The organism is Yersinia rochesterensis, assembly GCF_003600645.1.
GTDB lineage: Bacteria > Pseudomonadota > Gammaproteobacteria > Enterobacterales > Enterobacteriaceae > Yersinia > Yersinia rochesterensis.
Genome location: NZ_CP032482.1, coordinates 3168436 through 3283778 on the forward strand (window position 1 = coordinate 3168436; position 115343 = coordinate 3283778).

Consider the following 115343-nt stretch of genomic DNA (forward strand, 5'->3'; position numbering starts at 1 on the left):
GATTACTCTTGGCCGTGATTTTGTCGGATGGGTTGAGAGCTTTACCCTCCGAGAGGCTGGGAGCGGCATAAGCCAAAGGCTGGATATTAAAACCTGCTAATAATGCGGCTATGACAAATAATTTTCCGATGAATTTCATGCTGTATCCTCCTTGTGTTTGACAGCATACCTACCTTGCCTCAGCCTCCGATTTGCCGCAAAGGGCAGATTTTAGATATGCGAAAGGCCGCCAAAGCGACCTTTCGTTGTTACATCGAATTGCAAATCAATGCGGAGCTTATTGCAATGATGACTTTATTGAGGTTGTTGTTGCTCCGCAGGACCCATCTTAATAGTGGCCTGTTTGCGCAAGTTCGCCATCAGTGCATCAAAGGTCACACCGCTAGACCCTTCTTCCATCTTCGCGACGAAGGCCTTCATCTCGCTTTCCGGCAATTTACCCGGAGTCACCGATAACAGCTCGATCAAGACGATATTTTCTTGACGGTCCTGAGACAAGCCATACACCGGCTGGTCTTTTTGCGGATGAGGCAAGCTAAAGATAGTCTGTACTAATTGGTCATCATCTAGTGCTCGTGACAAGGTTTTCTGCTCACCGAAGCTAATACCAGCGGCTTTCATCGCTTCTTCGCCTTTGCCTTGCTTCAGCGCAGTCAGGATCTTCTCACCATCAACACGGGCCAATTGTTCTGCTTTCTGACGTTTTACCAGCTCGGCAACCTGATCACGAACTTGATCAAATGGCTCAATACCTTCAGGTTTGTGGCCGTCAATGCGGATAACAAAAGCACGGTCGCCATCAACGGTGATGACATCAGAGTTGCTGCCAGGTGCGCCATTCTCACCCACTAAGCCACCCTCAAAGATTGCTTGCACCACAGGTTTGAAATTAACCTCAGCTGGCACAGCATCACGGGTGAACCAGTCAGTTTGCTTAGCTTTAGCACCTGCGGCTTCTTCTGCCGACGCCAGAGATTCGTTGTCACTGGTAGCAGCTTCGCTTACTTTTTGCTGTAAGGCGTAATAAGCATCAACTGCTTTTTCCTGCTTAACCTGTTTAGCCAGTGCATCATGAACTTCTGACAACGGTTTTACCTGTGCAGGTTTGATATCGTTAAGACGAACAATCAAATAACCCACAGAAGATTTCACCACATCAGACAACTGACCTTTTTCAGTCAGATTGGCTTGTTTCAGCTCATCCGCGGTGGTTTCCGGCTCCAACCAACCCAATTCGCCGCCATTTTTGCGGGAAATAATGTCAGTCGATTTCTCTTTTGCCATAGCGGCAAAATCAGCGCCTTTTTTCAACTCATCCAATGCAGTTTTGGCTTCAGCTTCAGTTTTAAACTGAATAACACTGTAGTTACGTCGCTCTGGCTGGGTATAGGTGCTTTTATGCTGCTCGTAATATGCGGCGATATCTTCTTCAGTGATCGTGATTTTGTCCTGCATCGCAGCGGCATCCATCGCAATGAAACTGATTTTCATTTGTTCAGGTGCAATGAAGCTATTTTTATTCTGGTCGTAATACGCTTGCAGTTCTTCATCAGTGACTTTCTGCTGCGCTTGAAGAGCTTTAAGGTCTAGCGTTGCCAGACGGACGTCACGCTGTTGTAAAATCAACGCTGACATCGCCTGTGCTTCGACAGGCAGTACAAAGCCAGTATCACCAAAGGCTTGTAGCAATTGCTGATTAACCAGCTGCTGGCGCTGTAATTGAGCGAATTGGTCTGGGGTATAGCCCATGCGATTAACCAGCTCAAGATATTTGCTGTTGTCAAACTTACCATCAGTCTGGAAATAAGGTGCCTGGCGGATGGCATCTTTCACTTGTTCGTCACTGGCAGTCAGGCCTAATTTTTTAGCATATTGGTCGAGCAACATATTGTTGACCAATTGCCCAAGTACCTGCTGACGCAGTTGTAGCATGTAGCCTTCATTCGCAGCCAATGCGGAGAACTGTTCACCTAATTGCTGTTGCAAGCGGCCACGTTCACTCTGCACAGCCTGTTCTAACTGACCACGACTAATCTCTTGGCCATTAACTTTGGCTGCAAAGTCGTTGGAACCGCCAATCAAATAGCTGCCAACCCCAGTCAGGATAAAGGACAACATGATCAAGGCTAGAATGATTTTGAGCACGACGTTATTAGCAGCCGCGCGTAAATTGTCCATCATAATGTGACAATACTCCGCTGTAATATGGATAAAAACTGTTGCGCAGGTCTAAATAAACCCAGCATTCCTTGCGACAGCCCTTCATGCTGCTGCGCGAAAAAAAAGCGCATCATTAACGATGCGCCTTGTATCTTACCTTACCAGCTCAACTGCGTCAGGTTATTGTTTGCGTCAGGTTATTGTTTAACACAAACAATATTCGGCTACAGGTGATAATTGGCGCGGCAATCAGTTTACAGCGTCTTTCAAGCCTTTACCGGCGCGGAAACCTGGAACTTTAGCGGCTGGAATACTGATTTCTTTGCCTGTCTGAGGGTTACGGCCAGTACGTGCAGAACGCTCACGTACTGCAAAAGTACCAAAACCAACCAGAGCTACGTCATCCCCTTCTTTCAAAGATTCAGTAACAGAAGCAATAATTGCGTCCAACGCGCGTCCAGCGGCCGCTTTAGAAATATCAGCACCTGCGGCAATTTTGTCGATTAGTTGTGACTTATTCACTCTTTCATCCCCTTTAGAATTCTATTGTCGCGCCGAAAATCCCTACGGACAACACGACAGCGCAGCTGTTATATCAACCCTGCCCGACCTTAGCAAGCAGCCCAAAGGCTTAAACTTTTGTCAGACAGATGAACTAACTTAGCGGCACAGAAAATAGCTGGCAAGTAGCATTTCACTTCCCAGCATCAGTTTTATCAATACTTTTTGCGATCCGTCACTATTTTGACGCTACCGGCTGTGCCCCGAAGGCTGGATTTTGCAAAGCAATGGCTAAAACATCATCAATTCGTTTAACCGGATGAATTTCCAGATCGGCGATAACATTGTCCGGAATCTCTTCCAAATCACGTTTGTTATCATCTGGAATCAGCACCACTTTGATCCCACCACGGTGAGCCGCCAGCAGTTTCTCTTTCAAACCACCGATTGGCAATACCAAGCCACGCAAAGTGATTTCGCCAGTCATGGCAACATCGGCACGCACCGGGTTACCCGTCAGACAAGAAACCAGCGCGGTACACATCGCAATACCTGCGCTTGGGCCATCTTTCGGCGTCGCGCCTTCAGGCACATGCACATGGATATCGCGTTTTTCGTAGAAATCAGGGTTAATGCCTAATTTATCCGCACGCGCACGCACCACGGTCAATGCAGCCTGAATGGACTCTTGCATAACTTCGCCCAGTGAACCGGTATAAGTCAGTTTACCTTTACCCGGCACACACGCGGTCTCGATGGTCAGCAAATCACCGCCCACTTCTGTCCATGCTAAGCCCGTCACTTGCCCTACACGGTTTTCAGTATCAGCACGGCCATAATCGACTTTCTGTACACCCAAGAAGTCTTTCAGGTTGTCGCCAGTGATTTCAATGTGCTTAACCGTTTTATCCATCAGCAGGTTTTTGACTGCTTTACGACACAGTTTGGAGATTTCGCGCTCCAGACTACGCACCCCAGCTTCACGGGTGTAATAACGGATAATACTCATGATCGCGCTGTCATCAATGGTCAACTCACCTTTCTTGATGGCATTACGCTCAAATTGTTTTGGCAGCAAATGCTGTTTAGCAATATTGAGTTTCTCATCCTCGGTATAGCCAGATAGACGAATAACTTCCATACGATCCAACAACGGAGCTGGAATATTCATGGAGTTAGAGGTCGCCACAAACATCACATCCGAGAGATCGTAATCCACTTCTAGGTAGTGATCGTTAAATGCCACGTTTTGTTCTGGATCTAACACCTCCAGCAATGCAGACGCTGGATCGCCGCGCATGTCAGACGCCATTTTATCAATCTCATCCAACAGGAAAAGCGGGTTTTTCACCCCGACTTTTGCCATTTTCTGGATCAATTTACCTGGCATGGAACCGATGTAGGTACGGCGATGACCGCGAATCTCCGCTTCATCACGCACGCCACCCAATGCCATACGCACATACTGACGGCCTGTCGCCCGAGCAATAGATTGCCCCAAAGAGGTTTTACCCACCCCAGGAGGCCCCACCAGACACAGGATTGGCCCTTTGATTTTGCTGACTCGGCTCTGTACTGCGAGGTATTCTAAAATACGATCTTTAACGCGTTCCAAGCCGTAATGGTCGGTATCCAGAACTTCCTGCGCTTTTACCAAGTCTTTTTTAACTTTGCTACGGCTGTTCCACGGCACCTGCAACATCCAATCAATGTAACCACGAACTACAGTGGCTTCAGCCGACATCGGCGACATCATTTTCAGTTTTTGCAGTTCAGCTTCGGTTTTTTCACGCGCATCTTTCGGCATTTTAGCCGCTTCAATTTTGCGTTTTAGCGCTTCATGCTCATCAGGTGCATCGTCCATCTCGCCCAGTTCTTTCTGAATGGCTTTCATTTGCTCATTCAAATAGTACTCGCGCTGGCTCTTTTCCATCTGCTTTTTGACACGATTACGAATCCGTTTTTCGACCTGCAACAGATCGATTTCAGACTCCATCATCGCCATCAGATATTCCAGACGTTCGGTCACATCGAACATTTCCAGAACAGCTTGTTTATCATTTAACTTCAACGGCATATGAGCCGCGATAGTATCAGCCAGGCGTGCTGCATCATCAATACTGTGCAACGAAGCCAGTACTTCTGGCGGGATCTTTTTATTCAGCTTGATGTAGCCTTCAAACTGATTAATCGCCGTGCGAACCAACACTTCCTGTTCACGATCGTCCATCACCGGCGATTCAAGATATTCCGCCTGCGCAGCAAAATGCTCGCCGCTGTCGGAAAGCGTGGTGATACGCGCACGCTGTAGCCCTTCAACCAGCACTTTTACCGTGCCATCAGGCAATTTCAGCATTTGCAAAATAGAGGCTACGGTGCCGACTGAAAACAGATCATTGATACCAGGCTCATCCGTCGAGGCTTCTTTCTGTGCAACCAGCATGATCTTTTTATCATGGTCCATTGCAGCTTCCAGGCACCGAATTGACTTTTCCCGGCCAACAAACAGTGGGATCACCATATGCGGATAAACCACCACATCGCGCAGAGGCAATACGGGGATTTCTATGCGTTCGGAACGCTCAGGGTTCATAGAGCTCTCTCTTAGTTTAGCTTCCGCCAGATTACTGGGAATCTCGTGAAACACGAGTCATCACGAGTTTCACTAAATAGGTAATTGAGTATATGGGGACGAATGTCTTACATTCAACGATTACAATGCGAGGAAAAAGAAATGGGGGATAAAATCCCCCATTGTCATACTAACCATCTGGATTATTTGGCTAATTATTCGCCAGAAGCTTGAGCTTCAGGCTGGCCATAAATCAGCATCGGTGCAGATTGGCCAGCAATAACTGACTCATCTACCACTACTTTTTCCACGCTGTCCATAGACGGCAAATCGTACATGGTATCGAGCAAAGCACCCTCTACGATAGAGCGCAAACCACGAGCACCGGTTTTACGTGCCATCGCTTTCTTAGCAATCGCCGTCAGCGCTTCATCACGGAATTCAAGTTCAACGCCTTCAAGATTGAACAATGCCTGATATTGTTTAGTCAGCGCATTTTTCGGCTCTTTCAGAATCTGAATCAGGGCGTCTTCGCTCAATTCACTCAAGGTTGCAACCACTGGCAAACGGCCAATAAATTCAGGGATCAAACCGAATTTAATCAGATCTTCCGGCTCAGCCTGGCTCAATAATTCGCCTTCTGTTGCCTTTTCTGATTTGCCTTTTACCGTAGCGCCGAAACCAATACCCGTTCCGGTGTTAATGCGCTGCCCGATAACTTTGTCCAGACCCGCAAAAGCACCACCACAGATAAACAGAATTTTAGAGGTATCAACCTGTAAAAACTCCTGCTGTGGATGCTTACGACCACCTTGTGGTGGTACGGCAGCAATTGTCCCTTCGATCAATTTCAGCAAGGCCTGCTGCACACCTTCGCCCGAAACATCGCGGGTGATTGATGGGTTATCAGACTTACGTGAAATTTTATCAATTTCATCGATATAGACGATACCGCGTTGCGCTTTCTGAACGTCGTAATCACATTTCTGCAATAGCTTCTGAATGATATTTTCAACATCTTCGCCCACATAACCGGCTTCGGTCAGTGTGGTCGCATCTGCCATGGTAAATGGCACATCCAGGAAGCGAGCTAATGTTTCCGCCAGCAGCGTTTTACCACTACCTGTCGGGCCGATCAGCAGAATATTACTTTTACCCAACTCGATACCATTGCTGGTGTCGCCGTTGCGTAAACGTTTGTAATGGTTATATACCGCAACGGCCAACACTTTTTTCGCCGGCTCTTGCCCGATGACATAATCATCCAGGTGGCGACGAATCTCGTGCGGCGTTGGCAGCGAACTACGCTCCCGGTGCGGCGCAACTTCTTTGATCTCTTCGCGAATAATGTCGTTACACAAATCGACACATTCATCGCAGATATACACTGACGGCCCGGCAATTAGCTTACGCACTTCATGCTGGCTTTTGCCGCAGAAAGAGCAATACAGCAGCTTTCCAGAACCGTCTTTGCGCTTATCTGTCATCAGTAAACCTCTTCTTCAGTATCTGTCACACCTGAAACCATGCGACAGGGAGACTATTCTCGCTATTTCTGTACGCCACGTTAGCTTGCAACGGACAGCCGATATAATGAGTAGGGCACAAACAATACGCAATTGGCTTTATGCAGCACTACGATTTGTTCTATTTACATTCACTATCTATTTACACTAACTATAGTATATCGGCTCACAGAAATAAGTCGTTAGTCACGACGGGTGAACACAGAATCAACTAAACCGTATTCTACAGCCTGTTCAGCAGACAGGAAACGGTCACGCTCAGTGTCTCTCTCTATTTCTTCAAGAGATTTTCCCGTGTGAAGTGCCATCAGCTCATTCATACGCGATTTCACTTTTAAAATCTCTCTGGCATGAATTTCAATATCTGTAGCTTGGCCTTGGAAACCACCCAACGGTTGGTGAATCATGACCCGTGAATTCGGCAAGCAGAAACGTTTACCCTTGGCGCCCGCAGTCAACAGGAATGCTCCCATTGAACACGCCTGGCCCATACAGATAGTGCTAACATCTGGCTTAATGAATTGCATGGTGTCATAAATTGACATCCCAGCAGTAATCACCCCGCCTGGCGAGTTGATATACAGGAAGATGTCTTTTTCTGGATTCTCTGCTTCCAGAAACAGCATTTGTGCTGTGATCAAGTTGGCCATATGGTCTTCAACTTGGCCAGTCAGAAAGATAATGCGCTCTTTAAGCAGACGGGAGAAGATATCGTAAGAACGCTCTCCACGTGAAGTCTGCTCAACCACCATAGGCACCAGAGCCATGTTAGGTGCAAATTGATCTCGTTCGCCACTGTATGACATTACCGTCTCCTAATAGAATTTACTTTGGCGCCATTCATAACCGATTCTACTTGAGATAAGCAATGATGACTATGTTCATGCGTGCAAACAGCCCGGTTATACCCGTCATACTTCAAGCTGCATGTGCGTTGGCTACACTCAATAACCCGAATCACTTACAACAGTAAGCTCATCGGGGGTTATCTCCCTTGCCGCCTTCCTGCAACTCGAATTATTTAGGGTAGATACAGACTCATTCGACGGTGGTAATCAACCAGTGTTTCAGATGAACGTCTGTTAGATTAATTGGGGGATTAATATTCATTTTCAAGCCCCAATGAAACTTTTTTTTAGTCTAACAACCCTCTTTTTAACCTGAAACTCACTCACAATCTCTGCCGTAGTCCCGACGCCCTAGTGATTATTTACCGGTTAACACTTTTCAAATATAGCGCAAATTACAGCTAAAGATGTCAGATTAATCATACTATTGAAGGATTATTGTTACTAAAAGAAAAAGCCCGCGGCCAGAAGGCTACGGGCTTTTTCAATACACCAGATAAATTATATCCAGTTTGATGCGCTAAAAAACATTACGCAGTAGTGGTCTGATTCATCAGCTCACTAAAGGTCGTTGGTTTTTCAGTAACTTTGGCTTTAGCTAGCAGAGTTTCTACTGCTTGTTCTTCCAGAGCGACATTACGCATATTGTTCATCAGCTCTTTGTTCTTGCTGTAGAACTCAACAACTTCTTGCGGATCTTCGTAAGCAGATGCCATTTCTTCGATCAGCGCTTTAACACGATCTTCATCAGCTTTCAGTTCGTGCTGGCTGATAACTTCGCCCAGCAACAGACCAACAACAACGCGACGTTTAGCTTGTTCTTCGAACAATTCGCGTGGCAATTCAGCAGCTTGTTTCTCGTTGCCACCGAAACGCTGTGCAGCCTGACGGCGCAGAACGTCGATTTCACTTTCTACCAGTGCAGCTGGAACGTCGATTTCGTTAGCGCTAACCAGACCGTCGATTGCCTGAGTTTTAACACGGTTGCGTACCGCGCCTTTCAGCTCGCGTTCCATGTTTTTACGCACTTCAGCACGCAGGCCTGCTACTGAACCATCAGCAACGCCGAAACGTTTGATGAATTCTTCAGTCAGTTCTGGCAACTCACGCACTTCAACTTTCTTCAACACGATGTCGAATTTAGCTGATTTACCTTTCAGGTTTTCTGCGTGGTAATCTTCTGGGAAGTTTACGTCGATGGTGAATTCTTCACCGGCTTTATGGCCGATTACACCTTCTTCGAAACCAGGGATCATACGACCCTGACCCATTGCCAGCACGAAATCAGTCGCTTTACCGCCTTCGAACACTTCACCGTCAATAGAGCCGGTGAAATCCAACGTTGCGCGATCTTCAGCTGTTGCTGCGGCGTCAGTTTCTTTCCAGGTTGCTTGTTGCTTACGCAGAGTTTCCAGCATGGTATCAACGTCAGCGTCATTGACTTCAACAACTGGCTTTTCTACTTCAATGCTTTCCAGATCTTTCAGCTCAACTTCCGGATACACTTCGAACTCAACGGAATAAGTAAAATCTTCACCCTCTTTGTACTGGCCTGGCACATAGTTAGGTGCGCCAGCTGGGTTGATTTTTTCTTTAATGATCGCATCAACGAAATTACGTTGCATCAGATCACCCAGAACGTCCTGGCGAACAGATGCGCCGTAGCGCTGCTCAACGATGTTCATCGGCACATGGCCTTTACGGAAACCGTCGATACGAACATTTTTAGCGGCTTTCACTAATTCGCTTTTTACTGCTTTCTCAATGCTGTCAGCAGCAACAGTAATTGTTACACGGCGGCCAAGGCCTTGGGTGGTTTCAACAGAAACTTGCATCTTGTTACCTCAAAAAAATCACAGTGCTCGGTCAACTCCAGAAGCTGCCATCGAAGCAGCATCACACCCTTTGTCAGGAATGATGCGAACTCTGAAAACACCCTCTAAGAACCGGGACGGCCGCATTATACAGAACCGAGTATCCCAGATGTCAGAAGCGTCCCGAAACCATTCCGGAAAAATAAGACGCGACATTATAGCGGCGCACAGGTTATGAGTCGAGGAAAGCAAGCGAATGTTGTCGCGGTAAAATTCACGCGAGAATCGTTCCCTCGGCTAAAATTCCTGTGGCGCACCAATAAAATGCAAATGTCGCCTATACAGAAACACAAGCGGCCCTAAGGCCGCCTGCAAAATTCTCATCTACTAATACCCTAAATCAGGCTGGAATGACTACTGTTATCAAGCCTGATTTAATTAATCTGGCCGTTTAAGCCAATTTTCCTGTTAAGCCAACGTTCCTGCTCCGCGGCAAGAGGGTGAAGCCGGTATGGTATCTTGTAATCCAGCCCACTCTTTCAGGGTATAAGTGTGCAAAGCCAGCGCATGAACCGTGCTCGCCAACTCTTCAGCCAACGCACTATAAATCGCGCGGTGGCGAGTAAGAAAGCGTTGATCTTGAAATTTATCGCTGACGATCACAATTTTAAAATGACTTTCCGAACCAGCAGGAACATTGTGGCGGTAACTTTCATTAATTACCTCCAGATGATCCGGTTCGAATGCCGCTTTTAGTTTTTCTTCAATTTGTTCTCGAATCAAAATCATCATGCTCTCCTTACTGCTGAGGCAGAAAACTGCCTACTTTCTATTGCAATTAGGTTCTATTGCAATACAGGTTCTATTGCAATATTAGTGTATTTTCGCTGTTTTATAACATTTCAGATACAAAATATCCCGAATATCTCACCGCTATCGGCTCAAGCTAAGGGGCCAATCTCCTCATTAACCAAAATGCTATTTGTAAGCGCTTTGAAGTAAACGAAAGGTCTCTTGGGGGAAAAACGTATTTTTTGGTGAAATTCTCTACATCAGGATCTTCCACCAGCCACTCGCAGTGCTATGATGTCGCCACTGCAAACTCGCAAAATAACATGGCTGCTATCCCGCTCTGATTATTAAAGAATTCCATAACTATTGAGAAAGTGAACATGCTAAAGAAAATTCTTTTCCCGCTGTTAGCTGTTTTTATTCTGGCGGGCTGTGCTGCCAGTAACAACACATTGAATGTCACTCCGAAAGTGGTCTTGCCACCTCAAGATCCAACCCTGATGGGGGTGACTATCAGCATTAATGGGGCTGATCAGCGCCAAGATGCTGCGTTGGCTAAGGTGAATCGTGATGGTCAGTTGGTGGTATTAACACCATCGCGTGATCTGCGTTTCCTGTTACAAGAAGTGCTCGAAAAGCAAATGACGGCTCGCGGCTATATGATTGGTACTAATGCGCCAGTTGACTTACAAATTGTTGTCAATCAACTGTTTGCTGACGTACAGGAAGGTAATCTTCGCTATAACATTACCACCAAAGCCGACATTTCGATTACTGCTACCGCGAAAAACGGCAATAAGCAGGTTAAAAACTACCGCGCCAGCTATAACGTCCAGGGCGCCTTTACTGCGACCAACGAAAAGATCACTGATGCCGTTAATACCGTGTTGAGTGATGTGATTGCAGATATGGCGCAGGACACCAGTGTCAGCAGCTTTATCAAACAAAATGCCCGCTAATCTGCCGTTTGCTTAATATCATTATTACTGCTTAACAGAATGCTCTGCCCCGCTCATGGGGTTGAGCATGTAGGTCTCACATGCCCAATCGCTATTCGAACCTTTTTACCCAACGTAATTCTCTTGTTCTTTTGTTGTTGGGATTTGCCTCAGGCCTGCCTTTAGCCCTGACCGGCGGGACATTGCAAGCTTGGATGACAGTCGAAAACGTCGACCTGAAAACCATTGGTATTTTTTCCTTAGTCGGCCAAGCTTACGTTTTTAAGTTCCTTTGGTCCCCATTAATGGACCGCTATACCCCTTCCTTTTTGGGGCGTCGCCGAGGTTGGTTGATAATCAGCCAATTGCTATTAATCATCGCCATTATCGCCATGGGCTTTATGGAGCCGGCTAAACATTTATGGTGGCTGGCCGCTATTGCTGTGCTGGTTGCATTCTGTTCTGCATCGCAAGATATTGTTTTTGATGCCTACAAAACCGACTTACTCACGGCAGAAGAGCGCGGCACCGGTGCCGCAGTTTCCGTGCTGGGTTATCGCCTTGCCATGTTGGTATCTGGCGGGCTGGCGCTGTGGATAGCGGATCGCTATCTCGGTTGGCAATCCACTTACTGGCTGATGGCAGGGTTGATGCTCATTGGGGTATTTACCACCTTATTAGCCCCTGAACCCGACATTCGAATTGCTCCGCCGAAAACACTGGAACAGGCAATCGTCGAACCATTGCGCGATTTCTTTGGTCGCAACAATGCATGGCTAATTCTGCTGCTAATCGTGCTGTACAAAATGGGCGATGCCTTTGCCGCCAGCTTGAGCACCACTTTCTTGATTCGTGGAGTGGGATTTGATGCAGGTGAAGTCGGACTGGTCAATAAAACCCTAGGATTAATCGCCACAATTATTGGTGCACTGTATGGCGGCCTGCTGATGCAGCGCCTGAGTTTATTCAGGGCATTGATGATATTCGGCATTTTACAAGCCGTATCCAACATTGGCTATTGGCTATTATCCATTACAGACAAAAATATACTCTCCATGGGTAGCGCCATTTTCCTGGAAAATCTGTGTGGTGGGATGGGGACGGCGGCGTTTGTTGCTCTGCTGATGACGCTGTGTAATAAATCTTTCTCCGCGACACAATTTGCTTTGTTATCAGCATTATCCGCAGTGGGCCGTGTATATGTTGGCCCAATCGCCGGATGGTTTGTTGAAACACATGGCTGGCCTCTCTTCTATTTATTCTCCATTGCTGCGGCCATTCCTGGCCTGATATTGCTTTATATCTGCCGCAAGACGTTGGAGCATACGCAGAAAACAGATGAATTTATGCCGCGAACGGCGTTTAAAACGGCTTATCGCTGGGCATTACGCTTTTTGACAATTGGTTGCGTATTACTCGCTGCATGGTTGATTTTACTGATAAGTAATGCGCTAGATTGGACCGCAGCTACCCAAGTGGCTGACATGTTGCTGTTACGGGGTATTCAGCTCAGCGTGCTCGGTATGGTTCTCGGTGGGGTATTAGATTATCTCGCACTCAGGCGCGAAAAGTTAGCTTAATAAACCGCATTAAATGACAAAAGCCGGTATTTATACCGGCTTTTTTTATGGTTACAAAATAAGCTATCCGAATACTCCCCATCTGATTTGTTGAGATTAATCACAAATCCAAGCAACAATTGCAAAATATTATTCACAAAAAGAGATCTGCGTCACTTTCAACTATTTATCCTTTCGTGCTCTGAGTCTATGATGAGCGCACTTTTTGTTAGGGATTGTGTCCTTTTATTTCTCCTGACATCTTTCAACCACACAGAGGCATTTATGCGTAAAATTCTTATCGGTGCTGCGGCGCTGGCTGCGATCACCTTGGCTCCGGCTGTGCAAGCTGAATACCAATGGGGATTTGCTAATATCAGCATGAACTACTTAGACTGGACGCGCAGTACGACGCATAAATCAGGTAATTCTTCGCATAAAGATGACTTCGCATATATTGAGTTGGAAGGTGGGGCAGGTTATAGCTGGGGCGAAGTTTACGGCTTCTTTGACTTAGAAAACCCGTTCAATTCAAAAACGGCACAACCTGGTGATAACCAACGTTATACTTTCAAAACAACCGGGCGTTACTACTTAGGCGATACCGGTTTCAACCTGTATGGCCACCTTTACGGAACTTACTCACTGCCAAGTGCAGAAGGTAATAATTACAGTAACTTCCATGAAGTGAATACTTTGTACGGCATCGGCTATAACGCAACGGTTGCTGGCGTGTGGATGAAACCCTTCGTTGCACTGCATTATGTTGATCAAACCTATTACTCAGGCAATAACGGTTATGTTGTCGGTTGGGTTGCAGGTTATGACTTTACTGCATTCGATGAGAACTTCAGCATCACCAACTGGAATGAATTGGAGTTCAACCGCGCTGAGCGCTACGCCGCAGGTAACGGTGGCCGTGACGGGGTGAACGGAGCCATTGCGCTTTGGTGGACACCAATTAAGCAATTCACTACTGGTATTCAGTACCGTTATGCTTATAACAAATTAGGCGAAGATTTTTTACAAGATGGTATCGTTTATTCCATTAAATATAACTTCTAACTAAATGATTCCGGAGCAGCTATTTATAGCGCTCCGGAATATATTTAAATTTACCATTGCATCACATATTATTTACATAAAATAAGCTTACGAAATAATTAAAAATCAGTATTTACCACGAATAAAACGCCAATTACCGTTGTTTTTCCTTAACATCCTCAGTTTCACTCCCAAGCACTTTCGCCAACATATTGTTGCCATTAGTAAATTATCACGCTGCACAACATCTGTGACCCCCTTAACATAAAGTGTCAACAAGCCGCTGACACAATCTGATGTATGTTTACAGTCCTGCAACCTTCCCGTAAAATGCCCGCACACATGAAACGACAATAGAGCCCTTTTGTAATTGAGGTCGTTAGATGAGACTTAAGAAATACATTAAAAATATGGGTATGTTGTCTTTATTAGCAGCCACGGTAATGCTCAGTGGTTGCGATATGGTATTGATGAACCCCAAAGGCGCAATCGGAGTCGAGCAAAAAACACTGATACTCACTGCTATCGGTTTAATGTTGATCGTCGTAGTTCCGGTTATTTTTATGGCGTTTGCTTTTGCATGGAAGTACCGCGCGTCCAACAAAAGTGCGACCTACACCCCAAACTGGTCCCATTCCAACAAAATTGAGCTTGTTGTTTGGGCTGTTCCAATCATTATCATTGCTATTTTAGCCACGATAACTTGGAAAACCTCCCACGAACTTGACCCGTTCAAACCGCTCGAAGTGGCTGGTAAAGAACCGATCACTATTGAAGTGGTTTCCCTTGACTGGAAATGGCTGTTTATCTATCCAGAACAAGGTATTGCTACAGTAAATGAACTGGCTTTCCCTACTGACGTTCCGGTGAATTTTAAAATCACCTCCAACTCAGTAATGAACTCGTTCTTTATCCCTCAGTTAGGCGGGCAGATTTATGCGATGGCTGGGATGCAAACCAAATTGCATCTGATTGCTAACGAAGCCGGTAAATACAATGGTATTTCCAGCAGCTTCAGTGGCAAAGGCTTCTCTGGTATGAAATTCACTGCGATCGCAACACCTACGCAGGAAGACTTTAACCAGTGGGTCGCACAGGTGAAAAAATCGCCGAACACCCTGAATACCACTGACGATTTCAATAAACTGGCTGAACCGAGCGAAAATAACCCGGTTGAGTATTTCTCCAGTGTTAAACCGGAGCTGTTTAAGGGAATTATTGGCAAATTTATGGGCGATATGAACATGCACAAGAAAGGCGATGATACCCATAAAGGTATGGATATGAGCCAGGGCATGGATATGGGCGAACACGCCGCTCACGCCGGAGCCGAGGAATAAAACGATGTTGGGAAAATTAACACTTGATGCGGTTCCGCTACACGAACCAATCATTATGGTTACCGTTGCTGCAATTGTTCTGGGTGGGCTGGCTCTTGTCGCTGCCCTGACCTATTTCGGCAAATGGAAATGGTTATGGAGCGAATGGCTGACTTCGGTTGACCATAAAAAGATCGGTATCATGTACATTCTGGTCGCCATGGTCATGCTTTTGCGTGGTTTTGCCGACGCCATCATGATGCGTAGCCAGCAAGCACTTGCTTCCGCTGGCGAGGCCGGGTTCCTGCCGCCTCATCACTATGACCAGATTTTCACCGCTCACGGCGTTATCATGATTTTCTTCATGGCGATGCCTTTTGTGGTGGGTTTGATGAACGTGGTCGTACCGCTACAAATCGGTGCTCGTGACGTTGCCTTCCCGTTCCTGAACTCCCTGAGTTTCTGGTTCTTTGTCGTCGGGGTGGTGTTAATCAACATCTCTCTGGGGGTCGGTGAATTCGCGCAAACCGGTTGGTTGGCCTATCCGCCACTGTCAGGTAAAGAGTACAACCCAGGTGTCGGGGTCGATTACTGGATCTGGAGTCTACAGATTTCTGGTTTAGGGACTTTGCTGACCGGTGTTAACTTCTTCGCCACTATTTTGAAAATGCGTGCGCCTGGCATGTCGATGATGAAGATGCCTGTCTTCACATGGGCGGCACTTTGCACCAACATTTTAATTATCGTTTCTTTCCCGATCCTGACTGTGACCGTCGCGTTGCTGACTCTGGACCGCTACCTTGGCACCCATTTCTTTACCAATGATATGGGTGGCAACATGATGATGTACATCAACCTGATTTGGGCCTGGGGCCATCCGGAAGTGTACATTCTGGTTCTGCCGGTATTTGGGGTATTCTCCGAAGTTACCGCGACTTTCTCCAGAAAGCGTCTGTTTGGTTACACCTCTTTAGTGTGGGCAACCATCGCGATTACCGTACTGTCGTTTATTGTTTGGCTGCACCACTTCTTCACCATGGGGTCAGGTGCCAACGTTAACGCCTTCTTCGGTATAGCGACCATGATTATTTCCATCCCAACTGGGGTGAAAATCTTCAACTGGCTGTTCACCATGTACCAAGGCCGTATTCAGCTTAACTCCGCGATGTTGTGGACTATTGGCTTCATCGTCACCTTCTCTATTGGTGGGATGACCGGCGTTCTGTTAGCTGTACCGGGCGCAAACTTTGTACTGCATAACAGCTTGTTCCTGATTGCCCACTTCCATAACGTGATTATCGGTGGTGTGGTGTTCGGTTGCTTCGCTGGCCTGACCTATTGGTGGCCTAAATCCTTCGGCTTCACGCTGAATGAGAAATGGGGTATCCGTGCATTCTGGTTCTGGATTATCGGCTTCTTCGTTGCCTTTATGCCACTGTATGTACTGGGCTTTATGGGCATGACCCGTCGTCTGAGCCAGGACATCAACCCAGAATTCCACGCGATGTTAATGGTGGCAGCTGGCGGTGCAGTGCTGATTGCTTGCGGTATCTTGTGCCAGGTTATCCAGGTGTTCGTCAGTATCCGTGACCGCGAGCAGAATCGTGACCTGACCGGTGACCCATGGGGTGGCCGTACGCTGGAGTGGTCTACCTCTTCCCCACCGCCGTTCTATAACTTCGCTGTTGTTCCTGAAGTGACAGACCGTGACGAATTCTGGGATATGAAAGAGAAAGGCGAAGCATACAAACGCCCAGCGAAATATGAAGAAATCCACATGCCGAAGAACACCGGTGCAGGTGTGATTATTGCTGGCTTCAGCTTGATCTTCGGCTTTGCCATGATCTGGTACATCTGGTGGCTGGCCATCGTTGGCTTCGTCGGCATGATTGTGACCTGGATTGTGAAAAGCTTCGACGAGGATGTTGATTACTATGTGCCAGTTGCAGAAGTGGAGCGCATTGAAGATCTTCATCATGAACAAATCAGCAAAGCAGGCGTGAATCATGTCAACTGAAACTCTGACTAACCATAACGTCGCCCATGCAGAGCATGGGCATCACGATGCAGGAGCGACGAAAGTATTCGGCTTCTGGATCTACTTGATGAGCGACTGTATTTTGTTTGCGACCTTGTTTGCAACTTATGCAGTGCTGGTAAACGGGACCGCTGGCGGTCCTTCAGGCCGGGATATCTTCGACTTGAACTTTGTTCTGGTCGAAACTTTCCTGTTGCTGTTTAGTAGTATTACTTACGGCATCGCGATGCTGGGCATGAACAAAGGCCACAAAAACCAGGTTAATACCTGGTTAGGTCTAACTTTCCTGTTCGGCCTGGGCTTTGTGGCAATGGAAATCTATGAATTCCATCACCTGATTGCTGAAGGTTACGGCCCGGATCGCAGCGCGTTCCTGTCTAGCTTCTTCGCACTGGTTGCCACCCACGGTATTCACGTTACCGCTGGCCTGGTTTGGATCATCATTATGATGATTCAAGTAGCAAAACGCGGCCTGAATGAAACGAACCGTACCCGCCTGATGTGCCTGAGCTTGTTCTGGCACTTCCTGGATGTGGTCTGGATCTGCGTATTCACCGTTGTCTATCTGTTAGGAGCTATGTGATGAGCCATCCAACATCTAGTCATTCAACAACGACTCACGGTGGAGCCAGCCACGGTAGCTTGAAGTCATATATTATTGGCTTCATTCTGTCGGTCATTCTGACTGTTATTCCATTCGCTATGGTGATGAGCGGTACCGCCTCCCATACGACTATTCTGGCCACAGTGGTCGGTTTAGCCGTGGTGCAGATTATCGTGCACCTGGTGTACTTCCTACATATGAATGGATCGTCCGAGGAACGTTGGAATCTGGTGGCTTTCCTGTTCACCGCTATGATTATCGCAATCGTTGTTGTGGGCTCACTCTGGATTATGTACAACCTCAACATCAATATGATGGTTGACTGAAGAGCTGCATGTGATGATTAAGCAATACCTGCAAGTAACTAAACCAGGAATTATTTTCGGCAATTTAATTTCTGTCGTTGGGGGATTTCTCCTCGCTTCCAAAGGCGTGATTGATTACCCCCTTTTTCTCGCCACCCTGTTCGGTGTCTCGTTAGTTGTTGCCTCCGGGTGCGTTTTTAACAACTATATCGACCGTGATATCGACCGCATCATGGAGAGAACGAAGAATCGTGTCCTGGTAAAAGGGCTTATCGATCCGAAAGTGAGCCTGATTTATGCAACAGTGCTGGGTATTGCTGGCATGCTGCTGCTCTATGTTGCCGCTAACCCATTAGCCATGTGGCTGGCTGTGATTGGTTTCGTGATTTATGTCGGGGTTTATAGCCTCTATATGAAACGCAAATCCGTCTACGGCACATTGATTGGCAGCTTGTCAGGTGCCGCCCCACCGGTGATTGGTTACTGTGCCGTTACTGGGCAGTTTGATATGGGTGCCTTGATCCTGCTGCTTATTTTCAGCTTGTGGCAAATGCCGCATTCCTACGCCATCGCTATTTTCCGCTTTAAGGATTATCAAGCTGCCAACATTCCGGTTCTGCCGGTGATAAAAGGAATATCGGTCACCAAAAACCATATTACCCTTTATATTTTGGCATTTATGGTCGCCACCTTGATGCTGACCTTAAGTGGTTATGCCGGTTACAAATACTTGGTTGTAGCTGCTGCGGTGAGTGTCTGGTGGTTGGGGATGGCATTACGCGGTTACAAGGCAACCAATGACATCGTATGGGCGAGAAAACTCTTTGTATTCTCTATCATTGCCATTACGTCATTGAGCGTCATGATGTCTGTTGATTTCAATGTCCCTACATCGGCTGGGTTACTGACTTACGTCGGATAACTTCAACCCTGTTGATCTGAAAGTGGCTGTTACCTACAGCCACTTTTTATTTCTGCTTTGCCCTCCCCTGCTGTTAACTAAAAACTCGCCTGTAATACATTCTAAACATCAATAGATTTACTGGCTGTGCCCAACATCATTACAATGGGAGAGAATGTTTTTTTGAGGTGGTAATGAACGACAATAAAATGACCCCACTGGAGCTTCGGGCGACCTGGGGGCTGGGTACAGTATTCTCTTTGCGCATGCTCGGCATGTTTATGGTTTTGCCGGTTCTCACCACCTACGGCATGGCGCTTTCCGGTGCCAGTGAAGCACTGATTGGTATCGCTATTGGCATCTATGGACTGTCTCAGGCCATTTTCCAGATCCCATTCGGGCTAGTTTCTGATCGCATCGGCCGTAAGCCGTTAATCGTCGGCGGCCTGTTGATTTTTGCTCTGGGAAGTGTCATTGCGGCCATGAGTGATTCAATCTGGGGCATCATTCTGGGCCGTGCGCTGCAAGGCTCCGGAGCGATCGCCGCCGCCGTCATGGCGCTGTTATCAGATTTGACTCGTGAACAAAACCGCACTAAAGCGATGGCATTTATTGGTGTCAGCTTTGGCGTCACTTTTGCCATCGCCATGGTGCTCGGGCCAATTGTCACCCATGCTTTTGGCTTGCAAGCCCTGTTTTGGAGCATCGCCCTACTCGCGCTATTGGGCATTGTTATAACCTTAGCCGTGGTGCCGGATGCCGATAGCCATGTGCTGAATCGCGAATCCAGTATCGTCAAGGGCAGTGTGAGCAAAGTGCTCAACAATAGCCGGCTACTCAAACTCAATTTTGGCATTATGTGTTTGCACATATTATTGATGTCGAGCTTCGTGGCCTTGCCACAGATGATGGCCAGTGCGGGCTTAGCGCCTGCTCAACACTGGATTGTCTATCTGGTGACCATGTTGGTCTCCTTCGCCGCAGTCGTACCGTTTATTATTTATGCTGAAGTCAAACGCCGCATGAAACAGGTCTTTATGGGCTGTGTCGCAGTACTGTTTGCCGCCGAAGTGGTGCTGTGGTCTGCCGGGCAACAACTGTGGATTATCATTGCTGGCGTGCAACTATTCTTTATTGCTTTCAATGTGATGGAAGCCATATTGCCGTCATTGATCAGTAAAGAATCGCCAGCCGGCTATAAAGGCACTGCAATGGGGATTTACTCCACCAGCCAGTTTATTGGTGTAGCTATCGGCGGCAGTTTAGGTGGCTGGATATTTGGTATGGAAGGGGCAAGTATGGTGTTTGCGGGTGGTGCAGTTGTTGCGCTGGTGTGGTTTGGCGTCAGTGCCACCATGCAAGAGCCACCTTATGTCAGTAGCCTGCGCATTACCTTGTCAGAATTGGCAGTAAAAGATTCAGCCTTGGAAGAGCGGATCAGAGCACAACCCGGTGTCACGGAGGCCGTGGTGGTAAGAGCCGAGCGCAGCGCTTATGTCAAAGTCGATACCAAAAAAACCAATCGCAATCAGCTAGAAGAATTAGTTAACGCGATATAACCCAAATCAGGTACAGAATTTTGTACCTGATTTAGCTAAGTATCAGTCGCGGAAGTTATTGAACTGGAATGGTTGGCCCAAATCAGCACCACGAATCAATGCCATCACACCCTGCAAATCATCACGCGCTTTACCGGTAACCCGAACTTGTTCACCTTGAATCTGTGCCTGAACTTTCAGTTTGCTGTCTTTAATCAGCTTAACCAGCTTCTTAGCCTGAGCACTTTCAATCCCTTGCTTCAATTTGGCATCCACACTGTAGGTTTTGCCACTGCGGTCCATTTCTTCCGGGATTTCCAATGCCGCCCCTTCAATGCCGCGTTTGGTCAATTGAGCACGCAAAATATCCAGCAGCTGCTCAACCTGGAAATCAGATTCACTGGCCACTTTGATACTTTCGTTCTTTTCATTTAACTCAAAACTCGCAGGAACATTACGGAAATCCCAACGGTTTGCCAGATCACGGGTGGCGTTTTCCACTGCGTTGCGCACTTCTTGCATATCAATTTCAGATACGATGTCGAAAGATGGCATATTCCCTCCTCCTGATAAGATGAATGGTAAGCATAATAACCGCTTTATCCCAACAGACAAAGCCAAGTGCAGACAATTGCTCAATTCCTCTACGGTTCTGGGTGAAGCCGGTTTGTAGCTAACTCTTCGTTTTGTGACCCAAAAGTCTATAATCAGAGCATAATACTGAGAAAACACTGTATATCCCCAAGTGACTTCGAGATGCAGGTAGGCGGCAACCGAGTAAATCTCCAAGAGCTTAGATAACTAAGTGACTGGGGTGAGCAAGGGCAGCCAACACCCCTGCATATTGAAGGGCGACGGGTATATTTCCGCCCATACCAAGGAGGTCTCAATGAAAATTACTGTGCTTGGTTGCGGAGCTCTCGGGCAGTTGTGGTTATCAGCGCTATACCAGCAAGGCCACGATGTGCAAGGCTGGCTTCGTGTGCCACAGCCCTACTGTTCAGTTAATGTCATATTGTTAGGTGGCGAAGCATTCAATCAGAACCTCCCCACTAATGATCCTGAGCATCTGTCAAAAAGTGAATTATTATTGGTTTGCTTAAAGGCATGGCAAGTATCCAGTGCCATCACCGGCTTACTGCCCAAACTTAACCCCGAATGTAAGATTTTACTGTTACATAATGGGATGGGCACACAGGAAGAATTACCACGGGATGACCATCTTTTTCTCCATGGTGTGACTACCCATGCTGCGCGCCGGGATGGCAACACCATCGTCCATGTCGCCAGCGGTATTACTCATATAGGCCCAATGTCCCCCATTGCGACCAACATCAGCCAGTTGGCCGACATTTTGCATCAGGCCCTGCCGGACGTAGCCTGGCATGACGACATTTCTGCGGCATGTTGGCAAAAACTGGCGGTAAACTGTGTGATTAATCCGCTTACCGGCCTATATAACTGCCGCAATGGGGATCTGCAACGCTATCCAGAACTGATTGAGAAATTATGTGCTGAGGTCGCCAGTGTGATGGAGATGGAGGGCTACCATACCTCAACCAGCAGCCTGTTAAGCTATGTCAATGATGTTATCCAGAGTACCGCCAATAACATCTCATCACTATTACAGGATTTACGCTGCCAACGGCACACCGAAATAGACTACATCACCGGCTATTTACTGCGGCGCGCGCGCAGTCACGGCATGACCTTGCCGGAGAATGCCCGGTTGTATGACTTAATTAAACGTAAGGAAAATGAGTATGAGCGTATCGGCGCTGGTTTGTCTGGCTCCTGGTAGTGAAGAAACCGAGGCCGTCACCACCATTGATATTCTGGTGCGTGCGGGGATTAACGTCACGACCGCCAGTGTCTCCAGTGACGGCGCACTGGAAATTGTGTGTTCACGCGGCGTCCGGTTACTGGCTGATACTCGCCTGGTGGATGTAGCGGATCAAAAGTTTGATGTGGTAGTGCTTCCCGGCGGGATTAAGGGCGCAGAATGCTTTCGCGACAGCCCATTGTTAGTCGCCACTGTAGAACAAACACATAAAGAGGGCCGTTTGGTCGCCGCCATTTGCGCCGCACCCGCCTTAGTCCTTGAGCATCACCAGTTATTCCCGGTTGGCAATATGACTGGCTTTCCGGCATTAAAAAACAAAATTGATCCAACAAAATGGATGGATCAACGTGTTGTTTATGACCGGCGAGTCAATCTGGTCACCAGCCAGGGGCCAGGAACATCCATCGATTTCGCGCTAAAGATTGTTTTTTTACTGCTCGGACGAGAAAAGGCCGAAGAGATCGCCTGGCAACTGGTACTACCGCCAGGGATTTATAACTATACCCTTCGGACTTGAAGCCGCAGAGTTGTTAGCTACACGCGCTCACCCGAATCACTTACCTGAGTAAGCTCATCGGGATGAGTTTGCTGGCTGCCTACCTGCAACTCCAATTACTTTGGGTATATAATGAATATGATCATAGCAACCACTGCGCAAGCCCAGAATGGCGAAGCGCAGTAGCCGTTAACATCCCGCAACAAGGCGTAGCGAGCGAAAGGAGTTTGAGTGCGCACTGCGCGCAGAACCCGGAGCGTACACGTAGTACGTGAGGAGTTCGAGTACAGCGCAAGCTCAAAATCCACACGCGCAGTAGCCGTTAGCTTATTACCTTTAAGGGCGGTAAACTTTCACATTGGTATAGCCCTGCTCGCGCAGATATAAAGCCTGCAAACGGCTCATTACACCGCGATCGCAATACAACAAATAGTTTTTGCTCTGATCCAAATCGGCAAATTGCGAACTCAATTTATAGAATGGCAGCGCTCGGACTTCAATTCCGTCTAACTTCAGTGGCTTTTCATCCTGCTCATCGGGCGCACGGATATCCAGCAACACATCGGTATCCGCCAGCTCGGCGACAGTTTCAACTTCAACCACCTGCTCACGGCTTTGTTCAGCAATTTCACGGATATCAACGTTTTTGGCTTCATTTACAACTCGGTCCAAAATGGAGAAATCGAAGTGAGATTCTTCTTCTTCAATTTTGGCTTTAACCGCTTTCACCGTCGGGCTTTTTGAAATCACACCGCAATATTCTGGCATGGTCTTAGCAAAATCTTCGGTGCCGATTTCACGCGCCAGATTGATGATGTGCTCTTTGTCATGCGAGATCAGTGGGCGCAAGATCAGCGTGTCAGAGGCATTATCAATCAAACGCAAGTTGGTCAGTGTCTGGCTGGACACCTGCCCTAGCGCCTCACCAGTGACTAGCGCTTGCACGCCATAACGTTCTGCAACTTGAGACGCCGCACGCACCATCATGCGCTTCAACACCACGCCCATCTGGCCATCTTCGACTTTTTCGAGAATTTCGCCCACCACTGGCTCAAAATCAATGGCAACAAAACGCACCCGATGGGAGCTACCAAAACGATTCCACAGATAATGAGCGACTTGCTTCACCCCAATCTCATGAGCGGAGCCACCAAGATTGAAGAAACAATAATGCACGCGACAGCCACGGCGCATCAGCATATAGCTGGAGACACCCGAGTCAAAACCGCCGGAAATCAGAGATAAAACATCTTCCTGCGTCCCAATCGGGAAGCCGCCCAATCCTTCATGACGCGCCTTGATCAGTGTCAGCTTGCCTTGATCAACTTCTAAATGGACTGTGACCTGAGGATGAGTCAGTTTAACTTTCGCACTTTCAATATGTTGATTCAAACCGCCGCCAACATATCGCTCAATATCACCCGATGAAAACTCATGTTTGCCACGGCGTTTCACCCGAACACAGAATGTTTTTCCGATCAGAGTTTCACGATAGGCTTCCAGCGTTTGCTCGAAAATATTGTGCATATCAGTGTAGCTGCGATCTTCCACTTCGAGGATATGGTGGATCCCTGGGACACGGGTCAGAGCATCACAAATCTGTGGGCCAAGATTGTCATCTTTAGTCCGGATTTCAATATGATCCCAATGGCGAACCACCGCGAGGGTATCATCCTCAAGGTTTTTCAATACATTGCGGATATTGGTTGTGAGGATCTTAATGAAGCGCAATCGCACAGATTGACTCTTGATGGTGATTTCTGGGAACAATTTAATGATAAACTTCATGGCGGTCTTTAGTTGTCTGGTTATGGAGTGATGGCGTCGCTATTGAGAGCAACAGTCAAAAGTGTTAGCGAAAACATGCAAGCCGAGGAGTATATCACTATATGATGTGCTGCTGCGTACTAAAAACCGGGCTTAAACGTCACGATTTCCCCTTCATTATCCGCTAGAATAGCCGGTAATACATTTTTGACCTGAAGAGTTGCTCTCTGTAAGCAGGAAGACGTTACGCGCCATCTAAGGTTACGTTTCATAAAAATACCGAGTCGAATAAAACTATGCCGAAAAAAGCCGCATCACCTGAAACCAAAGCTGCCAGTTTTGAGACATCACTCAGCGAACTGGAACAGATTGTTACTCGCCTGGAGTCCGGCGAGCTTCCGCTGGAAGAGGCATTAAATGAGTTTGAGCGCGGGGTGCAATTAGCACGTCTTGGGCAGCAAACCTTGCTGCAAGCTGAACAACGCGTTCAAGTTCTGTTGAGCGACGATGTTGATGCGCCATTAACCCCTTTCACTCCAGATACTGAGTAGCCTTATGTCTAACATTCACTCCTCAGTGGACTTCAATCAGCAGCTTGCCGCGCACCAGCAGCGAATCAACCAAGCTCTGTTGGATTTCATTGCGCCGCTTCCTTTTGGCAACAGTGATTTGGTTGAGGCGATGCGCTATGGTGCCGTGCTGGGTGGTAAACGGCTGCGCCCTTATTTGGTTTACGCCACCGGCCAAATGTTCGGCCTGCCACTGACCTGTTTGGATGCCCCTGCGGCGGCAATTGAATGTATCCATGCTTATTCATTAATTCATGATGATTTACCGGCGATGGATGACGATGATTTGCGCCGTGGGCAGCCAACTTGCCATGTGAAGTTTGGTGAAGCCAATGCCATTCTGGCCGGTGATGCATTGCAAACACTGGCATTTTCTATCCTGGCAGAAGCCCCAATGCCCGGTGTGGCAGATAAAGACCGCCTGTCGATGATTGCAGAATTAGCCCATGCCAGTGGTGTGGCGGGCATGTGTGGCGGTCAGGCTTTGGATCTGGAAGCAGAAACTCGCCAGATTGCACTCGCTGACCTTGAAAAAATCCACCGGCATAAAACCGGAGCATTGATCCGTGCAGCCATGCGTCTCGGCGCTTTGGCAGCCGGTGCCCCTGGCCGCGAAGCATTGCCATTACTTGACCGCTATGCAAACGCCATCGGTCTGGCCTTTCAGGTGCAAGACGATATTTTAGATGTTATTGGTGATACCGCTACAATTGGTAAGCGCCAGGGGTCAGATCAGCAACACGGAAAAAGCACCTATCCAGCACTTCTGGGGTTAGATTGCGCCAAAGCCAAAGCCATGGACCTTTATCAGGAAGCCGTTAGCGCCCTGAATGAGTTGTCAGAGCAATCCTATAACATAGCGCCACTACAGGCTTTAGCCTGTTTTATTATTGAGCGTGATAATTAGAAATATACTGGCAGTCCGTGAGTGCCTACTTAAACTTTTGATATGAGCATCGAATGAGTATTGATATAGCCAAATACCCGACATTGGCACTTGCTGAGAATCCTGAAGAACTGCGCATGTTGCCGAAAGAAAGTCTGCCGAAGTTATGTGATGAACTGCGGCAGTATTTGCTTGCCTCTGTCAGCCGATCCAGTGGGCATTTTGCTTCTGGGTTAGGCGTGGTTGAGCTGACTGTCGCGTTACATTACGTCTACAATACGCCGTTTGATAGCCTGGTGTGGGACGTTGGCCATCAGGCTTATCCGCACAAAATATTAACCGGCCGCCGTGAGCAGATAGGTACCATTCGCCAGAAAGATGGTTTACATCCTTTCCCATGGCGTGATGAAAGTGAATATGACGTACTTTCTGTCGGCCACTCCTCAACCTCCATCAGTGCGGGTTTGGGGATGGCGGTTGCCGCCGAGCATGAAGGCAAAGGCCGGCGTACCGTGTGTGTGATTGGTGACGGTGCCATTACTGCCGGCATGGCTTTCGAAGCGATGAATCATGCCGGGGATATTCATTCAGACATGCTGGTTATCCTTAACGATAACGAAATGTCTATTTCAGAAAACGTAGGCGGCCTGAACAACCATTTGGCCCAGCTATTATCTGGCAAACTCTACGCCAGCCTACGAGAAGGCGGAAAGAAAGCACTTTCGGGTTTACCGCCAATTAAAGACTTGCTGAAACGCACCGAAGAACACCTGAAAGGCATGGTGGTACCCAGCACCTTATTTGAAGAGTTGGGTTTTAATTATATCGGCCCGATTGATGGCCACGACGTGCAAGCCTTGACACAAACATTGAAAAACATGCGCAGCCTAAAAGGCCCGCAACTGTTACATATCATGACCAAGAAGGGCAAAGGCTACGCCCCAGCTGAAAAAGATCCCATTGGCTGGCACGCTGTGCCTAAGTTTGATCCGGCCTCTGGCACCTTACCGAAAAGTCAGGGCAACCTACCCACTTATTCTAAAATCTTCGGCGAATGGTTATGTGAAACCGCCGCTAAAGACAGTCAGTTAATGGCAGTAACACCCGCAATGCGTGAAGGTTCGGGGATGGTGCGCTTCTCGCGTGAATATCCACAACAGTATTTTGATGTGGCGATAGCCGAACAACACGCCGTGACCTTTGCTGCTGGCTTAGCTATTGGCGGCTACAAACCGGTCGTTGCTATCTACTCGACTTTCCTGCAACGGGCTTATGACCAGCTGATCCACGATGTTGCTATCCAGAATCTGCCAGTATTATTCGCCATTGACCGCGGCGGTTTAGTGGGGGCGGATGGCCAAACCCACCAGGGCGCATTCGATCTATCATTCATGCGCTGCATCCCTAACATGGTAATTATGACCCCTAGTGATGAGAACGAGTGCCGCCAAATGCTGCACACCGGCTATCACCACCAAGGGCCTGCGGCAGTGCGTTACCCGCGAGGCAATGGCACTGGCGTAACATTAGAGCCACTAGAAATAATGCCTATTGGTAAAGGGATCGTGCGCCGCGAAGGTGAAAAAATTGCCATCCTGTGCTTTGGGACATTACTGGCACAGGCGCAAATGGTAGCCGACAATCTGAATGCCACACTGGTAGATATGCGTTTCGTTAAACCATTGGATGAAGAATTGGTACTGGAACTGGCTGCCAGCCACGAGGTACTGGTTACTGTAGAAGAAAACGCCATTATGGGCGGTGCAGGCAGTGGTGTGAATGAACTGCTAATGGCAAAACGCCAGTTAGTGCCAGTATTGAATCTCGGTTTACCAGACAGCTTTGTTCCACAAGGTGAACAAGATGAAATGCGGGCTGAATTTGGTTTAGATGCTGCGGGAATACAGCGCCAGATTGAAGCCTGGTTGGAGTGATAATAATTAAGGCATAACCACTCGGTTATGCCTTTGTTCTAATGGCTATTTAATAAAATAAATCTATTGGCCAATAGTGCCCGATGACAAAAATAATCGCGGCTGCAACCACACCGGCAATAATGTCATCCACCATGATGCCCATCCCGCCATGAACGTTGCGATCAAACCAGCGAATCGGCCACGGCTTCCAGATATCAAAAATACGAAATACCACAAACCCGGCGACGACCCATTGCCAATCATTGACTGGCAGTGCCATCAAGGTAATCCACATTCCGACAAATTCATCCCAAACGATACTGCCATGGTCATGAACTTGCATATCTTTGGCGGTGCGGTGACAGATATAAACACCAATACAGATGCTAAACATCACCGCCAGAGAATAGAGTTGCCAGGGTAACTGAATCAATAACAGCCAGAAAGGAATCGCAGCAATAGACCCCATGGTACCCGGAGCCCACGGCGATAAACCACTGCCAAAACCCGTCGCCAACAAGTGCCACGGATTAGATAACCGCAGACGACGTTTGGCTTCATTCATGCTATTACCTACCATGAGGGCTACCTGCTGAGAAATGATCAAAACCACGCAAATTCATCTCAACCGCCTTACCCTCACGGAAGAATTTAACCCCTTCCGCTTGTGGCCCAATCTGCCCAATACAGGTGTAATTTGCGCCCGTGTGACTCAATGCAACTTTCAGCGCACCCCGGTTTATCTCCGGTACAGTAAAGCATAGTTCGTAGTCTTCACCGCCGCTCAATGCCCAGCGCAAAGCTTGATCAGCATCCACCTGATTTTTTAGTGCATCAGAATACGGCAAAGCATCCAGCTCAATACGTGCGCCGCAATGACTGGCTTTCAGAATATGTTGTAGATCAGAAATGAGACCATCGGAGATATCAATAGCCGAGCTGGCAAGGTCACGCAAAGCCTGCCCCTGCAAGACCCGAGGCTGTGGCCGCAAATGGCGATGAACTAGCGCCGCCCTGTCTGCCTCATCATCAACCAGCAACTCATTTTGTAAAATTGCCAAGCCAGCGGCACTGTCGCCTAATGTACCGGTCACATAAATCCAGTCACCAATCCGAGCGCCAGCGCGTTTCAGTGCTCGCCCTTCAGGGACTAAACCTTGGATGGTCAACGTCAGGCTCAGCGGCCCACGCGTAGTGTCACCGCCGATCAATTGCATACCGTAATAATTAAGCTGATCAAACAAGCTATCACTGAATGATTGCAGCCAATCTTCATTGACATTAGGTAGGGTCAGAGCAAGAGATAACCAGGCGGGATCGGCCCCCATAGCGGCTAAATCGCTAAGGTTTACCGCTAAAGATTTGTATCCGAGATCGGCCGGATCAATATCAGGAAGGAAATGAATGCCCGACACCAATGTATCGGTACTGATGGCCAACAGCTGTTTCTCTGCCACTGTAAGAAGTGCGCAGTCGTCTCCAATACCCAGTTCTACATCTCGGCGATTACTTCTGAACCGGTCAAAATAGCGGGTAATGAGGTCAAATTCGCCACATGCCATAATACAATTCCAGAAATGTTAACTGATCAATAAATTAAGGCCGGAATCCGGCCTTAATTCAAGTCGTTAATGCAACGAATTATTTTCGTTTACGCACCATCGGAGCCACCTTATCCAGCACTCCGTTGACGAACTTATGGCTATCTGCAGCACCGAAAGTTTTGGCTAGTTCGATCGCTTCATTGATTGCCACTTTATAAGGGACATCATCACGTTTGCTCAGTTCAAACAGCGCAATACGCAGAACCGCTCTTTCAACCTGACCTAATTCTTCGAGCTGGCGGGAAAGAACAGGCGCCATTAGCGCATCCAGAGATGCGGCATGAACGGCAACCCCAGACAGCAATTCGCGAAAATAGGCGATGTCTACATCTTTGACATCCTGCTCAGACAGGAACTGTAATTCAACATCAGCGATGTCGTTTTTAGACAACTGCCAAGAGTAAAGCGCTTGAACAGCGCACTCACGAGCGCGACGACGAGCAGCAGGTTTCACGGAATTCCCCTTAACTTAACTAAATTCAGCCTTTAATAGCTTTGATTACATTAATCATTTCAAGCGCGGTCAGGGCAGCTTCTGCACCTTTATTACCTGCTTTAGTACCCGCACGCTCAATTGCCTGCTCAATACTTTCTGTGGTCAGCACACCAAAGGCTACCGGGATATCGCTGTTCATGGCCACACTTGCCAGACCAGAACTCGCTTCACCAGCAACATATTCAAAGTGCGCCGTGCCCCCACGGATAACAGTACCCAGAGCAATTACCGCATCGTAACGATTTGTTTTTGCTAATACATTAGCAACCAGCGGTAACTCATAAGCACCCGGAACCCAAACAACAGTGATGTTGTCGTCCGTTACCTGGCCAATGCGCTTCAGGGCATCAATAGCACCTTCCAGCAAGCTGTCATTGATAAAGTTGTTAAAACGCGCAATTGCAATCGCCACGCGGGCATTAGGAGTAGCAACAACACCTTCGATAACGTTCATAGCTTTCCTCAATATAGGTTCATACCCCGCAGGGGGGCGGATTCTATCATATTCTTTCACGCCCCGCCCCTGCGCATTTGTAAAACGCTGGCAAGACTATGATTAGCAGAGTGAATCCCTGCTGGATAATTCATCAATACTTCGGTTTCAAGCGCAGACGCAAGTCTGGCCCCACCTGGCGCACATCACTAAATGTAAACTCTGGGGCATCTGAGAGGCGGGTTAACCCTGCTAACTGGCATAATCCTCGGGCATCACTGCCTAATAATTTTGGTGCGATATAAAGAATTAATTCATCAACCACACCGGCCTGCAACAAAGCGCCCGCGAATTGCGGCCCCGCCTCAACCCAAACAGAATTAATTTGCCGCTTACCCAATTGCATCATCAATAAGACTAAATCCACCCCATTGCCATGTCGGGGCAGCAACAATTGCTCGACATTGCCAGGCCATGTTTGCTCATCCGCCTCAACCCGGGCTAACCAGCATGGGCCATCTTGCTGTATCACCTTGTGCTCTGGCGTCACGCGGTTATGGCTATCGACGATAACTCGAACTGGCTGGCGCAGCGTATCTTGAGGATAGAGCGCTTGAGTTTCAGCATCTAATTCCTGCCAGCGCATGGTTAGCGAAGGATCATCGGCCAATACTGTGGCACTGGTACTGAGGATGGCCGAGCTTTGCGCCCGAAAACGCTGCACATCCTGACGTGCCTGCGGCGAGGTAATCCACTGGCTTTCACCCGAAGCCATCGCCGTACGGCCATCCAGGGAAGCTGCCATTTTCAGTTGTAGATAAGGAAAACCGGTGCGCATGCGCTTCAAGAAACCCAGATTAGTGGCTTCGGCCTCTGCCAGCATCAAACCGTGTTGAACCTCGATACCCGCTTGTTTCAGTTTATATAAGCCACGCCCGGCAACTTGCGGATTAGGGTCCTGCATCGCGGCTACCACGCGTTTTACACCGGCGGCAAGCAAAGCATCAGCACAGGGTGGCGTACGCCCATGGTGGCTGCACGGCTCAAGGGTGACATAGGCAGTAGCGCCACGCGCTTTCTCATCCGCCATACGCAGGGCATGCACCTCGGCATGAGGCTCACCGGCACGCAGGTGATAACCTTCACCAACAATCTCGCCGTCCCGCACCACCACACACCCGACATTCGGGTTAGGTGACGTGGTAAAACGCCCTAACCGCGCCAACTCAAAGGCACGGGCCATATAAAACTCATCGGGCTGCATGGCTTTCCTCACTTTTATGTGGTGACCATTAGCATGGTGCTAACGGCTTTACGGCTACCGCGGCTAGTCCTGCAAGCGGGCAATTTCTTCGCCAAATTCGCGAATATCTTCGAAACTGCGATACACCGAGGCAAAACGGATATACGCCACTTTATCCAAGCGTTTCAGTGCTTCCATCACCAAATTACCCACCATCTTGGTGGGCACTTCACGCTCACCAGTGGCGCGTAGCTGAGATTTAATATGACTGATTGCCGTTTCGACATCATCAGAGCTGACAGGGCGTTTTTCTAGTGCTTTCAGCATACCGCGGCGTAATTTTTCCTCATTAAAGGGTTCGCGCACCTCATCACTTTTAATCACGCGCGGCAACACCAGTTCAGCCACTTCGAAAGTGGTGAAGCGCTCATTACAATCTAAACACTGGCGGCGACGGCGCACTTGCGAACCATCGCTCACCAGACGGGAATCAATGACTTTGGTATCCACAGCGGCACAAAAAGGGCAATGCATAGCGCTTCCTGATGAGTGAGCTTAAACTTAGCAACAGTTTACCGCGAACTGCCGCGACAACAAAGGGCGGAAGCGGCAGTTTATGGTGATCAACTATGACGAAAGCTTCGGTTCATCGGATTTAGACTCAAGGGGCTTCAACCATCCCTTTTGCAGTTCTAACCAAACTTTACGATCCGGCGATAACACATTGAGAGGGTCAAAAGGATATTGGGCTGGTGTGCCCTTAATTAGCAAATGGGAAACCAACTCATAAAGCCAGGGTGCTTCCATCACATGATCGTAACCTGGCTTTTTACTTAACTCCGTTATTAGTCCATTTAATTTTAACAATTTATTTTCAAGTTGTGTTTTTTTAGTCTGCTTATCTTTAGAGAACTTTGGGAATAGAAAAGCGGAGATAGTATTGGCTAACCGCGTCCAAAAATTTTCCTGTGGATAACATAATTCCACTACTGCGGAATTTATCATTTCTAACACATCAGGAATTATTTTATTTTCAAGGTTTTTTAATTTATCAAATGTAGTCGGTAGTGAAGTTAAATTGGAGTTAATTGTGTCAATGTAAACTCTATTTTTATTATTTAACTGTTCATATTGGAGTTTTAATTCATTCAACCCTTCATTATGCAATACAGTTCCTTCAGGTATGAAGTTTTTAAGCTTGCCGACATCCGCCATTTTTTCAGTTTTAGAGAATTCAGTGTGATACATTGATACCAGACCATAAGTTACCCTATGAAGATCTTCCAACGCAATAAATTCATTATCTGCATTTTTTATCGATTCCTTTATTTTATTGATAATAACTTCTCTATTGCTCTCAGTTTTTATTTTATTAATATGATGCTCTTTAATCTTGGTTTCATTCTCTCGAGTCATTTTCTCAAGCTCAGATGAGGAAACGCCTTCCACGATATCTTTTCTGTTGATGAATTGATATAAACTGCGACCATCTTTTTCTAATTTATAACTTTTATTAAGTTCCGAATCTTGGTCTTTTTCTATATTTGAAATGAACAGATTACATCTTTCTGTCCCTTTACTTTTTTCTAAATAATTATTTACACTAATTATTACATCTTCCAGCGTCGTTACATTTGTATTTCTTTTTATTAGATTACTTATTTTTGATTTTGCATCATATTCTATCCCCGTGAAAGCAGTCACTATCTCTAGTTTTATTTTTTCCAACGTAATATTATTACTATCAGACTTATCATTTTGGTCATCATTAGTAATTACAACTTGAGTGTTACTCATAATATTTGAAACAATCATCATTACTCCCCCATTAAATTCAATGTAAACCTTAATATATAAAACACGCCTGTTACCGCCTAAACAATCGGTTAAAATTGAGTGATTAGATATTAAATAAAGGGAAATATTCATAAAAAAAACAACTTAATGACTTATTATCCTTATTAATTCCATGTGGTAAATTAATATAAAAAACACATTCACACAGAAAATAATTAGAAAAGTAATCTCTTTTAATAAAAATGCTAAAAGGGAATCATATAAATTAATGGATAGTAATTTTTACAGTGAGGACATAACAGGGAAATCGCGAATACAACAATAAAAAAACCCTGACACCGGCTATACCAGTGTCAGGGTTATAGTCTTACAGACTATCGCTTACAACTTAAGGTAGGATTGAAGGCTGGTCTGCACCTTCTTTCTCAACTTTTTGCTGCAACATATGCTCACGTTTCATACCCAGTTTCAACGCCAGCGCAGACGCAACGTAGATGGATGAAACAGTACCGATGGAAACACCGATCAGCATCGTCAGTGAGAAGCCTTGCAGCATCGCACCACCAAAGATAAACAGCATCAATACCACCATCAGCGTAGTCCCAGAAGTCATAAGGGTACGGCTTAGAGTTTGAGTCAAAGACACGTTCATGATTTCGTAAGGCGTACCGCGGCGGATCTTGCGGAAGTTCTCACGAATACGGTCTGATACCACGATACTGTCGTTAAGTGAGTAACCGATAACTGACATCAATGAAGCGACGATAGTCAGGTCAATCTCAATATGGAATAACGACAAGATCCCCATGGTAATGACCACGTCATGCGCCAAGGCGATAACCGCCCCCAGCGCCAGACGCCACTCAAAACGGAAACCGACATAAACCAAAATACTCAGCAACGCGACCAACAATGCCATACCGCCGGCCTGGGCTAAATCACTGCCCACGCTCGGCCCGACAAATTCGATGCGTTTCACTGATGCATTCTTATCAACTGACTCATTGATAACCGAGATGACTTTGTTACCCAATTCCTGCCCGGCAGTGCCGGTTGCAGGTGGCATACGGATCATCACATCACGGCTGCTACCAAAGTTTTGCAGGATTGGCGATTCAAAACCCGCCGTTTCCAGCGTATCGCGCAATTGATCCAGATCCGCAGGTTTTTCCAGGTTAATTTCAATCACCGTACCACCGGTGAAATCTAACCCCCAGTTAAACCCTTTAGTGGACATCACCACAATGGATGCCACTAACAACAGCAGTGAGATGCCGAAAGCAACATAATCCCAGCGCATAAAGTCATAGACTTTACGGCCATAGTTCAGTTGTTCAACAGTATAATCCTGTGCCACAACGTACTCCTCAAATAGACAGCTTGTTAATGCGCTTGCCGCCGTAAAGCAGGTTGACGATGGCACGAGTACCGACTATTGCGGTGAACATTGACGTTATAACACCGATTGCCGTTGTAATGGCAAAGCCTTTAATCGAACCGGTACCCACAGCATATAGAATAATCGCAGTGATCAGTGTCGTTACGTTCGCATCGACGATACTCGAGAAGGCACCTTTGTACCCTTCATGAATCGCTTGCTGGATCGTCCGCCCGTTCCTGTACTCTTCTTTTATTCGCTCATTAATCAGCACGTTAGCATCAACCGCTACCGCCAGCGTCAATACAATCCCGGCAATACCCGGCATGGTTAATGTCGCCCCCGGTAACAGAGACATCACGCCCACGATCAACACTAAGTTAGCCAACAGTGCAGTACTGGCAATCACACCAAACTTACGGTAGTAAATCACCATAAATAGGATAGAAACCGCCAAGCCCCACAAGCAGGCTTCCAGACCTTGGGTAATATTCTGAGAACCCAAGGTTGGCCCGATAGTGCGCTCTTCTACAATCTGGATTGGAGCAATCAATGCCCCCGCACGCAGCAGCAGAGAAAGCTGACGAGCTTCAGCCGGGTTATCAATGCCGGTAATGCGGAAACTGTTACCTAAGCGCGACTGAATGTTCGCGATGTTGATAACTTCTTCCTGCTTAACCAGAATCGCTCGGCCGTTAGCATCTTTTTTACCACTGTCTTTATATTCTACAAACAAAGTCGCCATCGGCTTGCCGATATTGTCCTTGGTAAAATTAGACATGACAGAACCACCCGCGCTATCGAGCGAGATATTAACCTGAGCTTGGTTATATTCGTCGGTGCTGGAGGTTGAATCGGTAATATGATCACCGGTCAGGATGACGCGCTTGTACAAGACAACCGGGCGGCCTTCACGGGTATTTTTAACTTCGGAATCGCCCGGCACACGGCCGGAGGCTGCAACAGTGGCGTCAACATTGCTGTTTACCAGACGGAATTCAAGAGTCGCGGTCGCACCAAGAATTTCTTTAGCACGTGCTGTATCCTGAATACCGGGTAACTCAACCACAATACGATCTGAACCCTGGCGCTGAACCAAGGGTTCGGCTACACCTAACTGGTTAACCCGGTTACGCAGAATCGTAATGTTTTGTTGAACGGCATATTCGCGCGCTTCCCGCAGACGGTCATCGCTCATCACCGCTTTTAAGGTATTGCTGCCATTGGAGCCAATCACCAAGTCACGGTGGCGGGAAGAAAGGTAGCTGATAGCGTCATCGCGGGTTTTATCATCGCGGAAACGCACTTCAACACCATAGTTATCTAGCTTACGCACAGTGGCATACGGGATATTTTTCTCACGCAAATCGCTGCGCAAGGTATCCATCGTTTGCTCTTGCAGCTTGCCCAGCGCGGTATCCATGTCCACTTCCATCAAGAAGTGCACACCACCACGGAGGTCAAGACCAAGCTTCATCGGCTCGGCACCTAACTTAGCAAGCCAGGAAGGCGTTGCTGGAGCCAGGTTTAACGCGATAACGTATTTGTCGCCCATCGCTTCCATCAGTGCCTCACGGGCACGTAACTGGACGTCGGGATCTCTAAAGCGAGCCAGGATTGCACCGTTTTCCAGCGCAATGGACTTGCTCGCTATGTTGTCTTTTTCTAAAACGTCACGGACTTGGACCAGCGTTGTTTCACTGGCGGCGATTCCTCGCGCACCAGTGATTTGAACAGCCGGATCCTCACCATAAAGGTTGGGAAGTGCATATAGCAGACCGATGAAGATCACAACGATCAGCATCAGATACTTCCACAAAGGATAACGGTTTAACACGGCAATTCCCTTCGGGAAAATCGAAAATTACAGAGCTTTCATTGTACCTTTCGGTAAAACGGCAGCAACGAAGTCACGTTTGATCATCACTTCAGTGGTGTCGTTCAGTGCGATGACGATATAGCCCGTTTCCGCAACTTTAGTAACACGACCCAGTAAACCACCCGTGGTTAAAACTTCATCACCTTTACCGATAGAATCCATCAGTTTTTTGTGTTCTTTGGCACGTTTTTGCTGTGGACGCAGGATCATGAAGTAGAAAATCAGACCAAATACCACCAGCATAATCACCAGGGAGTACGGGCTGCTCTGAGCCGGAGCCCCAGCGGATGCGACAGCATCGGAAATGAAAAGACTCATTAAAATTCCCTCATTGTTATCAATATCAGTAGTGTGAAATCAGTGCGATAAAACAGAAACGGTGAATCGTAACTGTTAGACCGACAAATACAAAGGTAATAATTTTAAAATCAAACGCTTACTTGTGGAGATAATGGCGGAACAGGTTTCCCTATCCGACCATAGAAATCTTCAACGAAGTTCTCTAATTTACCCTCTTCAATAGCCTGACGTAAACCCGCCATTAAGCGTTGGTAGTAACGCAGGTTATGAATGGTATTCAGCCGCGCACCCAGTATTTCGTTGCAACGGTCAAGATGATGCAAGTAGGCACGGCTATAATTGCGACAAGTATAACAATCACAATGCTCGTCCAGCGTTGCAGTATCACTCTTATGTTTGGCATTACGGATTTTTACGACTCCGTCAGTGACAAACAAATGACCATTACGGGCATTACGCGTTGGCATTACACAGTCAAACATGTCGATACCGCGACGTACACCTTCAACCAAATCCTCAGGTTTCCCCACGCCCATCAGGTAACGGGGTTTATCCTCCGGAATCTGTGGGCAAACATGCTCCAGAATGCGGTGCATATCTTCTTTTGGCTCACCAACCGCCAGGCCGCCCACAGCGTAACCATCAAAACCGATATCTACCAGCCCTTTTACGGATACATCACGTAAATCTTCGTAAACGCCGCCCTGAATAATACCGAACAATGCATTTTTATTGTTCAGTTCATCAAAGCGTTGGCGACTACGGGCAGCCCAGCGCAATGACATTTCCATCGAACGCTTCGCATAATCCCAGTCTGCTGGGTAGGGTGTGCATTCGTCGAAAATCATCACGATATCAGAGCCGAGATCATTCTGGATTTCCATCGATTTTTCTGGGCTGAGAAAAACTTTATCGCCGTTGATAGGGTTTTGGAATGTCACCCCTTCTTCTTTGATTTTGCGCATCGCACCCAAGCTGAACACTTGAAAACCGCCAGAGTCTGTCAGGATAGGGCCATGCCATTGCATAAAGTCATGCAAGTCGCCGTGCAACTTCATGATTTCCTGACCCGGACGCAACCACAAGTGGAAAGTGTTCCCCAACAAGATTTGCGCACCGGTTTCGGCAACTTCTTCCGGCGTCATCCCTTTTACTGTGCCGTAGGTGCCGACAGGCATAAATGCCGGGGTTTCTACTACACCGCGTTCAAAGATCAGACGACCACGACGGGCGCGCCCATCAGTTTTTTGTAATTCGTACTTCACATAACCTCCAGCATCAGAGAAACAGTCTGATGCGTGATTAAAAGGAGCGCATCATAACAACTGTCTAACCCGCTACACAAGCCAGCCAGCTTAAGTAGCACTTATCGTTATCTGCGTTATTTTGCAGTTTTGAGTCATATCTTTGGCATAAATCGGCCACATTCCACCTCACCGAACCCCCTCACCTACTCCCCACATACCGCGCTGTGGCTATAGTGTCGAACATATGCAATATGTTACATCGAATGAGAAAGTTGCACGAGTTAGACCTGCACCCGCCATTCTCAGAGTACAAGACCCATGGGGATATACTTGGACATGTGTGGGGGCGAGCTATGAAGTTAAATCCGGGCAACACCAGTGCAACAAAGAATTACCAGCCAACTTACACATTGCGCACGAATATTTATCCTTAGTCTGACAATCCTCCTTAAATATTTCCTTTCTCCTGCCGATAAAGATCTAAATAAGATTGAAACCGTATATTTACCTTATTGCTCAAACAGTTGGAGTGAAACCCATGATGGTCATCTTCGGGCATACGTCACTTTAGCCATTTCCGCTGTAACCAATAAATAGCCATTTTTAACTCGAAGGAAAACCATGAACAACACCCATAATATTGTTTTAAATGGAAAATCTCATTTTTTACCCGCACCGCCCCAATTTCGACTTAATCCGATCGTGCTTGCTTGCGCTGCCGCATTGGCATTTGGAGCCGCCATATCCTCCGCGCAGGCTGCTAGCTGCATTGCAAATGGCACCACTTATGCTGATTGTACAGTGGGCCAGGCAGGAACCGCCGGTGTTGATGCCTCCGGTACCTCAGGCGCGACAGGAGCAATGGTAACACAGCAGGGAACCCCGGTAATTCTGGGGCTAATGGCAGTCACGGTTTAGATGCCACCAATACCGCAACATCAGGCGGAACAGGTGACGTAGCCGTAACCGGCGGTACTATCGACGTCACGACGGGTAATTTACTTGCCGGTGGCGCAGGCGGTTCTGGTGGCAATGCCAACGGCGGCAATGGCGGCAACGGCGGCTGGCCTATACAGTGGACTAACGCCAACGGTGGCAATGGCGGAGATGCTGGTCTGGCTGGGGTCGCCGAAAATGGCGGCATGGGCGGCAACGCGATGACAGGGAGTGGGTTCAACCTAAGCAATGACGGCTCAATCATCGGTGGGTCGGGCGGTGCCGGTGGTAACGCTTTCGGTGGTGCCGGTGGCCGAGGGGGACAGGGTGCAAACAATTCCGGTCGTTCCGGCGATGGTGGTGATGGAAGTTCTGGTGGGACTGCTGGGAACGGGGCTGCGGGTGCCACTGCCGTGACAGGGAGTAATTTTCAGTTGGTCAACCGGGGTATTATCAACGGTGGAAATGGAGGGAGAGCCGGTTTAGCGACCGGTGGATCAGCGGGTGATACAGACTATGCTGGCGCGCCCCTAGGCACTATAGGTTCAGTAGGACAGGCTGGGGCCGAGGGTACGTCAGGGACTTATGGTGCCGCCGGGGTCGGTGTTGTGTCTACTAGCTCAAGCACCATCACGACATCAAATCTTATCGCTGGAGGGCTGGCGGGCAATGGAACAACGCAGGCTAACGCGATTGAATTTTCCGGCGGAAATAATACGCTGACCCTTGAGTCCGGCTACAGTTTTGTTGGTAATGTCATTAGCAGTGGTGGGGACACGCTGGCGCTAGGAGGAGATACCAATGGCAGTTTCTTTGTCTCCAGCCTCGCGGCAACATCACCGCCCTCATGGTCAGGTGCCGTGCAATATTATGGTTTCAACGACTATGTAAAAACCGGTAACAGCACCTGGACACTTAACGGTTCAACCACGGAAGTCACAGCATGGAATATCAATGCCGGTACTCTGTCAGTATCGAATGATAGCAACCTCGGAGCAGCAGAGGGTGGGCTGACTTTCAATGGTGGCACCCTGGAAAATACCGCAGCAATAAGTACAGCACGAGACATGCTGCTGAAGACCACTGGAACACTTCAAACCAACGCTAATTTAACTGCGACGGGGCTAATTTCAGGCTTGGGCTCGCTGGTCAAAACAGGCGCAGCAACACTTACTCTCACTAGTAATAACACCTATTCCGGCGGCACCACTGGGTCAGTGGTCGGAAATATCATCAACAACATAACCGCAGTGATGCACTGACTTACGGCGGCGTGATATCCGGCTTAGGTTCTGTGGTTCAGACTGGTAACGGCATGCTTATCCTGGCTGGGAAAAACACCTACACCGGTGGCACTGTTCTCAATTCGGGTACGTTGGTTCTGCAAGGCGTGAACGCGGCTGGAACCGGCGGGATCACCAATAATAATGAGATGATATTTCTGGACACGAAAGGTGAATTTAGCCATGAAATCAGCGGGACAGGTAATATCACGCTCCATGGCGGTTCAGAGGTCAGAGCTAATGCTACGACCAGCGTGTCTGCGGTAAATATCGACAACAGCAGCAAACTGACGTTGCTGGACTCTACGGTGTGGCGGGCCGGGAACGGATTTTCGAACGCAGGAACCCTCGAGCTTAATCACCTGAGCAGGTTGTCAGGAAACGTGAATAACAGCGGCGTACTGACATTGTCAAACCAGCAATATGTCACCTCATACATCGACGGCCATTTCAATAACCGCGGCAGTATGGTGCTTAATCCCACAGCAACCAGCGCAGGGAATAACCTGATAATCAACGGCGATTACGTCGGCGTACAGGGTAGTTCAGTTTCCCTGGGCGCAGTGCTTGCAGACGATGACTCGCTGACCGACCAGTTGACAATACTGGGGAATTCCTCCGGCACAAGCACACTTTACCTAGTCAATGAAAAAGGCCACGGCGCACAAACGCTTCTGGGCCTCAAGCTGATTACTGTGCAGGGTGACTCGGATGCCGTCTTTACGCAGGGTAACCGGATCTCCGCTGGGTTATATGAATACTCTCTCGTGAAAAAAGAAAATGATTGGTATCTGGATAGCCATAGCAATCAGGTAAGACCTGAAGCTGCCAGCTACGCGACCAACCTTCAGGCGGCAAATACACTGTTTACGCTGAGTTTGCACGATCGTGCTGGAGAGACACAGTACGAGGACCTGGTCACCGGTGAAACGCGTTCAACCTCAATGTGGATGCGTAACGAAGGTGGGCGCAATAAGGCATCGATGACGGATGGTCAGAACAAAACCAGCACTAACCGCTATGTCCTGCAACTGGGTGGCGACGTGCTGCAAGTATCATCCGAATCCTTAGGCAAATTTAACCTAGGGGTGATGGGGGGCTATGCTAACGCACAAGGCCAAACCTATAACAGCCAGAAAGGCTACAGCTCACGTAATACCATAACGGGTTATAGCACGGGGATGTATGGTTCCTGGTATGCGAATAACCGGGAAAAAGGAGGCTTGTACGCTGACAGTTGGCTGCAATACAACTGGTTCAGAAATCAGGTGAATGGTCAAGATATGGCAGAGGAAAAATATGACAGCCAGGGTATGACCGCGTCACTTGAAACGGGCTATGATTGGCTGGTAAATAGCTGGACGACGGCCCACGGAATCAGAAACACCTTGTGGCTGCAACCGCATGCCCAGGCAATCTGGATGGGGGTTAAGGCTGACGATCATACGGAAAATACAGGTTCATACGTGCAGGGTCTGGGCAACAATAACGTGCAGACCAAGCTGGGTCTGCGTGCTTATCTGAATGGGAAAAGTGCGTTAGATAAGGATACTGAGCGCAAGTTCCAGCCTTATGTCGAAGCTAACTGGGTGTATAATACTAACCAGTATGGCGTGCGAATGGACGGTGTGGATGACCATATCAAAGGAGCGCGTAACGTCGGAGAACTCAAGACCGGGGTGGAAGCTAAGCTGACAGCTAACCTGAGCATTCAGGGCGGCATTTCAGGGCAGATTGGCGACAACAGCTACTCCGATATCGCCGCTTCTCTGGGTGGGAAATTTAACTTCTGATTCACACCTAAACTCTTTTTTTGAGTGATATAAGCGCGGTCTGATAACAGACTGCGCTTTCATCCTAATAACCCATAAAACCAAATACTTTCAAAATCTTATAAAAAATTCTCTTACCCTTTGCCCGTCACTCTATTATTTACGGGGTGACCGGCTCTTGCGGTGCCCGTGGATTACGGCTGATAAACATAGCATCGCCGTAACTGAAAAAGCGATATTGCTCTGCAACCGCCTGCTGGTATGCATTCATAGTATTTTTATAACCAGCAAAAGCAGAAACCAACATTATCAATGTTGATTCAGGCAAATGGAAATTGGTTATTAATGCATCCACAATCTGATATTGATAACCCGGATAAATAAAGATGCGAGTATCACCAAAGAAAGGGGCTATCAGGCCATTATCGCAGGCCTTAGCGGCACTTTCCAATGAACGCACTGATGTCGTGCCCACTGCGACGACGCGATTACCACGGGCCTTACAGGCTAAAACCGCATCAACCACCTCTTGCGGCACTTCTGCATATTCAGAATGCATGATGTGCTCTTCAATGGTATCAACTCGCACAGGCTGGAACGTCCCCGCACCAACATGCAAAGTCACAAAAGCCATCTCAATGCCTTTTTCCCGCAAAGCCGCCAACATCGGTTCATCAAAATGTAAGCCAGCGGTTGGCGCTGCGACTGCCCCAGGGCGCTGGCTGTATACCGTTTGGTACAGTTCGCGATCAGCATCTTCATCAGGGCGGTCAATATAAGGTGGCAAAGGCATATGGCCGACTACATTCAAGATAGTAAAAACATCTCGCTCATCGTCAAAACGCAGCTCAAACAGTGTGTCATGACGCGCCAACATGGTGGCCCGGATGCTCTCATCATCGCCTAACAGTAACTCAGTGCCGGGTTTAGGGGCTTTTGACGCTTTGACATGAGCCAAGACGCGATGATCATCCAACACGCGCTCTACCAGCACTTCAAGTTTGCCGCCACTGGCTTTGCGACCAAATAAACGCGCCGGAATAACCCGCGTGTTATTGAACACCAGCAGATCACCGGGCACCAGTTTATCCAGCAAATCAGTGAAAATGCCGTGCGTTAATGTTCCCGTAGGGCCATCCAATGACAATAAACGGCAACCGCTACGCTGGGGCTGGGGGTAATGGGCAATTAAAGATTCTGGCAGCTCAAAAGAAAAATCGGCAACACGCATGGCTTTCCACTTCATATCAGAACAGACCCGGCCAACAGATATAAGAGGCCGGTTCACAAAAACAGGCGGCTAGTCTAGAGCCCTCAAGGGCTGGCTGCAAGAAATAAGCATATTTAGCCTTTATTTGCATTATACTCAGCGAATGAATTTTCTTGCTCACCTCCATCTTGCAACACTGGCTGACAGCTCTTTATTGGGCAATTTGCTGGCTGACTTTGTGCGCGGTAATCCACAAGGGGAATACACCCCGGAGATAGTCGCTGGCATCATGATGCATCGGCGCGTTGATGTCATGACGGATACATCGCCACTCGTTAAAGAGGCCCGAGGTTATTTCAGTGCAGATTATCGCCGGGTTGCCCCTATTACTCTGGATGTACTGTGGGATCATTTTCTGGCACGCAATTGGGATAAACTGGTACCTGCCTGTTCGCTGCCTGACTTTATTGAGCATGCGCAATGCCAAATTTTGCCACATTTGTCACTGACACCGGCCCGTTTCCAGAACCTTAATGCTTATCTATGGCCGGAGCGTTGGCTGGAACGCTACGCTGAACTACCCTTTATAGCTGATGTGTTACAAGGTATGGCTAACCGTCGGCCTAAATTAGTCGCGCTTGCAGGCTCTTTTCACGACATAGAACAACACTATCAGCCGCTAGAAAGACTCTTTTGGGATTTTTATCCTGCAATGATGCAACAAGCACAGCATAAACAAATTTAGACAAAAACATTCCTATCTATATGGTTATTGACTCTAAGTCACTTGCGCTTTCTGTCAGAATGGGTATCTTAGCAAGAGTACGAAACTAAAATCGTTGTAACAATAGGTAAAAGCTATCACAGCGATTGGTATTTATCTCTTTATTCATTGCGTTTAAATACCTATGCTGTGCCGATACTTTTGAGACAAATGGTTAATCCATCCCTAATTAACAGGAGTAATTTATGGTTCTGGTAACTCGTCAAGCCCCTGATTTTACAGCAGCTGCTGTTCTTGGTAGCGGCGAAATCGTTGAAAACTTCAACCTGAAAAAACACCTGAACGGCCGCCCTGCCGTCCTGTTCTTCTGGCCAATGGACTTCACTTTCGTTTGTCCTTCAGAGTTGATCGCTTTCGACCACCGTTACGAAGAATTCCAGAAACGTGGCGTTGAAGTTGTTGGTGTTTCTTTCGACTCCGAGTTTGTACACAACGCATGGCGTAAAACTCCGGTTGATAAAGGCGGTATTGGTGAAGTTAAATACCCAATGGTTGCTGATATCAAACGCGAAATTCAGAAAGCCTACGGCATTGAGCACCCAGATGCTGGCGTTGCACTGCGTGGTTCTTTCCTGATCGACAAAAGCGGTGTTGTTCGTCACCAAGTGGTTAACGACCTGCCACTGGGCCGTAACATTGACGAAATGCTGCGTATGGTTGATGCACTGCAATTCCACGAAGAACACGGCGACGTTTGCCCTGCACAGTGGGAAAAAGGTAAAGCAGGTATGGGCGCATCTCCAGATGGCGTTGCTAAATATCTGTCTGAAAACGCCTCTAAACTGTAATAACAGTTTATGCCACCCCTGATTGACTCGGGGGGTATCAAGCCAGTCAGTTCACACTGACTGGCTTTTTCTTATCTGCTTTATGGCAACATCTGCTCCATATCTGTGCATCTATTCCTGATTCGAGAATACCCAAAGCAGACAGCTTCAAGCACCCGCCGCAGAATTTATATAATAATCAGTTTTATTCCCAGCTGATCAAATTTGATAATGCATCAATATTTTCAATTGGTTATTTCCATTCACCTGAACTTCAACTGAGTAAAAATCACCCTGTCAGTGTCAGTAAAACTCTCTCCCTCCCCTCCGGTTACCAATTAATTAGCAGCCATAAACATTAATTCTGCTATTAATTATTACTGGCGTGTGTTTTGCACACACCATAAGCAGCGCTTTTAAGCTGCCAGACAAAAATGACCGGGTAACCCCTGGCGGGCAGGAAATAACAGGAGTCAGAATGCATTTGAAAAAATGGAACAAACCCTTGGCTGCATTGGCTTTACTGGTCAGTGGAGCATTGCATGCGGCCTCAACACCCGCAGTGGAAGCGAAAAATGGCATGGTGGTGACATCCCAGTATCTGGCTTCACAGGTTGGGACTGACATCTTAAAAATGGGTGGGAATGCCATTGATGCTGCGGTGGCCGTGGGTTATGCCCAGGCGGTAGTGAACCCTTGCTGTGGCAATATTGGCGGTGGCGGTTTTATGACCATTCACCTCGCGGATGGGACGGATACATTCATAAACTTCCGTGAAACCGCCCCTGCCGCCGCCAGCGCCGATATGTATTTGGATAAAGAGGGTAAAGTCACTAAAGATGCCAGTCTGTATGGCTATCTGGCCGCGGGCGTGCCCGGCACAGTCTTGGGAATGGACAGCGCACAGAAGAAATACGGCAAATTAACTCGCCAACAGGTCATGGCTCCGGCAATCAAACTGGCACGGGAAGGATTTGTATTGACCCGCGCCGATACTGATATTTTGGACACAACGGTTAAGCACTTCCGTCAAGATCCTGAATCGGCTCGTATTTTCCTACGAAAAGACGGTGAAGCTCTACAACCGGGTGACCGCCTGATTCAAGCTGATCTGGCTGATACTCTGACGGCTATCTCGGAGAAAGGGCCAGATGCTTTCTATCAGGGGAAAATACCGCAAGCCGTTGAAGCCGCAGCTAAAAAAGGCGGGGGTATTTTGACTGCTGCCGATTTTGCCAATTATAAAATCACAGAAACCGCCCCTATTACCTGTAGCTATCGTGGCTATAAATTCGTGTCGTCCCCTCCACCTAGCTCCGGCGGCGTGACCTTGTGCGAAACTTTAAATGTCCTTGAGGGCTATGACCTGAAGAGTATGGGTTTTAACTCTGCTGCTTACATCCATACACTGACAGAAGCTATGCGCCATGCCTATATGGATCGCAATACTTTCCTCGGTGATCCCGAGTTTGTTAAGAACCCGACTGATCGCCTGTTGAGTAAAAGTTATGCCGCTGATATTCGTAAACAAATCGTCGCCAACAAGGCCACGCCATCAGTAGAAGTTCAGCCGGGCATGCAACCGCATGAAAAACCTGAAACAACGCATTATTCCATTGTCGATCATGATGGCAATGCCGTCTCCACTACCTACACCGTGAATGGCCGCTTTGGCGCGGTAGTGATTGCACCCGGCACAGGCTTTTTCCTGAATGATGAAATGGATGATTTTACCGTCAAAGTCGGTGAGCAAAATCTGTATGGTTTGGTTCAGGGAGCCACCAACTCTATCGCCCCCGGTAAGCGCCCACTATCGTCTATGAGCCCGACATTAGTGACCAAAGACGGTAAGACATTTATGGTCTTAGGCTCACCGGGTGGCTCGCGGATTATCACCATTACCTTGCAAACTGCATTGAACGTCATTGACCACGGTATGGCACCACAAGAGGCCGTGGATGCGCCTCGTATTCATCATCAGTGGTTACCTGATGAAGTCTATTATGAACAGCGTGGTGTGTCCGCAGATAGCCTTAATCTACTGAAAAATATGGGATATAAAATGGTCGAGCAGAATCCATGGGGCGCTGCGGAGCTAATTTTGGTTGGTTTAGCGGGAGTTGAGGGCGTCAGCCCTACTAACTCGGGTAATGATTCTGCGGTCTCAGGGAAAGTCCGCGAGGGCTATCTGTATGGGGCTAATGATGTTCGCCGCCCTGCGGGTGCGGCCATCGGCTACTGATAGCGATTGATTACCAATGCTATTCATCCCCCATCAATATATCGACGGGGGAATTTACTGGTTTATTTATGTCACCACGGCAATGTATGCCCTTGATAATCAATAAAGCCGTGACCGCCCTTACCGGAAGCGCGCTCAATTTGGTCGACAACCCCCTTCACACTGGTCGCAATCGTCAGTGGCGCAGCATCCCCACCCATATCCGTTTTTACCCAACCCGGATGAATGGATAATACCGTCAGTGACGGGTCGGCTACCTCAGCAACCAAATTGCGCGTCATCATATTCAATGCTGCTTTACTAGCTGAATACAAAGGCTTATGGCCGGAAGCATTATGCCCAAGACTCCCTAACTGCGAAGACATAAAGGCTAAGACACTGCGGTTTGGATTACGCTGTGCCAGCAGGTGCTGGGCAATACGAATCGGTGAAATCGCATTGGTTTGGAATAATTCGAGGATCTCCTCCGGTTTGGCATCAACCGCTGATTGATGTTTCGGCCCAGAGATACCGGCATTAATAAATATCAGATCAAAGACCTGCCCCTGCACCTGTGGTAAAAAGGCTTTAATACTTTCAGGCTGGTTAATATCCAATGTTAACCAATGGGCCGCATGTGCAGCGCTATCTTTTGCTACACCGCGAGTCGTCGCCGTCACTGACCATCCTCGACGGTTAAGCTCATCAGCCAACCCCAGACCCAAGCCCCGAGAGGCCCCGATAATCAATGCCTGTCTTTTAGTTGTGCTCATCATATTTTCCCTTTGGTGGATTTACCTGACAACTGTCTATACCCGTCATATACATCATATCTCACCCAAAGAAAAAGCGGCGCTTAGCCGCTTTTAATATCTTTATCCTGCAGGGCCAACTCTTAAGTTAGCACTCACTATGGCTAATAACTAAGATTGACCACGCCACAATGTGACATTCTCGCCAGACAATTGCAGATTGATGCCCGCGTCAGTGATATTCAGCTCGGACGCCCCCTCCAAACGTTGCCATTGCGTAACATTCAGTAAAGGAGAAACCGGCAGGAAGACATCACTAGCATGATTGCGTTGTATGGCGACCATCACCCGTTCGCGCTGATAACTGCGAATAAAGACCAGAGAATCGCCATTGGCGTGAATAACCTGACAACCGCCGCGCCGCAATGCCAAACTCTTGTGCCGTAAGGCCGCCATGCGCTGACATAATTTCAGCAGATCGCTATCCCACTGCGCCTCATCCCAAGGGAAAGGTTTACGGCAGAATGGGTCATTACCACCATCCAAGCCGATTTCATCGCCATAAAACAAGCACGGCACACCAATCCAGCTAAATAACCATATTAGCGCCATTTGCATTCGCGTTTTATCGCCATTCAGCAAAGTGATAAAACGGGCGGTATCATGGCTATCCAATTGATTAAATGAACGCAGCTGATGACCATGAGGCAATCCGGCACGATATTCATCCATCCAATAGGCACAATCCTCGGCGCTGAGTTTTATGGGATGATAGGCAACATCACAGCCCGCCAGGAAGCTGCGTACCGGCAAAGCAAATCCCATATAATTCATTGCCGCGTCTTCCACTCCGGCATGTAACCAATTTCGTGCATCGCCAAAGTGTTCGCCCAGAATATAAGCTTGAGGATTTTCCTCTTTCGCCGCCTGATAAATCCCCGCCAAATGGTGTAAATTCCCTTTCGCGCCGCCCTCTTCTCCCAGCATATGCACCACATCCAGCCGCCAGCCGTCGATACTGTAAGGCGGCTTCAACCAATGGCGCACCACACTGTCTTCGGCGCGATAAATTTGATTAACAACATCTTCATTAGCGAAGTTAAGTTTTAGTAAGCTGGCATGGCCTTTCCAATCCAGTGCCCGCCCATCGGGGAAGAAATTAAACCAGCCCCGATAAGGTGAGTCGGGGTGATGACAAGCGCCATTTTCCCCTTGCTGATGGCGATCAAACCAATGGTGGGAATCCCCGGTATGGTTAAACACGCCGTCGAGCACCAATTTGATACCGGCATCGCGAGTGGCGCTGCGTAGTTGTAGAAATGCGCTCTCGCCGCCCAAGTAGGGATCAACCTGATAATAATCTTGCGTATCGTATTTATGCACACTGGGCGCGGTGAAAATCGGGTTGAGATAGAGCGCGGTCACCCCTAATTGTTGTAAATAGGGGAGTTTTTGGCTGATACCGGCTAAATCACCGCCGTAGAATGTCGAGGCGGCATTCACATCATCCAGTGGCTGTTGCCAGTCACGGCGTGCTACCGGATGGCCGGCGGCATGATGAATATAACTGCCATTTTGCACCCCATGCTCACCCTGGCTGCTGGCAAACCTGTCGGGGAAGATTTGATAAAAAATCTGGTCGGCCACCCAGTCTGGGCCGCTATCGGGTAACTCAATAGCAAACTGAGCCAATTGCGCCGGAGGAACGACTGAAAATCCTAATGGGCCGAACCACAGTTGGTCATCATTCCACAACAGTTTGAAGCAATAACGCCGCGCGGGCTGGCCTTCATGTAACGGTAATTTCGCGCGATAACGCCAGAAACCATTGATCAGTTCGCCCTTCATACTGAGTAGCCATTCTTCATTATCTGGCTCACAGCGTAAGAAAACCTGTGCCGGTAAATTATCACCTTGTAGCCACTCTCCATGTAACCACAGTGTGATATGTAATGCATCGCCGCGCTGACGGACAAAAGGCGCGACCGGTAAATGCCAACCACTAAGCATAAAATTCTCCTGCTTTAACCAAAACGCTTGCTGTTAAGGCTATCTGGTGCAGACATTAACGCCGCGACACATTCACCTGTATATATAAATCACCTGTATAAATAAATCGGTATCAACAATGCCATGTTGTGAATATTTATCCCTCATCTATCAGCATAAATATTGAGGATGAGGGCGGGGGCGGAGAGAGCCAAATGAAAAATATCATTTTAAAAATAAAAAAGCCGGGACATTTCCCGGCTTGATACTCGATATTGATTCAATGTTACTCAGCGGTTTTCAGCGCCGCCGCTTTCTTCTTCTGATAGCTGACCTTAAAGTAATATCCCACCAGCAACAGGACAATCCACACCAGCCCGACATACAATGAGATGCGCGTTGCTGGGAACCAACCAATCAGCCCAATGATAAACACCAAGAAAATGATAGCCACCACCGAAGTAAAGGTGCCACCACGCAGCGGGAAATCCAGCGCCTTAATCTTTTCTTTGCTCAACGAGCGGCGGAAACCAATTTGGGAGAACAGGATCATAATCCACACCCAAACAGTCGCAAAAGTCGCGAGCGAAGCAATCACCAGGAACACATTTTCCGGCATAATGTAGTTGAGATAGACCGCCGTTAGCATCGCCCCCATCATTACTAACACCGTGACCCACGGCACTCCGCGTTTAGAAATGGCAGCAAAAGCTTTCGGCGCGTGGCCCTGCTCGGCCATTCCGTTAAGCATACGGCCCACCCCGAACACATCACTGTTAATGGCTGATAATGAGGCGGTAATCACCACAAAGTTCAGAATCCCAGCAGCAACCGTAATCCCCATGTGCTGGAAAGTCAGGACAAACGGACTGCCGTTAGTGCCGACTTGGTTCCACGGGTAAATAGACATGATGACAAACAAGGTGCCGACGTAGAACATCAAAATACGCCATGGCACTGAGTTGATGGCTTTCGGAATAGACTTTTTCGGGTCTTCTGCTTCACCGGCAGTAATACCGATAATCTCAATCCCACCATAAGCAAACATCACCAGTTGCAATGACAGAATCATGCCGACAAAACCGTTGCTGAAGAAGCCGCCGTTAGTCCATAAGTTATGAATACCGGTCGGCTGCCCGCCATTACCAATACCCCAAACAATGATACCAATACCCGCTAAAATCATGATGATGATGGTGGCAACTTTGAAGAATGAGAACCAGAACTCCAGTTCGCCGAACACCTTAACACTCATCATATTGACGGCACCAATGATGAGGACAACACTTAGCACCCATATCCAATGAGGCACATCCGGGAACCAGACCCCCATATAGATACCGAATGCGGTCACATCAGCAATCGCAACAATCAGAATCTCAAAACAATAAGTCCAGCCGGTGATATAGCCCGCCATTGGCCCAAGGTAATCTTGTGCATAACGTGAGAAAGAACTGGCTTGCGGATTATTGACTGACATCTCGCCCAAGGCCCGCATGATGATAAATGCCACCACGCCACCAATCAGGTATGCCAATAATACGCTTGGCCCCGCCATTCTTATTGCATCAGCCGAACCATAGAATAAGCCGGTACCTATTGCTGACCCCAATGCCATAAAGCGGATGTGGCGTGTCGTCAGGCCGCGTTTCAGCTTATTTTTGACTGGTAATTCCATGAACTTTATCCCGTCTTTTTTCAGCAAAAAGCCACGGGGATGAGCCGTGGCTAAAAATATCCGATGACCGTGCCGTTATTGCTTAGCAGCAATTTCCTGGCGACAGCACAGGCGATCGTACAACCCAATGACGATGAATACCAGTAGGGATGGCGACAACCATGCCAGACCTTGCTCAGCTAACGGCAGATTTTGAGTCCATTCCGGTAGGTAATGTGCAAAAGTCGAGGCTTTTACCGCATCAAGGATACCGAACAGCAAGCTGACCAACATCACCGGAGCCACAATACGGGAAGCATTATGCCACCAGCGCAAAGTGAAACTCATCAACACCAATACAATGCAGGGTGGATAAATTGCAGTCAGCACTGGAATGGAAATCTGAATCAGATGGCTTAGCCCCAGATTCGACACCATCATTGAGAAGATACCGAGGATAAACACCAATGCGCGATATGACAGCGGCAAGTACTGAGCAAAGAATTCAGCACAGGCGCAGGTCAGGCCCACAGCGGTCACTATACAGGCGATGAAAATTAATGCAGCCAGGAACACGCTGCCCAAACCACCAAAGGTGTGCTGAACATAGGCATGCAATACCACCGCCCCATTTTGGGCATCGGGTACCAAAGCACCACTACTTGAACCCAGCTTAAACAAGCTCAGGTAGACCAACGTCAACCCGACACCGGCAATCAAACCCGCCCAAATGGTATAGCGCGTCAGTAATCCAGCAGAAACCACACCTCGTGACCGGGCAGCATTGACGATGACGATACCGAACACCAACGCGCCCAAGGTATCCATAGTCAGATAGCCATTAACGAAACCAGAAGAGAAGGCGGCATTCTGATAAGCATCAGTAGCGGGAATCAATGGGCCGGCGGGCCAAATCAAAGCCGCAATACCCAAAATAGCCAGCGCTAAAATTTTCAGTGGGGCCAGAATATGCCCGACCGTATCGAGCAAACGCCCTGGATACAAAGAAATCCCAATAACCAATGCGAAGTAAACCACACTGTAAATAAACAGCGGCAACGGGCCATCACCGGTTAAAGGCGCGATACCCACTTCGAAGGAAACAGTGGCAGTACGCGGAGTAGCAAACAGAGGGCCAACGGCCAGATAGCAGACGGTCGCCAGCACCAAACCAGCACCGCGGCCAATGGGAGAACTCAGAGCATCAATCCCTCCGCCCACTCGAGCCAGCGCGATGACGGTAATGACCGGCAATCCAACCGCGGTAATCAAGAAGCCCAGAGCGGCCCACCACACATGTTCACCCGACTGTAAACCGACCATCGGCGGGAAGATGATGTTGCCAGCTCCAACAAATAAGGCAAAGGTCATAAAACCTAATGCAATAATATCTTTAGATGATAAACGATGACTCATAGTGATGTGCGTTGCCTAGTTAAATGATCAAAAGAAAAAGTCCTTGAGTTGTGGTCTTTCCTACGTGATCGAAACGACACAAAGCTCTGATAAACGCAAACTCCGGCGGTTAATAAGCAATCTATTTCGTCAGTATGCAGTGTTTTTGGAGTTATTTGCAGGTGGAATAGGCCAACAACGGCGGTAAGTAGACCGTTTATAGCGGAGAAAGGCAAGTCAGGATCACAAAAGCAGAGTCTTCATCTATACAATTTATACAAACTAGTTAATCGTGCCAGATTTATAGAAATACACACCATATGATTTGTATCATTTATATCCAACCGTTAACAATTTATGGCCGATACACTCAAACAAACCCAGCTAATTTAATCGGCGAAACCCAGATCTTTTCGAGTGTGATTCAGGACATCTGGCGGCAAGGGTAAATAACCGTCATGGGTCACGCGCTTTTGCCCCTCTGGCGATAAAACGCGCTCAAGAAAGGCGGCAGTCAGCGGTTCTAGCGGCTGGCCCGGTACTTTATTGATATAAATATACAGATAGCGCGACAAGGGATAGCGGCCAGCTTTGACATTCTCGGCCGTCGGCATCACATAATCCTGACCATCCGCCGACAGTAACAGGGGTTTAACACCGCTGTTGCGAAAACCAATACTGGCATAACCCATTCCATTTAATGAACCGGCGACAGCTTGCACCACAGAAGCAGAACCAGGCAATTCATTGATATTGTTCGTAAAATCACCATCGCAAAGCACTCGCTGCTTGAAGAAACCATAGGTTCCTGAAGCTGAATTTCGGCTATAGCGCTGTAAAGTGCGCTCCGCCCACGGCCCTTTCAGGCCCAGTTCACCAAAGCGCTGGATCGGATGAGATTCTCCACAAAGGCGATTTTGCGAAAAAACAGCATCAAGCTGAGATAAAGTGATTTTACTCAGTGGATTATCCTGATGGACAAAAACCACTAAGGCATCCACTGCCACAGGGACAGCAAGCGGCGGATAGCCATAACGCTGGGTGAATGCGGCGATTTCAGCCGCTTTCATTGGGCGGCTCATCGGGCCGAGTTGAGTCGCCCCTGCCGCCAATGCTGCAGGAGCAGTAGAAGAACCTGCCGCCTGTATTTGCAAATTAACGCCGGGATAATGATGATTAAAATCATCTGCCCATAAAGACATCAAGTTCGCTAAGGTGTCTGAGCCGACACTGGAAAGATTGCCGGATAGGGTATGTGGTTTTGGCGATTGAATCTCTGTAGCAGGTGAAACCGCTACAGATTGTGCTAAAACGCCGTAGCTAAACCCGAACAGGGCATGCAACAGCGCCAGTTTTCCCCATCTCATCAGCTTGATGTCCATGCAGTCTTAGGATTTGACTGCATTCTCGGTTAAAACCGTCGGAACAATCAATCGATTCGGCAAGGTAAAAATAAATCTCGTCCCCAAACCGACTTCACTCATGACATCCAAACGTGCGTCATGGTGGCTCAGAGCATGCTTCACAATTGCCAGCCCTAATCCACTGCCCCCGGTTTGCCGAGAGCGGGCCTTATCCACCCGATAGAAGCGCTCAGTGAGGCGCGGCACATGCTCAGGGCTAATTCCCGGCCCATTGTCACTCACCTGAAATTGTGCGCCTTGCGCAGTTTTCTGCCAACACACTTCAATTTTAGTGCCATCAGGCGTGTGATTGACGGCGTTATAGACCAGATTAGACACCGCGCTGCGCAGTTGGTCTTCGTTACCAAATACTTTCAGTTGATCATTAACCCGGAAAGTAATTTCATGACGCCCACCACTCAGCGCTTGCACTTCATGCTGTAATATCTTCAGCATTCGTGGAATATCAACCTGCTCATTCAGATCTACATTAGGAGCGGCTTCAATGCGCGACAACGTCAATAATTGTTTGACCAACCCATCCATTCTCTTGGTCTGTTCCTGCATCGTTCCCAGTGCTTTATCCCGCAATGGCCCCGCCAATTCTTGGTCGTGCATCATTTCCAGATACCCCTGTAACACCGTCAGGGGGGTGCGCAGTTCGTGGCTGACATTAGCAAAGAAATTACGCCGCGCCCCTTCTAACTGACGCATTTGGGTAACATCACGGGCCACCATCAATAATTGCCCTTCTGAATAAGGCATTACCCGGAACTCAACGTAATAGCCATTATTGAGTTGCAAGGTGAGTGGGCGGGAAAATTCTTGCTGCTGTAAATACTGGCTGAATTCGGGATAACGCAGCAAGTTGAGAATATGCTGACCATTATCTTCCGGCCAGCGGAACCCCAGTAATTGCTGAGCCAGACCGTTACACCAGAAAATATTGCCGTCAATGGTGGTCATCACCACAGCATCGGGTAAAGATTCAGCGCCACTGCGGAACCGTTTGATAAGTAAGGCTAATTCACGCCGCCGCCGCCGATTTCGCAGTTGCATCTGATATAAGCCATAAAATAAAGGTTCCCAACTCCAACGCCCTGAAGGCGGAGTCATGCTGCGGTCTAACCACAGCCAGTGAGATAATTTGAGTTGGTTATAGAAATTCCAGACCAGCGCCGCAACCACTGAGACGAGTAATAGCCAAGGAAGATACCCGATAAAGGCACCTAGCAGTAATGCGGGCAAACAAAAAAGAGCCAGCTCTAAAGCCAGCGTTTTCCATGATAAACGTTCTAACACAACGAATTCTCCGGCACTGAAAACTCAGTAGCGCGTTGAGAAGCGGTACCCGGTTCCCCGGACAGTTTGTACCATTTTGTCATGGCCATCAGTTTCAAGCGCCTTGCGTAGCCGACGAATATGTACGTCAACGGTGCGATCTTCTACATAAACGTTAGTGCCCCAGACATAATTAAGCAACTGTTCACGGCTATAAACTCGCTCTGGATGGGTCATAAAGAAATGCAATAATTTAAACTCGGTCGGCCCCATATCCAGTGCTTGCTCATTGGCCATAACCCGATGTGAAGAGGGGTCAAGACTCAGTCCTTGCATTTCAATCACTTCTTCCACCGCCATTGGCGATATCCGGCGCATGACTGCTTTAATCCGCGCCACCAGCTCTTTGGGTGAAAAAGGCTTGGTAATATAATCATCAGCGCCCACTTCTAAACCGCGAACTCTGTCTTCTTCTTCACCACGGGCGGTCAGCATCATCACGGGAATATCTCGGGTCAATGCTTCGCGTTTCATATGCTTAATAAACTGAATCCCCGACCCCCCTGGTAACATCCAATCCAGCAACACTAAATCAGGGTAAGGCTCAGATAATCGAGTTACTGCGCTGTCATAATCCTCGGCTTCTAACGGTTGGTAGCCATTTTGTTCCAACACAAAGCACACCATCTCACGGATTGGAGCTTCATCCTCCACTACCAGTATGCGTCTTGCCATCATCAACCCTGCCAGTAAGTTAGTGGTCACTATTTGATTTCGGGAGCCATTATGCGTCAGTTTTGTGACATTTTTATGAAAAACATCGCGCTCTTGCAAGCAATAAGCATAGTGATAAATTTTATGATAATTGCAAAATGCAGTACTCAAGTTTGCGAAGCGTCTCGGAGATTTCATTCACACTATTTTTTTAGCCGCGACATCCGGCGGGCAGTGTTTATAATCAGCGCCAATATCTTTGGAAAACAACCTGCCCTAGCGGGAGATTTATGCGCATTATTCATACCTCTGATTGGCATTTAGGCCAGCATTTCTTCACCAAAAGCCGTGCGGCTGAACATCAAGCATTTCTGCACTGGCTCATTGAACAGATCAAAGAAAATCAGGTAGATGCGCTGATTATAGCCGGTGATATCTTTGATACTGGCTCCCCACCCAGCTATGCCCGTGAGCTGTATAATCGCTTCGTGGTCGAGCTTCAATCAACAAATTGCCAGTTAATTGTTTTGGGGGGGAATCATGATTCAGTCTCAACGCTGAATGAATCTCGGGGTTTGCTTTCTTATCTGAATACCACGGTCATATCCTGCGCCAGCAGTGATTTAGCCCAGCAAGTTATTATTTTGAAAAACCGTCAGGAGCAACCTGCGGCCATACTGTGCGCCATCCCCTTTTTGCGCCCACGCGATTTAGTCACCAGTCAGGCTGGCGAATCCGGCGGACAAAAGCAACTGGCATTACAAGAAGCCATTGCGGCCCACTATCAAGCGCTCTATCAGCGGGCCGTTGAGTTGCGCGCTGAGCTTGGCCTGCCCTTACCTATTATTGCCACTGGGCATTTAACCACGGTGGGGGTTACCACCACAGACTCGGTTCGAGATATTTACATCGGCACATTAGACGCTTTCCCAGCCCAAGCTTTCCCCCCGGCGGATTATATTGCTCTGGGCCATATTCACCGTGCTCAGCAAGTCGCTAAAACCGAGCATATTCGCTACAGCGGCTCGCCAATTGCCTTGAGTTTTGATGAATTGAGCAAAGAGAAAAGTGTTTATTTGGTGGAGTTTGCCCAGCAAGCATTAGCATCAGTGACCCCGCTATTCATCCCACAATTTCAGCCGATGCAGTTAATCAAAGGCGATTTAACACAAATAGAGCAACAGCTGGCTGCATTTTCTGGCCATCAGGGGTTACCGGTATGGCTGGATATTGAAGTCGCCACAAAAGACTATCTCACTGATATTCAAAGGCGAATTCAAGCACTAGCCGCAGAACTTCCGGTGGAAGTGGTATTATTGCGCCGCAGTAAAGAACTGCGTCATAACAGCATTGAGCGGCAGGAAAAGGAAACACTCAATGAGTTGAGTGTCACTGATGTATTTGAACGCCGGCTGGCGCTGGAGGCGGATTTAGCCGAACCTCGTCAGGAACGCATGCGCCAAATGTTCAATCAGGTGGTTGAGGATATATCGCAAGGTAAAGATGCCGCAGAGGAGCAACCAGCATGAGAATTTTGAGCCTGCGTCTGAAAAACATTAATTCTCTACAGGGCGAATGGAAGATTGATTTCACTGCCGAGCCTTTTGCCAGCAATGGGTTATTCGCAATCACCGGCCCGACAGGCGCCGGTAAAACCACCCTCCTCGATGCTATTTGTCTCGCGCTATACCACCAAACTCCGCGTTTGACTGTCTCACCGGGCCAAAATGAGCTGATGACCCGCCATACTGCGGAGTCGCTAGCTGAAGTTGAATTTGAGGTAAAAGGCACGCGTTATCGGGCATTTTGGAGTCAGCGCCGTGCTAAAAATAGCCCGGAAGGGAATCTGCAAGCCCCCAAAGTTGAGCTGGCACTGTGCGAGAATGGCAAAATTCTGGCCGATAAAGTGCGCGATAAACTGGATATGGTGGCGGCAATCACCGGGCTAGATTTTGGTCGTTTTACTAAATCCATGATGCTGTCGCAGGGGCAATTTGCCGCTTTTCTCAATGCCGATGCCAATGACCGTGCTGAATTATTGGAAGAATTAACCGGCACCGACATCTATGGGCGGCTATCTGAACATGTATTTGAACAACATAAGTTGGCCAAGACTGCGCTGGACGCATTGCACCAACGCGCCAATGGTATTGAACTGCTAAATGAAGAGCAGCGTTTAGCCCTGGCAAAACAATTAAACTCGCTCGAAGAACAAGAAAAGCAGCTTTCCTCAGAACAGCGGGTGAATCAAAACCAAATAAATTGGCTCACCAGTTGGCAGCAGCAGCAAAAAAATGCATTGGAATATCAACAACAACAGAAGCTTATTGAGCAAGAATATCAACAGGCGCAGCCCGAACTGCAACGGTTGGCCCGCAGTGAGCCGGCAGAAAAGCTGCGCCCCCTGTTGCGCGAGCGCTCGCGCAGCCTACAGGATTTGCAACAAATACAACTGCGCATCACTACATTAACCGGGCAACAGCAACAACTTCAGACGCAACTCACACCACTGACTCAGGCGCTGGAGCAAGCCAATCTTGCTCGCCAACAACAAGCCGCCCAGCAGCATGAACAAGAAACACTGATCGAGCAAAAGGTCGTTCCGCTAGATAATCTTATTGCTCAGCACCAACACTCATTAATGCTGCTTGGCACGCAATTACAACAGTTACAAACTAAAGAGCAGCAAGGCAAACAGCAGCTTGAGCTGAACGAACAGCAGCTAAAGCAAACCCAGCAGCGCCTACAACAACTGACTGAGTACAGCCAGCAATATGCCCACCATCAGCACTGGGAAAAGAACTTGCCTTTATGGCGTGAACAGTTCCGTCAATTACACATACAGCAACAACAAGCGATTGACAGTGAGCAGCAGTTACAGCAACAGGTTGCATTAATCACGACCTTACAGCAGCAAATAGACACACTGAATAAACAAGATAAACAGCAGCAAGCGGCATTAGTGCAAGCCCACTTACAGACAAGTAGCATTCAGCAACAATTGACCGCACTTGAGCAACTGCAACCCTCGGCGCAGCTACGCCAACAACTGTTCGAACTCCAGCAACAACGGCCAGTGCGGCAACAATTAGCGGCATTATCACCATTGGTGCAGCAAGTTCAGGCGCAGCATGATAAACAACAACAGCAAGCAGTCAGCCAGCAACAACAACTCATACTACTCGAGCAGCAATTGGCCGAGAAACGTCAGTTATATAAACAACAAAAACAACATCTGACGACTCTGGAAACTTTGCTGGAACGCGAAAAACACATAGTCAGCTTAGAGGCAGAAAGAACCAAACTGCAACCGGGAGAAGCATGCCCGCTATGTGGTGCATTGGATCACCCGGCCATTACGAAGTATCAGGCGGTAAAGCCCTCAGAGACAGCTATCCGTGTTGAGGAACAGCGCCCACAGGTTGAGCGGCTATCAACTGAGGGTTCCGAACTCAATGCCCAGACTCAAAGCTTGCTTCAGCAGCTCAAACATCTGGAACAAGAGTTACAGCACAGCAATCAGCAGTTGGCAGATTACCAACAGCAATGGCAAACACTGACCCAGCCATTAGCCCTGAGCTTTGCTTTAAATGAACCGGCAGCCTTAATAATCTGGCTCGAGCAACAGGAACAATCAGAGCAAAGCTGTCAGCTAAAACTGGCTGAATATGAGCAGCTGAATCAGCAATATCAACAGGCCAAAGATATTCTGACTCAAGCAGAACAGCAGCAACAAAAACATCAACAGCAATTGGCATTAATTGCTCAACGCCAACAAGATACGCAAGAATCCCAGCAAAAATTGCTTACACATCATCAGCATCAACTCGCTGAGTTAGCAAAAGTGCATCAAAACTTCAGCCATGCTCTGGCTGAGCTATCACTCTCATTGCCTGAAGCAGATCAACAACAAAGTTGGCTTTCATCACGGGAAGAAGAGAATCAACGCTGGCACCAATATCAGCAAGAACAACAACAGCTGGCTCTGGGGCAAAAAGCACTGGAAACGCAGATTGAAAATGAGCGTCACCATTTACAAGAATGCCGAGAACAATTATCTCTGCTGACTCAACAACATCAACAAACTGAAGCCCTGTTACAACAACAAAAGCAACAGCGCCAGGCTCTGTTTGGTGACGGCAATGTTATTGAGGTACGTCAGTTATTACGCCAACAACAGCAACAAACGGAGCAGGCGCTGCAAAATGCAGCACAAACCCTGCAACAAGCGCAATCTCAACTTAATTTACTCTCTGGTGAGCTCGCAGGTCTGGAACAGCAACAGCACCAATATCAGCAGCGCGCGGCGGCGGCTCAAGCGGAATTACAACAAACACTGACAAGCAGTGAATTCGACGATGAGGCCGCCTTAACCGCCGCTCTGCTGAGTGAAGAGGAAAGGCAACGTTTGCAACAATTGAAACAACAATTGAGCGAGCGGCAACAACAAGCACACATCCGCCAGCAGCAAGCCAGTGAGGCAATGGATCAACTTATACAATCCTGCCCAGTGGGGGTCAGCCAAGCATCTGAATTGGTTGTATTACAACAGCGGTCAGAGCAATTACTCACCCAACTAAAAACCAATACATTACAGCAAGGCGAATTACGCAATCAGTTAGAAAGCGACACTGTTCGGCGTAGCAACCAACATGCGCTGTTTGAGCAAATTGAACATAGCCAGCAGCAATATGATGACTGGAGCTATCTCAATCATTTAATAGGCTCCAAAGAGGGTGATAAATTCCGCAAATTTGCACAAGGTTTAACCCTCGACCATTTAGTTTATCTGGCAAATAATCAGCTCAGTCGGCTGCATGGACGCTACCAATTACAGCGTAAAACCAGTGATGCTCTGGAGCTGCTAGTGGTGGATACTTGGCAAGCGGATGCTATGCGTGACACTCGCACATTGTCAGGGGGCGAAAGCTTCCTGGTGAGTTTAGCGCTGGCTTTGGCGCTATCAGATCTGGTCAGCCACAAAACCAGTATTGACTCACTGTTCCTCGATGAAGGATTTGGCACGCTGGACGCAGAAACACTGGATACTGCGCTCGATGCCCTTGATAGCCTGAATGCATCTGGTAAAACCATTGGTGTTATCAGCCATGTTGAGGCAATGAAAGACAGAATCCCGGTGCAAATTAAAGTTAAAAAAGTCAATGGATTGGGGGTTAGCCGGTTAGATAATATCTTCCGAGTCAATCAAGACTGAATATAGGCCGTCCAGAATGAGGTGCATGAGCGCTGCTAACAACGCTGTAGCGTCAAGGCCGAAGTTATTACCCAAAGTCATTGGCGTTACAGCTAGGCGGCAAGTGAGTAAATCCCGATGAGCTTACTCAAGTAAGTGATTCGGGTGCATGAGCGCTGCTAACAACGCTGTAGCGTCAAGGCCGAATGTTATTACCCAAAGTCATTGGCGTTACAGCTAGGCGGCAAGTGAATAAATCCCGATGAGCTTACTCAAGCAAGTGATTCGGGTGCATGAGCGCGGCTAACAACGCTGTTGCGTCAAGGCCGAATGTTATTACCCAAAGTCATTGGCGTTACAGCTAGGCGGCAAGTGAGTAAATCCCGATGAGCTTACTCAAGTAAGTGATTCGGGTGCATGAGCGCTGCTAACAACGCTGTAGCGTCAAGGCCGAAGGGTAGGCCACAACCAGGCGGCACCCCGCACCCCACTAGAATCCCCATGCAAAGCTTTACGGATTGGGGTTTCGCACTCGCCACCAAATACCCAAGGGCTGATTAAGGTAGGTAATGTTTTATACAGGCGGTCAACATTACTCATTCCCCCGCCTAACACGATGATATCAGGGTCAAACAGGTTAATGACATGAGCTAATGACTTAGCCAAACGTCGCTCGTAGTTAACCATTACCTGTTCAGCCAGCACATCACCTTGTTCAACCAACTCCATGATTTCATGCCCCTTGAGCGGCTGCCCGCTCAAACGAAAATAATCAGTGGCAAAGCCAGTGCCGGAAACAAAAGTCTCAATACAGCCTTTTTTCCCGCAATAACAAGCAACTTCCTGCTGATACTGCCGCTCTTCATCATCTTGCCAGGGTAGCGGATTATGTCCCCATTCACCGGCAATACCATTACCGCCAGCATGTACACACCCGTTAATGGCAACACCTGAGCCACAACCAGTCCCAATAATGACCCCGAATACCAGGTGCTTTCCGGCTCCCGCGCCATCAGTTGCTTCAGAAACAGCAAAACAGTTGGCATCATTAGCCAGATGCACCTGACGGGAGAGTAACGTTGACAAGTCTTTATCTAACTCTTGTCCATTTAGCCAAACAGAATTGGCATTTTTTACCTTGCCAGTGAAAGGAGATAGCGTGCCCGGGATACCCACACCAACACTGCCCTGCTCCCCAGTAGCTTCTTCTGCATCAGAGACTAACGCCGCGATCGCCTGCAAAGTTTTTTGATAATCATGGCGCGGGGTAGAAACCCGTTTACGGAAAAGCTCCTGCCCATTATTGGCTAAAGCAATGACTTCTATTTTGGTACCACCCAGATCTATACCAATGCGCATAGCGCCTTACCTCATCGACAAGATTGTTTGTTGTTTATGGCAACTGATTTTAACGATAAACATCCTTCGATATACCAAGACAATGACAATAATAAAAACCTTATTCTTACAGTTTGTGACCGTGCGCTGTAACGCCACAATATTTGTCACTCACTATTGGGTATTTGATGGTGATTGAATCCCAGCAAAGAGGAATAGGGTTATACAAATTGCGAGCTGGCTCTGTTTTTTTCTTATTCTTTTTACTAGGGACAGGCGCGTCAATTCGTTATCATGCCGCACTGCGTCTGATTAACTCGCGCGCTTAAAGCGCGCCCGAGCCAGGGATAACACTATGTTGTGGTTTAAGAATTTAATGGTTTACCGTTTAAGCCGGGAAGTTTCTCTATCTGCGGATGAAATGGAGAAACAGTTAAGCGCCCTCAGTTTCACCCCCTGCGGCAGTCAGGATATGGCAAAAACCGGTTGGGTATCACCGATGGGTTCACATAGCGATGCATTAACCCATACGGTTAATGGTCAAATCGTCATTTGTGCGCGAAAAGAAGAGAAAATATTGCCATCGCCGGTGATTAAACAAGAGTTACAAGCCAAAATTGAACGCCTCGAAGGTGAACAACATCGCAAACTGAAAAAAACTGAAAAAGACTCATTAAAAGATGAAGTTCTGCACAGTTTATTGCCACGTGCATTCAGTCGCTTTAACCAAACCTTCTTGTGGATTGATACCGTCAATGATTTGATTATGGTCGATGCCGCCAGTGCAAAACGCGCTGAAGATACCCTGGCATTGCTACGAAAAAGCTTAGGTTCCTTGCCGGTGGTGCCACTGACATTAGAAAATCCGATTGAGCTGACCTTAACTGAGTGGGTTCGTAGCAAAGAATTACCTGCTGGCTTTGCACTGATGGATGAAGCTGAACTGAAAGCCATTTTGGAAGATGGCGGCGTGATTCGCTGTAAGAAACAGGATTTATTCAGTGATGAAATTGCGGTGCATATTGAAGCCGGTAAGCTAGTCACTAAGTTGGCCCTGGACTGGCAAGAGCGTGTTCAGCTAGTTCTGTCCGATGACGGCTCGCTGAAACGCCTAAAATTCTCTGACACCCTGCGTGAGCAGAATGAAGATATCGATCGGGAAGATTTTGCACAACGTTTTGATGCCGATTTTATTCTGATGACCAGCGAGTTGGCTGCTCTGATTAAAAATCTGATTGAAGCCTTGGGTGGCGAAGCTCAGCACTAATATTGGCTGGCATTGATAACGAAAAATATCGCCCTCTCCATATTTGAGAGGGCAAGGTCGATGAGTAAACTAGCTCAAATATTTACACAAATATGAAGATGCTTCAGCAACTTGCAAGTTAAACTCACTTTCCGCTGGGATATAGAAAGTCTCACCTGGTTTGAAAACTTCCCAGCCTGATGAGCCAGGAATCAGCACTTTTAAGCTACCGGTAATCACTGTCATTTCTTCCGCTTTCGCTGTACTGAAAGTGTACTCGCCCTTTTCCATCACCCCAACACTAGCTGGCCCAATACTGTCACTGTCAAAACCAATAGATTTCACTTTCCCGGTAAAATACTCATTAAATTTCAGCATAGTTTTGCACCCGCGTCTTAATCAAGATTGAGCTTTCATATTAGGGTCACTATAAATGTTCTGTCACTGATTATTATGAGGAAATGCGATCATAACCGAATTCACTGCTATGGTTGCGGATAAAGCATACAATTTTGCCTCCGTCGGCCCTATCTCCACCGGTAAAAAGTCGCTATTCGGCTAAAATGCAGGAAGCGACAAATCCCTTCACCGCACAAGGTGAAAGTTGATAAGTCGAAAATGAAGAAATATTAGAGATTGCGTAGAATGTACAGCGCCAGCGAAGTTTCAAAAACAACAATCAATATTGACCAGAATGCTGGCATAAAATTGGTATGTTGCTGGATAAACGATTTGAAGGTTTTCATCGGCCCGCCTTGGTGGCCTTGCCTTAAGTGGCATTAATTGACGCAAATAATTTACGTCGAAATGATTACGCAGGTGATAATTGTACGCTTCGTATAATTAACAGGCAATCAGATAGGCGGGCAATTCTTGCTATAAGTTAGAAATAGCAAATTTTACAAATTTAGTTAAAGGCCTATTGGGCCGTCTGACAACTTCACCTTTTCATTGGCCAAAATCTGCAAAATATGTTCAACGACCTCTTCAGGGGATTGAGTAGCATCTAGCACATGGTGAGCAACCTCCTGATATAACGGCTCCCGACTGGCCAGGACATCCCGCATTTCCTCAACTATTGGCTTACCCGTCAGACTTGGCCGTTGGGCATCCTCTGGATCTTCCGCCAGACGTTCTGCCAGTACATTGGCTGATGCTCGCAAATAAATAACCGCCCCTTGTTGGCGCATAAATGTACGGTTATCAAGAGATAACACCACGCCTCCTCCAGTAGCAACCACCGTTTTAGGCGCAGTTACGGTCTGTAGGGCTATGCTTTCTCGCAGGCGGAAACCATCCCACCCCTCGCGGGCGACTATTTCGGCCACGCTCGATTGCAAAGTTTGCTGCATAAATAAATCTGTATCGATAAAACGGTATCCCAACGCCTGCGACAACGCTTTCCCTATTGTTGTTTTACCTGCACCGCGCGCGCCGACCAAAAAGATAGTCTGTGTCATTACTTGAAAGTCCTTTCGTATCCACTTTTGAGGATAAATTCTCGACATCAAAAAACCGGCCACTTTGGTTGACCGGTAAAACTGGATAACACTCAGCCGTGCAAATCATACCGATAATTGAGAGTAGTGCAAACTTTACAACATTGTAAAATTAACGATACAGATGATAGATAGCATATTGCACCATCACCTGATGTACAGCATCAATTTATATCGGGTAATAACCGTAATTAGAAATCAACACTGGCACGCAAAACAAACTGCCGAGGTTCGCCAACAGCAACGCGTAAATTACCGCCACTTGGTGGGTAATAAGTTTTATCAAAAAAGTTATTCACATTGAGTCGCTATTTCACCCGATAATTATTAATCGCTAATGAATAGGAAATAAAGGTATCAGCCACGGTGTAATCATCTAAAGTAAAACTGTCGGCTGCATCACCAGCACGCCGTCCAACATAGCGTGCTCTCGCCCCCATTCGCAAATCATCACCGCTCAGCCAACCTGTAGACTCCAATGCTTGCATCAAGCATATGGACGCTCTATTACGCACCACATTGACCATCCAATTACCTTTATTATCAGGATCTTCCGTGACTCTGGCATCAGTATAGACATAAGTGGCAATCGCACTTAAGCTATCCATCAATTGCCCTGTGACATCTAATTCACCCCTACAAACATACTCGGCCCGTGGTGCGGGTGATGGTTTCACCATTCACTAACTCATTGACCATGACATTACGTTTTGCAATATCAAACAATGCCAAAGTCCCCGTTACCCCATTAACTCACTCCACTTTGCTACCCACTTCCCAGGATTGGACTTGCTTCGTTGGCAGCAAATCTATTTGGGGGGCGATAGATGAGTTAGTCTTGAAAGACTCACTGTAACTGCCATATAAAGAGACTTCGGGGGGCAGCTTATAGACTAAGCCAGTACGGGGAACTAATTTACTGTCAGAACTATCAGTGTTGCTGATGAAAAGCCGGCCTTTACCCGCGAACACATCAAAACGATCGTAACGTAAACCTGCCAGTACAATCCATTTATCCGTCAGCTCAATGGAACCTTGCATAAACCAGCTATAACTTTTCAGGTTCTCGCGCTAGTCACTGTCTTTAGCACTGACGGCGGTTGAAGGCGGCATCAAGCCGTATACCGGGTGATAGATATCAAAGTCTGAGTTCTTTTTACCGCGAATCATATCGCTATGATATATAAGGTTATCTTCATAATCGAAACCAAAGATCATCTGATGGCCTATCCCCTCAAATCCAGATCGCCATTAAGAGTCATTTGCACTGCCTGGGCTCGGCTAACCGCACTGACTGTTGCGTCCGCTTGACGAGTTAATACCCCGGTAATCGGATTGAGTAATAATGCCCGGTAAAGACTACGCCTTTAACGGGGCTGGCAAATATAGACTAAAGCTGGCGGAAAATTACGCACCACGCGTATCTTTTTCCAAGTGAAATAGCGGGATAATAAAGGCTCGGAAAGATGGCTATATTGGAATAAGACCAAAACGCCCTTGTTTGCCCGTAAACGCTGCTGGGCCTGCTGTAATATCCTGATACTTATCTTGGTCGGGATTGATAACAGTGGCAGACAGCAAAACACCACATCGTAATCTTGATCCAATTGTTCGGCGGATCGGAAAGCGACCTGCAATCGAGAGTCATTAATCTGATGCAGAGAATGCACAAAATGAGGCTGGATTTCGTAAGCCTGCAAGCGCGAGCTTTCTGACATGTGCGACAAAATACGCTTGGTGAGCACCCCATCAGCCGCCCCTAGCTCAGCGATATTAAGGCTTTTTTTCCAATCTACCTGGTTCAGCATCGCCTGACATAACCAAGGCGAAGAAGGTGCCAATGTCCCCACCGTGCGGGGTGAAGCAATAAAACGCTGTAAGTATGAAAACTGACTTTTAAAATTACGCCGGACAGTGTTTAGCATGGCCACTCCTCGGAAACCCGGATGGACTACAATAACACCTTATTTTCCTTAAGTTCTCATTAAGATTGCTCTAATAGTTAACTATTTTCTGCATATTTTTAGAAGAAATTTGTCTTTATGAATACCCGCAGCGCTGAAACAATCAAGCCCGATAAAACAATGAATTACCATTGTTACATCGGGCTTATAATCAATACCAATACTGTATCTAACTATTTCATTAATTTTCACTTATGGTGAAAGATTAACGGTAAATCTCAGCGCTGGCACTGTAATTACTCGAGTCACCTGGGTTACTAATACCAATGACTCGGTAGTGGCTCGCGCCATCTGCATCCGCTTTCGCATTCAGGGCCGACTCCACATCCGTCGGTGAACCACTGATATTAGAAAGAGAAATAACCCCCATGCTTTGCAATTTAGTCGCTTGTGCTGGGCTAACTTCTTGTGCAGCCATAGTGGCGAATGAGGCGGTAGCAATAAGTGCAGCGGCGATGATAGGTAATAGTTTCATAATATGCTCCAACTAACGGGTGATATATAATGTCTTTGTGAGGTTAATTATGAGCGAACCAATGCAAGGGGACGTAATGCTATGTAAAGAACATCAATCATTGTGAGGAGAATAAGGAGGAAATAAATTAATCTATGTCGCACGAGAAAAATAAAGAGGAATACCCCAAGGTGGGCGTCGATATAATATACCGCCGCCCAATTTTTGATATATTTAGCTACATTTTGCAACAATCATCATAATATCGCTGGTAAATGAACCATCTGCTTGAATCTCATAATGGTTAATTACGCTATCAGAGGCTAGTTTTTGTAACTCGCTGATTGCAGTAGAAAAATGTGCTGGTGTGCGCATTCTGGCAATCCAACTGCTGAACTCCAAATATAACCGATCGGAAGTCACTTCATTAATGGTCAGTCCGGCCTCGGTAAACAGTGCCAGCCATTCTCCCGGCGCATAATTACGGACATGCGAGGTATCGCGTAACACCTCCACCGTTTGTAGATAAATATCTAACACTGGATGACCGGGGGAAACTACGTCCATAAAAATAACTTTGCCACCGGGCCGTAATACCCGCTTAACTTCGCGCAAAGCCTGGCCGACATCATGCCAATGATGGGCTGAATAGCGGCTGATGACAACATCAAAGCTCTGATCATCAAAAGACAAGGATTCAGCCAGCCCTTGTTTTACCTCAATATTGGTCAGTTTTTTATCCACCGCAGCTTGGCTGACGACAGTTAACATTTGTGCGGAGAGATCATAAGAGACCACAGATTTCACCACGGCCGCAGCGGCGAAACTGGCATGCCCGGCACCACAGCCGAGATCAAGCAGATGGGCATCACCGTGGGGTTGCAGTAGGGTCGCCAGGCGCTGTAAATCTTTACCCTGAGCATGCACTGCACTGGTCAAATAAGCATTTGCCTGATCACCAAACTGCCTTTCAACCGCATCTTTATGGCTATTTTGTGTTGTCATAACATTCCCACTGATGATTTATTTTATATATTTTACTATCTGAAAAGCGTTACTCTGTGTTTTCCGAATTAAATTTACTCGGCCTAAGACTGAATAATCACAATAGCGCGTTTCATTAGGAAAAACATCATGGTCACACTCAGAGCAATGCGCACTGACGAACTCTGCAACTATCGGAATTTATTTATTGCCGAGTATGCACAAGATTTATCATCCAACAGCAGTTATAGCGCCGAACAGGCCGTGGCTCATGCTACACACCTCTTTGATAGCTACCTACCAGACGGTGTTAATAGCTCTGGCGATCATTTGTTTTGTCTCGATAATAAAAGTGACACTGAACTCGATGAACAACTGGTGGGCTATTTGTGGTTTGGTTTGGGGGTAAATGATAGCGCAGCCTTTATTAAAGATTTCTATGTGCTGCCACAGTATCAACGCCAAGGTTATGGCTCGGCCTGTTTACAGGAATTGGAAAAACTGCTGGTTGCCCAAGGTATATTTGAAATAAAACTGCGTGTCGCGGCAGATAACCCACAGGCGAAAAGATTATATGAGCAAATGGCATTTGTAGTGACGGGATTTAATATGTCTAAATCGCTGAAATAGGATGAACAATTCATCAGGCATTGCGCCTGCTGTTCTCTGACCAATCAGTCTATACCCTAAAAATTACACCATTTTGTCATTGCCCATCTGTTGCAGTTGATCCTTGTAAGATTTTACTTTCTGGCGTTTTTTCATCCAGATTGAGAATGACACCACAAAAATCCCACCCGCTAAGGTTAACACACCCAATTCATGCTGATAAAACAGCATAATAATGAAATAGATAGCAGAGATAATTGCTACCCATTTAGCCGAATGACCAATCGAGCTTTTTTCATCAGTCAAACGGCGGATACTCTCTTCTTCGCTGATCCCCATACTTAATCCTCCTTATTATTCTACTTATAATATTGGGGCAATCGCATGATAATTCAACATATTTTTTAGTTTTTATTTTGTTAAGTTGAGATAGCGCTGATTGACTCGTTGGCTGAATCAGTCGTGTCTATCTCGACTCAGTGAATAACCGCTACAAAACGATAATCAGTTCGTATTCCCCCCCATCCAACGCGACCCGCAATCCATCGAGCTGATAGGAGATAGGAGAACCATTCAATGTCGCTGAACTGATCCCTTGGCAGCGCTGCGCCGGACTTTCAACACGGATAGCATAGCGCGTATTCGCAAGATTGATGGTCGCCTCGAACCCCGGCCAACTAGCTGGAATACAAGGATTAATCACCAATTCTTGCCCTTCGCGTCGGATACCCAAAATGCCCTCAATACCCGCACGATGCATCCAACCCGCTGAGCCAGTATACCACGTCCAACCACCACGCCCGACATGCGGCGCGACAGAATAGACATCAGCGGCCACCACATAAGGCTCTACTTTATAACGTGCAATCCTCTCTGGAGTATCTCCATGATTTATAGGATTAAGTAAGGCAAACAAATCACGCGCTTTATCCCCTTTTCCCAACTCGGCAAAAGCAAGAATCACCCACATTACAGCATGGCTATATTGCCCGCCATTTTCACGCAATCCTGGCGGATAACCTTTGATATAGCCGGGGTCATCCGGCGTTTTATCGAAAGGAGGAGTGAACAACAACGCCATCCCATCATCTGGGCGAATGAGATGCTGCTCCAGCGAGGCCATCGCCTGCACCGCCCGCTGGGGATCCGCCGCTCCAGATAACACCGCCCATGATTGAGCGATAGAATCTATGCGACACTCTTCGCACTCTTTGGAACCCAACCAACTGCCGTTATCAAAAGTGGCACGCCGATACCAATCGCCGTCCCATGCTTCCCGTTCCAATGCCGCAATTAAGCCGGTGAGATGGTGCTGCCACTGGCTGGCCCGCAGCGGATCACGCTCTTGCGCCAACGGAATAAACATTTTCAGTGTCGCCACCAGCAGCCAACCGAGCCAAACACTTTCGCCTTTTCCCTCTTCACCAACCCGGTTCATCCCATCATTCCAGTCGCCGGTTCCCATCAATGGCAAACCCAGCTCACCAGTCAGTTCAATGCATTGATCCAGCCCTTTAGCGCAGTGTTCAAACAGAGAGGCAGTTTCTTGCGCCACTAATGGCTGGAAGAAAGCATCGTGTTCGCCCGGATGCAATATCGGCCCTTCGAGGAAAGGCACGATTTCATCTAATACCGCAGCATCACCGCTGGCAAGTATATAAGTGGCGGTCGCATAAGAGAGCCAAACCCGATCATCAGAGATTCGGGTGCGCACCCCCTGCCCTGAATGCGGCAGCCACCAATGCTGAACATCGCCCTCAATGAATTGCCGCCCGGCAGCCCGTAGCAGATGGTGGCGAGTTGTCTCCGGCAGAGCAAAGGTGAGCGCCATGCCATCTTGTAGCTGATCACGGAAGCCATAAGCGCCACTGGCCTGATAAAACGCCGACCTTGCCCAAACTCGGCAGGCCAATGTTTGATACAGCAGCCAACCATTGAGCATGATATCCATTTGCCTGTCCGGCGTTTTCACCTGAACCGCTTCCAATACCGTGCGCCAGTAATCCGTGACTTCCGTCAGCACCGCATCCAGATTTGCGGCGCGGTAGCGCGTAATCAATGTCTGTGCATCGCTCACTGAGTCGCACTGGCCGATAAACCAAACCACTTCAACCTGCTCACCGGCGGCCAGTTCAAGTGTCTGCTGTAGCGCACTGCATGGGTCGAACCCCGCGCCTGTCGCACCTGATAGCGGTATTTTTGCCAACAATGAAAGCGGCGCGGCGCTATTGCCATAATGGCCGAGGAACTCGCTGCGGTCAGCCGTCCAGCTATTTTGCTGACCATTAAGGTCAGCAAAAGAAACTCTGCCGGGGAATGCGGTGCTCCATGGATTACGCGCCAACATCGCGCCGGTCGATTCATCCATCTCGGTGATGATAAATGGCCCGGAGGCACCGCGCGACGTCGCTAATACCCACTCGGCGTAAGCCGTGACTGAGATACGCCGTGGTTTATCCGACATATTATGCAATGTCAGCCGAGATATCTTGATGGGGTCTGCCAGCGGCACATATTGCAGCAGCGCCATACCAATGCCATTGGCCTGATGCTCAAACCGGCTGTAGCCATGGCCATGGCGAGCAATGTAAGTGCCGCCATCACGGATGGGCTGCGCCGTCGGACTCCACACTAGGCCGGAATCTTCATCACGCAAATACAGGCATTCACCGGACGAATCGATGACCGGATCATTCAGCCACGGCGTTATCTGGTTTTCCCGGCTATTTTCGGCCCAGGTATAGCCACTGCCGGTAGCGGAAACTTGGAAGCCAAAGGTTTGATTTGAAATAACATTGATCCAAGGCGCTGGGGTATTTTCCCCATCATTGAGGTAAGTGACATATTCCCGCCCCTGTTGGCCAAAACCGCCCAGCCCATTGAAAAACTCCAGATTGTCTGGCTGCGGTAATAATGTTTTCGCTAACGGCAATGAAGAATTTGCTGGCGAATTGGCCGATTTAATCAGAGAGAAACCTGTTTTTTTATCTTTTTCAATCAATCGGTTATCAGATAAGGATGTTTTTTTGTCTGATACGAATAGCTTTTTATCTGATGCAAATCGCTTTTTATTGGACGGAAGCACTTTTTTATCGAGAGCGAACAATAGATGATTCAGTTGATTGCCCAAGGTGCCATAACGAGCGGACAGCACCACTCGCGCAACCGAATATAATAACGCGCGCGTTTCTGCACTCATCAAATCAGCCCGCAAAGCATATGCCGACCCCTGGCGCAGTTCATCACCAAAACGAGGGCGCGATTGGCTGCTGCGCACCGCGGTTTCAATCGCAATTTGCAAATCCTGCACATAAGAAGAGGCCCGCTCATTGATGATAACTAAATCAACAGCCAAGCGTTTCATGCGCCAGTATTCGTGCGCGCGCAGTAATTGCCGCACTTGCTCAATGTCCTCAATGTCTTCAATACGCAGCAAAACGATGGGTAAATCGCCGGAGATTGATTGCGCCCATAACATTGACTGGGCCCCCGCCCCGCGCATGATAGTCGTGGACGGCGAGCGGAAACGAGCATCGGCATACAGAATCGGCGCAGCCAATTGCTGAAAATCGGCCGCTTCTTCCGCTTTGATGTCCAGATGGCGCAATTGTACCTGAGCCTGAGTCCAGGCCAGTGTTTTCGCCCGGTCATAGGCGCTGCGGTCACGGTGTCGATCCACACTGTCCAGCAGCGCTTCTTTCGATGATGCAATTAATGTCCAGAAGGAGACGGTGACAGTCTTACCGGCGGGAACCAATAAGCTTTGGCGCAATGAGAATATCGGGTCAAGCACCGTCCCCAGGGTATTCGACAGTGACTCCCCCACTTGTATCGCTGTTGAGGTCGCCACCCGGTTACCGCGGCCAATAAATTTCGCGCGGTCGGTTTCATATTGCAATACTGACACTGGCAAACCATCGGCTACCATGAAATGTGCCGCCCAGACCTGAGGTTCCTGCGCCGTGCGAGGCCGCCGCGTCGCAATTAATGCCCCCAGCTCCGGTAAGAATTCAGTGACCACAAACATTTTGGCGAATGCCGGATGGGCATTGTCGGCTGCCGCCGCAGTGAGCACCATTTCAGCATAAGAAGTCAGTTCAATCTCCCGCGCACGGCGGCCCGTGTTCAGCAATGAAACTCGGCGAACTTCACCATCGTCTTCACTGGAGATCAGCACATTCATGGTGCTGGTGAGTGTGCCGTCGCGGCAGATAAACTCAGCATGATCTTCACCAAAGATGACCTCGCGATGCGCATTATCACTGGCGGCTAATTGCGCCCCTGCCGACCAACTGCGGCCACTGCGCAAATCACGCAGGAAAATAAAGGAACCGTAATCATCACAGGTGGCATCCTCCCGCCAGCGGGTGACCGCGACATCCAACCAACGGCTATAGCCAGCACCGGCGGTGGTCAACATCACGGCATAACGGCCATTGGATAACAAATGAGTAATAGGCGGCCCGATAACGGGTGCCCCTATAACAGATGAATGAAAGCGGCGCATGGTGGGCAACGCGTTATCTGCCACGGCGGAAAGCAAGACTTCCTCGGTACGCGGGTAAGCAATGGCCACATTGCGCGGCATACGTTCTTGAAGCAATAATTCACAAGCTTGAATCATCGGCTCACGATGGAAGCGGTTGCGCATCCGCCCCTGCTGGACAGTATTGGCGATAGCCACAATGGTCATCCCCTGATGGTGCGCCATATAGTTGCGGACAATCGCCACCGGCTGATTTTCCGGCAATCGGGAGCGCGTAAAATCGAGTGCTTCATAAAAACCATAGCGCCCCAGCGCCCCCATCTTGGCCAGCCGCTCATAATTTTGCAGTGCGCCATGGGGGTCAATCATGGTTGCCAAGCCGGTCGCATAAGGCGCGATGACGGTGTTTTCTGATAAGCCGCGTTTTAGCCCCAACCCCGGTACGCCAAAGTTAGAATATTGATAGGTAAACTCGATATCGCGCGCATTGTATGCCGACTCAGAGATCCCCCATGGAATATTCAAACTGCGCCCATAAGCCTGTTGCCGCTCCACCACTAACTGATTGGTTTGATCCAATAAACTCCCCGCCGGCGCTCGCATCACCAATGATGGCATCAAATACTCGAACATCGAACCAGACCATGAAATCAGCGCGGCCCCTTTGCCGATGGGGGTTGCCGCTCGCCCTAAACGGAACCAATGCCGGGTAGGCACATCGCCTTTGGCGATAGCAAACAAGCTGGCGAGCCGAGCTTCAGATGCCAGCAAATCGTAGCAACTTGGATCAAGGCTGTTATCCACCAGCGAGTAGCCGATAGACAGTAATTTGCGTTCAGGATCAAGCAGGAAAGCAAAGTCCATCGCCAACGCCATATGACGGGCTTCGGCCGCTAACTTTAGCAACCGGTCAGCGACCTGTTCCTGCATCTCTTGGGTCAATCGCTGGTCATATTCATGTTCAGCGGCGGCCACAATCAGTGTTTCAATCCAATAACTTAAATCAATAAATGCATTGTCATCGATTGGACGAGCAACGCCATGCACCATCGCGGAGGCTTTCGCCAACAAAGGTTTCAATGTCAGCGGCAGCATTTCCGCTTCACCAACATGTTTTAAATCCATGCGGATTTGCGCCAGAATCGCCCAGAGTTTGCGTTTAAAATCATCATCTCCCGGCGGTAACTCTCTGAATGCGGCTTTCGCTAATAACAGATTATCCATCAACCCCTTAGCACCGTTAGCTGCTAGCGGTTCTGCCGCCCACTCTTCACAAGTATTGGCCAATACAATCAAATGCCCAGCCAGATTCCCACTGTCGACGGAAGAAACATAAGCCGGTTCCAGCACCCGCAAATCCTGGGTGTCATACCAGTTAAAGAAATGCCCACGGAAAAGAGCCAATTTATGAAATGTGTCAAAGGTGGTTTCCAGCCGCACCAACGTGCGGTACGTCCCTGCCCAACCAAAATCACGCGCCACCAGGGTCGAGAGCAAATACAGGCCCATGTTAGTCGGCGATGTTCGGTGTGCCACCACCGGTTTTGGATCCTCCTGAAAGTTATCAGGCGGCAGCATATTTTCGTCGGGTGTGACAAAGGTTTCAAAGAAACGCCAGGTGCGGCGGGCGGTTAAACGCAACTCAAGAATATCGTCCGCGGTTATCGGGTTATGCTGCACCACCTGATAGGTGCGGCTGGCCCACAATGCAATCGCGGGTGCAAACAACCAAAGTACCGCAAAGGGCAAAATCAACGGCCAAGCATTTGGGGAGGAAATGAATGCAATGACGGACATCACCATACCGAATAATGCACCACCAGCCATATGCCGATAAAAACCGGATAAACCGGGGCGCGGCTGCCCTGCGGATTGGGCCGCCGTCATCCATTCCAATAAGTTTCGATGAGTAATAAACAAGCGAATCAGTGTTCGACCAATAGCATCCGCCATTTGCCAGGCATGGTCGGCCAAAAAGACCAGCGAAAGGAATGTTTGGCTAGCGGCGCGTTTGGTATCGTCGAATAAAGAGCGAAAATGGTTACTAAGCCGAGTATTTGGGGCCGGCCACAAGGAGCATAAAATCGGCAAAAAAGCGGGTAAAGCGGTCAATACGATGACCAACAGCACGCCGACCCACGCCGCGGGCATCGGTAGCATCCAACTGATCCCCAGCAACAGCAATGTGAAGGGCGCAACCAGCGAACGCCGCAGGTTATCAACCATTTTCCAGCGGCCCAACAGCGGAACACTTTTGCTGTCGGGGCTATGTTTGGTATTAGCGGGTGTGGTATTAGCGGATTTGATAATAGATGACTTGATAATCCATGGCAGTAATTGCCAATCGCCCCGCGTCCAGCGATGTTGGCGTTTGCTGACCACGTCATAGCGTGCCGGAGATTCCTCAACCACTTCAATATCCGAGGCTAAGCCCGCCCGGGCAAAAATCCCCTCAAACAAGTCATGACTGAGCAAAGTATTATCCGGCACCCGGCCCAGCAATGACGCTTCAAATGCATCAACATCATAAATACCTTTGCCGGTGTAAGAGCCTTCACCAAAGATATCCTGATAAACATCTGAAACCGCGGCGGCATAAGGATCCATCCCCCCCGGGCCGGAAAAAACCCATTGATACAATGAGCTACCCTTACCCATCGGCAATGCCAATGTCACTCGAGGCTGGAGAATACCGTAGCCATCAACCACCCGTTGTTGATCAGCACTAAAACGCGGCCGATTCAGCGGATGTGCCATTTTGCCAATCAAACGCAGTGCCGCATCGCGAGGAAGGCGGGTATCGGCATCCAGCGTAATGACATAGCGCACATCCGCGGGCACCTGTGGCTCACCGGCGGCGGTAGCAATAAATGAAGTATCTGTTGCTCCGCGTAACAGGCGGTTAAGCTCATGCAACTTACCCCGCTTGCGCTCCCAGCCCATCCAGCGATTTTCGCTTTCATTAAATATTCGCTGCCGGTAGAGCAGCAGGAAACGCGGGCCAGCCGGGCCGGGGCCATATTGTTGATTAAGCCGGGCTATGGCTTCATCAGCCAAGGCCAACAGTGGGCCGTCACTGGCCACCACTTGGGTGTCTGCATCAGCCCCATCCAGCAATAGGGCAAAAGTCAGAGAGCTGGTGGTGCCCGACAAATGATGAACTTCTAGTTGGTCAATTTGCTCCAGTAAATCTGCCTTACTGGTCAGCAATGTCGGCACCACCACCAAGGTACGCAACTCATCGGGTACGCCGTTGGTCAATTCCAACCCCGGCAAAATAGTGGCACCGAAGCTCCAGGTAATAACGCGATTTATCAGCACAGTCGCCACTTCAGTGGCCGGAATAAAGCCAACGAAGGCCAATAACACCAGCCATCCGGTAGCCAAACCGGGGAAAGAGAGCGCCCACAGCGCCAATGCCAGTAATCCAGCCGTGACCAGTAAAATCGCCCCCATATAGCCGCCAACCCCGAGGCGGATGCTCAAGCGGCTAAACCACAATCGTATTGATGGGCTGAATCTGACCTGCTCTTCCAATTCACGCCGCCCAGCACTAATCAAGTGATAACCGGGATCGCGGCAGCGGTCGACGTTTTCAGGTTCTGCCGTAGCGGCGGCATTCTGCGCTGCTTGCAAAGCAAGGCGGGCAATCTCCAGTTCAGTGAAAGTCGAACCACGGCATAATTGTTCGATAGCACTGCGGTACAGATTGCGGGTTTGAAAATCCATGCTAGCAAAGGCGCTTCCCTGCCGTAAGCATTCGTCTACCAGACTGACACTCTCAAACAAATCAGCCCAATCAATATCCGAAATCAGCCGCATACTGGTTATCACATTTCGGACTGAAACGTTGGAAGCCCCTTGCCGTAATTGGGCATTCTGCACCACCTCACTGACCGTTACGCCTTGTAATTTCAGGCGATCCTCCAGCCATCCTAACGCGGGGGTGGTACGCGGATCTTGGTCTCTAAGCCGTTTTGCCAACTGAGATGCAAATTGCTCAGATAAAGGCTCCGTGGAGCGCATTGCAATATCGGACTCCAGCGCTAATCGGCTGTCTCCTGTTTTTAATAGCTTATTTGCCAGCACCTCAGCATCTGCACGCGCTTTACGCCCTTGTGTTATTTGATCGGCAAGGCGACGTAAGTTCTCTATCAGCACGATACGCAAAGTGATCGCGACCGCCCATAACTCACCGATGGTCAGCGGTTGAACACGCTGATACGCCATAATAAAACGACATAAAGCATCGGGATCCAAGTGACTGTCAGTGTGCGCCACAAATGCCCAGGTAATCCCCAAAACACGCGGATAACCGGCAAAGGGCCCATCGGCTAATTTCGGCAATTGACGGTAATAACCCGGCGGCAAATCATCGCGAATCTCGCGGATCTGTTCTTCGACCAGATGATAATTATCCAGCAACCACTCTGCCGCAGGGACGACTGTGCGGCCCTTTTCCAACTCTGCGGCACTGGCCCGATACGCCGCCAACAAGGTATTGGCGTTATCATCCAGACGGGCATGCAAAGTAGATACCCGTGGCGGGTGGGTAGTTATCGACTGAGCTTTGGCGAGGCTTTCAGCATGCTGCTCCAGCCTCTCCACACTGAATAATTCTTCCCTAACCGGGGCAAAATCATGCCAAGGAGTGACTGTTGTTCGTGATCCCCACATGGGGCGCTGTCCAAGAATAGTCTTAAGAAATAATTTCATAGGTACCTTCTGGTCCGGTGCTCATGCAATCTTATGGCGATCTACATAACAAAAAATCGGGGATAGCTGGATAAAAGCCTATCCAAACGAATTGCTCAGGTGAGCCGCCTGAGCGGTGCGAGCCGCGTGATATTGAGCAGGAAACGCCACTGCAGTAGAATGCTGTCAAAAATGCTGAGTGAAGATGGAAAACAAAAGGCTGACACGTAAAAATGTTCAGTCAAAAAAGAGGTAGGTAAAGACTGACAATACGCATGAAGATGCAAGAGCAATAAAACTGAAAAGTATTAATTATAGCCCAAAGAAAAAAACAGGGATGCGGGCATGAAATGAGGAAGAAAAAACAAACAGTTATAAACATAACCAGAAAGGAAATTGAAATACCTGCTGCCTGCCGACAATAACACAAACAGCGGGTCATCACCCATATATCCGCATACTTCAAGCTAAATTTGCGTTGACCGCTTTCCTGTAACTCAAATTATTTAGGGTATAGTTTCAAAAACTAAATTCCATCCTGAAATTTTCGGGCTTTGGCGGTTTGTTGTTTTTCCAGTTCAAAAATAGCCCGTTGCAATCCTTTTTCTTGAATTGGGCTTAAGCGAGGGAATTTAAAACTCAAGCGCTGCACGGTGAGGGTTTCACCTTTGTTATTTACCACTTGTTTATCGATAGCTCGGATAAATTGCAAATCCAATTTAAAAATACCAAAGCCACATAAATCAACTGACACATCACGCAAAATGCCGCACCCTTGAACCGGGAACTCGCTACCTTTAGCGGCATAAACCCCCATTCCTCCCAAAGAAACATCCGCTAATGTGTAAGAGAATTTACTGCCGTCGGCGAATTTCCCTGCACAATAATAAGCAGGCCATTGAGGAATACTTACCCGGAAATATTCCCGACGTTGAATAAAGTAAAGGCTTTCAGGAATGAAAGTGCTGAAAGCGGGTAAAGATAAATACGTTATTTCTTTCAGTGGATTGCAGGTAAATTCAATTTTAGCACCGGTAGGCTCTGCAATAATTTTCAGTTGGCTAGCAGCCAGTGCTGCGATGTTCTCATGACTGACACTGCCAAAATCAAAAATAAATTGATCCGAGTCAGGAAGCACATCCAGAATGCGGCTAATGAATTGCCCACGGGCATGAGTGACCATCACTGCGGTATCGTTCTTCTTTAGATCACGAAGAATTGCACAGATTGCTAATTTATTGGTTTTTACAAAGTTCTCTTTAGACGTTTCGCTCACCTGCCATTCCCCATCTTTAATTTATTGCTCTGGCTAACTAGATTATGATTAAAAGCATATAAATATCAGACATTAGTATCGGCAGATTGCGGAAATACTTTAATGAGTATTTTATAAAACGTGAATCCCTGGTGTTGGTCTCACGCGGATTTGGCACACCGTTACAATCCCAATAGACCATAACGGTGTTTAGTCATGGCTAGTTCAGCGTCCAATAGGATTTATTAGCTTCAATTAAATCATCTAAAATCAGCTTCGCCACTTTGGCACTTGGAATAGTTTTAGACAATGTCAGTGCTTGCCACAATTTTTGGTAGGACTTTTCAATCCAAGCATCTACCACTAATTTTTCTACTGCATGCTGTTGATATAACAGGCCACGCTGGAAAGTCGGAATATCGCCAATAGCTAATGGCTCAACCCCTTCCGCACCTACCAGACAAGGTACCTCAACCATCGCATCATGATCAAAATTACTGATGATACCTTTATTAGGCACAATCAATAACATGCGGCGCTTGGTATTAAATGCAATAGCCTGTGCTAAATCAACGATATAAGACGCATGTTCATCAATTTTAAGTTGAGTATTTTCCGCACTGCCTTCAGCAATAATTTTACGGCATTCATCAAACACAAACTTTTCTCGGCCTTCCATCACTTCATTTGCGCGGGAATAGTCTGGTGAGGTATGTGCTACCATATCGTCGCCGTACAGATAATATTGCAAATAGGTGTTTGGGAAGCTGCCAGGGTCTAATGCAAAACTATCGCGAGCTTTAGCAAAAGTTTCATTCCAACTTATTTCTTCTTTACCCTCGCCTTGCTCATCAGCATAACCATATTGGCGTACGTGTTCAGCCAATTTTGGCATTAAATCTTCGCCGGTAGCTTTATCACGCACAGAACTCCACCAGCCAAAATGATTGAGCCCGTAATAACGAGTTTCTAAATCTTCCGCGGAAGAATAATGCAATATTTTAGCCATTGCCTCTTCAATACTGATAGGCATATCGCAAATATGATAAATACGGGCAGTAGGACGTAAGCGACGAGTGGCCTCGGCAACAATAGCGGCCGGATTAGAGTAATTAAGCATCCAGGCATTCGGGGAATATTCTGTCATATAATCAAGAATTTCCAGCACTCCACTAATAGAGCGCATACCATAGGCAATTCCCCCCGCACCACAGGTTTCTTGCCCAACACAGCCGTATTTCATTGGGATTTTTTCGTCTTTTTCACGCATCGGAAGTTTGCCCTGCCGAATATGTGCCATCACGAAATCAACCCCGCTAAAAGCAGCTTGAGGATCGGTGGTGTAGGAGAACTTTATTCCGCTGGATTGTTCACGCAAAATAATCTCACAAGCTTTGGCGATAACTTCTTGGCGAGGGCCATCATCGTCATACAGTTTTATTTCCGAAATAGGGAAACGGTGTAAATTATCCAACAGCATAAGAATAATGCCATGGGTATAGGTTGAACCACCACCAGCAATCAAAATGGATGATTTTTTCATCTAAAAACTCCTTAATTCATCAACTCTGCAAATTGTTCATAAATATGCGTTACATTGTTGCCAACAATTACCTGTACATCATTACCATTTTTATAAACCTCAATCGCGGAATAGGCTTTGAATGCTGTACTTGGTTGAACACGACTCATGTCTTTTACAACTAATCTTAAACGGGTAAAGCAGTGGGTATAGCTGGCAATATTGTCTTTCCCACCTGCAGCTTCTAAATAAGCACTGGCGCGCTGTTGGAACTCATCACCCTGACTTTCGCCTTTCTGCTTGTAATCTTGTTTTGAATAAAGCTTGAGATCACTGTCTTCACGGCCCAATGTTTTGAAATTAAATTTGAGAATCAAAACACGGAATATCAGGAAGTAGACGCCACTGAAAATAACACCAACAATAATTTGAGTTATCATGACATTGGCATGGTGACTGAACATCGGTATCCAGTTTTGTGTCGCCCACTCGAGTATTCCAGAACCAAAGTTCCCCACGACACCTAAGCTATACATCACGACGGTCATGGTGGCTGAAAGCATGGCATGCACCACAAATAGCGCCGGAGCAATAAACAGGAAGGTAAAGTCCAGCGGTTCAGTAATACCAATAAACATGCTGGTAATTGTTGCCGGAATTAGCAAGCCCGCAACTTTGGCTTTATTTTCCGGCTTTGCCGTGCTGTATATCGCCAACGCCATTCCTAAACCACCAAATACCGCACCATTACCCTGCATAGCAAAACCACCTGCTGGGAACAGCTGTTTTAAAGGTTCAGTAGATTGGCTGAATTCTTGTAAATGCGTGAGCCAATACAGGGTAGTACCACCGGGCACAGCAACATCCGTATATTGGAAAGGGCTATAAACAAAGTGATGAAGACCAGTAGGTAGTAAAATTTTTTCCAGGAAGATATAACACCAGATACCAAAGTTACCGGCATGCAAAATAAAACCTTGCAATGAAATCATGCCTAACTGCACTTTTGGCCACAGCATTAATGTTATAAAAGCCAGCGGTAACATAACAATAAAACCAAGAATATTAACGAAAGCTGCGCCTTGGAAGATACTGATATAGTCAGGTAATTTGGTTGAGTAATAACGGTTATGAATCCAGGTAACCAAACTGCCACACAAAATTGCGCCAATCACACTGGTATCCAGTGTTTTAATACCGCCAATCATCGCCAGACCGCTGGTGCCACCTGTTTCTTGTGCAAAATTAACACCCCAATGTGCGCCCCAAACTTCACACATTGCCCCGAGAAAAGCATTGAAGGTCAGATAGGTAATTAAAGAAACCAAACAGGCTGACGCTGGCGCTTTATTTGCTAATTTAATAGGTAAGCCAACAGCGAATAACAATCCCATATTGTTAAATACAGTCCAGCCACCGGATTCAATGATTTTTAATAATTGGAAAAATAAACCATCTGGACTGGCAAAGGTTGGATTTTGCAGCACCAAAGATAGCCCGACTATCATCCCAGCAAAAGGAAAGAGTAGCACCGCACCGAGCATTGCCCCGCCAAACCGATTAAACGAACTTAACATGACAGCGTCCCTCTTGAGTGTGAACAGTCATCACTCTATGGAATAGGAAGGTTATGATTTGGCGATTGATAAAAATATGTGACCAATATTGCATTAAATCGTTAGTCGCACTTGTATATTATTTTCTTAAAAGTTAGACGTTTTAACTTTTTTTCATACCGATTGAGTTTTACTGATTAATTATTAGTATGTTATGAAAATACTTGTGATGAACATCTCCATCCAAATAGGTATAAAAATGGTATATAAAAATCTAGTTACCAATATTCGAAAGTTAATAAATCATCAAGATGTTTCTGTGGGTGATTGCTTACCCTCTGAAATTAAGTTAGCTGAACGTTTTTCTGTATCACGAATGACTGTCAGAAAAGCATTGGATGTTTTAATTCAGGATGGTTTATTAGAGCGCCAGCAGGGTCGAGGCACTTTTATTATCGGGAAAGATCTTAAACACGACAATAATCATCTGAACAGTTTTACTGAACATATGAAAATGCTTGGCAAGACACCTCACACAGAAGTGTCTGAATTCAAAATCATTAGGGCTCCACAGGCTATAGCCAGTCAGTTAAATATCCAACAAGATGACAAAACCTATTATATCAAGAGATTACGCTATGCGGATAAACAGATTATTCAAATAGAAGAAAGTTATCTACCTGTCATTCTGATGCCGGATTTAACCTACCATCATCTTGAATCGTCAAAATATGACTTTATTGAAAAACAGGCTAATTATCAGATTGAGGGTTGCCGACAAACATTCTTACCCATTGTTGCCAACCAGGAGTTCGCTCTACAACTCCATTGCGACCCACGAACCCTATTAATGCAATTATTGGCCGTGTCTAATACTACTGATGGGGTGATTGTGGATTTTTCGGTGATTACCTTTAATCCGGCTGATTATAAAATCAGTTATTACCTCAAGCGCCATACGTTAGATTAAATATAAAGTAAGTGCACTAACCCATAGATTGGTAGATTAATGCACTCAGTGTTATATTGACCTAATGATATTGCTTATCATCCTACCCCGGCAATAAGCTCCCCAGACCAATAAACAAACCGGCAATAGTGGCACTCATCAAGTTAGATAATGTAGCCGCTAATAATGCACGGAATCCTAAGCGGGCAATTTCAGAGGCTCTTTCAGGAGCAACGGCGCTAAATGCCCCCACGACCACAGCAATCGAGCCAAAGTTGGCAAAACCACACAGAGCAAAAGAAATAACAGCAATAGTTTTTACATCTAACGTCCCGATAGTTTCTTTCAGATAAGGAGAGAAACTCAGATAGGCGACAAACTCATTAATTGCTAATTTTTGGCCAATAAAACCGCCAGCCAAAGAAGCATGTTCCCACGACACCCCCATAATATAAGCCAGAGGCGAGAACACATAACCAAGCATACTTTCAAGACTAAGGTGCTCAAAACCAAATAAGCCACCGATACCGCCAATAATACCATTAATTAATGCTATCAACGCGACAAAGGCCATCACCACAGTAGCCACCCCAACTGCAATTTTCAGCCCCAGCATCGCACCATTAGCGGCGGCCTCTATAATACTGGCTGGGCGTTTATCACTGAAAGTCATTTCATTAAATTCTACTTTTGACTCCTCAGTCGCAGGGCTGATAATCCGAGCAAACAGTATCCCACCAGGGATAGCCATCAATGATGCCGCCAATAAATATTCAATTGGAACACCGAGGCCAGCATATCCAACCAACATAGAACCCGCGATGGATGCCATGCCGCTACAAATCACGGTAAACAACTCATTGCTGTTCATCTTATTAATAAAGGGTTTTACTACGGCAGGAATTTCATTCTGCCCCAGGAAAATAGTCGTTACCGCGGCAAATGATTCAACTTTGCTGATACCCAGTAATTTTTGAAAAATAGAGCCGAGAATGTTGATCAACCAGCCCATAATCCCCAAGTAATAAAGGATGGAAATTAATGATGTTATAAAAATAATGGCGGGTAATACATGGAAAGCGAAAACAAAACCTGCGCCATCAAATAACTCATTCATTTTTGGGCTAACCAAACCACCAAAAATAAATGCGCTACCGGCGTCACTATAAGAAATAACTCTATTAACTGTATTAGCGATAGAGGAAATAAACCACTTCCCGGCAGGGACATAGAGCATCACTGCACCTAACGTTATTTGTAGTAATAATGCCGCTCCCACCGTCCTTAATCTTATTTTTCTTTTATTTACCGAGAAAATATAGGCGATAAGTAATAATATGCACATCCCTGCCAAACTACGCAATAAATCCATAAATCCCCCGAAGTATCTATATAGATAGGCCCATGCTCGAAAAGGTGCCCCTCGGACAACAAATGTGTCAGGGCACCTCAAGAATATGAGCTATTATTTAGCAACTGTAATAAGGACACTATTTAAGGCGTATTACCTTTCTATACATTAAATAACATTCTGATATGAACAGGCGATTTGGGCTGCCAACTTCGCATTATTAAATACCAGCTGAATATTGGCGTTTAAACTGTCACCACCGGTTAGTTCAGCTACTCTGGCTAATAGGAATGGTGTACTTTCCTTACCGATAACGCCCTGCTCTTCTGATTCTTTAACTGCCTGCTCAATAGCAGCATTAATCATACTTTCTGATAGCGCATATTGTTCAGGAATTGGATTAGCAACAACCATTCCCCCGCGTAGCCCCATTCCCCACTTGGCATTCATTGCTGCAGCAATTTGTTCCGCTGTGTTTAAAGTAATACTGACCTCAAATGGACTGGTACGGCAAAAGAATGCAGGTAGTGAGCGAGTTTGATAACCAATAACCGGAACGCCATTGGTTTCCAGATATTCAGTTGTTAAACCTAAGTCTAAAATAGATTTAGCCCCTGCACAGACCACGGTTACATTTGTTTTCGCCAGTTCTTGTAAGTCTGCTGAAATATCAAATGTCGTTGCCGCGCCCCGGTGTACACCGCCGATACCTCCAGTTGCAAAGACTTTAATATTGGCCATTTCCGCAATAATCATGGTGGAAGCCACTGTTGTTGCACCATGTTGCCCATTAGCCACCACAAAAGGTAAATCACGGCGGCTGACTTTCATGATGCTATGACCTTCCTTCCCCAACAATTCTATTTCATCACGGGATAAACCCGCTTTCATTCGGCCATTTATTACAGCAATTGTGGCAGGGATTGCGCCATTTTCACGAATTTTCTGTTCAACAAGTAAAGCCGTTTCAACATTTTGTGGGTAAGGCATCCCATGAGAAATAATAGTGGATTCCAATGCCACGACGGCTTTATTTTGCGCCAAGGCCTGCGCAACTTCTGGTGAAATATCTAAATAAGATTGTGCCACTTCATTATTTTTCATGGTTGTAATTCCAATAGTTTTTTGACACTGCCATTCGACAGATTGGGGTTATTGGTCAGTTCAGAGGAAAGCGTTAATGCTGAACACCCTTGAGCAAAACGAATACTTTCAGCAAACTCCATATCATCGAGCCAGCAACTTGCTAACCCTGACATCATGGCATCTCCGGCACCGGTCACATTAACAATGTTGATATTCAGTGGCAGTGACCAGCCGGTCTGCCCATCAATTTCGCTGAAATAAACGCCATCTTTACCCATACTCAGTGCCAACCGTTGGACACCTTGTTGATGGAACCAATTCGCTACGGCTGGAATATCATCGCGGCTATCAATCTTCATACCACTCAATATTTCTGCTTCAAGGCGGTTAGGTTTCAATGTATGAATATGAGATAGCCAGTTCTTAATTCTGGGAGCTTTGAATGCGGATACCGTATCGACAAAGACCGGTACATTACCGGCATTGGTAAATATCCATGAGAGCGATTCTTCTGTTAAATTACAGTCAATAACGAGAATTCCAGCATGCTGAATTAATTCTTTGGTGGTAGCCAATAATGATGGCGTTAATTTTTCTAAAATACGCATATCATTAATCGCCACCAACATTTCCCCACTATTATCCAGTAGCGAAACATAAGTTGAGGTATTTTCCCCATGAAGGCTGTGGCAATTGCTGACATTAACACCGGCTCGTTTGGCCTCATCAACCAATGTAGCACCGTAAAAGTCATCACCCACCACTGAAATTAAATGACACTCTTTTCCTAATAAAGCGATATTTTCGGCAATGTTTCGACCAACCCCACCCGGAGTACATTTTATTTTTCCCGGATTAGAGTCTTCATAAATAAGTTTGCTGGCAGCATAGCCACAAACATCCATATTGACAGATCCAATCACCACCACGTAGCTGTGCTCAGATAATATATATCCCTTCCCTTTGATATAGCCCTTTTGCATCAGATTCATAATGTGACCGGCAACACCCGAGCGACTTATGCCTATAATATCGGCAATTTCTTGCTGGGGGATCAACGGATCTCGTCTCAGAAGCTGCAATATTTGTTTTTCTCGGCTGGTCATAATGGACACTTGTTTGTTTTTAAACATGTGTCTGTTTTATTATTTTGTTCGGATAGAGTAAAGCATATTTTATTAGTCTGTTTCAAAGTTGGGAGAATGATCGTAAGCACGTTTTCAAGCAGTTACAGCCACTTTTTTGTGAAGTAACTCAAGTTATTCCTATTATTAAATTAAATTTAAACAGTAATAATCTTATATGCAGAATATCCACCTAAAAATAAAGATAGATAATCAACAAGATAAGTATTAATCAACAAATAACCAAACAAATGTTTGGTTGTCTATTTTTCAGGAAAGAATGTTATGAATAGCTATAACTGTGTTTCATCGAATAATGATCTATTTCACAATATAGAGGGTTTATTATCTCAGATTTTCTGCAGTGAAAAGTGGCAGGATAAAAATAAAGCGACATCGGCAGGTGCCAAATGTCGCTTTAAAGTGATTAAATATACCGGATATCTTAGATACGGATTAAATCATCGCCGTAACCAATCCACTTATAAGTTGTCAGTGCATCTAATCCCATTGGGCCACGGGCATGAAGTTTTTGCGTGCTGACTGCCACTTCTGCGCCCAAACCGAACTGGCCGCCATCAGTGAAACGCGTACTGGCATTGACATAAACAGCAGAAGAATCAACCGCACGAACAAAATGTTCGGCGCTACTCAATGAGCGGGTCAAAATAGCATCAGAATGGCTGGTGCCATGTTCACGGATATGGTCGATGGCAGCATCGATATCAGCCACAATATCCACATTGAGATCCAGAGATAGCCATTCATCGTCATAATCAGCGGCTTTCACAGGCACAACCTTGGCTTTACCTTCCGCCAGATACGGCATAGCTTGCGAGCTGGCATGCAGTGTCACACCCAAAGCATGCATTCTGGCACTTAACACCGGCAGGAAGCGCTCGGCGATTGCCTGATGAACCAACAAGGTTTCCAATGAGTTACACGCACTTGGGCGCTGAATTTTAGCATTTTCAATGACCAGCAGTGCTTTTTCAAAATCGGCACTTTCATCGACAAAGGTATGGCAAACACCAATACCTCCGGTAATAACCGGAATAGTGGATTGCTCACGGCACAGTTTATGTAAGCCCGCGCCCCCGCGTGGAATCAACATGTCGATATAGTTATCCATACGCAGCAATTGAGTGACCAACTCGCGATCCGGGCTTTCGATCGCCTGTACAGCTGCGGGCGGTAAGCCACATTGCTCCAGCGCTTGCTGAATAACTTTCACTGTCGCCTGATTCGTATGGTGTGTCTCTTTACCGCCACGCAAAATAACCGCGTTGCCGGTCTTCAAACATAAGCTAGCCACATCAATTGTAACATTGGGGCGAGCTTCATAAATGACACCTATGACACCCAGAGGTACGCGGCGGCGCTCCAGTTTCAAGCCACTGTCGAGCAAACTGCCGTCAATAACCCGGCCTACAGGATCATTCAGCCGGCATACCTGGCGCACATCATTTGCAATGGCGGCTAAACGCGTGGGGTTGAGCAACAACCTATCCAACAGCGCCTCACTCATGCCACTGTCACGTGCAACTGCCATATCTTGTTCATTAGCCTGTAAAATGGCCTGACTTTCAGACTCAAGCAGATTGGCTATCACGACCAAAGCCTGATTTTTCTTTGCCGTACTCAGCATCGCCAATTGCCAGGAGGCCTGTTTAGCGGCTTTCCCCATCTGTTCCAGCATGCTCATACTTGCTCCTTAGCTGACAATCATATCGTCACGATGAACAGCCACCGGGCCGTATTCATACCCGAGAATTTCACTGATTTGTTGCGAATGATGCCCTGCTAACATACGCAAAGCATCGCTGTTGTAGCGCGACACACCATGAGCCAAATCGCGCCCACTAAGATTGCGGATACGAATAACTTCGCCGCGCGAGAAATTCCCCAGCACACTGCGAATACCTTTTGGCAGTAGCGAACTGCCCCGTTCAATAATAGCAGTAACAGCACCATCATCGACGGTGATTTCACCCGCTGGCGGTGCGCCAAAAATCCAGCGTTTACGATTTTCCAGTGGTGTTTCCAGCGCGTGGAATCGGGTGCCAACCGGCGTCCCCTCAATCACATCAGCAATGACACCCACCTGACTGCCCGCAGCAATCACAACATCAATACCGGCACGACACGCCACATCCGCCGCCTGTAATTTTGTTGCCATGCCGCCCGTGCCCAAGCCAGAGACGCTATCGCCCGCCACCCCGCGCAAAGCATCATCGATACCATGCACTTCGCGGATTAATTCAGCTGCTGGATTATTACGTGGATCGGCGGTGTACAACCCGGCCTGATCAGTCAGTAACAGTAGCTTGTCAGCACCGGCCAGAATCGCGGCCAGTGCCGAGAGATTATCATTATCGCCCACTTTGATTTCAGCGGTAGCCACGGCATCGTTTTCATTGATTACCGGCACAATACGGTTATCCAGCAAAGCATTCATGGTGTCACGGGCGTTTAAGAAACGCTCGCGATCTTCTAAATCAGCACGGGTCAGCAACATCTGGCCGATATGGATACCGTAGATTGAGAACAACTGTTCCCAGAGTTGAATAAGCCGACTTTGCCCGACCGCGGCTAATAATTGCTTCGAGGCAATAGTGGCGGGTAATTCCGGATAACCCAAGTGTTCACGTCCGGCCGCAATGGCTCCAGAAGTAACAATAACAATACGATGACCTTTTGCGTGTTGCTGGGCGCATTGGCGCACCAATTCAACAATATGGGCACGGTTGAGACGACGGGAGCCGCCGGTCAGAACACTCGTCCCCAATTTCACAACCAAAGTCTGGCTGCCACTCATAATTTTTCTGCCGTTGGGATGAAGAATAAAAGAAAGGGTATAGGAGTCTTTTTAACAGGCGGGAGCCGTTATGCCAAGTACTTTGCGTATCAGCTTCTTAATTGGCATTGCAGGTTGGATATACGCCTGCAATGCCCGTTAAACAAGTCTATTTTTACGCCAACAACTTAACCGGCTGTTCGCTGAAATCTTGCGCTGGCTCCAATCTCATTTCAATGGAAGTCAGCATCTCGGCGAGGCGTTTATGGAAACCACGCAGCGTGGTCTCCAGTTTCTCTTGTACTTCAGGATCTTTAATCTTTTCCGCTTTCCAGTTGCCATCTTTATTAAACAGACCAAACTGGTAAACATAGGTAAAATGATCAGCCGCCGGTTCCAGTTCTATCCACCATCCCCAGAACTCACGCTTCTCTGGAGCAAGCTTCACATTGACGCACACAGCTAAGCAATCAAAGAAAAATCGGTCATTCTGGCACTGCCCTTCACGCAGGTATGGCCCTAAAGCGGCAAAACGTTTCATAAGCTTACTTTTAGGATGAGCACTGGTTGACGTCATTCTTAAATCTCCTTATGTAGGCCCACCTTTTTAGCAAACTGTTAAAAATTAGCAACTCATTAACGCATTTTATCTTCTAACCACTGACTGGTTTGCAATAATGCACGATGGAAATTGTCATATAGTGGTGTTGATGATATGGGTAATAATTTGCCATCAGCGGAAGAAGAACAAATCAGTTTAGCTTCCTCTTTCGGACTGAAAGGGTCATTTTCCCAAAAGCCTGCCAACATTGGTGTTTGACAGCGTCGCCCCAATAACCCCTGCGTTTTCAAAGAATAGCGGTTCATTTCTGCTCTGAGTATTTCATCCGCAGCATCTGCCATTCCCAAGCGGCTAGCCATCACATCCATATACATGTCGGGCATTTTGCGCTGACTATCGGCATTACACAGAAGATGGTGCACAATCGGGCCGAGGCACGCCACAGCACGCACACGTTGCGGTTCTAAATACCCCAAACGAACCGCCACATTGGCACCAAAACGGAAACCAAAAACACTGACGCGCTGGTGATCAATCCAAGGAACTGTTGGCAATGCTTGCAACACTTGCTGATGCAGGAAACTGGTGTCTTGAGTAAGTTTCCACTTTGACGAAGCCCCGACGGACGGCATGTCGATGGTCAACATCGCTATCCCTTTGGGAGCCAGATAGTCTCGGAACAGGCGATAATAATCACTTTGCAATGTATCCAGCCCGCCGCACATCAGTACCGTCGGGAATGGCGCGCTGCCGATGGTTGGCAGATGCAGGAACCCATTAAGAGTCCCGCCATCTGAAATATCAAAACTAAGCTCTTTCAAAGTGTAAGGCAGATGCTTGGCGGCGGCTTCATAAGCGCGGTTAGACAGCACCTCGACTTGCTCGGCCAACTCATCACCTTTCAAATGTGGATAACCGGCGATGCTGTATAAATTAGCCGCATTTAGCCAATACTGGCCGGCATTCATTGGGTCCGCTTCATCCATGGCTTTTTGCTGCCACTGCATCCCCTGATGGGCCCATTCATAAATCCAATTACCGTTACGATAACCCACCACGGTATCCAGCAAGTCATTATCGCTGTGTTCCGCTTTCGAGCAGGCAATCCGTGATAATACCTCTTCGATTTCCAGAGGATCAACACCACGCCAAGTCCAGATAAGGCGGTTAATCATGCGGTACCAATGATGGGTAGTATCGCCATCCAGTGCCGAGTGAACCGTCACCGCATTATTGCAGTGAGCATGCCGCACTAAAGTAGAGGTTTCAGGATGCTTGAATTTTGGTTTGAACAGAATTTCAGAAAGGTTGGCTTGTGCCATAGTAACAATAGCCTCCATAAGCCGTGATTCAGGCCCGTTAAGGGCTGGTCAGATGGGGTCAGTGTACTCATACTGCGCGGAAAATGAAACGCCCGGTAGGCACCGGGCATTTAAATTACACTAAATTATTTGCCGCTCAAAGGCGCGACGAAAGTTACCGCCATATCCCACGGCTGCTCAATCCAGGTACCTTGAGGAATATCAATCACATAGTCATCGACTAGTGGACGACCCGCTGGTTTGGCAAAGATGGTCACAAAATGTGCTTTAGGATACATTTCACGGATAGCTTTCGCCGTACCGCCAGTATCAACCAAGTCATCAATCACGATAAAGCCTTCACCGTCGCCTTCTGCGCGCTTCAAAACTTTAAGCTCACCTTGGTTATCATGGTGATAGCTGGCGATGCAAACGGTATCGACATAACGAATACCCAGCTCGCGCGCCAGAATACCCGCCGGCACTAACCCACCACGGCTAACCGCGATGATACCTTTCCATTGTTCAGCAGGCAGTAAACGCTGTGCCAATTTGCGGGCATGAATTTGCAACATATCCCAAGTAACGACGTATTTTTCGCTCATAAAGTGTAATCCCAGCCAGTATAGAAGTGGCTTGCCATGATTCAGAAAGGGGAAAAAAGGTTGCGCGAGATTATAGAGAGCCAGCCGAATAAAAACCAGCAATTATCCGGCTAATTAGTAAAAATTGCGGGTATCAAACTGGTATAAAAAGCAAAAGTCACTGTCAAAAATGCCATCAAATGGCGTGTGGTCGAATGCTTCAAGAGAAGCTGTAAAGTCGAAGACCCCCGCCATAATCAGAAACATTGATGACCACAGTGCTTTGTTGTTTAACAACACCAATTTTAACAAAAATCTAAATTTTAAAATGAAAGAACTGCGGTAATAATTTAATGATACTTTTACAGAATACTCAATAAGACCACATAACATCTCATCATAAAATCTTAATACATAACAATTAGTTAAGTTTTATTGGCAGCTCACGAATCAGCCTTAGACACACAAATCTACTCATCATCAGATATACACAACAAAATGGTGGGAAAAGAATGATGGGGAAGTCGCCCACACCACATATGTGCCGCCACTCAAATAAATAACACTAAACTAATTATCACGTTTCGCTTGTAATTCTAGAGTATAAATACGAAAATAACTGAAATATGTGGGATTGTTATAACACAAAAATCTGGGTTGTTGAGTCAAAATATGACGCCCCTTAAGCTAAATGGAAATTGTGTAGAAACGCCCGCAATTAGCCACTAAGATAAGAGCGCAATATCAGTGCGTTGGCAGCTGTAAGCCAAGGGCGGTAGCGTGGATAATTGCGTTAGAGGTAGAGTACACATAGACCAGAACATTTCTCTAAGTATATTTATCCACTAAGAAATTGGTTTTTTAGTTGTTCTTCCTTTAGGACTTACTCCTATTCCATAATTACTATTTGTAAATCATATCATGTTAATAAAACAAGTTGCTTCTCATTAATAAAAGAAGAGTTGAGCTTTACTAAAAAATACAATAATTAGATAATTAATATACAGATAAATATTAACACTTTTAGTCCGTAATAGGAAAAAGATAAATGATCGATTAAAATACAACCATTGAATCTCTGAACTGCATCAAGGGGGAAATTTGATTTAAAATAATCAAACCCCAAACTCTTCATGGCATTTTATTAAATAATCACCCTGCAAGAACATTGTTATTATTCAAAAAACAAAATTAACCATTATAAATTATAATGGTTAATTTTGGTTTTAGTCATTGTTATAGTAAATATTTCAACTAAGACATGTCAATTAAACTTAAATTTTAAGAATATATAATTTGGATTAACCATGAAAACAATAATTACATTTGGAACATTTGATGTTTTCCATGTAGGTCATATAAATATATTGGAACGTGCGGCATCTTATGGAGATAAACTTATTGTTGGTGTTTCATCAGATGAGTTAAACTTTAGCAAAAAGAAAAGATATCCTATTTATTGCCAAAATGATCGAGTAAAAATTATTAGCTCATTACGATTTGTTGATGAAGTATTCATTGAGGAATCTCTAGAGCTAAAACTAGATTACATCAAGCAATATAATGCAGCAATTTTAGTCATGGGCGATGATTGGGTCGGGCGTTTTGACTGGGTGAAAGAAGCCTGTGACGTCATTTACTTACCAAGAACACCATCAATATCTACCACTGAAATTATCGAAGTTGTAAGGTCAATGCCCAAATGATAAGTAAAAAAAAAGCCGCTAGAATTATAAAAAAAGTAATTAGTGCTATAAGTGGAATCATACCTAAAAACAATAAAAAAATAATATTTAAGAGTCGACCAGATATCTCAGGGAATGCTAAAGCACTAAGTGAATTTATAAGTAAAAATCACAATGATTACAAAATAATTTGGCTCGTCGAAAGCGACTGTAAAGCTAATGATCTCAATATTAATATAATTAAAACAGGCACATTTAAGTCTCTCTACCATTATTTTACTAGTAAATACATTATTACAACCCATAATGAAATGATTGGAACTAAAGCAGCTTCACAGATATATATTAGTTTATGGCATGGAATGCCTCTGAAAAAAATATGCTATCTAGGTGAGTTTGATAACGTAGGTATGGAAGACTACTCTGCAAATAGAATAGCTACATCCGAGATCATGCGTTCTATAATTTCAGCCTGTTTCAGAGAGAAAGCAAATAATGTATATATAACAGGGCAACCTAGAAATGATTTTTTATTTCAAAGTCGACCGATAGATGTTACAGATAAAAAATCCAGAATTAATAAAAAGAAAATAATATATGCTCCAACCTTTCGAGAGAATCAAACAGCATTGCAGTACTCGGATGGCAGTGCAATTAAAGAAAATAACTTTTTACGTGTCACTGACTTTAACATAGAAGCTCTGGATACTTTCCTTGATGAAAATAATGCAGAACTTTTTATTAAACTTCATCCTTTCGAAGAAAAAACATTCATTTCAACTGAATTGACCAATAATATAACAATAATAAAGACAGAGACCTTACATGAAATAAATCTAGATATCAATCACTTGCTAAACAAGATGGATATTTTAGTTACGGATTATTCCTCTATCTATTTCGATTATATGCTGCTCGATCGGCCTATTTGTTTTCTTGTCCCCGACATTGATGCATATGGGAACTCAAGAGGTGGTTTTACACTTGAACCCGTTAAATTTTGGATGCCAGGAGCTCACACCTTCAGTCAGTATTCCTTGCAAGATGAATTGAAAAAATTGCTCGATGGACAAGATGATTATCAGGAGCAGCGTAATATGGTTAACAATGTAATTAATTTTTATAAGGATGAAAATAGCAGTGAGCGAGTTTTCCAAAAATTCTTCATCTCCAATCAATAAAAAGATAGCAATCAAGATTTTATTAGGAGATATTTCATCCAGAGGAGGAATAGAGAGGGTATCTGTTTCTTTAGCTAATGCACTTTCAGATAATTATGACGTTGAAATAATTAGTTTATATAAAACAAACTCCGAATTATATTTTCAACCGTCGAAAAAGGTTAATATTCACATTCTGAAAAATGAATATGAAGAAAGCATGTATAATAGGAAAAAAAAACTTATTGAAGGCATGTTATTTGATTTAAGATATATAAATAAAAAAAAGAAGTCGCTAGAAAAATCAATTGGACACAATGACATTGTCATATCATGTGATACAAAAATGTCACTATTAGCAAAATTATCCGGTAGCAAACACATCATTGCTATTGAACATTTTGAATATGACGTTATCAATCCAATTTTAAAATATATTCGAAAAATTATTTATAAAAAAATATCAGCAGTTGTTACTTTAACTAATGAAGATGCAAAGAAATACTCTTGGCTTCCCTCGCATAAACATAAAATAATTCCAAACATTGTTGAAATACCAGAAAAAAAATCATTAAAGAAAGAAAATAATGTGTTAGCTATAGGGCGTTTTGTCGAGCAAAAAGGGTTCGACCTCTTGCTTTCAGCCTGGTCTAAAATATCAACTGAAGGCTGGTCTTTGATAATAGTTGGGGATGGGCCAGATAAACCTCTACTTGAAAAATACATTAACGATAATAAATTAAGTAACGTAGTGCTAGCCCCATTCACTGATAATATAGGAAAGCATTACGAACAAGCTAAGGTATTCGTTTTATCATCACGCTATGAAGGCTTGGGCATGGTCCTTATTGAAGCCCTTTCATATGGTCTACCTTGTATAAGTTTTAATTGTCCAGCAGGACCGAAGTCAATACTTAACAAAGATAATGGAATTTTAGTTAAAGCGGAAAGCAGTGAGGAATTATCAATAGCAATTAAAAAGCTTATGGATGATGAAAGCTTAAGAGAACTATACTCCGCCAAAGCAGTACCCAGTATCAAAGAGTATACTAAAGAGCAGGTATTAAAGCTCTGGGTTGAAATCATTGAGCAGGATGTTAAATGAATACTTACGATTTTATTTTTATTACTAATGTTCCTGCATTCTATAAAGTGAATCTTTTTAATAGACTGGCCAAGCATTGTCGAATCAAAGTGATTTTTATCGCAAAAAAATCAAAAATGCGAAATGATGATTTCTACAATTATAATCATGAGTTTAATAGTGAGTATATAAATACTGGTGATTTTGAAAATCGTGATAAATTAAAAACACTTATCAAAATATATAAAACAATAAGAAATGATGAGTTCACGAAACTTGTTTACCCAGGCTGGGAAATAAAAGAATTATTATTTTTATCTTTTCTAGTGAGAAGGGATAAAAATTCTGTTGTTATTGAAAGTAGTATAAATGAAACAAAAACAGATGGTTATGCATGGTTATTAAAAAAGTTTTTCTTAAAAAGAATGAGTTCAGCCTACCCTTCTGGAGTTTTACAAAAAAAAATACTAGAAAAAATAGAGTTTAAAGGAAAAATAACATTTACTCATGGTGTAGGTATTCCTAATTATATAAGGAGTCCTTTTAAATATTCTTATAAGAAAAAAGATGATTCAACATTAACCTATCTGTATGTTGGAAGATTATCTGAAGAGAAAAACTTGTCATTTCTAGTAGATATATTTAATGAAAGACCCGAAAAGTTGATTATTGCCGGCGATGGGCCAGAAGCAAATAACCTAAAAAGAAAATCTAAGAGTAATATTAGTTTTTTAGGTTATATAAACAATACAGATCTAAATCAGATTTATAAATCAGCTGATGTTTTTGTTCTTCCATCTAAGTCGGAACCATGGGGACTAGTAATTGAGGAAGCGCTTACTTTTGGTTTACCTATCATAGTAAGTAATAAAGTGGGGTGTAAGGACGATTTGGTAACTAGCGAAAACGGACTGGTTTTTGATATCGATAATAATAATTCATTTGAAAATTGCTTAGACGAGATGAATAAAAATTATAAAAAATACTTTGAACATGTAAATGCTTCAGATATGTATTTGATATACGAAAAACAAGTTGAATCCTATTTGATATCGCTAAAATAAAAATGAAATCTAAAACATTAACAGATTTTTTTAATTATGCTCTTGGTGATGTATTCGTTAAGGGCTTCTTATTTATTTCCCTACCGCTACTTTCTCGTTTACTTGACCCGATACAATATGGATATCTCTCTCTAATTAATACAGCAACAATAATTTTATATGTATTTATTAGTTTAAACTTGCAAAATGCAATAACTAATAGATTCATGATAACGAGTGAACATTTTGATAGCTATTTATTAAGTATTCTTTGTTTTATTATCCCATTTCAGATCATATTGATAATACTAGAACCTTTATATAGAGCCCCCGTCAGCTCCTTTCTTGGCATAAATGAGAAAGACTTTATATCCGTATTATCAATATGTGTAATGCTTTCATATATATATATATACACATGTTATCTACAAGCATCGAGACAAAGTAAACGTTATGTCATTTTTAATATAGTCGCTAAAATTAGCGAAATGATACTAATTTTTGCTTTTGCATATTTTTTAACATCAAATCAATATATGTCAAAAATCTATGCTCAGATGATTGTCAATATAATCCTTATTACATACGTTTCAATGATTTTATGGAAGCTAAGTCGTGGTAAGTTCAATTTTCTCTATCTAAAAGAAGCACTAATATTTTCGTTACCCTTAATTGTACATGTTCTTTCAAATTCACTTTTATCGCAAGCCGATAGACTTATTATCAATAAAATAATGGGCACTTATTCAGCGGGCATCTACTCTTTTGCATATAATTTAGGTATGTGTGTTATTGTTGTTATTATGGCATGGAATTCATCATGGCAACCCAAGCTTTATAAATTAATCAATATTAGAGATGATGAGGCAATAAAAAAAGCAACATATGCAAGTACAGTATTGATATTCTTAATCTGTGCCCTCAGCATGTTGTTTTCTAAAGAAATGGTGGTATTTCTCGCTAGTGATAAATATTATGATAGCATTCCAATATTACCATTAATAATTATTGGGAATTCATTAATTCATATCTATTTGGTTTATGTTAATTTTATTTTTTATAAAAAGAAAACAGTTATTATTTCTTGTGCTACGTTGGGAGCATTAGGGATTAATATCATCTTAAATTATTACTTAATTCCAAAATTCGGTATTGCCGGTTCTGCTTGGGCTACCGTTGTAGCTTACTTTTTCTTAGCTGCACTCCACTATACAACAGCTACTTATATTACTAGAAATAATATCATTCCATTTAAATATCTTATTTTCTATAGCGTTGGGTTATTATTAGTTTATCCCGTAACATTATATTTAAATGAGATGGACTTAATTTCGGGACTAGTCTTAAAACTCATAATTTTTCTAATGGTCATAGTGTTTGTAGCCAAATCTAAAATTTTAAAATCACTAAGTGAGTAATATGATAATTTATGGTTTGTTTTCCGTACTAACATTACTCATTGCTAATATTGATATTGCTTTTTCTAAAAATAAATTAATTGTTAAATATGTTTTATTCTTACTAATTATTTTAGTGATTGGATTACGTTATGAACTCGGGGTAGATTGGCTTTTTTACCGAGACTCTTTTAACGGTAATAGTACAAATACTTTAACAATAGAACCGGGATACCAACTGCTGTCCTCATTTATAAGTTATTTGGGTTTTGGATTTTGGTCTTTTGTATGCATGATAAGCATATTTATATTATTTATCCTTTATCGGTTCTTTAAAAAATACTCACCTTTTCCACTTTTTTGTTTAACTATTTATTTTATTTCATCTTTTGGTTTTAATATTGAAGCCTTAAGGCAAATCATTGCTGTTGCTATTTTCTATATTGCACTTAGTTACTATTTAAATGGTAAGAAGAAACATTATATAGCTTTATGTTTACTCGCTTCATCTTTCCATATATCAGCGATAATATTGATAATATTACCATTTATAGATAATGCAATATTTAAGCGACTAATGAAAATTAGTGTGCTGTTTGGTGTAGTAATGTCCGTGGTTGGATTATATCCAATAGAAATTATTTTAGAAGCATTAACATTATTCTCTTATAATCCCTATCTTGAAAAGATTCATCTTTACACTTTAAATGCTAGCACTGGAAATATATTTACATATAATCTACTCGTCAAAATTATTATTATTTCTTATTACTTTATCAAGAAAAAGCACATTTACTTTGAGTTTGCCAATAAAAAATTACCATTAAACTTCGCATCTAGTTTAGAAACGATTATATTAACAATGCTAATCATTGATGTTTATTTTGGCAAATATGGAACTATCACCTCCAGAGTTGATGAATACTTTGCTCCAATATTTATAATATTAGTTAGTTACTTAATAATGATAAATAAAAGTATAGCTAATAAAGTAGCCTTCTCAATTTTATTTTCTTGCTATATACTAATCGCTTTTATTAGATTCACCTCAAATGAATATTTCCAAAATCAGTATCTACCCTATAGAAATTCTCTCTATTCTAAAATAATAGGTGAAAATGCGTCGTTGGCTCGAGAGCAAGCTGTAAAATTACATTGGATTGAAAGGAAGAAATGATGCTATTAGTCAATGCCAGTAACTTATATATTGGAGGGGGACTCCAAGTTGGTATTTCAGTTATTGAAGAATTTACTGCACTAAAAGTTAATTTTATTGCTGCGGTATCACCAGTGGTTTTTGAACAATTATCCAGCCAAGCACAAAAATCATGCGAAGTGATTGAATCAACACCATCAGGTATATTCAACTTCTCAACAAGAAAAAGATTAGATGAGCTGGTAAAACAATATCAAATAACAGATGTATTTACTATATTCGGCCCAAGTTACTGGAAACCTAAGGTTAAAAATCATTTAGTCGGTTTTGCTCAAGCTTGGTTAATTTATAATACATCTGTTATTTTTAACAAGCTTTTATTAAAAGAAAAAATAAAAATTATAATTCTTAGTTTTATTCAACCTTTTTATTTTAAGAATAACTCAACTAAACTTGTTACTGAAACAGATGATGTTAGGCTAAAAATTGGAAAGCGTCTTAAAATTAATCCTCAAAATGTGTTTACAGTTTCAAACACAATTTCATCTGTATTTTACGAACCGAAAAAATTTGATCGCCAAGTTCTAAATAGACTTCCTATTAAAAATGATGATATTTGGCTACTCACAATCTCACATGATTATCCGCATAAAAATTTAGCTATTATTGCTGATCTTGTAGAAAAGCTTCCTTCTAGATTTAAATTTATTTTAACAGTCAGTGACGAATTTAAGAAAAATATTCCAACAAAATATCAAGATCGGCTTATCACATTGGGTAAAGTAAGTAGTGCACAGTGCCCTCCTCTATACGAAGTATGTGATGCATTATTCCTGCCTACACTATTAGAATGTTTTAGTGCCTCCTATGTAGAAGCGATGTACATGGGAAAACCTATTTTCACTTCAAATCGAGCATTTGCAAAAACGGTATGTGGAGATTCGGCTTATTACTTTGATCCGCTAAAAGCCGATGATATTGCCAATACTATTATTACAGCCTATGAAAATCCATTAGTTATAAATAAAAAATGTTTGGATGGAAAAGAACTCGTAAGTCGGTTTCCATCCGCAAGAGAACGAGCTGAAAAATATTTGAGTATTTTATATGCTAAATGATATTAAAGAAAAAAGTATTGTTTTACTTGTTGATGACTATATTCCTGATAGTACAAAAGTCGCAGCAAAAATGATGCATGAACTTGCTTGTGAATTAGTTCAACGAGGATATAAAGTAACAGTAATAACACCATCTAGTCATTTAAAAAGTAATTATCATAGTGATTATATCGATAATGTTGAGGTTGTAAGATTCAAACTTGGCCCAATAAAAAATTGCTCACTTATCAAACGAGCTATAAATGAATCACTTCTTCCATTTAAAGCATGGTTATACACAAATAGACATCTGAAAAATAAAAACTTTGACTTAATTATCAGCTATTCACCATCTATCTTCTGGGGATGGTTTGCTATAAAACTTAAAAAGAGATTTCAGTGCTCTTTGTATTTAATTTTGCGTGATTTCTTTCCTCAGTGGATCATAGATAACGGAATTATAAAAGCCAATAATCCTATCACTAAATATTTCAGATTTATAGAAAGATTAAATTATAGCTCCGCAGATGTTATCGGAATTCAGTCTATTGCTAATATTAAGTATTTCAAAGAGTGCTTTAGTGACCGTTACAAAACTCGCCTGCTATTTAATTGGGTTAGCCCTAATTTAGAGAAAAATAATATAGACTTCAAAAAACACTTAGGTCTAGAGAATAAAGTTTTATTTTTCTATGGGGGAAATATTGGCAAAGCACAGGACATGAAAAACTTAGTGAGACTTGCCAAACGCCTTCAGCATAAATCGGAAGCACATTTTGTTTTTCTGGGACAAGGAGATGAAGTCACACTTATTAAGGATATGGTAATTCAAGATAAAATAAATAACGTCACTATATTACCATCGGTATCACAACAAAAATTCAAAGCTATTTTGCACGAAGTCGATGTAGGTCTATTCTCTCTTTGTCGTAATCATAAAAGTCATAACTTTCCTGGGAAAATACTAGGCTATATGGCTAATAGTATACCTATCTTAGGAAGTGTAAACAAAGGAAACGATCTGCAAGAAATAATACAAGAATACAATGCAGGCTTCGTTACTATTAATGGTGAAGACGATATTCTTTATCACAATGCACTGACTCTTCTTGAAAATTCTTTATTAAGAAAACAGTTAGGAATTAATTCAAACCGTCTATTACATGCAAAATTCACAGTTGCTGCTGCTGCTGATGAAATTATCAATAATCAAGGTTAAAAATGTTCAATTCAAAAACATTACTTATTACCGGTGGGACAGGCTCATTTGGCAACGCTGTCCTCGATCGTTTTCTGGAAACGAGTATCTCTGAAATTCGAATCTTTAGTCGTGATGAGAAAAAACAAGATGATATGCGTAAGAAGTACAAAAATGATAAATTGAAGTTTTATATAGGTGACGTTAGAGATTACCAGAGCATTTCTAACGCAATGCGTGGTGTAGACTATATTTTCCATGCAGCGGCTTTAAAACAAGTCCCTTCTTGCGAGTTTTATCCTCTTGAAGCAGTTAAGACAAATGTCTTGGGGACTGAAAACGTTATTGAATCCGCAATAAATCATAACGTTAAACGTGTTGTTTGTTTAAGTACAGATAAAGCAGTTTATCCTATTAATGCAATGGGTATTTCTAAAGCCATGATGGAAAAAATTATGGTGGCAAAATCCCGTAATTTATCTTCCTCTAACACAGTTGTTTGTGGTACTCGATACGGAAATGTGATGGCATCACGTGGTTCTGTTATCCCGCTGTTTGTTAATCAGATTTTAAAAAATGAGTCTGTCAGTGTAACTGATCTTGAAATGACACGCTTTATGATGACTCTTGAAGATGCCGTTGATCTGGTTATCCATGCTTTTACCCATGGCTCAAATGGTGATATTTTTGTTCAAAAAGCACCGGCAGCAACAATTGAAATTTTAGCAAAAGCTATTACTGAACTTATGAGTAAACCTGAGCATCCGATAAATATAATCGGAACGCGCCACGGAGAGAAACTCTACGAAACATTGTTGACCCGAGAAGAGATGCTTCATGCAGAGGATCAAGGAAACTATTACCGTATTCCCGCAGATAACCGTGATTTAAATTATGGTAAATTCTTTGAGAATGGTGAGAAGAAAATAACTGAAATTGCTGATTATAACTCTCATAACACAACCAGACTAAACCTTGAAGATACAAAGAAATTACTACTAAAACTGAAGTTTATGCGGGAAATAGTTAGTGGTAATACTGTACAGCCGGAGTATTAATTATGCGTAAAGTACTAATCACTGGCTCTAATGGTTTTATAGGTAAAAACCTGAGTGTAGCGCTTAAAGAACGTGGTCTCATAGTGCTAACGTTTACACATGAAGATGATATATCTGAGCTTACCAATAAAGTCATAGCCGTAGATATAATTTATCACTTAGCTGGCGTTAATAGGCCATTAACTGATGATGAGTTTGTTAGTGGAAATACTGATTTTACAGAAACTCTAGTCAAAATTATTGCTGAGAGAAATCCTAAAGCCTCACTGATTTATTCATCATCAATACAAGCTGAAAAAGATAATGCCTACGGAAAAAGCAAATTAAATGCTGAAAGAATAATTCAGGAGGCAGTGACAAAATCAAATATTAATGCATCTATCTACCGTTTACATGGGGTTTTTGGTAAATGGTGTCGACCAAATTATAATTCAGTAGTTGCTACTTTTTGTCATAATGTTATTAATGATATACCATTAACCATCGACAATCCTTCATTTACCCTAGAGATTGTTTATATCGATGATGTTATTGAGGCATTTGTTAGCCATCTGGATATTAAAAATAACAATGATATCTTTTATGATATTCCAGTTAAATATAAAATATCACTCCAAGATTTGGCGGATAAAATAATAGGGTTTAAATCTTCACGCAATGATTTAACTATAGATTCGGTGGGTGAAGGTATTAGCCGTGCCCTTTATGCTACTTATCTTAGTTATTTGCCCCCTGAAAAATTTTCATATTCCGTTCCGGTATATGAAGATCCCCGAGGTAGTTTTGCTGAGTTGCTGAAAACACCAGCTTATGGCCAATTTTCATTTTTTACCGCTAAACCAGGCATAACTCGCGGTGGACATTACCATCATACTAAGAATGAAAAATTCATTGTTGTATCTGGCAAGGCACTATTTAGGTTTGAACATATTATAACTCATGAAGTTATTGAGTTTGAAAAAAACGCTGCCAATATTGAAATTGTTGAAACAATACCGGGTTGGGCACATAACATCAAAAATATAGGTTCTGATGAACTCATTGTAATGTTGTGGGCAAATGAAATTTTTGATCGTAATAAACCTGACACAGTAGCTTGGGATATGTCATATGAAAAATAAATTATGCGTGCTTAGTGTTGTTGGGACACGACCTGAAATTATCAGACTCTCAGCAGTCCTTAAGAAGCTTGATGTACATTGTGAGCATATCATTGTTCATACGGGTCAAAATTACGATTTTGAATTAAATGAAATTTTCTTTAATGATCTTGGTGTTAGAAAACCAGATTATTTTCTTAATGCAGCAGGTGATAATGCAGCAACCACGATTGGTAATATTATTATTAAAGTGGATGAACTACTTTCTAAAATAAATCCCGATGCTATGTTAGTGCTGGGTGATACCAACAGTTGCTTAGCTGCATTGCCTGCCAAAAGAAGAAAGATACCTGTTTTTCATATGGAAGCAGGCAATAGATGCTTTGACCAGAGAGTTCCAGAGGAAATTAATAGAAAGATCGTTGATCATATTTCAGATGTCAACTTAACCTATTCAGATATTGCTCGTGAGTATCTTATTTCTGAAGGTTTAAGCCCAGATCGTGTAATAAAAACTGGCAGTCCAATGTTTGAAGTTATTAATCAGCATATTGATAAAATTCATAAATCAGATGTACTTACCCGAATTAAACTCGAACCTGGTAAATTTTTTATTGTCAGTGCTCATCGTGAAGAGAATGTAGACAGCCCAAGCAACATTAAAAAATTAGCAGATATCTTAAATAAGATTGCAGAGAAATATAATTTTCCGGTTATCGTTTCAACACATCCTCGAACTCGGAAACGTATAGAAGAAAATAATCTTACTTTTCATCCCAATATTCAACTTCTAAAACCTTTAGGCTTTATTGATTATATTAAATTACAACTTGAAGCCAAAGTGGTACTTTCGGATAGTGGCACCATTACGGAAGAATCATCTATTCTTAACTTCCCAGCATTAAATATTCGTGAAGCACATGAAAGGCCAGAGGGAATGGAAGAAGCTTCGGTAATTATGACTGGTTTAAGTGTTGAAAGAGTTATGCAGTCATTGTCTATTTTGGAAAGCCAGCCAACTGGTGAACATCGTTTACTACGACCAGTGAGCGACTATTCTATGCCCAATGTTTCGGATAAAGTTGTGCGTATAATACACAGCTATGTTGATTATATTAATCGTGTCGTTTGGAAAAAATATTAATTTCTTATCGCGGAGGTTAAGTGTTCCTTTTTGACGAAAAATTTAAAATTGATTTATATAGTAAAGCTGCTACATCCCCGCGTCGACGTGATCATTTCAATATTCATAATGATTATCAGGACCCAGTACAAAGGATTGCTATTGCTTTACTGCATGGAACATACATTCCACCGCACAAACATACACAATCTCATCAATGGGAGTTTTTCCATGTTGTTGAGGGAGAAGTAAAACTAATACTCTTTTCAGAACAAGGGACAGTAACAGAAATCTATTTATTAGGTGATAAACATAAAGTTTTTGCCGTGCAGCTTCCACCCAATATATTTCATACCTTGGTTTGTATCTCAAGCAAAGCATTTATTTTTGAATGGAAGCAAGGCCCATTTGTTCTCGATACTGCTAAGGAGATGCCACACTGGTCTATGCCTGAAAACGACATAAATATATCTTCAAAAGTTCAACACCTTGAAAAGGTGATCATCGGTGATAACTTTACTGATAACATTTAAATTTTAGCGACTTTTGTCCTATCGGGTAACATTTTTATTACCTACCATAAAGTATTGTTATCTTAGTCGATATACGCAGTAGTAATAACCTCATGATTTTCTGAGGAGAATATATTTAGTTTTCTTTATTTTTAATAGATTGGATATTTTAAATATGAGTGATAATAGTAATAAAAATGATACTGCGCCGATAAAAAGTCAATATTATGACTTCTCTACATTATCTCCGCAAAAGGATGATATTAACTTCTTTGAATTGATTACAGTTATTTTAAATTCTAAATTTAAAATAATAATAGTTACTCTTTTATTTATAGCGGCCGGTTTTACTGTAGCTTATACGCTTCCTAACCAATGGACAAGTACTGCTATTGTAGTCAAACCAAGTGATGAATCAATTCAAGTTCTAGATAAAATAACCTCTGATTTAGCGGCATTAGATATTGCAATAGATATTGATTCGGATTATTTATTATCCACATTTAAGCAAAATTTTGACTCTCGAGATATGCGTGCTGAATATTTGGTCAGTACTAACTATTTTAAGAGGTTAATGGAGGAGGATCCACAAAATGAGGCACGGAGAAGATATCTAATTGAAAAAATAATCAATCAAGATATTAACTCTGTTGGTTCTCAACAAGATAAATCTGATGATAAATCTGAATACCGTTATTATAAATTATCTCACAGAGCAGATACGGCTAATGATGCCCACGATCTTTTACTGGGATATATAAATTATGTAAAGAAAATCGTTGATGCTGATATTACACGAAAAATAAAACGAACTATTGATACAGCTAAAAACCTTAGTACAGAAAAATATAATTTAGATTTATTAAGAGCTAAAAACAATCAAGAAGTTAGAATTGAACGATTAAAATATGCAATTGATATGGCTAATGCCGCTGGCATTAAAAAGCCTATATATGGTAGTGGCACTGTGATTAATGATGACCCAGACTTCCCGATTACTATTGGTTCAGACACATTGAACAAAAAGTTAGAAATTGAGAAATCCATTACCGACCCAGCTTTAATTGATCCCGACCTTTTGAATCGTAAGTTATATATAGAAAAGTTGAACGGATTAAAAATTGATGATATCGATATAGTTCCCTTTAAATATCTACAGCAACCGACAGAACCGACAATAAAAGATGCATCTAAACGTTTACTGGTTCTAATATTCTTTACACTGATTGGTTTCGTGGGTTCTGTAAGTTTCGTTTTGATAAAGCATTTTATGCGTGAGTGGAAGCAAAAAAATCAAGATACCCATATTGGTTGATATCAACAGTTAAACACGGCTCATTTATCCAATAGCTAAAGTAGCTTCACCGCCGAGCTATTGGATAAGATCATTACCAAGATAGAAATCCATTACTTTGTACGCGTAATAAACTAACAATATAACCAGATGATTTATATAATAATCATCTGATATCAATCTCGATCTAACTTTGTACAGGAGACTTACAGTGTCTGAACTGTCTCAACTTTCGCCTCAGCCGTTGTGGGATATTTTCGCAAAAATCTGCTCGATTCCCCATCCGTCTTACCACGAAGAAGCACTGGCACAGCATATTATGACGTGGGCCAAGGAAAAAGGTCTACATGCGGAGCGTGATAAGGTCGGTAATATCCTGCTGCGTAAGCCAGCTACCAAGGGGATGGAGAACCGTAAGCCCGTTGCGCTACAAGCTCACTTAGATATGGTGCCACAAAAGAATAATGATACGGTACATGACTTTACCAAAGACCCTATCCAACCCTATATCGACGGTGAATGGGTTAAAGCCCGTGGCACCACATTAGGTGCGGATAATGGCATTGGTATGGCCTCCGCATTGGCGGTGCTGTCTGACGATAGCGTCGAACACGGCCCACTTGAAGTGCTGCTGACCATGACCGAAGAAGCCGGTATGGATGGCGCATTTGGTCTGCAACCTAACTGGTTGAAAGCCGATATTCTGATTAATACCGATTCCGAGCAGGAAGGTGAAATCTATATGGGTTGCGCCGGGGGTATTGATTTTATTACCACTTTAGCACTAAAGCGCGAAGCGGTTCCTACCGGTTACCAGACGTTGAAGTTGACCATTAAAGGTTTGAAAGGCGGTCATTCAGGCGCTGATATCCATTTAGGGCTAGGTAATGCCAATAAACTGCTGGCCCGATTCCTGTTCGACCAGGCCAAAGATTTAGACCTGCGGATATTGGATTTGAATGGCGGCACGCTGCGTAATGCTATCCCACGTGAAGGTTCTGTGACCTTGGCGATTGCCGCAGATAAAGTCGATCAGCTGAAAAACCTGAGCCAGGAGTATCTGGCAACCTTGAAAAATGAGCTGGCCGCAGTTGAAAAAAATCTGACTGTATTGCTTGAGCCGCTATCTATTGATAATGCTAAGGCTCTGACAAAAGATACCCAGCAGCGCCTGATCGCCTTATTGAATGCCACGCCAAACGGTGTCATTCGTATGAGTGATGCAGTAAAAGGTGTGGTTGAAACCTCACTGAATGTGGGTGTGGTTACCATGAATGAGAATGAAGTAGAAATCATCTGCCTAATCCGTTCTCTGATCGACAGCGGCAAAGATTACGTGGTGGGAATGTTGACTGCGATTGGTCAGTTGGCTGGCGCAGAAACCTCGCCAAAAGGCGGCTACCCTGGCTGGCAACCTGACCCAACCTCGCCGGTGATGGCATTGGTGCGGGAAACTTACCAAAAATTGTTTAACAAAACACCCAATATCATGGTTATCCATGCCGGTCTGGAATGTGGTTTATTTAAAAAACCTTACCCAGAGATGGATATGGTGTCGATTGGGCCAACTATGACAGGGCCACATTCACCGGATGAACAAGTTCATATCGAAAGTGTGGGTCAATATTGGCAATTACTGACTGCGCTGCTGAAAGCGATTCCTGAGCGCGCATAAGAAACCCGGTTTTGTTTTATATGATTAACGGCGGCACTTAGGCCCGCCGTTTTTTATTCGTCAGAGTTATTCCCAACTCAACAGTAATTGCCGCTCGAGTTGCGGATCCAGCAAAGTGACATGTAACCCCACCAAACGCACCCCCCGCTCCGCCCGCCGCTCATTCCATGCTGCCCGCGCTACTTGCAATAAGTCCGCTTTATTCAGCTCCGGCCAAACATGCTCTTGTGTAGTTTGCTGAAAATCATGAAATTTTAATTTTACCCCTTGTCGGGCGATATGCAGATCCGGCCTAACCTTACGAAGACGGGTTTCCAGCTCAATATAAAGCTTTTCAATCAATAACTCACAGCTTTCCCAATCATGAATATCCTCAGCCAGTGTCCGCTCGACCCCAACCGATTTGCGCAAACGGTCGGGAGAAACTTCGCGCTCATCAATACCGTGGCTGCGCTCCCATAGCACATGACCAAACTTACCAAAGCGCTTTAATAATTCAGCCTGTGGATAGTTTTGTACATCACTACAGGTTATCAGCCCCAGCTCTTGCAGACGTTTCGCGGTCACTTTGCCCACACCCGGAATTTTACTCAGCGGCAAGTCAGACAAGAAAGGCAATATTTTATCTGGGGTTATCACATACTGACCATTGGGTTTATTTAAATCAGACGCGATCTTGGCTAAAAATTTGATGGGAGCAATGCCCGCAGATGCAGTTAGATTAAGCTCCATAGCAATAGACTGGCGGATTTCTTGTGCAATTAATGTGGCGGAACCACTGCATGCCAGACAATCAGAAACATCCAGATAGGCTTCATCCAGTGAAAGTGGCTCAATCAAAGGGGTGTAGCGCGCAAAAATCTCACGGATATGTAGCGACGCTTCTTTATATGCCGCCATTCGGCCAGGGATCACTTTCAGTTGTGGGCAGAGTTTCAGCGCCATAGCGGTCGGCATCGCGCTGCGAACCCCATAACGTCGAGCAGGATAATTGGCGGTGCTAATGACACCGCGCCTGTCCTGACTACCGCCAATCGCAATAGGAATATCACGCAAACTGGGGTCATCGCGCATTTCAACAGCCGCGAAGAAGCAATCCATATCGACATGAATAATTTTCCGCATGTTTATCCCCCGCCAAAACCACTGTATAAGAATACAGTTAAATCGGAGAAATTCAAGATTAACCGAGATCCTGACCACGCAAATTTCGTGATAGCGAAAAACTAGCCTGGAAGCAGAGCAACCGCTTCAATTTCCAAGGCCAAATCATGATGTAAAACGGACACTGGCACCACGCAACGAGCCGGTTTGTGTGGCCCTAACCAATCAGCATAAAGCGCATTGAAATGTGGCCATAGGGCAATATCACACAGATAAACTCGCACCTGAACCAAGCTATTTACACTGCAATGGCAGTCCGCGAGTATCCCTTCAATATTGGCAAAAACCTGCATAACCTGAATATCAAAAGGTTGGTTTGATAATGCCACGCCCTGCGCCGTGACGGGCAGTTGGCCAGAAAGATAGACCATACCGCCCGCGCAGACAGCATGGCTATAATGGCCTGCTGGCGGCAGGCCCGCTGTTGAATTTATTAAGATAGGCTCGGACATCATCAAGACTTATCAATAAAGTGGGCCAAACGCGCTAAATCGACATTGCCGCCCGAAATAATCACCCCGACTCGTTTACCACGTAAATCCAGCTCATCACCAAAAGCGACAGCCGCCCCTAAGCAACCGGTGGGTTCAACCACAATCTTCATTCGGCTGGCGAAAAACTTCATTGCCGAGATCAATTGGTCATCGCTGGCAGTCAGAATATTATCAACCCACTCCTGAATAACCGGGAAAGTATAGTGACCCAAAGCCTGAGTTTGCGCGCCGTCCGCAATAGTCACTGGCGTGTCAATTTTAACAATTTTTCCGCTGCGGAAACTCTGCTGCCCATCATTACCGGCGGCGGGTTCCACCCCAAATACCTGGCAATTGGGATAGAGCGCTTTGGCCACCGTGGCACAGCCGGACAATAACCCGCCGCCGCCCAATGGCACCAGCAGCACATCCAGCTCGCCCACTTCTTCAAATAATTCTTTTGCCGCCGTCCCCTGCCCGGCCATCACATCCGGATGGTCATAAGGTGGAATCAAGCTTAGCCCCTGCTCTTGTGCCAGTTTACGGCTAATGGCTTCACGGTCTTCAAGATAGCGGTCATATAGCACCACTTCGCCGCCATAACCTCGTGTCGCCGCGATTTTAGCTGCTGGCGCATCTTTAGGCATGACAATAACCGCGCGAATACCTAATTTACGCGCAGACAAAGCAATAGCCTGCGCATGATTCCCCGACGAGAAAGCAATAACCCCTTTTGCTTGCTGTTCCGGCGATAATTTCACTAACGCGTTATAAGCGCCACGGAATTTAAACGCCCCCATATGCTGGAAATTTTCGCATTTAAAAAACAACTGCGCACCGGTCTGCTCATTGGCGGTGGAGGAAGTCAATACTGGGGTTTTAAGTGCAAAACCTGCAATCCGCTGATGTGCTTGGATAATATCGTCATAACTGATGACTAATGGGGCCATCTTCAACTTCCTTCAGTAGGGAGATAGGTATAAACAGTAGAGCGGGCGACGCCCAGATTATTAGCAACCACGGTCTGGGCATTCTTCAAATCCATCAAACCCGCTTGCGCCAGTTGACGGACAATTTCACGTCGCTGTGCCGGGTTTAGCGCGCGTGGAGTGGTATTGTGCGCGGCAGCGAATTGCTCCAGTTGAGTGCGCAGCATCTCAAGGCGAGGTGATGCCAGAGACTCCTGAACCTCTGCCGGTGTCGTTTGGATCAGTTGAGATAAACTGGCGCTAACGGCGGAAAACAGCGAGATATCCATATTTAGACAAAGTGCCCCGATGAATTCCCCTTTGCTATTTTTCAAGCCAATTGATGTACTTTTTGCCGGGCGACCATCAGGAAATTGATTCGGATAGTTAACAATAACTTCAGGAAAGTTAGGGTCGGCAATACGGCTCAACCCCAGTTCAGTCGCTGGCTCACCGATTTCACGACCGGATAAATTGTTTGAAATCGCCGCAATGGCATGTTCAGGTTGAGTCAGGTCATGCAAAACAAACTCCACTAAGGGTGCAAATGTTTTTCCCAGTGCCTCAACGATTTTTTTGCTCTCCCGCAACAGGAGTTGATCTTCTGTAAGTTTCATAATTAAAATATTGTCATTTATTGACGATTTGTCAAGTCAATTCTAACAGCAATAAAAAAGCTGCCCGAGGCAGCTCTTTTTTCAGAGAATAGCGGTAGTCAGTCTTATTTCAGGATGGAGCTTTTCAGCGACTTATCTTGCTGATGGCGCTCTAAAGCCAACTCAATCAGTATGGTGATCAATTCTGTCGAGCCCACACCGGTGGCGCGCCATAATTTGGGGTACATACTGATATTAGTAAATCCAGGTAACGTATTTATTTCATTGATAATTACGCGGTTATCTGGGGTTAAAAAGACATCCACCCGCGCCATACCACAGCATTCGAGCGCTCGAAATGCTGCTAAAGCTACCGCGCGAATATTGTCACTGGCAGCACTGTCTATTGGCGCAGGAATGATGACTTGAGCACCGGTTTCATTTATGTATTTAGTGTCATAAGAATAAAACTCGTCGCTGATAACTACCTCGCCACACAAACTGGCTTGCGGGTTGTCATTGCCCATGACGGCACATTCAATCTCCCGCCCAATAATAGCCGACTCCACCAACACTTTATGGTCAAAATCAAAGGCTAACGTCACCGCCTGTTGATATTCGGCCGCATTGCGCACTTTACTCACGCCCACCGAGGAGCCCTGATTCGCCGGTTTAATAAATAAAGGTAATCCGAGTTTTTCTGAAACCTTTTCAAAATCGTAGCTGTCTTTATTGCCACGTGTCAGTGTAATAAAAGGGGCGATATTCAACCCAGCATCACGCAGTAACCGCTTAGTGATGTCTTTATCCATACTAACCGCAGACCCCACGACACCTGAGCCGACAAAAGGAATATTGGCCATACGCAACAGGCCTTGCAAGGAACCATCTTCCCCTAATGTCCCGTGTACAATAGGGAAAATGACATCCAACTGAGCCAATGCAGCTGCATTATCCGTAGCAATGAGTTGCTGACTCTCTTGGCCAAGGATCAGCGCTACATTTTTGTTTGAATGATTCAGGGAAATCAACGCCGGATTTTCTGCATTTAACAAGTAACTGGATGCATCATTAATATGCCATTTACCTTGTTTATCAATGCCCAACAGTGTCACTTCAAACTTTGCTTTATCAATCGCATCCACGATATTTTTGGCCGACTGCAATGACACTTCATGTTCAGCCGATTTACCGCCAAAAATCACACCAACTCGCAATCTCGACACACTACATTCCTCTTTAGGACCGAGTACTTAGGGGCACGACCACCCCATAAAATTACACGTATACCCTAATACAACCTTTAGCTGCCCAACTAATGTTTTTTAAGATTTATTAAGGATTTTCTCATTATGCTGTGGGATGAGCTTTGCCGCCTTAGACGTGAATTTAGCCCCCAACCTCCCTCAAGAACATCACAAATGAAATCGCCATCGGTGATATTAACAATTATCCTAATCAATATGACAACCATTTTAGAAAAAAACAGAATTGAATTCTGTTATTGGTTTTTTTATTCTTTTTGTCATTTATTTTTAATGAGAAATCATTAAATTCGACAAAGCCGAAGAATATTGGCTATATGATTAACATCAACTTTTAAAAAATTCATTAGTCAGTCAATGGATGGAAACTAAATATTATGCGAAATTATATAATGGCAACTTTATTACTCTCTGCTAGTTGTGTCACAAATGCTAATTCAGCTTCTTCAACGGCCCCTCAACAAACACCACAAATTATTGCTCACCGGGGTGGAACTGCCGATGCCCCTGAAAATACGATTCCAGCCATCAAGAAAGCATTGGCTAATGGTGCGGATGCAATCTGGATAACAATACAGTTATCAAAGGATAATATTCCGGTTTTGTATCGCCCATCTGAACTCCAGGAATTGACCGATAAGTCGGGTAAAGTTTCTAGCTATACCGCGCAGCAACTCGCCCAAGCCGATGCCAGCTTTAAGTATAATAAAACTCATAATATTCAGCCAAAAACAGGTTCACATATCGGCATCCCTACGCTTGATAACGTATTGAAAACATTTCCTAAAACACAATTTTACCTCGATATTAAATCCCCAGATGCAGACCCAGTAACACTCGCCAAAGCGCTGAAAAAAACACTGGATGCAACCAGTAAAAATGAAGAAAACCGACTGAGCCGAACTCGCGTCTATTCAACTGATGATAATTATTTGACAGCGTTGGATAAAGTGAATGAAAGCAGCGATGCTGCACATAAAATCCAACGATTTGAAAGCCGTGATTTTACACGAACACAATTAGCCAATATTACTATGGATCATAAGTGTGAATTACCGGCGGACAATAAAGAGCGCTGGTATGGTCTGGAGTTACACCGAAAAGTTGAGGTTGTAGAGAAATATACTCTCGGTGAAGGCCGCTCTAACGCAATATTAAGTTGGGATAAAGAAGCCGTTGACTGTTTCCGTAAAAATACCAACGCACATATTATTTTCTTCGGAATTAATACCCCAGAAGATTATCATAAAGCAAAAGAATTA

At 45.4% G+C, this 115343-nt stretch carries 94 protein-coding genes and 1 pseudogene (2 of these 95 only partly in view); 41 read left to right on the plus strand and 54 right to left on the minus strand.

The window, feature by feature from the left end:
* The 8 genes from DXZ79_RS14780 to bolA form a co-directional block, all read right to left on the minus strand.
* Positions 1 to 139: the 5' portion of a ComEA family DNA-binding protein gene (locus DXZ79_RS14780; RefSeq protein ID WP_050291376.1), read on the minus strand. The gene continues 278 nt to the left of window position 1, outside the view; the window shows 139 of its 417 coding nt (coding positions 1-139); the start codon lies at positions 137 to 139; its stop codon lies beyond the left edge, outside the window.
* A 155-nt stretch (positions 140 to 294) separates the two neighbouring features.
* On the minus strand, positions 295 to 2181 hold the full coding sequence (gene ppiD / locus DXZ79_RS14785; RefSeq protein ID WP_038631510.1) for a peptidylprolyl isomerase: 1887 nt from the start codon (positions 2179 to 2181) through the stop codon (positions 295 to 297).
* Positions 2182 to 2409: 228 nt separating this feature from the next.
* Positions 2410 to 2682, minus strand: coding sequence for a nucleoid-associated protein HU-beta (gene hupB / locus DXZ79_RS14790; protein WP_004392663.1), 273 nt, complete (start codon positions 2680 to 2682; stop codon positions 2410 to 2412).
* Positions 2683 to 2899: 217 nt separating this feature from the next.
* On the minus strand, positions 2900 to 5254 hold the full coding sequence (gene lon / locus DXZ79_RS14795) for an endopeptidase La (RefSeq protein ID WP_004707582.1): 2355 nt from the start codon (positions 5252 to 5254) through the stop codon (positions 2900 to 2902).
* Positions 5255 to 5448: 194 nt separating this feature from the next.
* Complete coding sequence (gene clpX / locus DXZ79_RS14800) at positions 5449 to 6720, minus strand: ATP-dependent protease ATP-binding subunit ClpX (protein WP_004714578.1); 1272 nt, start codon at positions 6718 to 6720, stop codon at positions 5449 to 5451.
* Positions 6721 to 6941: 221 nt separating this feature from the next.
* Positions 6942 to 7565 carry an ATP-dependent Clp endopeptidase proteolytic subunit ClpP gene (clpP, locus tag DXZ79_RS14805; protein WP_004392666.1) on the minus strand — a complete coding sequence of 208 codons (624 nt, stop codon included), beginning with the start codon at positions 7563 to 7565 and terminating at the stop codon, positions 6942 to 6944.
* Between the two features lie 572 nt (positions 7566 to 8137).
* The gene (gene tig, locus DXZ79_RS14810; protein WP_004393494.1) at positions 8138 to 9442 is read right to left on the minus strand and encodes a trigger factor; all 1305 of its coding nucleotides are present in this window, start codon (positions 9440 to 9442) and stop codon (positions 8138 to 8140) included.
* Positions 9443 to 9889: 447 nt separating this feature from the next.
* On the minus strand, positions 9890 to 10210 hold the full coding sequence (bolA, locus tag DXZ79_RS14820; protein WP_120011404.1) for a transcriptional regulator BolA: 321 nt from the start codon (positions 10208 to 10210) through the stop codon (positions 9890 to 9892).
* A 383-nt stretch (positions 10211 to 10593) separates the two neighbouring features.
* Here bolA and DXZ79_RS14825 point away from each other — a divergent pair, with 383 nt between their 5' ends.
* The 9 genes from DXZ79_RS14825 (at position 10594) to DXZ79_RS14865 (ending at position 20480) form a co-directional block, all read left to right on the plus strand.
* Complete coding sequence (locus DXZ79_RS14825) at positions 10594 to 11172, plus strand: lipoprotein (RefSeq protein WP_038631507.1); 579 nt, start codon at positions 10594 to 10596, stop codon at positions 11170 to 11172.
* An 80-nt stretch (positions 11173 to 11252) separates the two neighbouring features.
* Positions 11253 to 12731, plus strand: a complete 1479-nt coding sequence (gene ampG, locus DXZ79_RS14830; protein ID WP_038631505.1) for a muropeptide MFS transporter AmpG — start codon at positions 11253 to 11255, stop codon at positions 12729 to 12731.
* A 264-nt stretch (positions 12732 to 12995) separates the two neighbouring features.
* The gene (locus tag DXZ79_RS14835; RefSeq protein ID WP_038631503.1) at positions 12996 to 13775 is read left to right on the plus strand and encodes a nucleoside-specific channel-forming Tsx family protein; all 780 of its coding nucleotides are present in this window, start codon (positions 12996 to 12998) and stop codon (positions 13773 to 13775) included.
* A 362-nt stretch (positions 13776 to 14137) separates the two neighbouring features.
* Positions 14138 to 15094, plus strand: a complete 957-nt coding sequence (gene cyoA, locus DXZ79_RS14840; RefSeq protein ID WP_050291377.1) for a cytochrome o ubiquinol oxidase subunit II — start codon at positions 14138 to 14140, stop codon at positions 15092 to 15094.
* 4 nt (positions 15095 to 15098) lie between these two features.
* On the plus strand, positions 15099 to 17090 hold the full coding sequence (cyoB, locus tag DXZ79_RS14845; RefSeq protein WP_050291378.1) for a cytochrome o ubiquinol oxidase subunit I: 1992 nt from the start codon (positions 15099 to 15101) through the stop codon (positions 17088 to 17090).
* On the plus strand, positions 17080 to 17694 hold the full coding sequence (locus DXZ79_RS14850) for a cytochrome o ubiquinol oxidase subunit III (protein WP_005163525.1): 615 nt from the start codon (positions 17080 to 17082) through the stop codon (positions 17692 to 17694). Before cyoB ends, DXZ79_RS14850 begins: the two co-directional genes overlap by 11 nt.
* Entirely contained in the window at positions 17694 to 18041 is a 348-nt protein-coding gene (locus tag DXZ79_RS14855; protein WP_005163527.1) for a cytochrome o ubiquinol oxidase subunit IV, read from the plus strand. Before DXZ79_RS14850 ends, DXZ79_RS14855 begins: the two co-directional genes overlap by 1 nt.
* 13 nt (positions 18042 to 18054) lie before the next feature.
* Positions 18055 to 18942, plus strand: coding sequence for a heme o synthase (cyoE, locus tag DXZ79_RS14860; protein ID WP_038631497.1), 888 nt, complete (start codon positions 18055 to 18057; stop codon positions 18940 to 18942).
* A 173-nt stretch (positions 18943 to 19115) separates the two neighbouring features.
* Positions 19116 to 20480: an MFS transporter gene (locus DXZ79_RS14865; RefSeq protein ID WP_038631495.1), complete on the plus strand. Its 1365-nt coding sequence runs from the start codon at positions 19116 to 19118 to the stop codon at positions 20478 to 20480.
* Between the two features lie 42 nt (positions 20481 to 20522).
* On the opposite strand, the gene DXZ79_RS14870 is transcribed toward DXZ79_RS14865, so the two are convergent.
* Positions 20523 to 21014 carry a YajQ family cyclic di-GMP-binding protein gene (locus tag DXZ79_RS14870; RefSeq protein ID WP_004393506.1) on the minus strand — a complete coding sequence of 164 codons (492 nt, stop codon included), beginning with the start codon at positions 21012 to 21014 and terminating at the stop codon, positions 20523 to 20525.
* Positions 21015 to 21348: 334 nt separating this feature from the next.
* Between DXZ79_RS14870 and panE the strand changes: the two genes are divergently transcribed.
* Together panE and yajL are read left to right on the plus strand one after the other, a co-directional pair.
* Positions 21349 to 22260 carry a 2-dehydropantoate 2-reductase gene (gene panE, locus DXZ79_RS14880; protein WP_038631493.1) on the plus strand — a complete coding sequence of 304 codons (912 nt, stop codon included), beginning with the start codon at positions 21349 to 21351 and terminating at the stop codon, positions 22258 to 22260.
* On the plus strand, positions 22223 to 22819 hold the full coding sequence (yajL, locus tag DXZ79_RS14885; protein ID WP_120011406.1) for a protein deglycase YajL: 597 nt from the start codon (positions 22223 to 22225) through the stop codon (positions 22817 to 22819). Before panE ends, yajL begins: the two co-directional genes overlap by 38 nt.
* Positions 22820 to 23134: 315 nt before the next feature.
* On the opposite strand, the gene thiI is transcribed toward yajL, so the two are convergent.
* Positions 23135 to 24586: a tRNA uracil 4-sulfurtransferase ThiI gene (thiI, locus tag DXZ79_RS14890; protein ID WP_038631490.1), complete on the minus strand. Its 1452-nt coding sequence runs from the start codon at positions 24584 to 24586 to the stop codon at positions 23135 to 23137.
* 275 nt (positions 24587 to 24861) lie between these two features.
* Between thiI and xseB the strand changes: the two genes are divergently transcribed.
* From xseB to dxs, 3 genes are read left to right on the plus strand one after another with little or no spacing between them, the layout of a single operon-like run.
* On the plus strand, positions 24862 to 25116 hold the full coding sequence (gene xseB / locus DXZ79_RS14895) for an exodeoxyribonuclease VII small subunit (protein ID WP_038631488.1): 255 nt from the start codon (positions 24862 to 24864) through the stop codon (positions 25114 to 25116).
* Between the two features lie 4 nt (positions 25117 to 25120).
* Positions 25121 to 26041 carry a (2E,6E)-farnesyl diphosphate synthase gene (gene ispA / locus DXZ79_RS14900; RefSeq protein ID WP_038631486.1) on the plus strand — a complete coding sequence of 307 codons (921 nt, stop codon included), beginning with the start codon at positions 25121 to 25123 and terminating at the stop codon, positions 26039 to 26041.
* Positions 26042 to 26094: 53 nt separating this feature from the next.
* Positions 26095 to 27954, plus strand: a complete 1860-nt coding sequence (gene dxs / locus DXZ79_RS14905) for a 1-deoxy-D-xylulose-5-phosphate synthase (protein ID WP_050291380.1) — start codon at positions 26095 to 26097, stop codon at positions 27952 to 27954.
* 49 nt (positions 27955 to 28003) lie between these two features.
* Here dxs and pgpA read toward each other — a convergent pair whose 3' ends face one another.
* The 11 genes from pgpA to tgt all read right to left on the minus strand — a co-directional run bounded on the left by pgpA (position 28004) and on the right by tgt (position 38331).
* Complete coding sequence (gene pgpA / locus DXZ79_RS14910; protein WP_038639382.1) at positions 28004 to 28501, minus strand: phosphatidylglycerophosphatase A; 498 nt, start codon at positions 28499 to 28501, stop codon at positions 28004 to 28006.
* 4 nt (positions 28502 to 28505) lie between these two features.
* The gene (gene thiL / locus DXZ79_RS14915) at positions 28506 to 29498 is read right to left on the minus strand and encodes a thiamine-phosphate kinase (protein WP_038631482.1); all 993 of its coding nucleotides are present in this window, start codon (positions 29496 to 29498) and stop codon (positions 28506 to 28508) included.
* A 79-nt stretch (positions 29499 to 29577) separates the two neighbouring features.
* Positions 29578 to 29994: a transcription antitermination factor NusB gene (nusB, locus tag DXZ79_RS14920; RefSeq protein WP_038631480.1), complete on the minus strand. Its 417-nt coding sequence runs from the start codon at positions 29992 to 29994 to the stop codon at positions 29578 to 29580.
* Between the two features lie 25 nt (positions 29995 to 30019).
* Positions 30020 to 30490 carry a 6,7-dimethyl-8-ribityllumazine synthase gene (ribH, locus tag DXZ79_RS14925; protein ID WP_004393184.1) on the minus strand — a complete coding sequence of 157 codons (471 nt, stop codon included), beginning with the start codon at positions 30488 to 30490 and terminating at the stop codon, positions 30020 to 30022.
* 133 nt (positions 30491 to 30623) lie between these two features.
* Positions 30624 to 31733: a bifunctional diaminohydroxyphosphoribosylaminopyrimidine deaminase/5-amino-6-(5-phosphoribosylamino)uracil reductase RibD gene (ribD, locus tag DXZ79_RS14930; protein WP_120011407.1), complete on the minus strand. Its 1110-nt coding sequence runs from the start codon at positions 31731 to 31733 to the stop codon at positions 30624 to 30626.
* A gap of 63 nt (positions 31734 to 31796) precedes the next feature.
* Positions 31797 to 32246, minus strand: a complete 450-nt coding sequence (gene nrdR / locus DXZ79_RS14935; RefSeq protein ID WP_004393175.1) for a transcriptional regulator NrdR — start codon at positions 32244 to 32246, stop codon at positions 31797 to 31799.
* Between the two features lie 93 nt (positions 32247 to 32339).
* Complete coding sequence (locus tag DXZ79_RS14940; protein ID WP_050291382.1) at positions 32340 to 33530, minus strand: hypothetical protein; 1191 nt, start codon at positions 33528 to 33530, stop codon at positions 32340 to 32342.
* Positions 33531 to 33897: 367 nt separating this feature from the next.
* Positions 33898 to 34866, minus strand: a complete 969-nt coding sequence (gene secF / locus DXZ79_RS14945) for a protein translocase subunit SecF (RefSeq protein ID WP_120011408.1) — start codon at positions 34864 to 34866, stop codon at positions 33898 to 33900.
* Between the two features lie 10 nt (positions 34867 to 34876).
* Entirely contained in the window at positions 34877 to 36724 is a 1848-nt protein-coding gene (secD, locus tag DXZ79_RS14950; RefSeq protein ID WP_071841783.1) for a protein translocase subunit SecD, read from the minus strand.
* A 27-nt stretch (positions 36725 to 36751) separates the two neighbouring features.
* Entirely contained in the window at positions 36752 to 37084 is a 333-nt protein-coding gene (gene yajC / locus DXZ79_RS14955; RefSeq protein WP_005166605.1) for a preprotein translocase subunit YajC, read from the minus strand.
* 110 nt (positions 37085 to 37194) lie between these two features.
* A complete protein-coding gene (gene tgt, locus DXZ79_RS14960) occupies positions 37195 to 38331 on the minus strand; it encodes a tRNA guanosine(34) transglycosylase Tgt (protein WP_038631469.1) in 1137 nt (378 codons plus the stop codon).
* Between the two features lie 603 nt (positions 38332 to 38934).
* On the opposite strand from tgt, the gene DXZ79_RS14965 reads away from it, so the two are divergent.
* The 4 genes from DXZ79_RS14965 (at position 38935) to DXZ79_RS14975 (ending at position 42325) form a co-directional block, all read left to right on the plus strand.
* On the plus strand, positions 38935 to 39231 hold the full coding sequence (locus DXZ79_RS14965) for a hypothetical protein (protein ID WP_038631466.1): 297 nt from the start codon (positions 38935 to 38937) through the stop codon (positions 39229 to 39231).
* 108 nt (positions 39232 to 39339) lie between these two features.
* Entirely contained in the window at positions 39340 to 39474 is a 135-nt protein-coding gene (locus DXZ79_RS21140; RefSeq protein WP_261369751.1) for a hypothetical protein, read from the plus strand.
* Positions 39471 to 40511 (plus strand): autotransporter-associated beta strand repeat-containing protein, encoded by a 1041-nt coding sequence (locus tag DXZ79_RS14970; protein WP_162928752.1) that lies wholly within the window; start codon positions 39471 to 39473, stop codon positions 40509 to 40511. Before DXZ79_RS21140 ends, DXZ79_RS14970 begins: the two co-directional genes overlap by 4 nt.
* Positions 40512 to 40564: 53 nt before the next feature.
* Positions 40565 to 42325, plus strand: coding sequence for an autotransporter outer membrane beta-barrel domain-containing protein (locus DXZ79_RS14975; protein ID WP_051957665.1), 1761 nt, complete (start codon positions 40565 to 40567; stop codon positions 42323 to 42325).
* Positions 42326 to 42464: 139 nt separating this feature from the next.
* On the opposite strand, the gene queA is transcribed toward DXZ79_RS14975, so the two are convergent.
* Positions 42465 to 43535: a tRNA preQ1(34) S-adenosylmethionine ribosyltransferase-isomerase QueA gene (gene queA / locus DXZ79_RS14980; RefSeq protein ID WP_120011640.1), complete on the minus strand. Its 1071-nt coding sequence runs from the start codon at positions 43533 to 43535 to the stop codon at positions 42465 to 42467.
* Between the two features lie 142 nt (positions 43536 to 43677).
* On the opposite strand from queA, the gene DXZ79_RS14985 reads away from it, so the two are divergent.
* The 3 genes from DXZ79_RS14985 (at position 43678) to ggt (ending at position 47307) form a co-directional block, all read left to right on the plus strand.
* A complete protein-coding gene (locus DXZ79_RS14985) occupies positions 43678 to 44259 on the plus strand; it encodes an acyl carrier protein phosphodiesterase (protein ID WP_038631459.1) in 582 nt (193 codons plus the stop codon).
* 224 nt (positions 44260 to 44483) lie between these two features.
* Entirely contained in the window at positions 44484 to 45086 is a 603-nt protein-coding gene (locus DXZ79_RS14990; protein WP_120011410.1) for a peroxiredoxin C, read from the plus strand.
* A 457-nt stretch (positions 45087 to 45543) separates the two neighbouring features.
* On the plus strand, positions 45544 to 47307 hold the full coding sequence (ggt, locus tag DXZ79_RS14995; protein ID WP_120011411.1) for a gamma-glutamyltransferase: 1764 nt from the start codon (positions 45544 to 45546) through the stop codon (positions 47305 to 47307).
* Between the two features lie 71 nt (positions 47308 to 47378).
* Here the strand turns inward: ggt and DXZ79_RS15000 are convergent, their stop codons facing one another.
* The 7 genes from DXZ79_RS15000 to phoB all read right to left on the minus strand — a co-directional run bounded on the left by DXZ79_RS15000 (position 47379) and on the right by phoB (position 56498).
* Positions 47379 to 48059 carry an SDR family oxidoreductase gene (locus DXZ79_RS15000; protein ID WP_038631452.1) on the minus strand — a complete coding sequence of 227 codons (681 nt, stop codon included), beginning with the start codon at positions 48057 to 48059 and terminating at the stop codon, positions 47379 to 47381.
* A 150-nt stretch (positions 48060 to 48209) separates the two neighbouring features.
* Entirely contained in the window at positions 48210 to 50048 is a 1839-nt protein-coding gene (malZ, locus tag DXZ79_RS15005; protein WP_038631450.1) for a maltodextrin glucosidase, read from the minus strand.
* Between the two features lie 265 nt (positions 50049 to 50313).
* On the minus strand, positions 50314 to 51705 hold the full coding sequence (gene proY / locus DXZ79_RS15010) for a proline-specific permease ProY (RefSeq protein ID WP_038631448.1): 1392 nt from the start codon (positions 51703 to 51705) through the stop codon (positions 50314 to 50316).
* A gap of 75 nt (positions 51706 to 51780) precedes the next feature.
* Positions 51781 to 53100, minus strand: coding sequence for a branched-chain amino acid transport system II carrier protein (brnQ, locus tag DXZ79_RS15015; RefSeq protein WP_038631446.1), 1320 nt, complete (start codon positions 53098 to 53100; stop codon positions 51781 to 51783).
* Between the two features lie 368 nt (positions 53101 to 53468).
* The gene (locus DXZ79_RS15020; RefSeq protein WP_120011412.1) at positions 53469 to 54446 is read right to left on the minus strand and encodes a PstS family phosphate ABC transporter substrate-binding protein; all 978 of its coding nucleotides are present in this window, start codon (positions 54444 to 54446) and stop codon (positions 53469 to 53471) included.
* Between the two features lie 21 nt (positions 54447 to 54467).
* On the minus strand, positions 54468 to 55784 hold the full coding sequence (gene phoR, locus DXZ79_RS15025; protein WP_038631442.1) for a phosphate regulon sensor histidine kinase PhoR: 1317 nt from the start codon (positions 55782 to 55784) through the stop codon (positions 54468 to 54470).
* Positions 55785 to 55808: 24 nt separating this feature from the next.
* Entirely contained in the window at positions 55809 to 56498 is a 690-nt protein-coding gene (gene phoB / locus DXZ79_RS15030) for a phosphate response regulator transcription factor PhoB (protein WP_038639373.1), read from the minus strand.
* A 269-nt stretch (positions 56499 to 56767) separates the two neighbouring features.
* Between phoB and sbcD the strand changes: the two genes are divergently transcribed.
* Together sbcD and DXZ79_RS15040 are read left to right on the plus strand one after the other, a co-directional pair.
* Entirely contained in the window at positions 56768 to 58006 is a 1239-nt protein-coding gene (gene sbcD, locus DXZ79_RS15035) for an exonuclease subunit SbcD (RefSeq protein ID WP_038631440.1), read from the plus strand.
* Complete coding sequence (locus tag DXZ79_RS15040) at positions 58003 to 61692, plus strand: AAA family ATPase (protein WP_120011413.1); 3690 nt, start codon at positions 58003 to 58005, stop codon at positions 61690 to 61692. The genes sbcD and DXZ79_RS15040 overlap by 4 nt, the downstream gene beginning before the upstream one ends.
* 423 nt (positions 61693 to 62115) lie before the next feature.
* Here DXZ79_RS15040 and mak read toward each other — a convergent pair whose 3' ends face one another.
* Positions 62116 to 63030 (minus strand): fructokinase, encoded by a 915-nt coding sequence (gene mak, locus DXZ79_RS15045; RefSeq protein ID WP_038631436.1) that lies wholly within the window; start codon positions 63028 to 63030, stop codon positions 62116 to 62118.
* A gap of 334 nt (positions 63031 to 63364) precedes the next feature.
* Between mak and rdgC the strand changes: the two genes are divergently transcribed.
* Entirely contained in the window at positions 63365 to 64276 is a 912-nt protein-coding gene (rdgC, locus tag DXZ79_RS15050; protein ID WP_004392281.1) for a recombination-associated protein RdgC, read from the plus strand.
* Positions 64277 to 64345: 69 nt separating this feature from the next.
* Here rdgC and ppnP read toward each other — a convergent pair whose 3' ends face one another.
* The 6 genes and pseudogenes from ppnP to DXZ79_RS15080 form a co-directional block, all read right to left on the minus strand.
* Positions 64346 to 64633: a pyrimidine/purine nucleoside phosphorylase gene (gene ppnP / locus DXZ79_RS15055; RefSeq protein ID WP_004392282.1), complete on the minus strand. Its 288-nt coding sequence runs from the start codon at positions 64631 to 64633 to the stop codon at positions 64346 to 64348.
* 533 nt (positions 64634 to 65166) lie between these two features.
* On the minus strand, positions 65167 to 65715 hold the full coding sequence (gene aroL / locus DXZ79_RS15060; protein ID WP_038631434.1) for a shikimate kinase AroL: 549 nt from the start codon (positions 65713 to 65715) through the stop codon (positions 65167 to 65169).
* Positions 65716 to 65945: 230 nt separating this feature from the next.
* Positions 65946 to 67106, minus strand: a pseudogene (locus DXZ79_RS21210) (TonB-dependent siderophore receptor); the annotation flags it as partial.
* A gap of 15 nt (positions 67107 to 67121) precedes the next feature.
* Positions 67122 to 67679, minus strand: a complete 558-nt coding sequence (locus DXZ79_RS15070) for a class I SAM-dependent methyltransferase (RefSeq protein WP_120011414.1) — start codon at positions 67677 to 67679, stop codon at positions 67122 to 67124.
* Positions 67680 to 67923: 244 nt separating this feature from the next.
* On the minus strand, positions 67924 to 68193 hold the full coding sequence (locus DXZ79_RS15075; protein ID WP_004392288.1) for a YdgH/BhsA/McbA family protein: 270 nt from the start codon (positions 68191 to 68193) through the stop codon (positions 67924 to 67926).
* Between the two features lie 213 nt (positions 68194 to 68406).
* The gene (locus DXZ79_RS15080) at positions 68407 to 69177 is read right to left on the minus strand and encodes a class I SAM-dependent methyltransferase (protein ID WP_038631430.1); all 771 of its coding nucleotides are present in this window, start codon (positions 69175 to 69177) and stop codon (positions 68407 to 68409) included.
* A 129-nt stretch (positions 69178 to 69306) separates the two neighbouring features.
* Between DXZ79_RS15080 and DXZ79_RS15085 the strand changes: the two genes are divergently transcribed.
* The gene (locus DXZ79_RS15085) at positions 69307 to 69786 is read left to right on the plus strand and encodes a GNAT family N-acetyltransferase (RefSeq protein WP_050291394.1); all 480 of its coding nucleotides are present in this window, start codon (positions 69307 to 69309) and stop codon (positions 69784 to 69786) included.
* Positions 69787 to 69849: 63 nt separating this feature from the next.
* Here DXZ79_RS15085 and DXZ79_RS15090 read toward each other — a convergent pair whose 3' ends face one another.
* The 5 genes from DXZ79_RS15090 to DXZ79_RS15110 all read right to left on the minus strand — a co-directional run bounded on the left by DXZ79_RS15090 (position 69850) and on the right by DXZ79_RS15110 (position 83300).
* Entirely contained in the window at positions 69850 to 70104 is a 255-nt protein-coding gene (locus tag DXZ79_RS15090; RefSeq protein ID WP_038631426.1) for a hypothetical protein, read from the minus strand.
* A 151-nt stretch (positions 70105 to 70255) separates the two neighbouring features.
* A complete protein-coding gene (locus DXZ79_RS15095; RefSeq protein WP_120011415.1) occupies positions 70256 to 78967 on the minus strand; it encodes a GH36-type glycosyl hydrolase domain-containing protein in 8712 nt (2903 codons plus the stop codon).
* Positions 78968 to 79472: 505 nt separating this feature from the next.
* Positions 79473 to 80222: a flagellar brake protein gene (locus DXZ79_RS15100; RefSeq protein WP_038631422.1), complete on the minus strand. Its 750-nt coding sequence runs from the start codon at positions 80220 to 80222 to the stop codon at positions 79473 to 79475.
* Positions 80223 to 80421: 199 nt separating this feature from the next.
* Positions 80422 to 81744, minus strand: coding sequence for a 6-phospho-alpha-glucosidase (locus DXZ79_RS15105; protein WP_038631420.1), 1323 nt, complete (start codon positions 81742 to 81744; stop codon positions 80422 to 80424).
* An 11-nt stretch (positions 81745 to 81755) separates the two neighbouring features.
* Entirely contained in the window at positions 81756 to 83300 is a 1545-nt protein-coding gene (locus DXZ79_RS15110; protein ID WP_038631418.1) for an alpha-glucoside-specific PTS transporter subunit IIBC, read from the minus strand.
* Between the two features lie 238 nt (positions 83301 to 83538).
* Between DXZ79_RS15110 and DXZ79_RS15115 the strand changes: the two genes are divergently transcribed.
* Positions 83539 to 84249 (plus strand): GntR family transcriptional regulator, encoded by a 711-nt coding sequence (locus DXZ79_RS15115; RefSeq protein ID WP_042562463.1) that lies wholly within the window; start codon positions 83539 to 83541, stop codon positions 84247 to 84249.
* 82 nt (positions 84250 to 84331) lie between these two features.
* On the opposite strand, the gene DXZ79_RS15120 is transcribed toward DXZ79_RS15115, so the two are convergent.
* The 8 genes from DXZ79_RS15120 to gpt all read right to left on the minus strand — a co-directional run bounded on the left by DXZ79_RS15120 (position 84332) and on the right by gpt (position 93054).
* Positions 84332 to 85600, minus strand: coding sequence for a NupC/NupG family nucleoside CNT transporter (locus DXZ79_RS15120; RefSeq protein ID WP_038631416.1), 1269 nt, complete (start codon positions 85598 to 85600; stop codon positions 84332 to 84334).
* A gap of 147 nt (positions 85601 to 85747) precedes the next feature.
* Positions 85748 to 86683, minus strand: a complete 936-nt coding sequence (locus tag DXZ79_RS15125; protein WP_050291396.1) for a pseudouridine-5'-phosphate glycosidase — start codon at positions 86681 to 86683, stop codon at positions 85748 to 85750.
* Positions 86680 to 87798 (minus strand): PfkB family carbohydrate kinase, encoded by a 1119-nt coding sequence (locus tag DXZ79_RS15130; protein ID WP_038631412.1) that lies wholly within the window; start codon positions 87796 to 87798, stop codon positions 86680 to 86682. Before DXZ79_RS15130 ends, DXZ79_RS15125 begins: the two co-directional genes overlap by 4 nt.
* A 436-nt stretch (positions 87799 to 88234) precedes the next feature.
* Entirely contained in the window at positions 88235 to 89488 is a 1254-nt protein-coding gene (proA, locus tag DXZ79_RS15135; protein ID WP_038639368.1) for a glutamate-5-semialdehyde dehydrogenase, read from the minus strand.
* Positions 89489 to 89503: 15 nt separating this feature from the next.
* Positions 89504 to 90607: a glutamate 5-kinase gene (gene proB, locus DXZ79_RS15140; protein WP_038631410.1), complete on the minus strand. Its 1104-nt coding sequence runs from the start codon at positions 90605 to 90607 to the stop codon at positions 89504 to 89506.
* A 154-nt stretch (positions 90608 to 90761) separates the two neighbouring features.
* Positions 90762 to 91163, minus strand: coding sequence for a sigma factor-binding protein Crl (crl, locus tag DXZ79_RS15145; RefSeq protein ID WP_038631408.1), 402 nt, complete (start codon positions 91161 to 91163; stop codon positions 90762 to 90764).
* 59 nt (positions 91164 to 91222) lie between these two features.
* Positions 91223 to 92470 carry an esterase FrsA gene (gene frsA / locus DXZ79_RS15150; RefSeq protein ID WP_038631405.1) on the minus strand — a complete coding sequence of 416 codons (1248 nt, stop codon included), beginning with the start codon at positions 92468 to 92470 and terminating at the stop codon, positions 91223 to 91225.
* Positions 92471 to 92595: 125 nt separating this feature from the next.
* Positions 92596 to 93054 (minus strand): xanthine phosphoribosyltransferase, encoded by a 459-nt coding sequence (gpt, locus tag DXZ79_RS15155; RefSeq protein WP_038631403.1) that lies wholly within the window; start codon positions 93052 to 93054, stop codon positions 92596 to 92598.
* 1286 nt (positions 93055 to 94340) lie between these two features.
* Here gpt and DXZ79_RS15165 point away from each other — a divergent pair.
* From DXZ79_RS15165 to pepD, 14 genes are all read left to right on the plus strand, one after another.
* Positions 94341 to 94739, plus strand: coding sequence for an FAD synthase family protein (locus DXZ79_RS15165; protein WP_038631400.1), 399 nt, complete (start codon positions 94341 to 94343; stop codon positions 94737 to 94739).
* The gene (locus DXZ79_RS15170) at positions 94736 to 95899 is read left to right on the plus strand and encodes a CDP-glycerol glycerophosphotransferase family protein (RefSeq protein ID WP_038631398.1); all 1164 of its coding nucleotides are present in this window, start codon (positions 94736 to 94738) and stop codon (positions 95897 to 95899) included. Before DXZ79_RS15165 ends, DXZ79_RS15170 begins: the two co-directional genes overlap by 4 nt.
* On the plus strand, positions 95859 to 96983 hold the full coding sequence (locus tag DXZ79_RS15175) for a glycosyltransferase family 4 protein (protein WP_230852375.1): 1125 nt from the start codon (positions 95859 to 95861) through the stop codon (positions 96981 to 96983). Before DXZ79_RS15170 ends, DXZ79_RS15175 begins: the two co-directional genes overlap by 41 nt.
* Positions 96980 to 98026: a glycosyltransferase family 4 protein gene (locus DXZ79_RS15180; protein WP_038631396.1), complete on the plus strand. Its 1047-nt coding sequence runs from the start codon at positions 96980 to 96982 to the stop codon at positions 98024 to 98026. The genes DXZ79_RS15175 and DXZ79_RS15180 overlap by 4 nt, the downstream gene beginning before the upstream one ends.
* A 2-nt stretch (positions 98027 to 98028) precedes the next feature.
* Entirely contained in the window at positions 98029 to 99423 is a 1395-nt protein-coding gene (locus DXZ79_RS15185; RefSeq protein ID WP_038631394.1) for an oligosaccharide flippase family protein, read from the plus strand.
* Position 99424: 1 nt separating this feature from the next.
* Complete coding sequence (locus DXZ79_RS15190; protein ID WP_050291398.1) at positions 99425 to 100579, plus strand: EpsG family protein; 1155 nt, start codon at positions 99425 to 99427, stop codon at positions 100577 to 100579.
* Entirely contained in the window at positions 100576 to 101676 is a 1101-nt protein-coding gene (locus tag DXZ79_RS15195) for a glycosyltransferase (RefSeq protein WP_120011417.1), read from the plus strand. The genes DXZ79_RS15190 and DXZ79_RS15195 overlap by 4 nt, the downstream gene beginning before the upstream one ends.
* Positions 101666 to 102874: a glycosyltransferase family 4 protein gene (locus DXZ79_RS15200; RefSeq protein ID WP_120011418.1), complete on the plus strand. Its 1209-nt coding sequence runs from the start codon at positions 101666 to 101668 to the stop codon at positions 102872 to 102874. Before DXZ79_RS15195 ends, DXZ79_RS15200 begins: the two co-directional genes overlap by 11 nt.
* Before the next feature lie 2 nt (positions 102875 to 102876).
* A complete protein-coding gene (locus tag DXZ79_RS15205; protein ID WP_038631383.1) occupies positions 102877 to 103911 on the plus strand; it encodes a polysaccharide biosynthesis protein in 1035 nt (344 codons plus the stop codon).
* A gap of 2 nt (positions 103912 to 103913) precedes the next feature.
* Positions 103914 to 105032: a UDP-2-acetamido-2,6-beta-L-arabino-hexul-4-ose reductase gene (gene wbjC, locus DXZ79_RS15210; RefSeq protein ID WP_120011419.1), complete on the plus strand. Its 1119-nt coding sequence runs from the start codon at positions 103914 to 103916 to the stop codon at positions 105030 to 105032.
* Positions 105022 to 106155, plus strand: coding sequence for a non-hydrolyzing UDP-N-acetylglucosamine 2-epimerase (gene wecB, locus DXZ79_RS15215; RefSeq protein ID WP_038631380.1), 1134 nt, complete (start codon positions 105022 to 105024; stop codon positions 106153 to 106155). The genes wbjC and wecB overlap by 11 nt, the downstream gene beginning before the upstream one ends.
* A 20-nt stretch (positions 106156 to 106175) precedes the next feature.
* Entirely contained in the window at positions 106176 to 106667 is a 492-nt protein-coding gene (locus tag DXZ79_RS15220; RefSeq protein ID WP_050291399.1) for a WbuC family cupin fold metalloprotein, read from the plus strand.
* A 154-nt stretch (positions 106668 to 106821) separates the two neighbouring features.
* Entirely contained in the window at positions 106822 to 107961 is a 1140-nt protein-coding gene (gene wzz(fepE) / locus DXZ79_RS15225) for an LPS O-antigen length regulator Wzz(fepE) (RefSeq protein WP_038631378.1), read from the plus strand.
* 190 nt (positions 107962 to 108151) lie between these two features.
* Entirely contained in the window at positions 108152 to 109615 is a 1464-nt protein-coding gene (pepD, locus tag DXZ79_RS15230) for a beta-Ala-His dipeptidase (protein ID WP_038631376.1), read from the plus strand.
* A 66-nt stretch (positions 109616 to 109681) separates the two neighbouring features.
* Here the strand turns inward: pepD and dinB are convergent, their stop codons facing one another.
* From dinB to ddlA, 5 genes are all read right to left on the minus strand, one after another.
* Positions 109682 to 110740 carry a DNA polymerase IV gene (dinB, locus tag DXZ79_RS15235; RefSeq protein ID WP_038631374.1) on the minus strand — a complete coding sequence of 353 codons (1059 nt, stop codon included), beginning with the start codon at positions 110738 to 110740 and terminating at the stop codon, positions 109682 to 109684.
* 101 nt (positions 110741 to 110841) lie between these two features.
* Positions 110842 to 111234: a RidA family protein gene (locus DXZ79_RS15240; protein WP_038631372.1), complete on the minus strand. Its 393-nt coding sequence runs from the start codon at positions 111232 to 111234 to the stop codon at positions 110842 to 110844.
* On the minus strand, positions 111234 to 112202 hold the full coding sequence (locus DXZ79_RS15245; protein WP_038631370.1) for a threo-3-hydroxy-L-aspartate ammonia-lyase: 969 nt from the start codon (positions 112200 to 112202) through the stop codon (positions 111234 to 111236). The genes DXZ79_RS15240 and DXZ79_RS15245 overlap by 1 nt, the downstream gene beginning before the upstream one ends.
* A 2-nt stretch (positions 112203 to 112204) precedes the next feature.
* The gene (locus DXZ79_RS15250) at positions 112205 to 112837 is read right to left on the minus strand and encodes a helix-turn-helix transcriptional regulator (protein WP_038631368.1); all 633 of its coding nucleotides are present in this window, start codon (positions 112835 to 112837) and stop codon (positions 112205 to 112207) included.
* Between the two features lie 104 nt (positions 112838 to 112941).
* A complete protein-coding gene (ddlA, locus tag DXZ79_RS15255; RefSeq protein WP_050291400.1) occupies positions 112942 to 114042 on the minus strand; it encodes a D-alanine--D-alanine ligase in 1101 nt (366 codons plus the stop codon).
* Positions 114043 to 114458: 416 nt separating this feature from the next.
* On the opposite strand from ddlA, the gene DXZ79_RS15260 reads away from it, so the two are divergent.
* Positions 114459 to 115343 carry the 5' portion of a glycerophosphodiester phosphodiesterase family protein gene (locus tag DXZ79_RS15260; RefSeq protein WP_038631364.1) on the plus strand. It continues 66 nt past the right edge of the window, so only the first 885 of its 951 coding nucleotides appear in the window; it begins with the start codon at positions 114459 to 114461; the stop codon falls past the right edge of the window.

Excerpts from the sequence above, each read along its gene's own strand:
- ppiD (WP_038631510.1), bottom strand. The coding sequence starts at position 2,181 with ATGATGGACAATTTACGCGCGGCTGCTAATAACGTCGTGCTCAAAATC.
- lon (WP_004707582.1), bottom strand. The coding sequence starts at position 5,254 with ATGAACCCTGAGCGTTCCGAACGCATAGAAATCCCCGTATTGCCTCTG.
- clpX (WP_004714578.1), bottom strand. The coding sequence starts at position 6,720 with ATGACAGATAAGCGCAAAGACGGTTCTGGAAAGCTGCTGTATTGCTCT.
- clpP (WP_004392666.1), bottom strand. The coding sequence starts at position 7,565 with ATGTCATACAGTGGCGAACGAGATCAATTTGCACCTAACATGGCTCTG.
- tig (WP_004393494.1), bottom strand. The coding sequence starts at position 9,442 with ATGCAAGTTTCTGTTGAAACCACCCAAGGCCTTGGCCGCCGTGTAACA.
- bolA (WP_120011404.1), bottom strand. The coding sequence starts at position 10,210 with ATGATTTTGATTCGAGAACAAATTGAAGAAAAACTAAAAGCGGCATTC.
- DXZ79_RS14825 (WP_038631507.1), top strand. The coding sequence starts at position 10,594 with ATGCTAAAGAAAATTCTTTTCCCGCTGTTAGCTGTTTTTATTCTGGCG.
- ampG (WP_038631505.1), top strand. The coding sequence starts at position 11,253 with ATGCCCAATCGCTATTCGAACCTTTTTACCCAACGTAATTCTCTTGTT.
- DXZ79_RS14835 (WP_038631503.1), top strand. The coding sequence starts at position 12,996 with ATGCGTAAAATTCTTATCGGTGCTGCGGCGCTGGCTGCGATCACCTTG.
- cyoA (WP_050291377.1), top strand. The coding sequence starts at position 14,138 with ATGAGACTTAAGAAATACATTAAAAATATGGGTATGTTGTCTTTATTA.
- cyoB (WP_050291378.1), top strand. The coding sequence starts at position 15,099 with ATGTTGGGAAAATTAACACTTGATGCGGTTCCGCTACACGAACCAATC.
- DXZ79_RS14850 (WP_005163525.1), top strand. The coding sequence starts at position 17,080 with ATGTCAACTGAAACTCTGACTAACCATAACGTCGCCCATGCAGAGCAT.
- DXZ79_RS14855 (WP_005163527.1), top strand. The coding sequence starts at position 17,694 with ATGAGCCATCCAACATCTAGTCATTCAACAACGACTCACGGTGGAGCC.
- cyoE (WP_038631497.1), top strand. The coding sequence starts at position 18,055 with ATGATTAAGCAATACCTGCAAGTAACTAAACCAGGAATTATTTTCGGC.
- DXZ79_RS14865 (WP_038631495.1), top strand. The coding sequence starts at position 19,116 with ATGAACGACAATAAAATGACCCCACTGGAGCTTCGGGCGACCTGGGGG.
- DXZ79_RS14870 (WP_004393506.1), bottom strand. The coding sequence starts at position 21,014 with ATGCCATCTTTCGACATCGTATCTGAAATTGATATGCAAGAAGTGCGC.
- panE (WP_038631493.1), top strand. The coding sequence starts at position 21,349 with ATGAAAATTACTGTGCTTGGTTGCGGAGCTCTCGGGCAGTTGTGGTTA.
- yajL (WP_120011406.1), top strand. The coding sequence starts at position 22,223 with ATGAGCGTATCGGCGCTGGTTTGTCTGGCTCCTGGTAGTGAAGAAACC.
- thiI (WP_038631490.1), bottom strand. The coding sequence starts at position 24,586 with ATGAAGTTTATCATTAAATTGTTCCCAGAAATCACCATCAAGAGTCAA.
- xseB (WP_038631488.1), top strand. The coding sequence starts at position 24,862 with ATGCCGAAAAAAGCCGCATCACCTGAAACCAAAGCTGCCAGTTTTGAG.
- ispA (WP_038631486.1), top strand. The coding sequence starts at position 25,121 with ATGTCTAACATTCACTCCTCAGTGGACTTCAATCAGCAGCTTGCCGCG.
- dxs (WP_050291380.1), top strand. The coding sequence starts at position 26,095 with ATGAGTATTGATATAGCCAAATACCCGACATTGGCACTTGCTGAGAAT.
- pgpA (WP_038639382.1), bottom strand. The coding sequence starts at position 28,501 with ATGAATGAAGCCAAACGTCGTCTGCGGTTATCTAATCCGTGGCACTTG.
- thiL (WP_038631482.1), bottom strand. The coding sequence starts at position 29,498 with ATGGCATGTGGCGAATTTGACCTCATTACCCGCTATTTTGACCGGTTC.
- ribH (WP_004393184.1), bottom strand. The coding sequence starts at position 30,490 with ATGAACGTTATCGAAGGTGTTGTTGCTACTCCTAATGCCCGCGTGGCG.
- ribD (WP_120011407.1), bottom strand. The coding sequence starts at position 31,733 with ATGCAGCCCGATGAGTTTTATATGGCCCGTGCCTTTGAGTTGGCGCGG.
- nrdR (WP_004393175.1), bottom strand. The coding sequence starts at position 32,246 with ATGCATTGCCCTTTTTGTGCCGCTGTGGATACCAAAGTCATTGATTCC.
- DXZ79_RS14940 (WP_050291382.1), bottom strand. The coding sequence starts at position 33,530 with ATGATGATTGTTTCAAATATTATGAGTAACACTCAAGTTGTAATTACT.
- yajC (WP_005166605.1), bottom strand. The coding sequence starts at position 37,084 with ATGAGTCTTTTCATTTCCGATGCTGTCGCATCCGCTGGGGCTCCGGCT.
- DXZ79_RS14965 (WP_038631466.1), top strand. The coding sequence starts at position 38,935 with ATGAACAACACCCATAATATTGTTTTAAATGGAAAATCTCATTTTTTA.
- DXZ79_RS14970 (WP_162928752.1), top strand. The coding sequence starts at position 39,471 with ATGACAGGGAGTGGGTTCAACCTAAGCAATGACGGCTCAATCATCGGT.
- DXZ79_RS14975 (WP_051957665.1), top strand. The coding sequence starts at position 40,565 with ATGCTTATCCTGGCTGGGAAAAACACCTACACCGGTGGCACTGTTCTC.
- queA (WP_120011640.1), bottom strand. The coding sequence starts at position 43,535 with ATGCGTGTTGCCGATTTTTCTTTTGAGCTGCCAGAATCTTTAATTGCC.
- DXZ79_RS14985 (WP_038631459.1), top strand. The coding sequence starts at position 43,678 with ATGAATTTTCTTGCTCACCTCCATCTTGCAACACTGGCTGACAGCTCT.
- DXZ79_RS14990 (WP_120011410.1), top strand. The coding sequence starts at position 44,484 with ATGGTTCTGGTAACTCGTCAAGCCCCTGATTTTACAGCAGCTGCTGTT.
- ggt (WP_120011411.1), top strand. The coding sequence starts at position 45,544 with ATGCATTTGAAAAAATGGAACAAACCCTTGGCTGCATTGGCTTTACTG.
- DXZ79_RS15000 (WP_038631452.1), bottom strand. The coding sequence starts at position 48,059 with ATGAGCACAACTAAAAGACAGGCATTGATTATCGGGGCCTCTCGGGGC.
- malZ (WP_038631450.1), bottom strand. The coding sequence starts at position 50,048 with ATGCTTAGTGGTTGGCATTTACCGGTCGCGCCTTTTGTCCGTCAGCGC.
- proY (WP_038631448.1), bottom strand. The coding sequence starts at position 51,705 with ATGGAATTACCAGTCAAAAATAAGCTGAAACGCGGCCTGACGACACGC.
- brnQ (WP_038631446.1), bottom strand. The coding sequence starts at position 53,100 with ATGAGTCATCGTTTATCATCTAAAGATATTATTGCATTAGGTTTTATG.
- DXZ79_RS15020 (WP_120011412.1), bottom strand. The coding sequence starts at position 54,446 with ATGAGATGGGGAAAACTGGCGCTGTTGCATGCCCTGTTCGGGTTTAGC.
- phoB (WP_038639373.1), bottom strand. The coding sequence starts at position 56,498 with ATGGCAAGACGCATACTGGTAGTGGAGGATGAAGCTCCAATCCGTGAG.
- sbcD (WP_038631440.1), top strand. The coding sequence starts at position 56,768 with ATGCGCATTATTCATACCTCTGATTGGCATTTAGGCCAGCATTTCTTC.
- DXZ79_RS15040 (WP_120011413.1), top strand. The coding sequence starts at position 58,003 with ATGAGAATTTTGAGCCTGCGTCTGAAAAACATTAATTCTCTACAGGGC.
- mak (WP_038631436.1), bottom strand. The coding sequence starts at position 63,030 with ATGCGCATTGGTATAGATCTGGGTGGTACCAAAATAGAAGTCATTGCT.
- rdgC (WP_004392281.1), top strand. The coding sequence starts at position 63,365 with ATGTTGTGGTTTAAGAATTTAATGGTTTACCGTTTAAGCCGGGAAGTT.
- ppnP (WP_004392282.1), bottom strand. The coding sequence starts at position 64,633 with ATGCTGAAATTTAATGAGTATTTTACCGGGAAAGTGAAATCTATTGGT.
- aroL (WP_038631434.1), bottom strand. The coding sequence starts at position 65,715 with ATGACACAGACTATCTTTTTGGTCGGCGCGCGCGGTGCAGGTAAAACA.
- DXZ79_RS15070 (WP_120011414.1), bottom strand. The coding sequence starts at position 67,679 with ATGCTAAACACTGTCCGGCGTAATTTTAAAAGTCAGTTTTCATACTTA.
- DXZ79_RS15075 (WP_004392288.1), bottom strand. The coding sequence starts at position 68,193 with ATGAAACTATTACCTATCATCGCCGCTGCACTTATTGCTACCGCCTCA.
- DXZ79_RS15080 (WP_038631430.1), bottom strand. The coding sequence starts at position 69,177 with ATGACAACACAAAATAGCCATAAAGATGCGGTTGAAAGGCAGTTTGGT.
- DXZ79_RS15085 (WP_050291394.1), top strand. The coding sequence starts at position 69,307 with ATGGTCACACTCAGAGCAATGCGCACTGACGAACTCTGCAACTATCGG.
- DXZ79_RS15090 (WP_038631426.1), bottom strand. The coding sequence starts at position 70,104 with ATGGGGATCAGCGAAGAAGAGAGTATCCGCCGTTTGACTGATGAAAAA.
- DXZ79_RS15095 (WP_120011415.1), bottom strand. The coding sequence starts at position 78,967 with ATGAAATTATTTCTTAAGACTATTCTTGGACAGCGCCCCATGTGGGGA.
- DXZ79_RS15105 (WP_038631420.1), bottom strand. The coding sequence starts at position 81,744 with ATGAAAAAATCATCCATTTTGATTGCTGGTGGTGGTTCAACCTATACC.
- DXZ79_RS15110 (WP_038631418.1), bottom strand. The coding sequence starts at position 83,300 with ATGTTAAGTTCGTTTAATCGGTTTGGCGGGGCAATGCTCGGTGCGGTG.
- DXZ79_RS15115 (WP_042562463.1), top strand. The coding sequence starts at position 83,539 with ATGGTATATAAAAATCTAGTTACCAATATTCGAAAGTTAATAAATCAT.
- DXZ79_RS15120 (WP_038631416.1), bottom strand. The coding sequence starts at position 85,600 with ATGGATTTATTGCGTAGTTTGGCAGGGATGTGCATATTATTACTTATC.
- DXZ79_RS15125 (WP_050291396.1), bottom strand. The coding sequence starts at position 86,683 with ATGAAAAATAATGAAGTGGCACAATCTTATTTAGATATTTCACCAGAA.
- DXZ79_RS15130 (WP_038631412.1), bottom strand. The coding sequence starts at position 87,798 with ATGTTTAAAAACAAACAAGTGTCCATTATGACCAGCCGAGAAAAACAA.
- proA (WP_038639368.1), bottom strand. The coding sequence starts at position 89,488 with ATGCTGGAACAGATGGGGAAAGCCGCTAAACAGGCCTCCTGGCAATTG.
- proB (WP_038631410.1), bottom strand. The coding sequence starts at position 90,607 with ATGAGTGGCAGCCAGACTTTGGTTGTGAAATTGGGGACGAGTGTTCTG.
- crl (WP_038631408.1), bottom strand. The coding sequence starts at position 91,163 with ATGACGTCAACCAGTGCTCATCCTAAAAGTAAGCTTATGAAACGTTTT.
- frsA (WP_038631405.1), bottom strand. The coding sequence starts at position 92,470 with ATGGCACAAGCCAACCTTTCTGAAATTCTGTTCAAACCAAAATTCAAG.
- gpt (WP_038631403.1), bottom strand. The coding sequence starts at position 93,054 with ATGAGCGAAAAATACGTCGTTACTTGGGATATGTTGCAAATTCATGCC.
- DXZ79_RS15165 (WP_038631400.1), top strand. The coding sequence starts at position 94,341 with ATGAAAACAATAATTACATTTGGAACATTTGATGTTTTCCATGTAGGT.
- DXZ79_RS15170 (WP_038631398.1), top strand. The coding sequence starts at position 94,736 with ATGATAAGTAAAAAAAAAGCCGCTAGAATTATAAAAAAAGTAATTAGT.
- DXZ79_RS15180 (WP_038631396.1), top strand. The coding sequence starts at position 96,980 with ATGAATACTTACGATTTTATTTTTATTACTAATGTTCCTGCATTCTAT.
- DXZ79_RS15185 (WP_038631394.1), top strand. The coding sequence starts at position 98,029 with ATGAAATCTAAAACATTAACAGATTTTTTTAATTATGCTCTTGGTGAT.
- DXZ79_RS15190 (WP_050291398.1), top strand. The coding sequence starts at position 99,425 with ATGATAATTTATGGTTTGTTTTCCGTACTAACATTACTCATTGCTAAT.
- DXZ79_RS15195 (WP_120011417.1), top strand. The coding sequence starts at position 100,576 with ATGATGCTATTAGTCAATGCCAGTAACTTATATATTGGAGGGGGACTC.
- DXZ79_RS15200 (WP_120011418.1), top strand. The coding sequence starts at position 101,666 with ATGCTAAATGATATTAAAGAAAAAAGTATTGTTTTACTTGTTGATGAC.
- DXZ79_RS15205 (WP_038631383.1), top strand. The coding sequence starts at position 102,877 with ATGTTCAATTCAAAAACATTACTTATTACCGGTGGGACAGGCTCATTT.
- wbjC (WP_120011419.1), top strand. The coding sequence starts at position 103,914 with ATGCGTAAAGTACTAATCACTGGCTCTAATGGTTTTATAGGTAAAAAC.
- wecB (WP_038631380.1), top strand. The coding sequence starts at position 105,022 with ATGAAAAATAAATTATGCGTGCTTAGTGTTGTTGGGACACGACCTGAA.
- dinB (WP_038631374.1), bottom strand. The coding sequence starts at position 110,740 with ATGCGGAAAATTATTCATGTCGATATGGATTGCTTCTTCGCGGCTGTT.
- DXZ79_RS15240 (WP_038631372.1), bottom strand. The coding sequence starts at position 111,234 with ATGATGTCCGAGCCTATCTTAATAAATTCAACAGCGGGCCTGCCGCCA.
- DXZ79_RS15245 (WP_038631370.1), bottom strand. The coding sequence starts at position 112,202 with ATGGCCCCATTAGTCATCAGTTATGACGATATTATCCAAGCACATCAG.
- DXZ79_RS15250 (WP_038631368.1), bottom strand. The coding sequence starts at position 112,837 with ATGAAACTTACAGAAGATCAACTCCTGTTGCGGGAGAGCAAAAAAATC.